General features: G+C 59.7%; 106 protein-coding genes, 6 tRNA genes and 1 pseudogene (1 of these 113 only partly in view). 76 read left to right on the top strand and 37 right to left on the bottom strand.

Annotation, left to right across the window (positions count from 1 at the left end; genetic code table 11):
• Window positions 1–739, bottom strand: partial view of a uracil-xanthine permease family protein gene (locus tag HNR62_RS08245; protein ID WP_204795596.1) — the 5' portion only. 656 nt of this gene lie to the left of the window's left edge; only the first 739 of its 1,395 coding nucleotides appear in the window; it begins with the start codon at window positions 737–739; its stop codon lies beyond the left edge, outside the window.
• A gap of 269 nt (window positions 740–1,008) precedes the next feature.
• On the opposite strand from HNR62_RS08245, the gene HNR62_RS08240 reads away from it, so the two are divergent.
• Window positions 1,009–1,368: a YacL family protein gene (locus HNR62_RS08240; RefSeq protein WP_204795595.1), complete on the top strand. Its 360-nt coding sequence runs from the start codon at window positions 1,009–1,011 to the stop codon at window positions 1,366–1,368.
• 89 nt (window positions 1,369–1,457) lie between these two features.
• Here HNR62_RS08240 and arfB read toward each other — a convergent pair whose 3' ends face one another.
• Window positions 1,458–1,874 (bottom strand): alternative ribosome rescue aminoacyl-tRNA hydrolase ArfB, encoded by a 417-nt coding sequence (gene arfB / locus HNR62_RS08235; RefSeq protein ID WP_204795594.1) that lies wholly within the window; start codon window positions 1,872–1,874, stop codon window positions 1,458–1,460.
• A 174-nt stretch (window positions 1,875–2,048) separates the two neighbouring features.
• Here arfB and HNR62_RS08230 point away from each other — a divergent pair, with 174 nt between their 5' ends.
• From HNR62_RS08230 to HNR62_RS08205, 6 genes are all read left to right on the top strand, one after another.
• Window positions 2,049–2,387 carry a P-II family nitrogen regulator gene (locus HNR62_RS08230; RefSeq protein ID WP_104487374.1) on the top strand — a complete coding sequence of 113 codons (339 nt, stop codon included), beginning with the start codon at window positions 2,049–2,051 and terminating at the stop codon, window positions 2,385–2,387.
• Between the two features lie 15 nt (window positions 2,388–2,402).
• On the top strand, window positions 2,403–3,629 hold the full coding sequence (locus HNR62_RS08225; protein WP_204795593.1) for an ammonium transporter: 1,227 nt from the start codon (window positions 2,403–2,405) through the stop codon (window positions 3,627–3,629).
• 380 nt (window positions 3,630–4,009) lie between these two features.
• Window positions 4,010–5,023 (top strand): Fe(3+) ABC transporter substrate-binding protein, encoded by a 1,014-nt coding sequence (locus HNR62_RS08220; protein ID WP_204795592.1) that lies wholly within the window; start codon window positions 4,010–4,012, stop codon window positions 5,021–5,023.
• A gap of 34 nt (window positions 5,024–5,057) precedes the next feature.
• Window positions 5,058–6,680, top strand: a complete 1,623-nt coding sequence (locus tag HNR62_RS08215; RefSeq protein WP_204795591.1) for an ABC transporter permease — start codon at window positions 5,058–5,060, stop codon at window positions 6,678–6,680.
• Window positions 6,680–7,741, top strand: a complete 1,062-nt coding sequence (locus HNR62_RS08210) for an ABC transporter ATP-binding protein (protein WP_204795590.1) — start codon at window positions 6,680–6,682, stop codon at window positions 7,739–7,741. Before HNR62_RS08215 ends, HNR62_RS08210 begins: the two co-directional genes overlap by 1 nt.
• A 195-nt stretch (window positions 7,742–7,936) precedes the next feature.
• A complete protein-coding gene (locus HNR62_RS08205) occupies window positions 7,937–8,851 on the top strand; it encodes a Dyp-type peroxidase (protein WP_204795589.1) in 915 nt (304 codons plus the stop codon).
• A gap of 207 nt (window positions 8,852–9,058) precedes the next feature.
• Here the strand turns inward: HNR62_RS08205 and argR are convergent, their stop codons facing one another.
• Window positions 9,059–9,559 (bottom strand): transcriptional regulator ArgR, encoded by a 501-nt coding sequence (argR, locus tag HNR62_RS08200; RefSeq protein ID WP_239552685.1) that lies wholly within the window; start codon window positions 9,557–9,559, stop codon window positions 9,059–9,061.
• A 133-nt stretch (window positions 9,560–9,692) separates the two neighbouring features.
• Here argR and HNR62_RS08195 point away from each other — a divergent pair, with 133 nt between their 5' ends.
• From HNR62_RS08195 to mdh, 5 genes are all read left to right on the top strand, one after another.
• Window positions 9,693–10,430 (top strand): ATP-binding cassette domain-containing protein, encoded by a 738-nt coding sequence (locus tag HNR62_RS08195; protein ID WP_204795588.1) that lies wholly within the window; start codon window positions 9,693–9,695, stop codon window positions 10,428–10,430.
• Between the two features lie 19 nt (window positions 10,431–10,449).
• A complete protein-coding gene (locus tag HNR62_RS08190) occupies window positions 10,450–11,184 on the top strand; it encodes a transporter substrate-binding domain-containing protein (RefSeq protein WP_204795587.1) in 735 nt (244 codons plus the stop codon).
• A gap of 1 nt (window position 11,185) precedes the next feature.
• On the top strand, window positions 11,186–11,833 hold the full coding sequence (gene artQ, locus HNR62_RS08185) for an arginine ABC transporter permease ArtQ (protein WP_204795586.1): 648 nt from the start codon (window positions 11,186–11,188) through the stop codon (window positions 11,831–11,833).
• Complete coding sequence (gene artM, locus HNR62_RS08180) at window positions 11,826–12,503, top strand: arginine ABC transporter permease ArtM (RefSeq protein ID WP_204795585.1); 678 nt, start codon at window positions 11,826–11,828, stop codon at window positions 12,501–12,503. Before artQ ends, artM begins: the two co-directional genes overlap by 8 nt.
• Before the next feature lie 123 nt (window positions 12,504–12,626).
• A complete protein-coding gene (gene mdh / locus HNR62_RS08175; protein WP_204795584.1) occupies window positions 12,627–13,565 on the top strand; it encodes a malate dehydrogenase in 939 nt (312 codons plus the stop codon).
• Between the two features lie 200 nt (window positions 13,566–13,765).
• Here the strand turns inward: mdh and HNR62_RS08170 are convergent, their stop codons facing one another.
• From HNR62_RS08170 to HNR62_RS08150, 5 genes are all read right to left on the bottom strand, one after another.
• Window positions 13,766–14,656 (bottom strand): hydroxymethylglutaryl-CoA lyase, encoded by an 891-nt coding sequence (locus tag HNR62_RS08170; RefSeq protein WP_204795583.1) that lies wholly within the window; start codon window positions 14,654–14,656, stop codon window positions 13,766–13,768.
• Complete coding sequence (locus HNR62_RS08165) at window positions 14,653–16,674, bottom strand: acetyl-CoA carboxylase biotin carboxylase subunit (RefSeq protein WP_204795582.1); 2,022 nt, start codon at window positions 16,672–16,674, stop codon at window positions 14,653–14,655. Before HNR62_RS08165 ends, HNR62_RS08170 begins: the two co-directional genes overlap by 4 nt.
• Complete coding sequence (locus tag HNR62_RS08160; RefSeq protein ID WP_204795581.1) at window positions 16,667–17,464, bottom strand: enoyl-CoA hydratase-related protein; 798 nt, start codon at window positions 17,462–17,464, stop codon at window positions 16,667–16,669. Before HNR62_RS08160 ends, HNR62_RS08165 begins: the two co-directional genes overlap by 8 nt.
• Window positions 17,465–17,472: 8 nt before the next feature.
• Window positions 17,473–19,077 carry a carboxyl transferase domain-containing protein gene (locus HNR62_RS08155; RefSeq protein WP_204795580.1) on the bottom strand — a complete coding sequence of 535 codons (1,605 nt, stop codon included), beginning with the start codon at window positions 19,075–19,077 and terminating at the stop codon, window positions 17,473–17,475.
• Window positions 19,078–19,272: 195 nt separating this feature from the next.
• Window positions 19,273–20,436, bottom strand: a complete 1,164-nt coding sequence (locus HNR62_RS08150) for an isovaleryl-CoA dehydrogenase (RefSeq protein ID WP_204795579.1) — start codon at window positions 20,434–20,436, stop codon at window positions 19,273–19,275.
• Window positions 20,437–20,742: 306 nt separating this feature from the next.
• Between HNR62_RS08150 and HNR62_RS08145 the strand changes: the two genes are divergently transcribed.
• The 6 genes from HNR62_RS08145 to HNR62_RS08120 all read left to right on the top strand — a co-directional run bounded on the left by HNR62_RS08145 (window position 20,743) and on the right by HNR62_RS08120 (window position 27,643).
• Window positions 20,743–21,924 carry an acetyl-CoA C-acyltransferase gene (locus tag HNR62_RS08145; RefSeq protein WP_204795578.1) on the top strand — a complete coding sequence of 394 codons (1,182 nt, stop codon included), beginning with the start codon at window positions 20,743–20,745 and terminating at the stop codon, window positions 21,922–21,924.
• A gap of 61 nt (window positions 21,925–21,985) precedes the next feature.
• Entirely contained in the window at window positions 21,986–23,479 is a 1,494-nt protein-coding gene (locus tag HNR62_RS08140; protein ID WP_204795577.1) for a CoA-acylating methylmalonate-semialdehyde dehydrogenase, read from the top strand.
• Between the two features lie 184 nt (window positions 23,480–23,663).
• The gene (locus HNR62_RS08135) at window positions 23,664–24,818 is read left to right on the top strand and encodes an acyl-CoA dehydrogenase family protein (RefSeq protein WP_204795576.1); all 1,155 of its coding nucleotides are present in this window, start codon (window positions 23,664–23,666) and stop codon (window positions 24,816–24,818) included.
• A 16-nt stretch (window positions 24,819–24,834) separates the two neighbouring features.
• On the top strand, window positions 24,835–25,962 hold the full coding sequence (locus HNR62_RS08130; RefSeq protein ID WP_204795575.1) for an enoyl-CoA hydratase/isomerase family protein: 1,128 nt from the start codon (window positions 24,835–24,837) through the stop codon (window positions 25,960–25,962).
• A 14-nt stretch (window positions 25,963–25,976) separates the two neighbouring features.
• A complete protein-coding gene (gene mmsB / locus HNR62_RS08125; protein WP_204795574.1) occupies window positions 25,977–26,879 on the top strand; it encodes a 3-hydroxyisobutyrate dehydrogenase in 903 nt (300 codons plus the stop codon).
• 2 nt (window positions 26,880–26,881) lie between these two features.
• Window positions 26,882–27,643, top strand: coding sequence for an SDR family oxidoreductase (locus HNR62_RS08120; protein WP_204795573.1), 762 nt, complete (start codon window positions 26,882–26,884; stop codon window positions 27,641–27,643).
• Window positions 27,644–27,718: 75 nt separating this feature from the next.
• On the opposite strand, the gene HNR62_RS08115 is transcribed toward HNR62_RS08120, so the two are convergent.
• Window positions 27,719–29,365 (bottom strand): electron transfer flavoprotein-ubiquinone oxidoreductase, encoded by a 1,647-nt coding sequence (locus HNR62_RS08115; protein ID WP_204795609.1) that lies wholly within the window; start codon window positions 29,363–29,365, stop codon window positions 27,719–27,721.
• 132 nt (window positions 29,366–29,497) lie between these two features.
• On the opposite strand from HNR62_RS08115, the gene HNR62_RS08110 reads away from it, so the two are divergent.
• The 13 genes from HNR62_RS08110 to rpoS all read left to right on the top strand — a co-directional run bounded on the left by HNR62_RS08110 (window position 29,498) and on the right by rpoS (window position 41,284).
• Complete coding sequence (locus HNR62_RS08110) at window positions 29,498–30,247, top strand: electron transfer flavoprotein subunit beta/FixA family protein (RefSeq protein WP_204795572.1); 750 nt, start codon at window positions 29,498–29,500, stop codon at window positions 30,245–30,247.
• Window positions 30,247–31,242 carry an electron transfer flavoprotein subunit alpha/FixB family protein gene (locus HNR62_RS08105; RefSeq protein ID WP_204795571.1) on the top strand — a complete coding sequence of 332 codons (996 nt, stop codon included), beginning with the start codon at window positions 30,247–30,249 and terminating at the stop codon, window positions 31,240–31,242. Before HNR62_RS08110 ends, HNR62_RS08105 begins: the two co-directional genes overlap by 1 nt.
• 279 nt (window positions 31,243–31,521) lie before the next feature.
• Window positions 31,522–33,159, top strand: a complete 1,638-nt coding sequence (gene pyrG, locus HNR62_RS08100) for a glutamine hydrolyzing CTP synthase (protein WP_204795570.1) — start codon at window positions 31,522–31,524, stop codon at window positions 33,157–33,159.
• Window positions 33,160–33,276: 117 nt separating this feature from the next.
• Window positions 33,277–34,578, top strand: a complete 1,302-nt coding sequence (eno, locus tag HNR62_RS08095; RefSeq protein ID WP_204795569.1) for a phosphopyruvate hydratase — start codon at window positions 33,277–33,279, stop codon at window positions 34,576–34,578.
• 286 nt (window positions 34,579–34,864) lie between these two features.
• On the top strand, window positions 34,865–35,155 hold the full coding sequence (gene ftsB / locus HNR62_RS08090) for a cell division protein FtsB (protein WP_204795568.1): 291 nt from the start codon (window positions 34,865–34,867) through the stop codon (window positions 35,153–35,155).
• Window positions 35,152–35,847 (top strand): 2-C-methyl-D-erythritol 4-phosphate cytidylyltransferase, encoded by a 696-nt coding sequence (gene ispD / locus HNR62_RS08085; protein ID WP_204795567.1) that lies wholly within the window; start codon window positions 35,152–35,154, stop codon window positions 35,845–35,847. The genes ftsB and ispD overlap by 4 nt, the downstream gene beginning before the upstream one ends.
• Window positions 35,844–36,320, top strand: a complete 477-nt coding sequence (gene ispF, locus HNR62_RS08080; protein WP_204795566.1) for a 2-C-methyl-D-erythritol 2,4-cyclodiphosphate synthase — start codon at window positions 35,844–35,846, stop codon at window positions 36,318–36,320. The genes ispD and ispF overlap by 4 nt, the downstream gene beginning before the upstream one ends.
• Window positions 36,317–37,360: a tRNA pseudouridine(13) synthase TruD gene (gene truD, locus HNR62_RS08075; protein ID WP_204795565.1), complete on the top strand. Its 1,044-nt coding sequence runs from the start codon at window positions 36,317–36,319 to the stop codon at window positions 37,358–37,360. Before ispF ends, truD begins: the two co-directional genes overlap by 4 nt.
• Window positions 37,341–38,087 (top strand): 5'/3'-nucleotidase SurE, encoded by a 747-nt coding sequence (surE, locus tag HNR62_RS08070; RefSeq protein ID WP_204795564.1) that lies wholly within the window; start codon window positions 37,341–37,343, stop codon window positions 38,085–38,087. Before truD ends, surE begins: the two co-directional genes overlap by 20 nt.
• 3 nt (window positions 38,088–38,090) lie before the next feature.
• On the top strand, window positions 38,091–38,717 hold the full coding sequence (locus HNR62_RS08065; RefSeq protein WP_204795563.1) for a protein-L-isoaspartate(D-aspartate) O-methyltransferase: 627 nt from the start codon (window positions 38,091–38,093) through the stop codon (window positions 38,715–38,717).
• A complete protein-coding gene (locus HNR62_RS08060; RefSeq protein WP_204795562.1) occupies window positions 38,714–39,295 on the top strand; it encodes a VTT domain-containing protein in 582 nt (193 codons plus the stop codon). The genes HNR62_RS08065 and HNR62_RS08060 overlap by 4 nt, the downstream gene beginning before the upstream one ends.
• Window positions 39,296–39,310: 15 nt before the next feature.
• Window positions 39,311–40,270, top strand: coding sequence for a peptidoglycan DD-metalloendopeptidase family protein (locus HNR62_RS08055; protein ID WP_204795561.1), 960 nt, complete (start codon window positions 39,311–39,313; stop codon window positions 40,268–40,270).
• 42 nt (window positions 40,271–40,312) lie between these two features.
• Window positions 40,313–41,284 carry an RNA polymerase sigma factor RpoS gene (gene rpoS, locus HNR62_RS08050; protein ID WP_204795560.1) on the top strand — a complete coding sequence of 324 codons (972 nt, stop codon included), beginning with the start codon at window positions 40,313–40,315 and terminating at the stop codon, window positions 41,282–41,284.
• A 348-nt stretch (window positions 41,285–41,632) separates the two neighbouring features.
• Here the strand turns inward: rpoS and mutS are convergent, their stop codons facing one another.
• Window positions 41,633–44,239 (bottom strand): DNA mismatch repair protein MutS, encoded by a 2,607-nt coding sequence (mutS, locus tag HNR62_RS08045; RefSeq protein WP_239552684.1) that lies wholly within the window; start codon window positions 44,237–44,239, stop codon window positions 41,633–41,635.
• A gap of 110 nt (window positions 44,240–44,349) precedes the next feature.
• Here mutS and HNR62_RS08040 point away from each other — a divergent pair, with 110 nt between their 5' ends.
• The 16 genes from HNR62_RS08040 (at window position 44,350) to deoD (ending at window position 55,462) form a co-directional block, all read left to right on the top strand.
• Window positions 44,350–44,514 carry a hypothetical protein gene (locus HNR62_RS08040; protein WP_204795559.1) on the top strand — a complete coding sequence of 55 codons (165 nt, stop codon included), beginning with the start codon at window positions 44,350–44,352 and terminating at the stop codon, window positions 44,512–44,514.
• A 79-nt stretch (window positions 44,515–44,593) separates the two neighbouring features.
• Window positions 44,594–45,106, top strand: a complete 513-nt coding sequence (locus HNR62_RS08035) for a CinA family protein (protein WP_204795607.1) — start codon at window positions 44,594–44,596, stop codon at window positions 45,104–45,106.
• A gap of 70 nt (window positions 45,107–45,176) precedes the next feature.
• A complete protein-coding gene (gene recA, locus HNR62_RS08030) occupies window positions 45,177–46,247 on the top strand; it encodes a recombinase RecA (protein WP_204795558.1) in 1,071 nt (356 codons plus the stop codon).
• A gap of 71 nt (window positions 46,248–46,318) precedes the next feature.
• Window positions 46,319–46,780 carry a regulatory protein RecX gene (locus HNR62_RS08025; protein WP_204795557.1) on the top strand — a complete coding sequence of 154 codons (462 nt, stop codon included), beginning with the start codon at window positions 46,319–46,321 and terminating at the stop codon, window positions 46,778–46,780.
• Window positions 46,781–46,884: 104 nt separating this feature from the next.
• Window positions 46,885–49,509: an alanine--tRNA ligase gene (alaS, locus tag HNR62_RS08020; RefSeq protein WP_204795556.1), complete on the top strand. Its 2,625-nt coding sequence runs from the start codon at window positions 46,885–46,887 to the stop codon at window positions 49,507–49,509.
• 191 nt (window positions 49,510–49,700) lie between these two features.
• Window positions 49,701–49,892 (top strand): carbon storage regulator CsrA, encoded by a 192-nt coding sequence (csrA, locus tag HNR62_RS08015; protein ID WP_071472073.1) that lies wholly within the window; start codon window positions 49,701–49,703, stop codon window positions 49,890–49,892.
• Between the two features lie 135 nt (window positions 49,893–50,027).
• A tRNA-Ser gene (locus HNR62_RS08010) sits at window positions 50,028–50,120 on the top strand.
• 5 nt (window positions 50,121–50,125) lie between these two features.
• A tRNA-Arg gene (locus tag HNR62_RS08005) sits at window positions 50,126–50,202 on the top strand.
• Between the two features lie 54 nt (window positions 50,203–50,256).
• Window positions 50,257–50,333 (top strand) — tRNA-Arg (locus HNR62_RS08000).
• Between the two features lie 25 nt (window positions 50,334–50,358).
• Window positions 50,359–50,435 (top strand) — tRNA-Arg (locus HNR62_RS07995).
• A gap of 75 nt (window positions 50,436–50,510) precedes the next feature.
• A tRNA-Ser gene (locus tag HNR62_RS07990) sits at window positions 50,511–50,603 on the top strand.
• 6 nt (window positions 50,604–50,609) lie between these two features.
• Window positions 50,610–50,686 (top strand) — tRNA-Arg (locus tag HNR62_RS07985).
• A 290-nt stretch (window positions 50,687–50,976) separates the two neighbouring features.
• Window positions 50,977–51,219: an OadG family transporter subunit gene (locus HNR62_RS07980; RefSeq protein ID WP_204795555.1), complete on the top strand. Its 243-nt coding sequence runs from the start codon at window positions 50,977–50,979 to the stop codon at window positions 51,217–51,219.
• 65 nt (window positions 51,220–51,284) lie between these two features.
• Window positions 51,285–53,087: a sodium-extruding oxaloacetate decarboxylase subunit alpha gene (oadA, locus tag HNR62_RS07975; protein ID WP_204795554.1), complete on the top strand. Its 1,803-nt coding sequence runs from the start codon at window positions 51,285–51,287 to the stop codon at window positions 53,085–53,087.
• A gap of 9 nt (window positions 53,088–53,096) precedes the next feature.
• Complete coding sequence (locus HNR62_RS07970) at window positions 53,097–54,227, top strand: sodium ion-translocating decarboxylase subunit beta (RefSeq protein WP_204795553.1); 1,131 nt, start codon at window positions 53,097–53,099, stop codon at window positions 54,225–54,227.
• Window positions 54,228–54,745: 518 nt separating this feature from the next.
• Window positions 54,746–55,462, top strand: coding sequence for a purine-nucleoside phosphorylase (gene deoD / locus HNR62_RS07965; protein WP_204795552.1), 717 nt, complete (start codon window positions 54,746–54,748; stop codon window positions 55,460–55,462).
• On the opposite strand, the gene HNR62_RS07960 is transcribed toward deoD, so the two are convergent.
• Window positions 55,445–56,101, bottom strand: a complete 657-nt coding sequence (locus HNR62_RS07960) for a hypothetical protein (protein ID WP_204795551.1) — start codon at window positions 56,099–56,101, stop codon at window positions 55,445–55,447. The genes deoD and HNR62_RS07960 overlap by 18 nt on opposite strands.
• 17 nt (window positions 56,102–56,118) lie before the next feature.
• On the opposite strand from HNR62_RS07960, the gene serB reads away from it, so the two are divergent.
• On the top strand, window positions 56,119–57,096 hold the full coding sequence (serB, locus tag HNR62_RS07955; protein WP_204795606.1) for a phosphoserine phosphatase SerB: 978 nt from the start codon (window positions 56,119–56,121) through the stop codon (window positions 57,094–57,096).
• Here serB and HNR62_RS07950 read toward each other — a convergent pair.
• Window positions 57,047–59,317: a PilZ domain-containing protein gene (locus HNR62_RS07950; RefSeq protein WP_204795550.1), complete on the bottom strand. Its 2,271-nt coding sequence runs from the start codon at window positions 59,315–59,317 to the stop codon at window positions 57,047–57,049. The two genes, serB and HNR62_RS07950, sit on opposite strands and share 50 nt — an antisense overlap.
• A gap of 71 nt (window positions 59,318–59,388) precedes the next feature.
• Here HNR62_RS07950 and radA point away from each other — a divergent pair, with 71 nt between their 5' ends.
• Window positions 59,389–60,762 carry a DNA repair protein RadA gene (gene radA, locus HNR62_RS07945; protein WP_204795549.1) on the top strand — a complete coding sequence of 458 codons (1,374 nt, stop codon included), beginning with the start codon at window positions 59,389–59,391 and terminating at the stop codon, window positions 60,760–60,762.
• 66 nt (window positions 60,763–60,828) lie between these two features.
• Here the strand turns inward: radA and rsd are convergent, their stop codons facing one another.
• The gene (rsd, locus tag HNR62_RS07940) at window positions 60,829–61,302 is read right to left on the bottom strand and encodes a sigma D regulator (RefSeq protein ID WP_204795548.1); all 474 of its coding nucleotides are present in this window, start codon (window positions 61,300–61,302) and stop codon (window positions 60,829–60,831) included.
• Between the two features lie 219 nt (window positions 61,303–61,521).
• Between rsd and hemE the strand changes: the two genes are divergently transcribed.
• Window positions 61,522–62,589: a uroporphyrinogen decarboxylase gene (gene hemE / locus HNR62_RS07935; protein WP_204795547.1), complete on the top strand. Its 1,068-nt coding sequence runs from the start codon at window positions 61,522–61,524 to the stop codon at window positions 62,587–62,589.
• Window positions 62,590–62,661: 72 nt separating this feature from the next.
• Here hemE and mepM read toward each other — a convergent pair whose 3' ends face one another.
• Window positions 62,662–64,002 (bottom strand): murein DD-endopeptidase MepM, encoded by a 1,341-nt coding sequence (gene mepM / locus HNR62_RS07930; protein WP_204795546.1) that lies wholly within the window; start codon window positions 64,000–64,002, stop codon window positions 62,662–62,664.
• A gap of 195 nt (window positions 64,003–64,197) precedes the next feature.
• Window positions 64,198–65,196, bottom strand: a complete 999-nt coding sequence (gene znuA / locus HNR62_RS07925) for a zinc ABC transporter substrate-binding protein ZnuA (protein WP_420827148.1) — start codon at window positions 65,194–65,196, stop codon at window positions 64,198–64,200.
• A gap of 86 nt (window positions 65,197–65,282) precedes the next feature.
• Between znuA and znuC the strand changes: the two genes are divergently transcribed.
• Window positions 65,283–66,020, top strand: coding sequence for a zinc ABC transporter ATP-binding protein ZnuC (gene znuC / locus HNR62_RS07920; RefSeq protein WP_204795545.1), 738 nt, complete (start codon window positions 65,283–65,285; stop codon window positions 66,018–66,020).
• A complete protein-coding gene (gene znuB / locus HNR62_RS07915; RefSeq protein WP_204795544.1) occupies window positions 66,010–66,798 on the top strand; it encodes a zinc ABC transporter permease subunit ZnuB in 789 nt (262 codons plus the stop codon). Before znuC ends, znuB begins: the two co-directional genes overlap by 11 nt.
• A gap of 126 nt (window positions 66,799–66,924) precedes the next feature.
• Here the strand turns inward: znuB and HNR62_RS07910 are convergent, their stop codons facing one another.
• Together HNR62_RS07910 and HNR62_RS07905 are read right to left on the bottom strand one after the other, a co-directional pair.
• Complete coding sequence (locus HNR62_RS07910; RefSeq protein ID WP_204795543.1) at window positions 66,925–67,518, bottom strand: uracil-DNA glycosylase family protein; 594 nt, start codon at window positions 67,516–67,518, stop codon at window positions 66,925–66,927.
• Complete coding sequence (locus HNR62_RS07905; RefSeq protein ID WP_204795542.1) at window positions 67,518–68,462, bottom strand: D-2-hydroxyacid dehydrogenase; 945 nt, start codon at window positions 68,460–68,462, stop codon at window positions 67,518–67,520. Before HNR62_RS07905 ends, HNR62_RS07910 begins: the two co-directional genes overlap by 1 nt.
• Window positions 68,463–68,617: 155 nt before the next feature.
• Between HNR62_RS07905 and HNR62_RS07900 the strand changes: the two genes are divergently transcribed.
• Window positions 68,618–69,199: a DUF416 family protein gene (locus tag HNR62_RS07900; protein ID WP_204795541.1), complete on the top strand. Its 582-nt coding sequence runs from the start codon at window positions 68,618–68,620 to the stop codon at window positions 69,197–69,199.
• 88 nt (window positions 69,200–69,287) lie between these two features.
• Here the strand turns inward: HNR62_RS07900 and HNR62_RS07895 are convergent, their stop codons facing one another.
• Complete coding sequence (locus HNR62_RS07895; protein WP_204795540.1) at window positions 69,288–69,761, bottom strand: MarR family winged helix-turn-helix transcriptional regulator; 474 nt, start codon at window positions 69,759–69,761, stop codon at window positions 69,288–69,290.
• A 155-nt stretch (window positions 69,762–69,916) separates the two neighbouring features.
• Between HNR62_RS07895 and hutC the strand changes: the two genes are divergently transcribed.
• The gene (hutC, locus tag HNR62_RS07890) at window positions 69,917–70,624 is read left to right on the top strand and encodes a histidine utilization repressor (protein ID WP_204795539.1); all 708 of its coding nucleotides are present in this window, start codon (window positions 69,917–69,919) and stop codon (window positions 70,622–70,624) included.
• A 172-nt stretch (window positions 70,625–70,796) separates the two neighbouring features.
• Here the strand turns inward: hutC and HNR62_RS07885 are convergent, their stop codons facing one another.
• Window positions 70,797–71,333, bottom strand: coding sequence for a YaeQ family protein (locus HNR62_RS07885; protein ID WP_204795538.1), 537 nt, complete (start codon window positions 71,331–71,333; stop codon window positions 70,797–70,799).
• Between the two features lie 375 nt (window positions 71,334–71,708).
• Between HNR62_RS07885 and hutI the strand changes: the two genes are divergently transcribed.
• From hutI to HNR62_RS07855, 6 genes are all read left to right on the top strand, one after another.
• Complete coding sequence (gene hutI / locus HNR62_RS07880; RefSeq protein ID WP_204795537.1) at window positions 71,709–72,914, top strand: imidazolonepropionase; 1,206 nt, start codon at window positions 71,709–71,711, stop codon at window positions 72,912–72,914.
• On the top strand, window positions 72,911–73,840 hold the full coding sequence (gene hutG, locus HNR62_RS07875) for a formimidoylglutamase (protein WP_204795536.1): 930 nt from the start codon (window positions 72,911–72,913) through the stop codon (window positions 73,838–73,840). Before hutI ends, hutG begins: the two co-directional genes overlap by 4 nt.
• A gap of 26 nt (window positions 73,841–73,866) precedes the next feature.
• The gene (gene hutU / locus HNR62_RS07870) at window positions 73,867–75,564 is read left to right on the top strand and encodes a urocanate hydratase (RefSeq protein WP_204795604.1); all 1,698 of its coding nucleotides are present in this window, start codon (window positions 73,867–73,869) and stop codon (window positions 75,562–75,564) included.
• 4 nt (window positions 75,565–75,568) lie between these two features.
• A complete protein-coding gene (gene hutH, locus HNR62_RS07865; protein ID WP_204795535.1) occupies window positions 75,569–77,101 on the top strand; it encodes a histidine ammonia-lyase in 1,533 nt (510 codons plus the stop codon).
• A gap of 148 nt (window positions 77,102–77,249) precedes the next feature.
• Window positions 77,250–77,924 carry a metal-dependent hydrolase gene (locus HNR62_RS07860; RefSeq protein ID WP_204795534.1) on the top strand — a complete coding sequence of 225 codons (675 nt, stop codon included), beginning with the start codon at window positions 77,250–77,252 and terminating at the stop codon, window positions 77,922–77,924.
• 100 nt (window positions 77,925–78,024) lie between these two features.
• Window positions 78,025–79,128 carry a phosphoribosylaminoimidazolesuccinocarboxamide synthase gene (locus tag HNR62_RS07855; protein ID WP_204795533.1) on the top strand — a complete coding sequence of 368 codons (1,104 nt, stop codon included), beginning with the start codon at window positions 78,025–78,027 and terminating at the stop codon, window positions 79,126–79,128.
• A gap of 54 nt (window positions 79,129–79,182) precedes the next feature.
• On the opposite strand, the gene crp is transcribed toward HNR62_RS07855, so the two are convergent.
• Window positions 79,183–79,821, bottom strand: coding sequence for a cAMP-activated global transcriptional regulator CRP (gene crp, locus HNR62_RS07850; RefSeq protein ID WP_204795532.1), 639 nt, complete (start codon window positions 79,819–79,821; stop codon window positions 79,183–79,185).
• A 182-nt stretch (window positions 79,822–80,003) separates the two neighbouring features.
• On the opposite strand from crp, the gene HNR62_RS07845 reads away from it, so the two are divergent.
• A complete protein-coding gene (locus HNR62_RS07845) occupies window positions 80,004–80,408 on the top strand; it encodes an OsmC family protein (RefSeq protein ID WP_204795531.1) in 405 nt (134 codons plus the stop codon).
• Between the two features lie 74 nt (window positions 80,409–80,482).
• Here HNR62_RS07845 and HNR62_RS07840 read toward each other — a convergent pair whose 3' ends face one another.
• The 3 genes from HNR62_RS07840 to HNR62_RS07830 all read right to left on the bottom strand — a co-directional run bounded on the left by HNR62_RS07840 (window position 80,483) and on the right by HNR62_RS07830 (window position 82,686).
• Entirely contained in the window at window positions 80,483–81,352 is an 870-nt protein-coding gene (locus HNR62_RS07840; RefSeq protein ID WP_204795530.1) for a phosphoribulokinase, read from the bottom strand.
• 58 nt (window positions 81,353–81,410) lie between these two features.
• The gene (locus tag HNR62_RS07835; RefSeq protein ID WP_204795529.1) at window positions 81,411–81,635 is read right to left on the bottom strand and encodes a YheU family protein; all 225 of its coding nucleotides are present in this window, start codon (window positions 81,633–81,635) and stop codon (window positions 81,411–81,413) included.
• 82 nt (window positions 81,636–81,717) lie between these two features.
• A complete protein-coding gene (locus HNR62_RS07830; RefSeq protein ID WP_204795528.1) occupies window positions 81,718–82,686 on the bottom strand; it encodes a hydrolase in 969 nt (322 codons plus the stop codon).
• A gap of 170 nt (window positions 82,687–82,856) precedes the next feature.
• On the opposite strand from HNR62_RS07830, the gene HNR62_RS07825 reads away from it, so the two are divergent.
• Window positions 82,857–83,450, top strand: a complete 594-nt coding sequence (locus HNR62_RS07825) for a LysE family translocator (protein WP_204795527.1) — start codon at window positions 82,857–82,859, stop codon at window positions 83,448–83,450.
• An 85-nt stretch (window positions 83,451–83,535) separates the two neighbouring features.
• Window positions 83,536–84,642, top strand: a complete 1,107-nt coding sequence (locus HNR62_RS07820; RefSeq protein WP_204795526.1) for a 1-acyl-sn-glycerol-3-phosphate acyltransferase — start codon at window positions 83,536–83,538, stop codon at window positions 84,640–84,642.
• A gap of 123 nt (window positions 84,643–84,765) precedes the next feature.
• Here the strand turns inward: HNR62_RS07820 and HNR62_RS07815 are convergent, their stop codons facing one another.
• From HNR62_RS07815 to HNR62_RS07800, 4 genes are read right to left on the bottom strand one after another with little or no spacing between them, the layout of a single operon-like run.
• A complete protein-coding gene (locus HNR62_RS07815) occupies window positions 84,766–85,614 on the bottom strand; it encodes a 23S rRNA (adenine(2030)-N(6))-methyltransferase RlmJ (protein WP_204795525.1) in 849 nt (282 codons plus the stop codon).
• Window positions 85,615–85,628: 14 nt separating this feature from the next.
• On the bottom strand, window positions 85,629–86,060 hold the full coding sequence (locus HNR62_RS07810) for a TIGR02444 family protein (RefSeq protein ID WP_239552683.1): 432 nt from the start codon (window positions 86,058–86,060) through the stop codon (window positions 85,629–85,631).
• Window positions 86,057–87,955 (bottom strand): ABC transporter ATP-binding protein, encoded by a 1,899-nt coding sequence (locus HNR62_RS07805; RefSeq protein WP_204795524.1) that lies wholly within the window; start codon window positions 87,953–87,955, stop codon window positions 86,057–86,059. Before HNR62_RS07805 ends, HNR62_RS07810 begins: the two co-directional genes overlap by 4 nt.
• Window positions 87,956–87,985: 30 nt before the next feature.
• Window positions 87,986–88,675: a hypothetical protein gene (locus HNR62_RS07800; protein WP_204795523.1), complete on the bottom strand. Its 690-nt coding sequence runs from the start codon at window positions 88,673–88,675 to the stop codon at window positions 87,986–87,988.
• A gap of 62 nt (window positions 88,676–88,737) precedes the next feature.
• On the opposite strand from HNR62_RS07800, the gene HNR62_RS07795 reads away from it, so the two are divergent.
• Both HNR62_RS07795 and HNR62_RS07790 read left to right on the top strand, forming a co-directional pair.
• Window positions 88,738–88,938 carry a YheV family putative zinc ribbon protein gene (locus HNR62_RS07795; RefSeq protein ID WP_204795522.1) on the top strand — a complete coding sequence of 67 codons (201 nt, stop codon included), beginning with the start codon at window positions 88,738–88,740 and terminating at the stop codon, window positions 88,936–88,938.
• 139 nt (window positions 88,939–89,077) lie between these two features.
• Window positions 89,078–89,605, top strand: coding sequence for an FKBP-type peptidyl-prolyl cis-trans isomerase (locus tag HNR62_RS07790; protein WP_204795521.1), 528 nt, complete (start codon window positions 89,078–89,080; stop codon window positions 89,603–89,605).
• Window positions 89,606–89,647: 42 nt separating this feature from the next.
• Here the strand turns inward: HNR62_RS07790 and HNR62_RS07785 are convergent, their stop codons facing one another.
• The 4 genes from HNR62_RS07785 to HNR62_RS07770 all read right to left on the bottom strand — a co-directional run bounded on the left by HNR62_RS07785 (window position 89,648) and on the right by HNR62_RS07770 (window position 95,520).
• A complete protein-coding gene (locus HNR62_RS07785) occupies window positions 89,648–90,586 on the bottom strand; it encodes an AEC family transporter (protein ID WP_204795520.1) in 939 nt (312 codons plus the stop codon).
• Between the two features lie 392 nt (window positions 90,587–90,978).
• Window positions 90,979–93,246 carry a glycoside hydrolase family 3 protein gene (locus HNR62_RS07780; RefSeq protein WP_204795519.1) on the bottom strand — a complete coding sequence of 756 codons (2,268 nt, stop codon included), beginning with the start codon at window positions 93,244–93,246 and terminating at the stop codon, window positions 90,979–90,981.
• Window positions 93,247–93,697: 451 nt separating this feature from the next.
• On the bottom strand, window positions 93,698–94,999 hold the full coding sequence (locus HNR62_RS07775; RefSeq protein WP_204795518.1) for a TRAP transporter large permease: 1,302 nt from the start codon (window positions 94,997–94,999) through the stop codon (window positions 93,698–93,700).
• 29 nt (window positions 95,000–95,028) lie between these two features.
• Window positions 95,029–95,520 (bottom strand): TRAP transporter small permease, encoded by a 492-nt coding sequence (locus HNR62_RS07770; RefSeq protein WP_204795517.1) that lies wholly within the window; start codon window positions 95,518–95,520, stop codon window positions 95,029–95,031.
• Window positions 95,521–95,859: 339 nt separating this feature from the next.
• On the opposite strand from HNR62_RS07770, the gene HNR62_RS07765 reads away from it, so the two are divergent.
• From HNR62_RS07765 to HNR62_RS07735, 7 genes are all read left to right on the top strand, one after another.
• Window positions 95,860–96,831, top strand: a complete 972-nt coding sequence (locus HNR62_RS07765) for a TRAP transporter substrate-binding protein (protein ID WP_204795516.1) — start codon at window positions 95,860–95,862, stop codon at window positions 96,829–96,831.
• A gap of 126 nt (window positions 96,832–96,957) precedes the next feature.
• Window positions 96,958–97,713 carry a GntR family transcriptional regulator gene (locus HNR62_RS07760; protein ID WP_239552682.1) on the top strand — a complete coding sequence of 252 codons (756 nt, stop codon included), beginning with the start codon at window positions 96,958–96,960 and terminating at the stop codon, window positions 97,711–97,713.
• A 113-nt stretch (window positions 97,714–97,826) separates the two neighbouring features.
• Complete coding sequence (gene uxuA, locus HNR62_RS07755; protein ID WP_204795515.1) at window positions 97,827–99,014, top strand: mannonate dehydratase; 1,188 nt, start codon at window positions 97,827–97,829, stop codon at window positions 99,012–99,014.
• 89 nt (window positions 99,015–99,103) lie between these two features.
• A complete protein-coding gene (locus HNR62_RS07750; RefSeq protein WP_204795514.1) occupies window positions 99,104–100,579 on the top strand; it encodes a mannitol dehydrogenase family protein in 1,476 nt (491 codons plus the stop codon).
• Between the two features lie 24 nt (window positions 100,580–100,603).
• Window positions 100,604–102,025 carry a glucuronate isomerase gene (gene uxaC / locus HNR62_RS07745; protein WP_204795513.1) on the top strand — a complete coding sequence of 474 codons (1,422 nt, stop codon included), beginning with the start codon at window positions 100,604–100,606 and terminating at the stop codon, window positions 102,023–102,025.
• On the top strand, window positions 102,022–102,972 hold the full coding sequence (locus HNR62_RS07740; protein WP_204795512.1) for a sugar kinase: 951 nt from the start codon (window positions 102,022–102,024) through the stop codon (window positions 102,970–102,972). The genes uxaC and HNR62_RS07740 overlap by 4 nt, the downstream gene beginning before the upstream one ends.
• A 1-nt stretch (window position 102,973) precedes the next feature.
• Window positions 102,974–103,600, top strand: a complete 627-nt coding sequence (locus tag HNR62_RS07735) for a bifunctional 4-hydroxy-2-oxoglutarate aldolase/2-dehydro-3-deoxy-phosphogluconate aldolase (protein ID WP_204795511.1) — start codon at window positions 102,974–102,976, stop codon at window positions 103,598–103,600.
• 152 nt (window positions 103,601–103,752) lie between these two features.
• Here HNR62_RS07735 and HNR62_RS07730 read toward each other — a convergent pair whose 3' ends face one another.
• On the bottom strand, window positions 103,753–103,968 hold the full coding sequence (locus HNR62_RS07730; protein WP_204795510.1) for a SlyX family protein: 216 nt from the start codon (window positions 103,966–103,968) through the stop codon (window positions 103,753–103,755).
• Window positions 103,961–105,046, bottom strand: a complete 1,086-nt coding sequence (locus tag HNR62_RS07725) for a WD40 repeat domain-containing protein (RefSeq protein WP_239552681.1) — start codon at window positions 105,044–105,046, stop codon at window positions 103,961–103,963. The genes HNR62_RS07730 and HNR62_RS07725 overlap by 8 nt, the downstream gene beginning before the upstream one ends.
• A 29-nt stretch (window positions 105,047–105,075) precedes the next feature.
• On the opposite strand from HNR62_RS07725, the gene fkpA reads away from it, so the two are divergent.
• A complete protein-coding gene (gene fkpA / locus HNR62_RS07720) occupies window positions 105,076–105,867 on the top strand; it encodes an FKBP-type peptidyl-prolyl cis-trans isomerase (protein ID WP_204795509.1) in 792 nt (263 codons plus the stop codon).
• Window positions 105,868–105,883: 16 nt separating this feature from the next.
• Here the strand turns inward: fkpA and HNR62_RS07715 are convergent, their stop codons facing one another.
• A complete protein-coding gene (locus HNR62_RS07715; RefSeq protein ID WP_239552680.1) occupies window positions 105,884–106,252 on the bottom strand; it encodes a GIY-YIG nuclease family protein in 369 nt (122 codons plus the stop codon).
• The gene (locus tag HNR62_RS07710; RefSeq protein WP_204795508.1) at window positions 106,249–106,725 is read right to left on the bottom strand and encodes a protein-disulfide reductase DsbD domain-containing protein; all 477 of its coding nucleotides are present in this window, start codon (window positions 106,723–106,725) and stop codon (window positions 106,249–106,251) included. Before HNR62_RS07710 ends, HNR62_RS07715 begins: the two co-directional genes overlap by 4 nt.
• A 168-nt stretch (window positions 106,726–106,893) precedes the next feature.
• Between HNR62_RS07710 and HNR62_RS07705 the strand changes: the two genes are divergently transcribed.
• Window positions 106,894–107,394 (top strand): FxsA family protein, encoded by a 501-nt coding sequence (locus HNR62_RS07705; RefSeq protein ID WP_338044088.1) that lies wholly within the window; start codon window positions 106,894–106,896, stop codon window positions 107,392–107,394.
• Window positions 107,395–107,426: 32 nt separating this feature from the next.
• Here HNR62_RS07705 and HNR62_RS07700 read toward each other — a convergent pair whose 3' ends face one another.
• The gene (locus tag HNR62_RS07700; RefSeq protein ID WP_476703921.1) at window positions 107,427–108,779 is read right to left on the bottom strand and encodes an MATE family efflux transporter; all 1,353 of its coding nucleotides are present in this window, start codon (window positions 108,777–108,779) and stop codon (window positions 107,427–107,429) included.
• A 198-nt stretch (window positions 108,780–108,977) separates the two neighbouring features.
• Here HNR62_RS07700 and HNR62_RS07695 point away from each other — a divergent pair, with 198 nt between their 5' ends.
• Together HNR62_RS07695 and groL are read left to right on the top strand one after the other, a co-directional pair.
• A complete protein-coding gene (locus tag HNR62_RS07695; protein ID WP_204795507.1) occupies window positions 108,978–109,268 on the top strand; it encodes a co-chaperone GroES in 291 nt (96 codons plus the stop codon).
• Between the two features lie 34 nt (window positions 109,269–109,302).
• Window positions 109,303–110,949: a chaperonin GroEL gene (gene groL / locus HNR62_RS07690; protein WP_204795506.1), complete on the top strand. Its 1,647-nt coding sequence runs from the start codon at window positions 109,303–109,305 to the stop codon at window positions 110,947–110,949.
• A gap of 1,221 nt (window positions 110,950–112,170) precedes the next feature.
• Here the strand turns inward: groL and HNR62_RS07685 are convergent.
• Window positions 112,171–112,317, bottom strand: a pseudogene (locus tag HNR62_RS07685) (ISAs1 family transposase); the annotation flags it as partial.

The following is a 112,317-nucleotide window of genomic DNA, read 5'->3' as shown; positions in this document are numbered from 1 at the left end:
GGAAGGCCATGGAGGGGAGGCTGCCTTCCAGCGGGGCCAGCTTGCCCATGGTCCAGGCCAGCAGGGTACCGGTGACCATGGCAACCAGAATGGACGACAACCGAACATAGGGATTACGGCTGCGGTTCATCAGGATAATGATGCCCAGCACGGTACCGGCGAGGGCCAGGTTGTCGAGCGCGCCGAAGGTGCCGCCGGCGATGGCACCGAAACCGCCACCGATGGAGGTCAGGCCCAGTTGGATCAGGGTCAGGCCTATCAGGGTGACGATGATGCCGCTGACCAGCGGCGAGATGACGCGACGGGCCAGGTGCAGAAAACGCGAGAGGATCATCTCGGTGGGCGCGGCCAGCAGGGCGGTGCCGAAAATGGCGGCCAGCATGGCTTCGGTGGTGACGCCACCGTCTTTCATGGCCAGGCCGCTGGCGATGATGGGGCCGAGAAAATTGAAGCTGGTGCCCTGAATCGACAGCAGGCCGGTGCCGACGGGGCCGAACCGTTTCATCTGAATAAAGGAAGCCACACCGGTAATGAACAGCGACATGCTGATGATATGAGAGGTGTCGGCGGCGGGGATACCCAGGGTCTGACAGATGATCAGCGGCGGTGTGATCACCGCCACGAACAGCGCCAGCAGGTGCTGGATGGCGGCGAACAGAGACTGCACGAAGGGCGGTTTGTCGTGCAGCTTGTAGACCAGTTCCTGTGGGACGGCCTGATGGTGCGGGTCATGACTCATGGTGTCTGCGTTCCAATGGTGTATACAATTTATTAATCAGACGGCCTGATTGTTTTTATGATTGGCCTGTCTGGTGGGGTAACTTTTCTTTATGTGAAGATGTTTAATCTACATATACTGCAATGTGCAACCGAATATTCCTTCCGGTGGAGAAAGGCGGCATAGGATACTGGAGATAAATACATCAGGCCAGTTTATGTGAATTGAAACAGCCCTGTTCAGTGCCGGTCACCGGGAGTAGAATCGCGGCTTTATTGCTGGAGGTGCCTGTGGAGTTTGAATTTTTTCGGGATCTGAATGGCCATCATCGAGCCCGTTTTACCATGGGCCACGAAGTGATGGGCCCATGGCTGACCGACGAGGTCGGTATTGCCGAGGCGACGGCGCTGCTGTCGACCATCGAGACCCTTGAAGCGGGCGAGGCGCAGGAATTCAAGAAGACGTATCCCGAGTGTACCCTGCTGCTGACCCGGGAAGAGGCCGAGCTCAGCGCCCATGCCCTGGCTTTCGATACCGACGAGATGGAAGAGGGTCTGGCCTATTACGACGACGAGTTGTACGCCGGTTGCGGCCTGGACGATCTGGCCCGGGTGCTGGAGCAATGGCGAGACTTCTGCAGTAACCGTTAATTCGTGAGGGGTGAAGAGTGAGACGTAAAACAAAGCAGCGCCGGCTTTTGCTCTCACCCCTCACCCCTCACCCAGTCACTCCTCACCCCTTACAGCTTTACCTTCCCCCGTCCGCTTTTGATTTTTCCCCTGAGCGTCTTGCTGTCGGTGCGCTTGCGTTTGGCATTTTTACTCGGCTGGGTGGGACGACGCACCTTTACCGGTTTGCCGGCTTGCTGCAGCAGGGCGAGCAGTGCTTCTTTGGCGGTTTCCTTGTTCATCAGCTGGCTGCGGTGGCTCTCGACACGGATCATGATCCAGCCCGAGGCCAGTATCCGGTTGTCCTTCATTTGCCGCAGTGCCGCCTTGTAGCCATCGGGCAGGCTGGGGCTGTTGGCGTAGTCGAAACGCAGTTGCACCGCCGAGTCGGTCTTGTTCACATGCTGGCCGCCGGGGCCGCTGGCACGCATGGTGATAAATTCCAGTTCCTGCTCGGGGATCTGCACCCGGGCCGATAGAGATAACATGGTAACTCCATTGCACCATCTTGGTGCCTTTAGTGTATCGACTGCACCAGCATCATATCACGACGCTTAAATTATCCTGTCATGCCAGTTTAAATCATTGAAAATAAAAGAATAATAAAACTGGCACGATGCTTGTAGGTCTTTAACCAATCCAGACACACAAGGAAGCTCGCCATGAAAATGATTTGCGCCATTATCAAACCCTTCAAGCTCGATGACGTGCGGTCGGCGCTGGCTCACGTCGGCATCGACGGCATGACGGTGACGGAAGTAAAAGGCTTCGGTCGTCAGAAGGGGCACACCGAACTGTATCGCGGGGCCGAATACACGGTGGATTTTCTGCCCAAGATTAAACTGGAGATTGCCACCCAGAGTGATCAGGTGGAACTGGTGATCGAAGCCATTACCGAAACCGCCTATACCGGCAAGATTGGCGACGGCAAGATTTTTGTTTATGACCTGCAGCAAACCGTGCGCATCCGTACCGGCGAGCGGGACATGGAAGCTATTTAAGCGAGGGAGAGCATAATGGATACCTTAACCGAAATGAAGTTTGCCCTGGACACCTTTTATTTCCTGATGTCCGGCGTACTGGTGATGTGGATGGCGGCGGGGTTTGCCATGCTGGAGGCCGGCCTGGTGCGCGCCAAGAACACCACCGAAATCCTGACCAAGAATATTCTGTTGTTTGCCATTGCCTGCACCATGTACCTGCTGGTGGGTTATCACATCATGTATGTGGACAATGCCGAAGGTGGCTGGCTGCCGAGCCTGGGTGGCCTGATTGGCAGCCAGGCCGGTGACGCCGACCATGCGCTGGAAGCCGACTTCTTCTTTCAGGTGGTGTTTGTCGCCACCGCCATGTCCATCGTCTCCGGGGCCGTGGCCGAGCGCATGAAGCTGTGGGCCTTCCTGGCGTTCTCGGTGGTACTGACCGCCTTCATCTATCCGCTGGAAGGCTACTGGACCTGGGGGGGCGGTTTTCTGTCTGAATGGGGCTTCTTCGACTTTGCCGGCTCCGGCATAGTGCATATGGCCGGTGCCTGCGCGGCCCTGGCCGGGGTGCTGCTGTTGGGTGCCCGTAAAGGCAAATACGGCAAGAACGGTTCCATTCATCCGATCCCCGGCTCCAACATGCCGCTGGCGACCCTGGGTACCTTTATTCTATGGATGGGCTGGTTCGGCTTTAACGGTGGCTCACAGCTGTTGCTGTCCGATGTGGAAAACTCGACCGCCGTGGCCAGGATCTTCGTCAACACCAACGCCGCCGCCGCCGCCGGCGCCATCGGTGCCCTGGTGGTCACCAAACTGACCTGGGGCAAGGCCGATCTGACCATGGTGCTCAACGGCGCCCTGGCCGGTCTGGTGGCCATTACCGCCGATCCCCTGTCGCCCGGTCATCTGTGGGGTGCTGCCATCGGCCTGCTGGCGGGCATACTGGTGGTCTATGCCATAGTGGTGCTGGACAAGCTGCGCATAGACGATCCTGTTGGCGCCATCTCGGTGCACGGTGTCTGCGGTATCTTCGGCCTGCTGCTGGTGCCGGTGGCCAATGCCGATGCCACCCTGTGGGCCCAGTTGACCGGTATCCTGGTGATTGGCGCCTGGGTATTCCTCGCCAGCCTGCTGGTGTGGTATGTGCTGAAACAGGTGATGGGTATTCGGGTGACCGAGGAAGAAGAAATGTCCGGCATGGACATGATCGACTGCGGCATCGATGCCTATCCCGAATTTGTGACCGTGAAACAGAACTGAGCACCGTTGTTATAACGGCCATGGTTTGACGGGGCATGGTTTGACGGTAGCTCATATTTATCACCGACTAATCAATGATGCCGCCGTTTAGGCGGGTCATCTCCGCGAAGGCGGAGAGCCATGGCACTGGATTCCCGCCTTCGCGGGAATGGAAACAGAAGGTTCAGGCAGTTTATCAGTCGTCAGGGGAGGCCATGGGGCCTCCCCTTCTTTTTTGTCTGGTAGCCGATCCGGCGCAAGGACGGCTCGGCCCGAAGAAGTAATAATGTTGAGGATGAAAACTTTTACTATTTGGATGCCAATTGCTTATTGATTCCGAATCATCTCTGAGTATAATTCTAAACGTTAATTATTCTCACTCAACTAAATGGATCTGGATGATGTCTAAGAAATTTTTCCTGTCGTCGGCGGCGTTGCTGGTTGCCAGTTTCACCAGCCAGGCCTTTGCCGAAGAAGTTAATGTTTACTCCAATCGCCAGGATTTTCTGATCGCGCCGATCATCGACACCTTTACCAAGGAAACCGGTATCGACGTCAATGTGGTGTACATCAAGGACGGTATGGGGGAACGTCTGCAGCGCGAAGGCCGTCTGTCACCGGCGGATCTGGTGCTGACCGTGGACGTCAGCCGCCTGATGGACGTCGTCGACAAGGATCTGACCCAGTCGGTGGACAGCCAGGTACTGGAAGAGAACATTCCGGCCCAGTACCGCGATGCAGACGGCAAGTGGTTTGCCCTCACCACCCGCGCCCGCGCCATCTACAGTTCGGTAGAGCGGGTCGGCAAGCGTGACGACATCAGCTATGAAGAGCTGGCCGATCCCAAATACAAGGGTAAAATCTGTACCCGTAGCGGCAAGCACCCCTACAATGTGGCGCTGACGGCCTCCATGATTGACGAGCACGGCGCCGAGTACACTAAGACCTGGCTCGAAGGCGTGAAAGCCAACCTGGCGCAGAAGCCCCAGGGCGGTGACCGGGATCAGATCAAGGCCATCCGGGACGGCGTCTGTGATTATGCCCTGGGCAACAGCTACTACTACGGTGTCATGCTGACCGATGACAAGCAGCGCGAATGGGCCGAATCCGCCTATATCAACTTCCCCAATCAGGCGGATCGCGGCACTCACGTCAACATCTCTGCCGTGGCGCTGGCCAAGCATGCCAAGAACAAGGATGCCGCCGTCAAGTTGATGGAATTCCTGTCCGGTGACGAAGCGCAGCACCTGTATGCGTCCGTCAACCACGAGTATCCGGTCAAGCCCGGCGTGGAGCCGTCCGCGCTGGTGAAGAGCTGGGGTGACTTCAAGTCCGACACCCGTCCGCTGAGCGATGTGGCAAAACATGCCAAAGAAGCGGTGCAATTGATGGACGAAGTCCAATACGATCTGTAAAAAGACGGGGGTTGGCCCCCGTTCCGAGTTGTAGATGAAAAGACCTGGTTGGACGGTCGGCAGTTGGGCCCTGGCTTTGCTGCTGACCTTGCCTGTGATGGCACTATTATATGAAGCACTGTTACCCGCAGAAGACCTCTTCCGTCATCTGTGGGGCACGGTGCTTCCTGCGTATATCAACAATACCTTCTGGCTGGTGTTGCTGGTCATGGTGTTCAGCCTGTTGTGCGGGGTGCCCGCCGCCTGGCTGATGGCGATGTGCGAGCTGCCCGGCAAACGCTGGCTGCAGTGGGCGCTGATCCTGCCCCTGGCCATGCCTTCCTATATCGTCGCCTTCGTTTATACCGACCTGCTGGACTTTTCCGGTCCGGTGCAGGGCACGCTGCGCCAGTGGTTTGGCTGGCAGTCGGCTGCCGATTATTATTTTCCGGCCATTCGTACCCTGGGCGGCGCCGCCCTGATGCTGGGGCTGGTGCTGTATCCCTATGTCTATCTGCTGGCCCGTACCGCCTTTCTCGAGCAGTCCACCAGCCTGATCCAGTCCAGCCGTCTGCTGGGATGCACGCCCTGGCAGAGTTTCAAGCGGGTCAGCCTGCCGCTGGCGCGGCCCTCGATCGCGGTGGGGCTGTCATTGGTGGCAATGGAAACCCTGGCCGACTTCGGCACCGTCAACTTCTTCGCGGTCAACACCCTGACCACGGCGGTGTACGATACCTGGCTGGGTTATGGCAGCCTCAATGCCGCCGCCAAAATCGCCGCCATGATGCTGCTGGTGTTGATGCTGCTGCTGAGTGTCGAGCGCATCAGCCGCAAGCGCCAGCAGGTGTTTCAGAAGGGCATGGGGCACGAACAGGAAACCGGTTATCGACTGAGCGGCGTATCGAAATGGGGCGCCCTGGCGTTTTGCTGGGGACTGGTGGCGGTGGGCTTCCTGTTGCCCTTCGTCATTCTCTGTTATCACGCCCTGCATTATTTCGAACAGGCCTGGAATGCCCGTTTCTTCGAATACAGCATCAACAGCCTGATACTCTCGACCCTGGTGGCCGGGCTGGCGCTGTTCATCGCCCTGCTGCTGGGCATGACGCACCGGTTGACCGGAAAAACCTACACGGTACTGCCGATGCGGCTGGCCAGCATGGGCTATGCACTGCCCGGTACCGTGCTGGCCATCGGGGTACTGGTGCCCCTGACCAGCCTCGATTTTGCCATCAACGATCTGGCCCTGTGGCTGGGAATGAGCGAGCCCGGTCTGCTGCTGACCGGCACCATGACCGCCATCGCCTTCGGTTATCTGGTCCGCTTCGGCGCCATGGCGGTGGGAGCGGTGGAAAGCAGCCTCGGCAAGGTGTCGCCGTCGCTGGACATGGTGACCCAGACCATGGGCTATGGTCCGGGCGCCATGATGATGAAGGTACACATGCCGCTGATCCGCAAGGGCATGCTGGCCGGCGCCCTGCTGGTGTTTATCGAATGCATGAAAGAACTGCCGGCGGCCCTGCTGCTGCGGCCGTTCAACTTTCAGACCCTGGCGACCTATGTATATCAGTTTGTGTCCGACGAGCAGCTGGAGGTGGGGGCCCTGCCCGCCATCGTCATCGTGCTGGTGGGACTGATACCGCTGATTTTCCTGAATCGATCACTGGAGCAGCATCACTGATGGCGGCATTGGATGTAAACGGCATTTGCTGTAGTTATAACGGTAACCCCATACTGGATGACCTGTCGTTGCAGGTGGCCGAAAATGAAATCATGTGTCTGCTGGGCGCCAGTGGCTGTGGCAAGACCACACTGCTGAAGGCGGTGGCGGGCTTGCTGCCGGTAACCCGGGGAGAGATTCATATCCATGGCCGGCAGATGAACGGCAAGGGGGTGGAAGTCGTACCCGAGCGGCGCAATATCGGCATGATTTTTCAGGATTATGCGCTGTTTCCGCATCTGACGGTGGCGCAGAACGTGGCCTTCGGCCTGCAAAGCAAGGAAAGCAACAAGGTGCGCATCAAGGCCCGGGTTGCCGAGGTGCTGGAGCTGGTGAATCTGGCGGCTCTGGGTGCGCGTTACCCGCATCAGCTGTCCGGTGGCCAGCAGCAGCGGGTCGCCATTGCCCGGGCCATGATCTGCCAGCCGGGACTGATGTTGCTCGACGAACCCTTCTCCAACATCGATACCCAAGTGCGGATGCGGCTGATCGGTGAAATCCGGGATCTGCTCAAGGGGCAGGGGATCAGTGCCATCTTCGTTACCCACAGCAAGGAAGAGGCCTTCGCCTTCTCCGATCGGCTGGCGCTGTTCCGGGCCGGTCATATCGAGCAGGTGGGGCGGCCGCAAACCCTGTATCAGCATCCGCAAAGCCGTTTCGTGGCCGACTTTCTCGGCCAGGCCAACTATGTGCCCGCGACCGTGCTCGACAACAGTACCCTGCTGACGGCCATGGGTCCCATCGTGAGTCAGGCGGCACTGAACGCCGACCCCGGCACCCATGGTCAGCTGATGCTGCGCCCACGGCAAATCCAGCTGTCGCTGACCGAAAAGGGCAATGGCCGGGTGCTGGAGCAGCAGTTTCTCGGCACCCATACCCGCTGTGTGGTGGAGTGCCAGAGCCTGCAGCTGGAAGTGAGTATCAACGAGCCATTACCCGCCGTCAGCCAGGTCAATGTGAAGGTGCTGCCTCATGCCCTGACCTTCTTTCCCGACTCCGAAGGCCAGCGCGCCGTGGCCTGACCCCGGGGATTCGTGATTTGAGTCTCGGCCCGGGAGCCTGGGTTGTGGACGAGGAACGAGTCCCCACATCGGGCTGGCGACGCCATGTTGGAATTCGCTTCGCTCATTCGCAACCTGCTTTCTGCCAGTCCCCGATCCCCAGTCCCTGTTTTTGTCGTTATACTGGTCTTTTTCGAAGCAACGGAAGAGCAGACGATGACAGCACAAGCCGGTATTTGCGCCGAACCCAATCTTCATGCCCATTACCTGATGTTCGAGATCCGTCCCCATCGCTTCGAGGCGGTACGAGCCGCTCTGGCCGAGATACCGGCCCTGTGGCAGGGACTGCGACAGGACTATCCGGATGCGGCCTTTTCCGGTGTGGTGGCGGTGGGCAACGAAGCCTGGGATGAGCTTTATCCCGGTGCACGCCCGGCGGAGCTGATGCCCTTTCCGGCGCAGCAGCAAGGTCAGCGCATCGCGCCCGAAACCCCCTTCGATCTGTTCTTTCAGCTGCGGGCCGACCGGCTGGACGTGGCCTATATCGCCGTGCAGCGGGTAATGGCCCTGCTGGCGGGCAAGGTTGAACTGCAAGAGGAACGCCAGGGCTTTCGTTATCTCGACGGCCGTGACATGACCGGTTTTGTGGACGGCACCGAAAACCCCCAGGGTGACGACAGAGCCGAAGTGGCGCTGGTGGGCGAGGGGCGCTTCGCCGATGGCAGTTACCTCCATGTGCAGCGCTACCGGCACAAGATGACCCGCTGGCAGAAGCTGGCGGTGAAGGCACAGGAAGATATCTATGGCCGCACCAAGTCCGACAATATCGAGTACGAGTCGGCCCGGAAGGCCCCGACGGCCCACACCCGGAGGACCAGCCTCAAGGACGCCGCGGGCAACGGCATGGAGATTCTGCGCCAGAGCATGCCCTGGGGCACGGCCGCCGCACAGGGCCTGGTGTTTGTCTCCTGCTGCCACACGCCGCTGCACTTTACCCGCATGCTGGAAAACATGTATCAGCCCGACGACGCCGGACACTTCGATCACCTGACACTCTTTACCCAGGCCGAAACCGGTGCCGCTTTCTTCGCGCCTTCGGAAGAGTGGCTGGCGATGCAGGGGGACTTGTAAATACAGCGTTGATGGTGAGGCGTGAGGGGACATCGAGGGGGCGTAGGGTCGAATTTATTCGACCGCTCAGGGCTCGGTGTCATGCCCCGGTCGATTGAAATCGACCCTAGGTACTGTAAACAAAGCATCGATGGTGAGGAGTAAGGGTAAGGGATAAAGTAGATGCAGGGCTCACCTTACTCCTCTCGCCTCACCATGATTTTTTGCTTAAACGTACTGTTCGAACAGCTCCAGTACGCTCTGGAACAGGGTTTCTATCGGGGTGTCGTTGGTGGGGGTGATGAAGATGGTGTCATCGCCGGCGATGGTGCCGAGAATACCTTCGGCCTTGCCGAGCGAGTCCAGCATACGGGCAATCAGCTGGGCGGCACCGGGACTGGTGTGGATCACGATCAGCGCACTGTTGTGGCCTACATCCAGCACCAGATTCTTCAACTGGCTGCTACTGGTGGGCACGCCCAGTTCGATCGGCAGGCAATAGACCATTTCCATCTTGGCATTGCGGGTACGCACGGCGCCGAACTTGCTCAGCATGCGTGAAACCTTGGACTGGTTGATATTGTCGAAGCCCAGATCCTGCAGCGCAGTCACTATCTCTGCCTGGGAGCCGAAGCTTTCTTCCTTGAGCAGGGCCTTGAAGGCCTTGATCAGTTGTTCTTGCTTTTCGTTCATTTTTTGCAGCCGACCGAGCGTGGTTGAATGGGACATATTGTCTATCCGTGGTCATTTTTTATCAAGGAATAGTCATTTATTTTGCATAAAGATGCAAAATTAGCTTGCATTAACATCAATGAAAAATAAAATCAGCCGAACACTCTGACAAATGATGTGAATATAGCGCATGGGCATAGAATTCAGCGGCATTTGCAAGTCCTGGGCTGGTCAGGAAATTTTAAGCCAGGTTTCGCTTAAATGCGATGCCGGAGAGACATTAGTGCTACTTGGACCAAGCGGAGCAGGCAAAAGTTCTCTGTTGCGGCTACTTAACCTGCTGGATATTCCGGATTCCGGTCAGTTGACCATCGCCGGTGAGCATTTTTCCTTTCCCGATGCGCGTTCGAGCCAGCTGCAGAAAAGAGCCCAGCAGCTGCGCGGCAAGGTAGGCATGGTATTTCAGCAATATCATCTGTGGCCGCATCTGACGGTAGAACAGAATCTGCTGGAAGCGCCGCTCAAGGTGCTGGGCATGGATAAAACCAAGGCGCAGGACAAGGCCGGTTACCTGCTGAGCCAGCTCAAGCTGAGTGATAAGCGCCAGGCCTGGCCGGGCGCGCTGTCGGGTGGTCAGCAGCAGCGGGTGGCCATCGCCCGGGCGCTGATGATGAATCCGTCGGTGCTGCTGTTCGATGAACCCACGGCGGCCCTGGATCCGGAAATTACCAAGGAAGTGGCGGAGATCATACTGCAACTGGGACAAACCGGCATTACCCAGGTGATTGTGACCCACGAAGTCGGTTTTGCCCGGCGCGTGGCAACCAAGGTGGCCTATCTGGAACAGGGCCGCCTGGTGGAATACGGCGATGCCGGACTGCTCGACCATCCCCAGACTCGGCGGTTGGCCGAGTTTCTGACTCATTAATGACCATAAGGACATCATCATGAACAAGACACTGTTATCCCTGGCGCTGCTGGCGACCTGTGGCGCGGCCCAGGCGGAAGAAGTGAAGTTTGTCACCAATGCGGCCTATCCTCCCTTCGAATTTGTCGATGAAAACAACGAGATGCAGGGCTTCGATCTCGATCTGGCCCGGGCGCTGTGTGACGTGGCCGCCCTTCAGTGCAGCTTTCATAACCAGTCCTTCGACAGCCTGATCCCCAGCCTCAAGTTCCGTCGTTATCATGCCGCCATCGCCGCCATGGACATTACCCCAGAGCGTGCCAAACAGGTGGATTTCAGCAATATCTACTACGAAAACTCCGCCGTGTTCGTGGCGCCGACCGACGAATTTGACAGCATCGACGGCCTGAACGGCAAGACGGTGGGCGTGCAGAACGGCACTTCGCACCAGAAATACATTCAGGACAAGCTGGAAAGCGAAGGTCTGGAGACCCGTCCCTATCAGAGCGTGCAGGATGCGCTGCTGGACATGACCAACGGTCGTCTGCATGCGGTGTTTGCCGATACCGCCGTGGTGGGTGAGTGGCTGGGCAAAAACGACGGCTATGCGGTACTGGGCGAGCGCATCACCGATGACAATTACTTCGGTACCGGTTTCGGCATTGCGGTGACCAAGGGCAATCAGGAGCTGCTCGACAAGCTGAACCAGGGCCTGAGCGAGCTCAAGGCCAACGGCAGCTACGATCGTCTCTACCAAAAGTACTTTCCCCAGTAATATGCTGACCCACCTGATGAATGCCAGCCTGATGACGCTGGGGCTGGCATTGATGTCATTGGCGGCCGGCCTGGTGCTGGCCATCTTGCTGTGCGGCGCCGAGATGAGCCGTTTTGCCCTGCTGCGCTGGCCGGCGACCCTGCTGACCACGGTATTGCGCGGCCTGCCCGAAATACTGGTGGTGTTCTTTATCTATTTCGGTTCGACCCAGATACTGTTTCTGCTGACCGGCGAGTATCTGGAGTTCAGTCCCTTCTGGTGTGGAGTGACGGCCTTGTCGCTGCTGTTTGCCGCCTATGCCGCCCAGACCCTGCGCGGGGCGCTCAACGCGGTGCCTCAGGGCCAGCGACAGGCGGCGCAGGCGCTGGGGTTGCCGCCCCTGTACACCTTTGTGCGCATCGTATTGCCGCAAACCTGGCGCCATGCGCTGCCGGGGCTGGGTAACCAGTGGCTGATCCTGCTGAAAGACACCGCCCTGGTGTCCTTGATCGGAGTGCACGACTTGATGTATCAGGCCAAGGCCATTGCTGCCCGCACCTATGAACCCTTTACCTGGTATGGCATGGCGGCGCTGATCTATCTGGCGATAACCGTGCTCAGCCAGCAGGGGCTGAAACGACTGCGTGCGAGGGTAACCCGTTATGACTGACTGGCTTGGCTATCTGCCGACCCTGCTGCAAGGGGTGGAGATCACCCTGACCATCACCGGCGCCGGCCTCTTGCTGGGGCTGGTGATTGCCCTGGTGCTGACCTGGATTCTGGAGCTCAGGGTGCCGGTGCTGGCGCAACTGACGGAAGGCTATTTGTTGCTGCTGACCGGTACCCCGCTGCTGGTACAGATTTTTCTGGTGTACTACGGTCCCGCCCAGTTTGACTGGGTAAAGAACAGCTGGGCCTGGACCTATCTGCGTGAGCCCATGTTCTGCGCCATTCTGGCGCTGGGCATGAATGCCGGCGCCTACACCTGCCGCCTGTTCAAGGGCGCGCTGGACGCGGTGCCGAAAGGCGAAACCCTGGCCTGTCAGGCGCTGGGCATGAATGGCTGGCAGACGTTGAGCGTCAAGCTGCGCCATGCCGGAAGGCGGGTGATCCCGGCCTATTCCAACGAAGTGGTGCTGGTACTCAAGGGCAGTTCCCTGGCCAGTACCATCTCGATCATGGAAATCATGGGTCTGGCCCAGCGACTCAATGGTCAGACCTACGACACCCTGGCCGTGTTCGGAATGGCCGGTGCCATTTATCTGGTGCTGAATGGCCTGCTGACTTTTTTGTTTCGTCTGCTCGAACGGCGGGCCCTGGTATTCCAGACTCGGGGATGAGCGGCGCTGGCTCACAGAACCGCATACTCGGCATCCCTGATCATTGTTTTTCTGCGGCGCTTTCGCTATGTTGCTAAAGCCCTAGGAAACGCCTAACAACCCATAATAAAACGGAGTTCAGTCATGAAAGTTGCCGTACTTGGAGCCGCCGGTGGTATCGGCCAGGCTCTGGCCCTGCTGTTGAAAAACAACCTGCCTGCCGGTTCTGCATTAAGCCTGTACGATATCGCGCCCGTCACTCCCGGTGTTGCCGCCGATCTGAGCCACATCCCGACCGCCGTGAGCGTGGTGGGTTTTGGCGGTGAAGATCCGGCCCCGGCACTGGAAGGCGCCGACATAGTGCTGATCTCCGCCGGTGTAGCCCGCAAGCCGGGCATGGATCGTGCCGACCTGTTCAACGTGAACGCCGGTATCGTCAAGAATCTGATCGAAAAAGCAGCGGCCACCTGTCCCAAGGCCTGTATCGCCATCATCACCAATCCGGTGAACACGACTGTGCCGATTGCCGCCGAAGTGCTGAAAAAAGCCGGCGTCTACGACAAGAACAAGCTGTTCGGTATCACTACGCTGGACGTGATCCGCGCCGAGACCTTCGTGGCCGAAGCCAAGGGCCTGAACGTGTCTGACGTCAAGGTACCGGTTATCGGTGGCCACAGCGGTGTGACCATACTGCCGCTGCTGTCTCAGGTTGAAGGCGCTTCTTTCTCCGATGAAGAAATCGAGAAGCTGACCTACCGCATCCAGAACGCCGGTACCGAAGTGGTTGAAGCCAAGGCCGGCGGCGGCTCCGCCACCCTGTCCATGGGTCAGGCTGCCTGTCGTTTCGCGCTGTCTCTGGTCAAGGCCATGCAGGGCGAAAGCAACGTGGTTGAATGCACCTATGTCGACGGCGGCAGCGAGCACGCTCAGTTCTTCGCACAGCCGGTACTGCTGGGCAAGAACGGCGTGGAAAAAGTGCTGCCTTACGGCGACATCAGTGCCTTCGAACAGGCTGCGATGAACGGCATGCTGGAAACCCTGAAAGGCGATATCGCCAAGGGTGTCGAGTTCGTCAACCAGTAAGGTTCGAATTCGGTCCGATGAAAAAGGGAGCTTCGGCTCCCTTTTTGCTTTCTCTGAACAATAAGGCGCTATATGAAACGTCAGAGCAAAGATATCGCTGCGCGATATTGCACAGCTGAAGCAGTGCCTACATCCGTGCAATATGTTGGCCCAATGGCGCTGTATTCCATCGGGTAAGGATGAGGGGCGTACGGATGCTCTCACTTTGGCCAGGCCAGTCCCACCCGGGAGCCGTTGTGCCGCCCCAGCTGTTGGCAGATCCAGCGGCCGGTGTTCACCAGTCGGTCCAGATCGACGCCGGTGTTCATGCCCAGCCCGTTCAGCAGATAAACCACCTCTTCGGTGGCGACATTGCCCGAAGCCCCGGGGGCGTAAGGGCAACCGCCAAGGCCGGCGACTGAACTGTCGATGATGCGTATTCCCTGCTCCAGGGCGGCATAAATATTGGCCAGGGCCTGGCCGTAGGTGTCGTGAAAGTGTACCGCCAGCTGCGGCAGGGGTATCTCCTGACTCACGACGCTCAGCAGGGCACTCACCCGTTTGGGGGTGCCGGTGCCCAGCGTATCTCCCAGAGAGATTTCAGTACAACCCATTTGATACAGGGCGCCGGCGACCTGTGCCGCCGCCTCCGGGGGAATAGCACCTTCATAAGGACAGTCCAGCACGGTAGATACATAGCCGCGCACCGGTATTTCTTGCTCTTTAGCCAGGGACAACAGCGGTGCGAAGCGGGTCAGGCTCTCCGCGATGGAGCAATGGATATTATGCTGGCAGAACGACTCGGAGGCGGCGGTAAACACCGCTACTTCGTCGGCACCGGCGGCCAGGGCCGCTTCAAGCCCCTTGAGGTTGGGGGTCAGGGCGCTGTAGATGACACCAGGTTGGCGCCGAATGCCGGTGAGCACGGCGTGGCCATCGGCCATTTGCGGTACCCACTTGGGCGAGACGAAACTGGCGGCCTCGATATGACGCAGGCCACAGTCGGCCAGCCGTTCGACCAGTGCGATTTTGATGGCGGACGGCACCGAATCCGGCTCGTTCTGCAGCCCGTCCCGCGGGCCGACTTCCACCAGTCTGACCTCGTCGCTCATGGTGTCTCTTGCTCCTGCTCTTGATCCTGCTTTGGCTTCAACTCTGGCTCCAGTCGCAGCAGCTCGGCGCCTTCACTGACCTGGCTGCCTTCCCGGTAATACAGCTCGGCCACCCGACCGGCGGTGGGGGCGACAATGGAGTGCTCCATCTTCATCGCCTCCAGGATCAACAGGGTCTGGCCGACGGCAACCGGGTCGCCGAGCGTCACCTTGATCCGGCTGATCACCCCGGGCATGGGGGCACAGAGGCCGCCGCCATGCGGTGTGGACTGCGGTTCGACATCGGGACTGTGCAGCCGCACGTCGAAACGCTCGCCGCGATAAAACAGCCATAGCTGGTCATTATGCCGGGCCAGATGGCAGAGCAGCGGCACCCCGTCGATCACCGCCTGTAATCGATCCTGCTGCCATTCGGCGGTGAGGCGGTGCGGCCGTTCGTCGAGTGTCATCAGGTAGCCAGCGGCCTCGCTGCTTATGTCGAGCCGGTGAACCTCGCCTTCATACTCGAACGCCAGTTGCCGCAGGGAGGGCTGGTTGAGCCGCCAGCCCCGATGGCCGGCGAAGGGAGAGGGATCCCATGTTTGTTCGGTGAGCAGCACAAAGGCGGCACAGAGCTGCAGCACCCGGGACGACTCCAGACCGGGCGGTGCAAACAGCAGGTCACCATGCTGCTCGATAAAACCGGTATGCAGCTCGGCGGCCTTGAGCGGCACCGACCCGGCCAGGGCCTGCAGCAAGCGCAGATTGGTGCGCACGCCGCCGATGCGATATTGGGCCAGAGAGCCGGCCAGCTGGCGCAGGGCCAGCTCGCGATGTTCGGCCCAGACGATCAGTTTGGCGATCAACGGATCGTAGAAGATCCCGACTTCATCACCCTGGCGCACGCCGGTATCCAGCCGCACCAGGGATCCGCGGCTGGTATCTGTACCGGTGGCGGGCTCGTGCAGATGGTGCAGGGTGCCGGCGGCGGGCAGAAAGTCGTTCTCCGGATCTTCCGCATACACCCGCACCTCCACGGCATGGCCGCGGATCTTCACCTGCTCCTGGGTCAGCGGCAGCGGCTCGCCGGCGGCGACGCGCAACTGCCATTCCACCAGATCCAGGCCGGTGACCAGTTCGGTGACCGGATGCTCCACCTGCAGGCGGGTGTTCATCTCCATGAAGAAGAAACGGCCGTCAGCCAGGTACAGAAACTCCAGGGTGCCGGCCCCCCGGTAGCCGATGGCCAGCGCCGCCCGTACCGCCGCTTCGCCCATGTTGACGCGGGTTTGCGGCGAAAGGTGGGGGGCGGGAGCCTCTTCCAGCACCTTCTGGTGACGGCGCTGTACCGAGCAGTCCCGCTCCGACAGATAGATGCCGTGGCCGAACTGGTCGCAGAACACCTGCACTTCCACATGGCGGGCCTTTGACAGGTAACGCTCCAGCAGCATGGCGTCGTCGCCGAAGGCGGCTTTGGCCTCGCGGCGAGCCGATGCCAGTGCCTCGTCGAATTCATTGATGCCATGCACCACCCGCATGCCCTTGCCGCCGCCCCCGGCCACCGCCTTCAGCAACAGCGGAAAGCCGCATCGCTCCGCTTCTTGTCGCAGATGGCCGGCATTTTGATTGGGTCCGTGATAGCCGGGTACCACAGGTACACCGGCGGCACTCATCAGCGCCTTGGCGGCAGACTTGGATCCCATGGCTTCTATGGCGCTGGCGGGCGGGCCGATAAAGACCAGTCCCTGTTCGGCACAGGCATGAGCGAAGCCGGCGTTTTCGGATAAAAAACCGTAGCCCGGATGAATGGCCTCGGCGCCACAGCGTCGGGCGATTTCCAGCAAGATGTCTTGCCGGAGGTAGCTTTCGGCGGCCGGGGCCGGGCCCAGCCGCCAGGCCTCGTCGGCCTGCGCCACATGCATGGCGCCGGCATCGGCGTCGGAATAGACCGCCACCGTTGCTATGCCGAGCCGGCGGGCGGTACGGATGATGCGGCAGGCAATTTCGCCCCGGTTGGCGATCAGTATCCTGTTAAACATCCTTGTCCTCCCAGGCCGGTGGGCGCTTGTTGAGGAAGGCATCGAGACCCTCCCGTGCCTCGGCACCGATGCGCAGCCGTGCGAGGCGGCGGGCGCTGCTGTCTATCAGCGTCTCGTCGATGGCTTGCCCGGCGAAGTCTCGCACCAGTTGCTTGGCGGCGGTGAGCGCATGGGGGCCATTGCGTATTATCGCCTGAATAAAGGGCCTTGCCGCCTCATCCAGACGTTGCTCTGGGGTGGCCAGCAGATGTACCAGCCCCAGTCGTTCGGCAGCGGCGGCATAGATGATCTCGGCGGTAAGCATGTAGCGGCGGGCCTGGCGTGGCCCCAGGGCGCGCAGCACATAGGGGCTGATGGTGGCGGGGATCAGGCCCAGCCGCACTTCGCTTAAACAAAAACGGCTGTCGGCCGCCGCCACCACCAAGTCGCAGCAGGCAACCAGCCCCAGGGCGCCACCATAGGCCACGCCCTGTACCAATGCCAGGGTCGGGTGGGGGAAGGTATCCAGTTGCCGCAACAACTGCGCCAGTTGCCGGGCATCGGTCAGGTTCCGCGTCTTGTCGAGGGTGGCGGCCCTTTGCATCCAGCCCAGATCGGCCCCGGCGCTGAAGTGTTTGCCGGTGCCGCGCAGCACCAGCAGGCGCAGGCCGGGCTGGTGGGCGGCCTGTTCCAGTCGCTTGCCCATGGCGGCCATCAGTACCTCGTCGAAGGCGTTATGGCGTTCGGGCCGGTTCAGTATCAGCTCCCAGACGCCGAAGCTGTGCTCTGCAAGCTGCACGGGTTCGCTCATGATGCCTCCTAGATGCGAAAGACCCCGAAGCGGGGTTCGTCCATGGGCCGGTTCATAGCCAGCGCCAGGCTCATGGCCAGCACGGTGCGGCTGTCGACCGGGTCGATGACGCCGTCGTCCCACAGGCGGGCGCTGGCATACCAGGCGTGCCCTTCCTGTTCGTAGCGCGCGATAATGGGCGCCCTGAAGGCGGCTTCGTCGGCGTCGCTCCAGGATTCACCGGCCTTTTCTTTGGCATCGCGCCGCACCCGAGCCAGCACATCGGCGGCCTGTTCGCCGCCCATCACCGAGATGCGGCTGTTGGGCCAGGTCCACAGAAAGTCCGGATCATAGGCCCGGCCGCACATGCCGTAGTTGCCGGCGCCGAAGCTGCCGCCGATGATCAGGGTGATTTTGGGCACATTGGCGCAGGCCACCGCCATCACCAGCTTGGCGCCGTGTTTGGCGATGCCCTCGGCCTCGTATTTTTTGCCCACCATGAAGCCGGTGATGTTCTGTAGAAACAGCAATGGTACCCGGCGCTGACAGCACAGTTCGATGAAGTGGGTGCCTTTCTGGGCCGATTCGCTGAACAGGATGCCGTTGTTGGCGACAATGCCCACCGGATAGCCATGCAGGCGGGCAAAGCCGGTGACCAGGCTGGTGCCGTAGTCGCGCTTGAATTCGTCGAAGGCCGAGTCGTCCACCAGCCGGGCGATGACGTCGCGCACCTCGAAGGTCTTGCGCAGCTCGGTGCCGACGATGCCATAGAGTGCTTCGGCGGGGTAACGGGGCGGCAGCGGAGCATGAGGCGGATCGGGTAAAGGTGGGCGATTGAGATTGGCGACCAGTCGACGCGCCAGCCAGAGCGCATGGGCGTCGTCTTCGGCGGCGTGATCCGCCACGCCCGAGATTTGAGTATGCACCTCGGCACCGCCCAGCTCTTCGGCGCTGACCACCTCGCCGGTGGCGGCGCGCACCAGGGGCGGCCCACCCAGGAAGATGGTGCCCTGATGGCGCACTATGATGGACTCGTCGGCCATGGCCGGCACATAGGCACCGCCGGCGGTACAGAGGCCCATCACCACCGCCAGCTGGGGAATGTTGGCGGCGGACATCCGCGCCTGATTGAAGAAAATACGCCCGAAGTGCTCCCGGTCCGGGAATACCTCGGCCTGGCTGGGCAGGTGGGCGCCGCCGGAGTCGACCAGATAGATGCAGGGCAGGCGGCAGCGTTCGGCAATTTCCTGGGCGCGCAGGTGTTTCTTGACCGTCAGCGGGTAATAGGTGCCGCCTTTTACCGTGGCGTCGTTGGCCACTATCATGCACTCGACCCCGCTAACCCGGCCTATGCCGGTAATCAGCCCCGCCGCCGGCACTGCGTCGTCGTAAACCTCATGGGCCGCCAGCTGGGACAGTTCCAGAAAGGGGGCGCCCGGATCCAGCAACTGGCGCACCCGCTCCCGGGGCAGTAGCTTGCCTCTTTCCGTGTGTCGTTGTCGGCTGGCTTCGCCGCCGCCCTGTTCGATAATGGCCACCCGCTCCCGCAATGCCGTCACCTCGGCCGTCATGGCCTCATTATTGGCCTTGAACCGGTCCGATTCGGGGATGATGTTATTGGGCAGAATCGTCATGACCGGCTCCAGAGTTGCTTGTGGGTAGCTTTGAGCCGCGACCAAAGGGCCAGCTCCACCAACACGCCATGAATACGTCCGTGTAGGCTCTCCGTTTCATCCCTGAAACGGAAGGTCGATGGAGCAGATCCCTTTGTTCGCTCTTCAGGCTCGAGGCTGCCTGATGTGGTCGGAAACGAGTGGTCATTGAGCCTCTCACCGATTCTGCACCAGTTCCCGGCCGATCAGCATGCGACGGATCTCCGAGGTGCCGGCGCCGATTTCGTACAGCTTGGCATCCCGCAGCAGGCGCCCGGCGGGAAACTCGTTGATATAACCATTGCCGCCGAGCAGCTGTATGGCGTCCAGTGCCATCTGGGTGGCGCTTTCGGAAGCCAGCAAAATCACGCCGGCGGCATCCTTGCGGGACAACTGGCCACGGTCCGCCGCCATCGCCGTCATATAGGTATAGCAACGGGCGGCGTTCATCCGGGTGTACATGTCGGCCAGTTTGCCCTGCACCAGTTGAAAATCGCCGATGGCCTGGCCGAACTGCTTGCGCTCCCGTACATAGGGCAGCACCAGATCCATGGCCGCCTGCATGATGCCGAGCGGGCCGCCGGCCAGTACCAGCCGTTCGTAATCCAGTCCGCTCATCAGCACTTCAACGCCGCCGTTCGGTGGACCCAGCAGATTGGCCCCGGGCACGCGACAGTCCTGAAATACCAGCTCGCAGGTGCTGGAACCGCGCATGCCGAGCTTGTCGAGCTTTTGGGCGTGGCTGAAACCGGGGGTGTCGCGTTCCACGATAAAGGCGCTGATGCCGCGGGCCCCGGCCTGCGGCTCGGTTTTGGCGTACACCACCAGTACCTGGGCTTCGGGACCGTTGGTGATCCACATCTTGGTGCCGTTCAACACGAAGTCATCACCATCGGCACGGGCCTGCAGGCTCATCGACACCACGTCGGATCCCGCATTGGGCTCCGACATGGCCAAAGCGCCTATGTGCTCGCCGCTCAGCAGGGGCGGCAGGTAACGCTGCTTCTGCGTTTCGCTGCCGTGGCGATGGATCTGGTTGACGCACAGATTGGAGTGGGCGCCATAAGACAAGCCTACCGCCGCCGAGGCCCGGCTGATTTCTTCCATTGCCAGCACATGGGCCAGGTAGCCCATGTTCACCCCGCCGTAGGCCTCGGCCACCGTGATGCCGAACAGCCCCATGTCACCCAGTCTGGGCCAGAGTTCGGCGGGAAAACGATTGTCTCTGTCGATGGCCTCGGCCAGGGGGGCGATTTCGTGCCCGGCGAAGGCCGCCACCTGCTCGCGCAGCAGGGTCAGGGTGTCGTCCAGGTCGATATTCAGGGGCGGGTAGGGGGTCATGGCGTCCTCCTTTATCTGGGGGCTGAGCTCGGGTGAGGTGATGGAGACTGTGGGCTCGTTTGCTGCCGATCTTGCCGCATTAACTATAGTGCAATGAGGAGTGCAATGAGATGGGCGAGGCTTGGCTAAGCTTGAATAAGTATTCGGAGGTGGATGGCGCTGGAAGGAACGACACGCCGACACGCTGTAAATACGTCCTTGTACGCTCGGACATGCCATCCATGGCATGTCACGGTCGGCTTAGTCGTTTCCTTCCAGCGCCTTCTATCCCTTCATTAGGCGGTGGCTAGAGCAGGTGGAGCCAGTATGACAAACAACGAGATAGTGATAGTGGGTGCGGCCCGCACGCCGATGGGGGCGCTGCAGGGGGAGCTGGGCACGGTACCGGCGCCGCAGTTGGGAGCCACGGCCATTGCCGCCGCCCTGCAAAGATCCGGGGTGGCAGCGGAGCTGGTGGATGAAGTGGTGATGGGCTGCGTGCTGGCGGCGGGTCTGGGCCAGGCGCCGGCCCGGCAGGCGGCGCTGGCGGCGGGGCTGCCGATGAGTACCGGCTGCACTACGGTCAACAAGATGTGTGGCTCGGGCATGAAGGCGCTGATGCTGGCCTATGATCAACTGACAGCCGGCAGTACCGAATTGATGGTCGCCGGGGGGATGGAAAGCATGAGTCTGGCGCCCTACCTTGTACCTAAGGCCAGAGCGGGCTTGCGCATGGGCCATGCCCAACTGCTCGATCACATGTTTTTCGACGGACTCGAAGACGCCTATGAAGGCGGTCTGATGGGCAGCTTCGCCCAGCAGACGGCGGATAAGTACGGCGTCAGCCGGGAGGCGATGGACGACTTTGCTCTCGAATCGCTGAGTCGGGCGCGAAGGGCCATGGCCGAGGGAGCCTTTACCGAAGAAATCGCCGCCGTGCTGGTTGAGCATCGGCATGACACTGTGGCGGTGGCGACCGACGAGCAACCGGGCAAGGCCAGGCCGGAAAAAATCCGCCGGCTCAGGCCCGCTTTCGCCACAGAGGGCACAGTTACCGCCGCCAATTCCAGCTCCATCTCCGACGGTGCCGCCGCCCTGGTGGTGACCACCGCCGAACGGGCCCGAGCGCTGGGGCTCACCCCCCTGGCCCGGGTACTGGCTCATGCCACCCACGCCCGGTTGCCTGCCGAGTTTACTCTGGCACCCATCGGTGCCATTCGAAAAGTACTGGAACAGGTGGACTGGCAGGCGGACCAGGTGGACCTGTTCGAGATAAACGAAGCTTTCGCCGTGGTGGCCCTGCTGGCAATGAAGGATCTGAAACTGGATGCGGCCAGGGTCAATGTGAACGGTGGCGCCTGTGCCCTGGGTCACCCCATAGGGGCCAGCGGCGCCCGCATTGTGGTGACCTTGCTGCACGCCTTGCGTCGGCGCGGCTTGAAGAGAGGGGTGGCAGCGCTGTGCATCGGCGGCGGCGAAGCCACGGCGGTGGCGCTGGAGCTGATTTAATCCGGTGCAGGCCGAACCTCTTGATTGAACCTGCTGATTGAAACTGGAGGGAGTAACAGCCATGGCGTATCAGATCCCGTTGCTGATTGGTGGCAACATGGTGCCCAGCCGCACCGAACAGTGGCTGGAGGTGAACAACCCGGCCACCCAGAAGGTGATTGCCCGCCTGCCCTGTGCCACGGCGGCGGAAGTGGATGCGGCGGTGGCGGCGGCCAGTGCCGCCTTTGTCGACTGGAAAGAAACGCCGGTGCCGGAGCGGGCCCGGCTGATGCTGCGTTATCAGGCGTTGCTGAAAGAGCATCACGACGACATCGCCCGCCTGCTCAGTCGGGATACCGGCAAGACCCTGGAGGATGCCAAAGGCGATGTGTGGCGCGGCATAGAAGTGGTGGAGCAGGCGGCGAATATCGCCTCGCTCGGCATGGGGGAAACTCAGGAAAACGTGGCCCGCGGGGTCGACTGTTACAGTTTTACCCAGCCGCTGGGTGTCTGCGTAGGCATCACGCCGTTCAATTTTCCGGCCATGATACCGCTGTGGATGTTTCCGCTGGCCATTGCCTGCGGTAATACCTTGGTGCTCAAGCCCTCGGAGCAGGATCCGCTGGTGCCAATGCGGCTGGCGGAGCTGTTTATGGAGGCGGGTGCGCCCGACGGCTTGCTGCAGGTGGTGCACGGGGGCAAGGAAGTGGTTGATCAGTTGCTGATACACCCGCAGGTACGGGCCATTTCCTTCGTCGGCTCGGTGGCGGTGGCCCGGCATATTTATCGTACCGGCACCGACCATCTGAAGCGGGTGCAGGCCTTTGCCGGTGCCAAGAACCACATGGTGGTGCTGCCCGATGCCAACCGGCAACAGGCAATAAATAATCTGGTGGGCGCCTCGGTCGGCGCCGCCGGGCAGCGCTGCATGGCGATTTCGGTGGCGGTGCTGGTGGGCGAGGCCGGGGAGCTGCTCCCCGAGCTGAAGGCGGCGATGGAAAAAGTGCGGCCCGGTATCTGGAACGACCCGCAAGCAGCTTATGGCCCCTTGATCAGCAAGGCGGCCAAAACACGGGTGCTGCAGCTGATAGCCAAGGGAAAAAGCGAGGGCGCCGACTGTTTGCTCGACGGCAGCCAGGTGCAGGTGAGCGATTACCCGGACGGCAACTGGCTGGGGCCCACCCTGTTCGGCGGCGTGACCCGCGACATGACGATTTACAAGGAAGAGATTTTCGGCCCCGTGCTACTGGTGATGACGGTAGCCAGCCTGGATGAGGCCATCGAGCTGGTGAACGCCAATCCCTACGGCAACGGCACCTCGATATTCACCGCCTCGGGGGCGGCCGCGCGCAAATATCAGCACGAGATCCAGGTCGGTCAGGTGGGCATCAATGTGCCCATACCGGTACCGCTGCCGTTTTTTTCCTTCACCGGCTGGCGCCATTCCTTCTACGGCGATCTGCACGCCTATGGCAAGCAGGCGGTGCGTTTCTATACCGAAACCAAGACCATCACCGCCCGCTGGTTTGATGACGAGGCGGTGGCCGGCCCCAACATGTCGATTCACCTGAAATGATAGCCGTAAGCTTTAAGTGGTCAGCCATAAGCAGCCCGAATGAAGCCGTTGAATCGGTTTTGCTCCCTCCCCTTGACCTCTGTTTCAACAGAATAGTGCCAATGTGCAACGTAAGGGGAGGGCTGGGGAGGGGTTACGGTTGGCTGCTTTCGCTTGTAGCTTACCGCTTGCTTAGGGAGTGTTCATGGACTTTGAACTGAGTGACGAGCAGCGCGCCTTCGTCGAGCTGGCCGATGACTTTGCCCGTAACGAGCTGGAGCCCTACGCCGCCGACTGGGATCGGGATCATTATTTTCCGGTCGAGGTGCTGAAAAAGGCCGGCGAGCTCGGCTTCTGCGGCCTGTACACCCCGGAGTCGGCCGGTGGCCTGGGCCTGAGCCGGCTCGACGCCAGCCTGATCTTCGAGCGGCTGTCCATGGGCTGCACCTCCACCACCGCCTTCATCACCATCCACAACATGGTCACCTGGATGGTGGCCAGTTTCGGAACCCGGGACAGTTGGGCCCGCTGGGGCGAAGGCCTGGTCGGCGGCCGGTTATTGGGCTCCTACTGTCTGACCGAGGCCAATGCCGGCTCCGACGCGGCCGCCCTGAAAACCAGTGCCCTTAGGGTTGGTGATCATTACGAGCTGAATGGCAGCAAGATGTTTATCTCCGGTGCCGGCAGTACCCAGGTACTGGTGGTGATGGCCCGCACCGGCGGTGAGGGGGCCGGCGGTATCTCCGCCTTCGCGCTGGATGCCGACAGTCCGGGCATCAGCTACGGTCGCCCCGAAGACAAGATGGGCTGGAACAGCCAGCCAACCCGCACCGTCACCTTCGAGGGGGTCAAGGTGCCGGCCGGGCAATTGCTGGGCCGGGAAGGCGAGGGCTTCAAGATAGCGATGAAGGGGCTGGATGGCGGACGCATCAATATCGCCAGCTGCTCACTGGGCACGGCCCAGCAGGCGCTGAACAAGGCACGGCAGTACCTGCAGGAGCGCAGCCAGTTCGGCCGCAAGCTGGCGGAGTTTCAGGCGTTGCAGTTTACCCTGGCCGACATGGCCACCGAGCTGGTGGCGGCCCGCCAGCTGGTGCGGCTGGCCGCCTGCAGGCTGGATGCGGGACACCCGGATGCCACCACCTATTGCGCCATGGCCAAGCGGTTTGCCACCGACGTGGGGTTTCGGGTGTGCGATCGGGCGCTGCAGTTGTATGGCGGCTACGGTTATATACGGGAGTATCCGCTGGAGCGTTACCTGCGCGATACCCGGGTGCATCGTATTCTGGAAGGCACCAACGAGATCATGAAGTTGCTGATCGCCCGGCGGGTGCTGGCGGAAGGAAGCGGGGAGCTGTAACGGCTAAGGAGAATGCATGAGCGGCCTGAGCATCGAGGAATATCCAACCGGCGACGGAAAGCGTATCGGTCACATCAGGCTGAATGCCGAGCGCAGCCTCAATGCCCTGACGCTGGAGATGATCGAACAGATGCTGCCGACGCTGACAGCCTGGCAGCAGGATCCGCAGCTGGTGGCGGTGCTGCTCGATGGTGCCGGCGACAAGGCCTTCTGTGCCGGCGGCGATGTGGTGACGCTGTATCACGCCATTTGCGAAACCGGGCCAGTCGATGAACGGGGGCTGGCGCCGGTGTCCGAATTGGCGGCACGCTTCTTCGAGCGGGAATACCGGCTCGATTACCTGCTGCATACCTTCAATAAGCCGGTGCTGTGCTGGGGAGGCGGCATCGTCATGGGCGGCGGCATGGGCCTGTTCAGTGCCTGCTCGCACCGTATCGTCACCGAAACCAGCCGGCTGGCGATGCCAGAAGTCACCATAGCCCTGTATCCGGATGTGGGCGGTAGCTGGTTTCTCAATCATTTACCGCCGGGGCTGGGGGAATTTATCGCCCTGACCGGTTGCGCCATCAATGGCAAGGACGCCCATTGGCTGGGATTGGGTAACAGGACCCTCGCCGCCGACAAGCGAGCCGAACTGCTGCCGGCCCTGCAGGCGGTGACAAACTGGCACCGACCCGAGGCGGCGGTGAGTGCGGTGCTGCGGCAACTGGAGGCAGACTCGGGGGATGTCTTTGCCGGCTTGTCGTCGCCCTTGCGGCAACACCAGCCACAGATCCGCCTTCTGCTGGATAAAGACAGCCTGGCGAACAAGGTGGCGGCGATACTCGGTGCCGAGTATGAAGACTCCTGGTTCCAACAGGCCCGGCAGGGTCTGGCGGCGGGCAGCCCGCTGGCTATCAGGGTGATTGCAGAGCAATTACGCCGCAGTCGGCACTGTTCGCTGGCCGAGGTGTTTCGGGCCGAGCTGGCGCTGTCGGTGCAACTGTGCCGGTTTCGGGAGTTTGCCGAAGGCGTGCGGGCCAGGCTGATCGACAAGGACAACCGACCCGACTGGACCTTCACAAGCCTGAAGGCCGTGGACGAAGGGGTGCTGGCAGCCCTGTTCGAATCGCCCTGGCCGGTCAATCCGCTGACGAGTCTGTAACGGAGGTGAGCATAATGGCGACGATTGCATTTATCGGCCTGGGTAACATGGGCAGCCCCATGGTGGTGAACTTGCTCAAGGCCGGGCACAGGGTGCAGGTCTATGACTTGCAGCCCGAAGCGGTCCGACGGGCCGCCGGGCAGGGAGCCACACCGGCCGCGTCTGCCGCCGAGGCGGTGCAGCAGGCGGAGCTGGTGATCACCATGCTGCAAAGCGGTACCCAGGTGGACTCGCTCTATGTGAGCGGCCCGGATCCCCTGTTCGATCATCTGGCAGCGGGCACCCTGGTGATCGACTGCTCGACCATAGACGCGGCCACCGCCAGGGCCACGGCCGCCCAGGCCATGACCCATGGGCTGGAGTTTATCGATGCGCCCGTATCCGGCGGGGTAGCCGGCGCCGAGGCCGGCACCCTCACCTTTATCGTGGGTGGCAGCGAAACACAGTTTGCCGAAGCAAAGCCTGTATTGCAGCAGATGGGCAAGCAGGTGCTGCATGCGGGTGAGCACGGGGCGGGCCAGGTAGCCAAGGCCTGCAACAACATGCTGCTGGCGGTGCAGATGGCGGGCACCTGTGAGGCGCTCAACATGGGTATCAACAACGGCCTGGACCCCAAGGTACTGTCGGAGATCATCAAACAGAGCTCGGGTAACAACTGGGTGCTGCAGCTGTATAACCCGGTACCGGGGGTGATGGACAAGGTGCCCGCCTCCCGTGGTTATCGGGGGGGCTTTCAGGTCAAGCTGATGTGCAAGGATCTGAATCTCGCCATGGAGCTGAGCCGGGACAGCGGCTCGCCGGTCCCCATGGGGTCGGCGGCCAGGGCGCTGTTCAACCTGCATCAGGTGGCGGGCTGCGATGAACTGGATTTTTCCAGCCTGCTGACGTTGTTCCAGTCGAGCGAGAGAGGTGAATAGTCATGGATATCAAAGGCAAGGTGGTGGCGATGACGGGGGCGGGCCGGGGGTTGGGTCAGGCAATGGCTCATCATCTGGCCCGGCAGGGCGCGACGCTGGCGCTGATCGACAACAACGAGAAGGACTTGGCCAACAGCGGAGAAATGGTAGCGGCCACCGGTGCCCGGGTGGGGGTCTATCTGTGTGATATTACCGATGAAACCCAGGTGACGGACACCTTCGGTCATCTGGCGCGGGAGCTGGGTGGGCTGGATGTGCTGGTCAACAACGCGGGCCTGATGCGCGATGCCCTGCTGGTCAAGCTGGAAGACGGCAAGCTCGTCAACAAAATGAGCCTGCAGCAGTGGCAGCAGGTGGTGGATGTCAATCTCACCGGCACCTTTCTCTGCGGCCGGGAGGCGGCGGCGGTGATGGCCGAGCGGGGAGAGGGCGGCCTTATCGTCAACATCTCCTCTGTGGCCCGGGCGGGGAATCGGGGGCAGAGCAATTATGCGGCCACCAAGGCCGGGGTGGCCGCGCTGGTGGTGTGCTGGGCCGGCGAACTCAGCCGCTACGGCATTCGGGTGGCGGGTATCGCCCCCGGGGTGATCGCCACTCCCATGACCGCCCAGATGAAGCCGGAGGCGATGGCGCGCATTACCCGCCGTATTCCCCTGGGCCGCCTGGCCGAAACAGGCGAGCTGGTACAGAGCCTGCAGTACATTATCGACAACGATTATTTTCATGGCCGCATGCTGGAAATGGACGGCGGCCTGCGGCTGTAAAAACGATAACAAGCGCTGCCTTGTATCAAGCCCCCACAAACTGCTGCAAACATCATCTTGAAAGGTCAACAGGCCCTACATATTGGGATAGTTGGGGCCGCTGCCGCCTTCCGGCGGGGTCCAGCGGATATTCTGCGCCGGATCCTTGATGTCGCAGGCCTTGCAGTGCACACAGTTGGCGGCGTTGATCTGAAACCTGGGCTCACCGTCCGTGGTGACGATTTCGTAGACACCGGCCGGGCAATAACGCTGGGCCGGCTCCGCGAAGCGTGGCAGGTTATCACGCAGCGGCAGCGCGGGATCGGCCAGCACCAGGTGACAGGGCTGATCCTCGTCGTGGCCGGTATTGGCCAGATAGACCGACGACAAGCGGTCGAACGACAAGTGGCCGTCGGGCCTGGGGTAGTCTATTTTTCGGCACCGGGCGGCGGGGGCCAGGGTGGCGTGATCGGGAGTGCGGTCGTGCAGGGTAAAGGGCAGCTTGCCCCCCAGCCAGTTGTGGTTCAGATAATTGAAGGCGCCGCCCAGCCAGGGGCCGAATTTATGCAGGGCGGGAACGAAGTTCCGGCTTTGCTTCAGTTCCTGGTGGAGCCAACTGTCTTTGAAGGCGGTGTCGAAATCGATGAGGGTGCGAGCGTCTGAATCACCGGCGGCCAGGGTTCGCACCAGGGTGTCGGCGGCCAGCATGCCCGACTTCATGGCGGCATGAATGCCCTTGATCCTGGCGCCATCCAGGGTGCCGGCATCGCAGCCCAGCAGCAGGGCACCGGGCATGGTCAGGCGTGGCAGCGAGTTCAGGCCCCCCTTGGTAATGGCGCGGGCACCGAAGGCCAGGCGTTTGCCGCCCTCCAGGTGTCGAGCCAGCAGCGGATGCTGCTTGAGCCGCTGACATTCCTCGAACGGGCTGAGCCAGGGGTTGGTATAGTCGAGATCCACGATCAGGCCCACCGCCACCTGATTGTCATCCCCGTGATACATGAAAAACCCACCCCGAGCCTCTTTCAATGGCCAGCCACTGCCGTGTATCACCAGGCCGGGCCGGTGACGCTCCGGCGCCAGCTGCCACAGCTCCTTGATACCGAGTCCATAGTGCTGGGGATCCCGGCCTTGGTCGAGCTCGAAGCGGCTGATCAGCTCCTTGCCGATATGGCCGCGACTGCCTTCGGCAAAGAGGGTATAGCGGGCGCGCAACTCCATGCCCGGCACATGGTTGGACTTGGGGCTGCCATCGGCCGCCAGTCCCAGGTCGCCGGTGAGAATGCCGCATACCGCTCCCTGATCGTCGTAAAGCGGAGACCGGGCGGCAAAGCCGGGAAATATCGCCACCCCCAGCTGCTCGGCCTGAATCGCCAGCCAGCGGCACAGGTTGCCGAGGCTGATGATGTAATTGCCCCGGTTGTGCATGGGGGCGGGCACCAGGGCGGAGGGCAGCTCGATGCCGCCGGTTTCGCTGGTCAGCATATAGACGCGGTCATCGCCGACGGCGGTGTGAACCGGGGCGCCCCGGGCTTGCCAGTCCGGGAACAGCTCGGCCAGGGCACGAATGTCGAGCAGGGCGCCGGACAGAATATGCGCCCCCACTTCGGCGCCTTTTTCCACCACGCAAACACTGATCGTCAGGCTGGCGGCGTCGGCCTCTTGCATCAGCCGGCAGGCCGCGGCCAGTCCGGCGGGGCCGGCACCCACTATCACCACATCAAACTCCATCGACTCCCGTTGCATCATCCGATCCTGCTGTTGTAGGGGCATGGCTAAATTATTGTATTGGTTGCGGTATTTAACAAAGGTGAAAACGGCAGGATCCGGGAGCATGGCGTAGTATTAAGGCACATCCGATAGCGTCCGGAGGCAAGGATGAAGGTGCTGGTAACGGTCAAGCGGGTTATCGATTACCACGTCAGGGTCAGGGTACTGGCCGATGAAAGCGACGTGGATCTGAACAATGTGAAGATGGCAGCCAATCCCTTCTGCGAGATAGCGCTGGAAGAGGCGGTACGAATGAAGGAAGCGGGCTGGGTATCGGAAATAGTGGCGGTGTCCATCGGCCCCCAGGCGGCGCAGGAGCAACTGCGTACGGCGCTGGCACTGGGGGCGGACAGGGCGCTGCTGGTGATCGCGGATGGTGTGGTCGAGCCGCTGACGGTGGCCAGGCTGCTGGCCAAACTGGTGGAGCGGGAGCAGCCCGGCCTGGTGCTGCTCGGCAAGCAGTCCATCGACACCGACAACAATCAGGTCGGTCAGATGCTGGCCGCACTCACCGGCTGGCCTCAGGGCACCTTCGCCTCCGGCATAGAACGGGATGGCGACGAGCTGCGGGTTACCCGGGAAGTGGACGGCGGCCTGCAGACCCTGGCCCTGACGCTGCCGGCGGTGGTGACCACGGATCTGCGGCTGAACACGCCGCGCTATGCCTCCCTGCCCAGTATAATGAAGGCCAAGCAGAAGCCGCTGGAAACCCTCACCGCCGATGAATTGGGCGTTGAGCCCCGAGCCCACACGCGCCTGGTGAAGGTCGTTCCGCCCCCGGTGCGCAAGGCAGGCATCCGGGTGAAGGATGTGGCCGAGCTGGTGGCGAAACTGAAAAACGACGCAAAGGTGATCTGATGGCGACTCTGGTGATAGCGGAACACGATAACGACGGGCTCAAGCCCGCCTGCTTCCACGCCCTGACCGCCGCCGCCCTGTTGGGTGGCGAGATCGATCTGCTGGTGATGGGACATGATTGCCGGGCGGTGGCCGAGGCCGCTCGCGGGCTTGGCGTCGGCAAGGTATTGCTGGCGGATGATGCGAGCTATGAGCATCAGCGGGCCGAGCCCTGTGCCGCCCTGGTGGTGTCGCTGGCCGGTGAGTACAGTCATCTGCTGGCGGCGGCCACTACCCAGGGCAAGAATCTGCTGCCCCGGGTGGCCGCGTTGCTGGACGTGGGCATGGTATCGGATGTGGTGGCTATCGAGGCGGCGGATACCTTTCGACGGCCCATTTACGCGGGTAATGCCATTGCCATGGTGCAGTCGCTGGACGCCATCAAGGTGCTGACTGTGCGCGCCACCGCCTTCGAGGCCATGGTGCCCGGTAATAACCGGGCGGAGCTGGAAGAGCTGGCACCGGTGCCCGGGCCCGGCGGCAGCCGCTTTGTGAGCGAGGCGCTGGCGGCCAGCGAGCGGCCCGAGCTGACGGCGGCACGGGTGGTGATCTCCGGCGGTCGGGGAATGGGGTCGAAAGAGCATTTTTCGCTGCTGGAACAAGTGGCCGACAAGCTGAGCGGGGCCGTGGGTGCCACCCGGGCGGCGGTGGATGCGGGCTTTGCCGCCAATGACATGCAGGTAGGGCAAACCGGCAAGATAGTGGCGCCCGAGCTCTATATCGCCGTGGGCCTGTCTGGTGCCATACAGCATCTGGCGGGGATGAAAGACTCGAAGGTCATAGTGGCCATCAACAAGGATGGCGAGGCCCCTATCTTCGAGGTGGCCGACTATGGCCTGGTGGCGGATCTGTTCGAGGTGCTGCCAGAGCTGAATGAGGCGTTGGATAAGGAATTGAATAAGGAATTGAATAAGGAATTGAATAAGGAATTGAATAAGGAGCGGGATAAGGAGTAGGAGAAACTGCCGTGCGTGGTACAACGAATATCCGGATTAAAGCGGCCCTCTGTTGTAACAAAACAGCTAAAGCCGCTATAGTGGTGCCCAGTCTGCCGCCGGCAGCCGGTTCGAATGGACGCTCCCATGAGAACAAAAGGGGAAAAATGGCAAAAAATAATCACCCTACCGCCGGTACCCGGACATTGTTTCATTGTCGTTATCGGCCATCTTGCGTATACTTTTACCCCGTCTTGAATTCCACATTTCATTCGTTCCCTAGCTTTCTTCAGGTTCTGCATGACGACTAAATATATTTTTGTTACTGGTGGGGTTGTTTCCTCCCTGGGTAAAGGCATTGCTGCCGGTTCCCTGGCGGCCATCCTCGAGGCTCGTGGTCTTAATGTGACCATTATGAAGCTGGATCCTTACATCAACGTGGATCCGGGAACCATGAGCCCGACCCAGCACGGTGAAGTCTTCGTGACGGATGACGGTGCTGAAACCGACCTGGATCTTGGCCATTACGAGCGTTTCATTCGCACCAAGATGACTCGCCGCAACAACTTCACCTCCGGCCGTGTTTATGCGGACGTGCTGCGCAAGGAACGACGTGGCGACTACCTGGGGGCAACCATTCAGGTGATCCCGCATATCACCAATGCCATCAAGGACAGGGTGATTGCCGGTGCCGAAGGGCACCAGGTAGCCATTGTGGAAGTCGGCGGCACCGTGGGTGATATCGAATCCCTGCCCTTCCTCGAGGCGTTGCGTCAGCTGGCGGTAGTGGTTGGCCGGGAAAACACCCTGTTCATGCACCTGACCCTGGTGCCTTATCTGGCGGCGGCCGGCGAGGTGAAAACCAAGCCGACCCAGCACTCGGTCAAAGAGCTGCTGTCTATCGGCATTCAGCCCGATATTCTGATTTGCCGCAGTGACAGAGTCATTCCGCCGCACGAACGCGCCAAGATAGCCTTGTTCTGTAACGTGTCCGAAAAGGCCGTTATCTCCCTGAAAGACGTGGACTCCATCTACAAGATCCCGGCGCTGTTGCGCTCTCAGGGCCTGGATGAGCTGGTGGTCAAGCGTTTCGGTCTGGATTGCCCGCCCTCGGATTTGTCCGAATGGGAACAGGTGATCTACGAAGAAGCCAACCCCATGGGTGAAGTGACCATCGGTATGGTCGGCAAATATATAGAGCTGCCCGATGCCTACAAGTCGGTGAACGAGGCGCTCAAGCACGGCGGCCTGAAAAACCGATTGACCGTCAACATCAAATATATCGATTCCCAGGATCTGGAAAGCAAGGGCCTGGGTCTGCTTGAAGGTCTGGATGCCATTCTGGTGCCCGGCGGCTTCGGTGAGCGCGGTGTCGAAGGCAAGATCATGGCGGCCCGTTATGCGCGTGAGAACCGCGTGCCTTACCTGGGCATCTGCCTGGGCATGCAGGTGGCATTGATCGAATACGCCCGCAACGTGGCCGGCCTGGAAGGTGCCCACTCGTCCGAGTTCGACAAGCAAAGCCCCTATCCGGTGGTGGGTCTGATCACCGAATGGATCGATGAAGAAGGCAATGTCGAAGTACGTGATGAGATGTCCGATCTGGGCGGCACCATGCGTCTGGGCGCACAGTTGTGTCATCTGGAGCCGGGTTCCAAGGTGCACGCCCTCTACGGTTCCGACACCATCTATGAGCGTCATCGCCACCGTTATGAAGTGAACAATCGCCTGCTGCCGAAGATTGAAGCAGCCGGCCTGAAAGTGACCGGTCGTTCCGCCGACAAGAAGCTGGTCGAGATCATCGAAAATCCGGATCATCCCTGGTTTGTGGCGGCGCAGTTCCATCCGGAATTCACCTCCACCCCGCGTGATGGTCACGGCCTCTTTGCCGGTTTCGTGAAGGCGGCGGGTCAATACCAGCAGGGAGAGCTGGAATAAAGGACTGGCTTAAACTGACATTACGGCTGAGCCTCTGGCTCAGCCGCATTTTTTAGTGCTTTATCTCGTTTTTACCTTTCCACTATTTTTACCTTTAAACCAAGAGGAAGTTAGAGAATGGCTAAGATCGTTAAAGTAATCGGTCGTGAAATCATCGACTCTCGTGGCAACCCTACCGTAGAAGCCGATGTGTTCCTGGAAGGCGGCTTCATGGGCCGTGCCGCGGCGCCGTCCGGTGCCTCTACCGGTTCTCGCGAGGCCCTGGAACTGCGTGACGGCGACAAGTCCCGCTTCTTGGGCAAAGGCGTACAAATTGCCGTCGCCAATATCAACGACCAGATTGCTGCCGCTCTGATAGGCAAGGATGCAAGCCAACAGGCCGAGATTGACCAGATCATGATCGACCTGGACGGTACCGACAACAAAGCCACCCTGGGGGCCAACGCCATCCTGGCCGTGTCCCTGGCCACCGCCAAGGCCGCAGCCGCCGCCAGGGGCCTGCCGCTGTACGCCTGGATTGCCGAACTGAACGGTACCCCGGGTCAGTACTCGATGCCGCTGCCGATGATGAACATCATCAACGGTGGTGAGCACGCCGACAACAATGTCGACATTCAGGAATTCATGATTCAGCCGGTCGGCGCCAGCAACATCAGGGAAGCCCTGCGTATAGGCGCCGAGGTGTTCCACAACCTGGCCAAGGTACTGAAGGCCAAGGGCCTGAGCACCGCCGTGGGTGACGAAGGTGGTTTTGCACCGGATCTGGAGTCCAACGCCGCCGCCCTGGCTGCCATCAAGGAAGCGGTCGAGCAGGCCGGTTACGTGCTGGGTAAAGACGTCACCCTGGCCATGGACTGTGCGGCCTCCGAGTTCTTCGACAAGGAAGCGGGTAACTACAACCTGAAAGGCGAAGGCAAGATCTTCACTTCTCAGGAGTTCACCCATTACCTGGAAGAGCTGACCAAGCAGTATCCGATCGTTTCCATCGAAGATGGTCTGGACGAATCTGACTGGGATGGTTTCGCCTATCAAACCAAGGTGCTGGGCGACAAGATCCAGCTGGTAGGTGACGATCTGTTCGTGACCAACACCAGGATCCTGAAAGAAGGCATCGACAAGGGCATCGCCAACAGCATACTGATCAAGTTCAACCAGATTGGCTCCCTGACCGAAACCCTGAACGCCATCAAGATGGCCAAGGACGCCGGTTACACCGCAGTGATCTCGCACCGCTCCGGTGAAACCGAAGATGCCACCATCGCCGATCTGGCGGTAGGCACCTGCGCCGGGCAGATCAAGACCGGCTCCATGAGCCGTTCCGATCGGGTTGCCAAGTACAACCAGCTGATCCGCATCGAAGAAGAGCTGGGCGCCAAGGCCCCTTACCACGGCTTGTCCGAGGTAAAAGGCCAGGCTTAATGCCTGCCTTTTGTGGCTGATATGGTGGTCTGTTTCGGACAGATAATGCCGATACACAAGGGGCGGGCAAAGGGAACGGCACAGCCGACCGTTAAATGCCATGGATGGCATTTGCCGAGCGCTACATGGATGTATTTACAGCGTGTCGGCGGTGCAGTCCCTTTGTCCGACCTTACACCGCAATAACAGAACACTTATGCCGCAAGACTGAACCCCCGCCTCGTGCGGGGTTTCTTTTGTTCGGCTCCCGAATATGGGAAACTAGCGCGCTACTTCTGGAGGATTGATGCGCACCCTGACGCTGATACTGCTCGCCCTGTTAGGCAGCCTGCAATACCACCTGTGGTGGGGCAAGAACGGCCTGGCCGAATATCACGAAGCCCAGGCCAATGTGGCTCGCCAGATGATCGATAACGAACAGCTGCTTGCTCGCAACGCCCTGCTGTACCGGGAGATCGAGGATCTCAACAAGGGGCTGGCGGCGGTGGAAGAACTGGCCCGCAACGATCTGGGCATGATCAAGCCCGGAGAAACCTTTTATCGCCTGTTGCTGGCGGAAGAGCCATCATCACCATGATACCTGATCAGTCTTTTACCGCCGTGGTGCCCGCAGCCGGGATCGGCAGCCGTATGGCAGCCGACATCCCCAAACAATATCTGCCGCTGGGCGGTCGTACCCTGCTCGAGCAGAGCCTGGAACCTTTGCTCAATCATCCGGCCATCGGTCGTATTATCGTGGCCACCGCCGAGCTGGATCCCTGGTTTGAACGGCTGGCCATTGCCCGCCACCCGCAGGTATTACGGGTGAATGGCGGGCGCGAGCGGGCCGATTCGGTGCTCAATGCGCTGGCGCATGTCGAGACCGACTGGGTGCTGGTACACGATGCGGCCCGGCCCTGCCTGCACAGAGCCGATCTCGATGCCGTACTGGCGGCGGGGCGGCAGCCTCAGGGCGCCCTGCTGGCCTGTCGGGTGCGCGACACCATGAAACGGGGCGATGGCCGGGGCTCCATCAATAACAGCGTGTCTCGGGATGAACTCTGGCACGCCCTGACGCCCCAATGCTTTGCCACCGCCCCCCTGCAACAGGCGCTGAGTGCGTCCCTGGCGGCCGGCGCCGTCATCACCGACGAGGCCTCGGCCATGGAGTGGGCCGGTTTTCATCCCCGACTGGTGGAAGGGCGCGCCGACAATATCAAGATAACCCGCCCGGAAGACCTTGGCCTGGCGGGCTTTTTTCTGCAGCAGATGAATGAGAGCAAGATATGATGCGAATCGGGCACGGTTTCGACGTGCACAAGTTTGGTGGACAGGGGCCCTGTATCCTGGCCGGTGTGGCGGTGCCTTATAGCCAGGGGCTGCTGGCCCATTCCGATGGTGACGTGGTGCTGCACGCCCTGAGCGATGCCCTGCTCGGCGCCATCGGTGCCGGCGATATCGGCCGCCACTTCCCGGATACCGATGCGGCCTATGCCGGCATCGACAGCCGAATACTGCTGCGCGACGTGTTCGAGCAAGTCAGACAGGCCGGCTTTACACTGGGCAATGCGGATATTACCGTACTGGCCCAGGCGCCCAGACTGGCGCCTTTCATCAATGATATGGTGGCCAATATCGCCGCCGATCTGCACACGGAATCCACCCTCATCAACGTCAAGGCCACCACCACCGAGCAACTCGGTTTTGTCGGCCGCAAGGAAGGCATAGCGGCGGAAGCCGTGGTGCTGCTGGTAAAAGCATGAACAACAATTGGCATTATCTGCACGGACAACCCGACTACCGCGGGCGCCTGAAGGCGGCACCGGAAGACTTTATCGTACGCGAAGACTTAGGGTTTGGCCCCGGCGGCGAGGGTGAGCATATACTGCTGCATATTCGCAAGCGCGGCCAGAATACCCAGTGGGTGGCGCGTGAGCTGGCGCGGCTGGCGGGCGTGACCCAGCGGGAGGTGACCTGGGCCGGACTCAAGGACCGGCATGCGGTGACCGAACAGTGGTTCGGGGTGCATTTGCCGGGCAAGGAAATGCCGGACTTTTCTAGCCTCGAAAACGACGACGTACAAATTCTGGCCATCGCCCGCCACCACAAGAAGCTGAAAACCGGTGCCCTCAAGGGTAACTGGTTCGAGCTCAGGGTCACCGAGCTGGAAGGGCAGGGCGATCTGGAGTCCCGTCTGGTGGCCATCGCCGAGCGCGGTGTACCCAATTATTACGGCGACCAGCGTTTTGGCCGGGAGTTCGGTAACCTGGATCAGGCCAGGGCCATGTTCAACGGTCGTCGGGTCAAGGATCGCAACAAGCGCTCCCTGTATCTGTCTTCTGCCCGCAGCTATCTGTTCAATCTGGCGGCCAGCCATCGATTGGCCGCCGGCCTGGGTGAGCAGTTACTGGACGGCGACTGTGTGATGCTGTCGGGTACCCAGTCTTTCTTTACCCTGGGCGAAGACAATCCGCTGGACGACGCCATGCAGGCCCGCTTTGCCGAAGGTGATGTGCGTCTGAGCGCCCCGCTGTGGGGGAGGGGCCGGCTGGCCAGCCGTGGCCGGCCCGGCGAGCTGGAACAGGCGGCGATCGCCGAACAGCAAGACCTGTGCGAAGGGCTGGAAGCCAATGGCCTGAAACAGGAACGGCGGCCCTTGCTGCTGCTCCCCAGGCAGATGAGCTGGCACCGGGAGGGCGACAGCCTCACGCTGTCGTTCTGGTTACCGGCAGGCAGCTACGCCACCAGCCTGGTGCGGGAATTAGTCAAGGATAATGGAAACGATGAAGATACTGGTGAGTAATGATGATGGTGTGAATGCCTTAGGCATTCGTACCCTGAGTCGGGCGCTGGCGGAATTTGCCGAAGTGGTGACGGTGGCGCCTGACCGTAACCGCAGCGGGGCCAGTCATTCCCTGACGCTGGAAGTGCCCTTGCGGGCCGACAAGCTGGATGACAGCGGTTTCTATTCGGTCAAGGGCACCCCGACCGACTGTGTGCACTGGGCGGTGAACAGCCTGCTCGATCCGGACCCGGACATGGTGGTGGCCGGCATCAACCACGGTGCCAACCTGGGCGACGACGTGATTTACTCCGGCACGGTCGCGGCGGCCACCGAAGGGCGTCACCTGGGCTTGCCCTCGGTGGCGGTGTCGCTGTGTGGGGATCGGCATTTCGAGACGGCGGCCCATTATGCCAGCCTGCTGGTTCAGGGATTGTTGCGGGCGCCGCTGGCGCCCAATCAAATTCTGAATGTGAATGTGCCCGACCTGCCGCTGGATAACATTCAGGGTATCAAGGTGACTCGCCTGGGCAATCGCCATCGCAGCGATGCCGTGCTCAAGGAATACGACCCCCGCGGCCGGCCCATTTACTGGATAGGGCCACCGGGCGCCATTCAGGACGCAGGTGAAGGTACCGATTTCGATGCGGTGGAGCGGGGCTATGTGTCCATCACCCCCTTGACCATCGACATGACGGCGTATGCGCAAATGGCGGCGTTGGCCAGCTGGATTCAGGAAGTGGAGTAGCGGGTGCTCACGTTATCGGGACAGCAGCTCTATGGTTTGCTGCAACAGCAGGGCATCAGGGACGAGCGGGTGTTGCAGGCCATTGCCGGTCTGCCAAGAACCCAGTTTGTCGATGAGGCCATGGCTCACAAGGCCTGGGAAAACAGCGCCCTGCCCATCGGTTTTGGCCAGACCATCTCCCAGCCCTATATTGTCGCGCGGATGACGGAAGTCTTGCTGGCCCGGCAGCCGAAGCGGGTGCTGGAGGTGGGCACGGGATCGGGCTTTCAGACCGCGGTACTGGCGCAGCTGGTGGAGCAGGTCTTTACCGTTGAGCGGATAAAGTCGTTGCAATATCAGGCCCGGCGCCGGTTGCAGCGGCTGGATTTGCACAATGTGTCGACCAAGCACGGCGATGGCTGGCTGGGCTGGGCCAGCAAGGCGCCCTTCGACGCCATTATGGTGACGGCGGCCGCGCAGGAAACGCCCCAGGCCCTGTTGTCACAACTGGCGGATGGCGGACGCATGGTGATACCGGTGGGGCAGAGTCGGCAGTCGCTGTGGCTCTATCAACGTCATGGCGATCAATTTTCGCGTACCGAGCTGGAATCGGTGCGTTTTGTACCTTTGGTGAAGGGTGATCTCGAGTGAAGATTTTTTCTCGGTTGTACCGGCAGGTCATGATGTGGGCCGTGCACCGGCATGCGCCGGTTTATTTGTCTTTGAACAGCTTTGTCGAGTCCATCTTCTGGCCGGTGCCGGTGGATGTGATGCTGGCGCCCATGGCATTGTCCAAGCCGGAACGGGCCTGGTATTATGCCGCCCTCGCCACCTTCTTCTCGGTGCTGGGGGCCGCCTTCGGTTACCTGCTGGGTTATGCCCTGTGGGAGCCGGTGGTACAGCCCTTTATCGCCACCATGGGTTACGAAGGCAAGATGGACATCGCCCGGCAGTGGTTTGATGAATGGGGCATCTGGGTCATTTTCATCGCCAGCTTTACCCCGATTCCCTACAAGGTGTTTACGGTCACGGCCGGCCTGCTGCAGATGGCGTTTCTCCCCTTTCTGCTGATTTCCCTGATCGGGCGGGGCCTGCGCTTTTTCCTGGTGTCGGGCCTGATGGTCTGGGGCGGAGTCAGAATGGAGGCCAGGCTGATCCGATATATCGATATCCTCGGCTGGCTTTGTCTGGCGGCGGCGGTGGCGGCCTACCTGTTGCTGAAGCACTGAGGCACTGACGCGCTGATGCTAGGGCGGAGCAGCACATTCAGACTGGCGTGTTTCAACCTGCTGTTGATCACCCTGCTGACGGCCTGTTCCGCCTCTCGTCCTGCGCCGGTAGTGGGGGTGCATGCCCGTGGCCAGATCAAGGCCGACGGCCGCCATTATGTGGTGGTCAAGGGCGATACCCTGTATTCCATCGCCTGGCAGGCCGGTACCGATGTGCCGACCCTGGCACGACATAACCGGATTCAGGCACCTTACTCCATTTATCCCGGCCAGACCCTGCGGCTGGATGTTCCCAATGCCGCTCTGGCGGTATACCGGGTACGTCGTGGCGATACCCTCGGTATCATAGCGCGCAACACCGGTCATACCGTGGCCGACCTGGCGACCCTGAACGGGCTTACACCTCCTTATCGCATCTACGTGGGTCAACCCTTGAACCTGCGTACTCGCACCACGGCGGCGGCGGGGCCGAAAAAGGCCCGGAGCAACTCGAGCACCACTGCTGGTACGAGCACCTCGGCAAAAGCACCCAAGCCACTTGCACCCGCTTCGGGAAAAGCATACGCTGGTTCCAAAGTACAAAAAAACGCCGCTGTCAATGTGAACATCTCCTGGCAATGGCCAGCGGCAGGCCCGGTCATCTCGGGCTTTTCGCTGGCCGAAACCGGTAATAAAGGCATTGATATCAGGGGCAGCAGAGGCCAGGCCATCAAGGCCGCCGCCGCAGGCAAGGTTGTTTACGCAGGGAATGCGCTACGTGGTTACGGCAATCTGATCATCATCAAACACAACGATGATTACTTGTCTGCCTACGCTCACAATGAAGTGCTCCGGGTCAAGGAGCAACAAAGGGTGAGGGCCGGTCAGCACATAGCGGATATGGGTAGCAGTGATACCACCGATGTGCGATTGCATTTCGAAATCCGGTATCAGGGATCCTCGGTTAATCCGATGAAATATCTGCCAAAGCGATAGATTCCGGGAAACAGGTAGTACCCGGACTAAGGGAGAACTGCCATGAGCCATAGTAAAAAAACAGCCCACCATGATGAGGCGGGCTTGAATGCCGGTACTGAACAGGATGTGATGACCGGTAGCGCCGAAAAGGAAAGTATTCAGGAAGAAGAAATTCTCAAGGCACCGAATGCACGAACGCTGGATGTTACCCAGCTTTATCTGGGAGAAATCGGCTTTTCACCCCTGCTGACGGCAGAGGAAGAAGTGCTTTATTCTCGTCGCGCCCTGCGTGGGGATCTCATCGCCCGCAAGCGGATGATCGAGTCCAATCTGCGACTCGTGGTCAAGATATCCCGCCGTTACAACAACCGTGGCCTGGCGCTGCTGGATTTGATTGAAGAGGGCAACCTCGGCCTGATCCGCGCGGTCGAGAAATTCGATCCCGAGCGCGGTTTTCGTTTCTCGACCTATGCCACCTGGTGGATCCGCCAGACCATAGAGCGGGCCATCATGAACCAGACCCGCACCATCCGACTGCCCATTCATGTGGTCAAGGAACTCAACGTTTATCTGCGTACCGCCCGTGAACTGGCCCATCGACTCGATCATGAACCCACCGCCGAAGAGATAGCCGACGCCCTCGACAGGCCGGTGGAAGATGTCTCCCGCATGCTCAAGCTGAACGAAAAAATCAGTTCGGTGGACACCCCCATCGGGGGTGACGGTGACAAGGCGCTGCTCGATGTGATCACCGACGAGAATGATCTGGATCCGGAAACCGAAATACAGGATGAGGACATTCGGCTGAGCCTGGTGCGCTGGCTGGAAGAACTCAATCCCAAGCAGCGAGAGGTGCTGGCCCGTCGTTTCGGCCTGCTCGGCTACGAGGCCTCGACGCTGGAAGACGTGGGCAGAGAGATAGGTCTGACCCGGGAACGGGTACGGCAGATCCAGGTAGAAGCCCTGCGTCGGCTGAAGGAAGTACTTACCCTGCAGGGGCTGTCGATAGACACCCTGTTCTACAGCGATTGACATCGTCAGCAAAAAAGCCAACAGCAAACGGTCGTCTGTTGTTGGCTTTTTGTTTTCTATCGGCGCAGCCTTTTGTCCGTCATCCTGACGAAAGTCAGGATTTCGGTTTTGACTGCGATCACGGTGATTGCGGAATGGCACCCCATGTAGGCACTGCTTCAGCTGTGCAATATCGCGAAGCGATATTTTTGCTCCAGTGCTTCATGTGGCTCTGTGCGTCAGATCCGGCGTTGCCGGATTTAGCAGCTAAAGCAGCTACTACATTCGTGCTGCATGTAAATATCGGCGCCGCTCTGTGCCAATATATTGCACGGATGTAGGCACTGCTTCAGCTGTGCAATATCGCTTTTACGCCTTACGCTTTAGCTTCAACTGATACAGCAGCTCCAGTGCCTGGCGTGGGCTCAGCTCATCCGGCTCTACTTCATCAAGTAACAATAACGCCGGATCCGGCTCGGCTTCGAACAGCGGCAGCGACGGCTGCGGATCTTCATGATGAGCCGGGGTCTTGTCAGCCGCTGCATGCTGGCCTTGCTGTACCTGCTCCCGGGGCCGATGCCCGCTCTCCAGTTCGGCCAGTTTCTGGCGGGCCAGGGTAAGCACCCTTCTCGGCACCCCGGCCAGGGCGGCGACCTGCAAGCCGTAAGAGCGGCTGGCGGCGCCTTCCTGTACCGCATGCATGAAGGCGATGGTGTCCCCATGCTCCACCGCATCCAGATGGACGTTGGCCACCTCGGGCCACAAGCCCGCCAGTTCGGTCAGCTCGAAGTAGTGGGTGGCGAACAGGGTGTAGGCATGCAGCCGGTTGGCCAGCGCATCGGCGCAGGACCAGGCCAGAGCCAGGCCGTCGTAGGTGCTGGTGCCGCGGCCGATTTCATCCATCAGCACCAGGCTGTGACGGCTGGCGTTGTTGAGAATATTGGCGGTTTCGGTCATCTCCACCATGAAGGTGGAGCGGCCCGAGGCCAGATCGTCCGAGGCGCCGATACGGGTAAAAATGCGGTCCACCTTGCCGATACGGGCACGCTGGGCCGGTACGAAAGAGCCGATGTAGGCCATCAGCACGATCAGCGCCGTTTGCCGCATATAGGTGGATTTACCGCCCATGTTCGGCCCGGTGATCACCAGCATCTTGCGCTGCTCCGACATCGACAGCGGGTTGGCGATAAAGGGTTCCGTCATCACCTGCTCGACCACCGGGTGGCGACCTTCCTCTATGTCGATCACCTCGTCGCCGGTCAGCTGCGGGCGGCAGTAATTAAGGCTTTCGGCCCGCTCGGCCAGGTTGGCGAACACATCCAGCTGGGCCAGGGCGATGGCGCTGTGCTGCAACGGTTGCAGCTGTTCCAGCAGGCGGTCCAGCAGCGCCTCGTACAGTTTCTTTTCCAGCGCCAGGCCCTTGCTCTGGGCGTTAAGTACCTTGTCTTCGTACTCTTTCAGCTCGGGAATGAGGTAGCGCTCGTTGTTCTTCAGGGTCTGGCGACGTACATAATGCACCGGCACCAGATGGGCGCTGGCCCGGCTGACCTCGATGTAAAAACCGTGCACCCGGTTATAGGCCACTTTCAGGGTAGGTATACCGGTGGCGGCTTTTTCCCGGGCTTCCAGCTCTTCCAGATACCGGTGGGCCCCGGCGGCCAGCTCGCGCAGCTCGTCCAGCTCGGAGTTGAAGCCATCACGAATGACGCCGCCGTCGCGGATCAGCACCGGCGGGGTATCGACCACCGCCCGTTCCAGCAACTCGGCCAGCTCCGGAAACCGGCCGATGCGATCGGCCAGGGCGTCCAGACAGCAAGGCGTGGCCTCGCTTACCAAGGCCTGAATGTCGGGCAACGCCTGCAAGGCGGCGCGCAGCCGACTCAGATCCCGGGGCCGGGCCGAACGCAACGCCAGTCGTGCCAGCACCCGCTCCATGTCGCCGACCTGACGCAGCAGCGGGCGCAACTCTTCGTGACGACCCTGCTCCATCAGCAGGGCAATCATGTCCTGACGGCGGTTGAGATCGTCGATATCGCGGCTGGGCTGGTGGATCCAGCGCTTGAGCAGGCGGCTACCCATGGGGGTGGCGGTGTTGTCCAGCACCTCGGCCAGGGTGTTTTCCAGGGTGCCGGACAGGTTCAGGGTCAGCTCCAGGTTACGGCGGGTGGCGGCATCCATGATCACCATGTCCTGACTGCGCTCCAGACTCACGCTGCCGATATGGGGCAGAGCGGTGCGCTGGGTGTCTTTTACATATTGCAGCAGGCAACCGGCGGCACAGAGGGCGGTGGTGGACTGCTCGACGCCGAAGCCCACCAGATCCCGGGTGCCGAACTGCTGGCACAGCAGGTGCCGGGCGGTGCCCAGATCGAACTCCCATTCCGGCCGGCGGCGCAGCCCCTTGCGGCTTTCGATAAGCCCAAACCAGGCAAAGCCTTCAGGATACAGCAGCTCGGCGGGCTGGGTACGCTGCAACTCGGCGACCAGCGCCTCTTCGGTATCGAACTGGTTGAGCACGAAGCGGCCGGTGCTGACATCGATGATGCCGTAACCGAATTGCTGACCATCGTGATACACCGCCGCGAGGCAGTTGTCCTGCCGGTCGGCCAGCAGCGCCTCGTCCGACAGGGTGCCGGGGGTAATAATACGCACCACCTGGCGTTCCACCGGTCCCTTGCTGGTGGCCGGATCGCCAATCTGCTCGCAGATGGCCACCGACTCGCCCATCTGGACCAGCCGCGCCAGGTAGTTTTCCGCCGCATGATGGGGCACCCCCGCCATGGGAATGGCGTTGCCGCCCGACTTGCCGCGCTTGGTCAGGGAGATATCCAGCAGGCGCGAGGCCTTCTTGGCATCGTCATAGAACAGCTCATAAAAATCACCCATACGGTAGAACAGCAGTATGTCCGGATGCTGCGCCTTGAGGGCGAGATATTGCTGCATCATGGGAGTATGTTGGGTCTTGTCTTGATTCATAGCTAAATCAATACCTTATATCTTTATGAGACTGTTTCTGAAAACGGTGAGGCGAGCGAAGCATGACTCGCTGCCGGGGCGGAATCATACCAGTATCCTGGCCTAAACACATGATCCTGAAGATGATGCCCGGGGTATTGTTGGGCTTCTGGCTGTCGCGGCGGCTTGAAAAGGTCGTTCAGAAAGACAGCGCCCGGCCGGCAATACTGCGGATTTCCGCCCTGTCGGCGCTGGTGGTGTTGTGGCAGGGGGTAACCGGCGGCCTGAACGGATAAAGGTTCACTGACAGAACGTCGATAGCCGTTGGCGATGCCGCCCCGTATCGGCATAATAACCGTCTGTTTGCAGCAATGGATGACCGGGGAGGGCGCTTTGAATCTGACGACACTGGCACAACAACTGGGTGATGCCTTGCTGAGTCGCGGGCTGACGGTGACCACGGCCGAATCCTGTACCGGCGGCGGCATAGCCTGTACCATCACCGATATTGCTGGCAGTTCGGCCTGGTTCGAGCGGGGCTTTGTCACCTACTCCAATGCGGCCAAGAGCGAGATGCTGGGCGTCGATCCCGCGCTTATCGAGCGTGACGGTGCCGTCAGCGAGGCGGTGGTCATCGCCATGGCCAAGGGCGCCTGTGCCGCCGGCGGCGACTCGCTCGGGGTGGCGGTCAGTGGTGTGGCCGGCCCCGATGGCGGCAGCCCGGAAAAACCGGTCGGCACCGTCTGGCTGGCCTGTCACCTGGCGGCGGAGGATAAAACCCATTGCCGCCTGCTGCAGCTCGAGGGCGACCGCCTGAGTGTGCGCCGGCAAACCATAGCGGCGGCGCTGCAGGAATGCCTGGCGCTGGTGGACAAGCCCCGGGCTTGATACTGTACGAATAACCAGTATACTCAATCTTATATTTTTCGACGCATTAGCTTAATCAGCGGAGCTCCTCATGGATCAGAACAAAGAAAAAGCCTTGGCCGCGGCCCTGGGTCAGATTGAAAAACAATTTGGCAAAGGCTCTATCATGCGACTGGGCGACAACAAGGCGTTGAATATCGAGTCCATTTCTACTGGCTCCCTGTCGCTGGATATCGCACTCGGTATCGGCGGTCTGCCCACCGGTCGTATTGTCGAGATCTATGGCCCCGAGTCCTCCGGTAAAACCACCCTGACCCTGCAGGTGATTGCCGAAGCCCAGCGGGCCGGCAAGGTCTGTGCCTTCGTGGATGCGGAGCACGCGCTGGATCCGCAGTATGCGGGCAAGCTGGGCGTCAACGTCGACGATTTGCTGGTGTCCCAGCCGGATACCGGTGAGCAGGCGCTGGAAATCTGCGACATGCTGGTGCGCTCCGGTGCCGTCGACGTCATCATCGTCGACTCGGTCGCGGCCCTGACGCCGCGCGCCGAAATCGAAGGCGAAATGGGCGACTCCCACGTGGGTCTCCAGGCGCGTCTCATGTCCCAGGCGCTGCGCAAGCTGACCGGTAACATCAAGAGCGCCAACTGCCTGGTGATCTTCATCAACCAGATCCGCATGAAGATCGGCGTCATGTTCGGCAGCCCCGAAACCACCACGGGTGGCAACGCGCTCAAGTTCTACGCCTCGGTACGTCTCGACATCCGTCGTATCGGTGCCATCAAGGAAGGTGACGAAGTCATCGGCAACGAAACCCGGGTCAAGGTGGTCAAGAACAAGGTAGCGCCGCCGTTCAAGCAGGCCGAGTTCCAGATCGTCTACGGTGCCGGTATCTCCAAGGAAGGCGAGCTGATCGAGCTGGGCGTCAAGCACAAGCTGGTAGAAAAAGCCGGTGCCTGGTACAGCTACAAAGGCAACAAGATAGGCCAGGGCAAGGCCAACTCGATGAAATACCTGCTGGAGCATAAAGACATCTCCGATGAAATCGAGCGCCTGCTGCGCGAAATGCTGTTGCTGGCGCCGGGTTCGGCCAAAGATGAAGCGGCAGCCAAAGGCGAGGCGCTGGCCGAGCTGGACGGCCCGGGCAATAACGAAGAGTTTTAATCAAGAGGCCGGGCAATGCCCGGCCTTTGTTTTATTGGTATTTGTTTTATTGGTATTTGTTTTAGCAGAACATGATGGAACCACCACTTACTCCCCAGCAACTGTGGGATTGCGCCCTCCGGTTGTTGTCCCGCCGGGATCACAGCCGCCGCGAGCTGGCCCAGAAACTTCGTCAACGGCAGTTTGATGCCGAGCTTATCGAGCTGGCGCTGGATAAACTGGAGCAGCAGCAATGGCTGGCCGACCGCCGTTATGCCACCGTGCAGGTGCGCCAGCATATCTTCAGGAAGCATGGCCCGCTGCGTATTCGTGTCGAGTTGCAGCGCAAGGGCGTGACCCAGGCCGATATCGAGCAGGCGCTGGAAGAAGAAGCACCCGACTGGTTCGAGCTGGCGCTGGCCTGCTACCGGTCTCGCTTCGCCTTTGCCGAGCGGCTGGATATCAAGGAAAAAGCAAGGCGCATGCGTTATCTGCAGAGCCGGGGCTTCACTTCAGACCATATTCGCTACGCCCTGGAGACCCCGCCGGAGTAGCCCTTTCTGCCCCGCCGCTGCAAGGCGCGTTTTACATTGGCCCGGATACCTTTTAAATTATCCGGGTTAACGCCTATGAACCCAGCAATAGAACAGGATTATCCATGCAGATGACCACATCTGAGTTACGCACTGCGTTTCTCGAGTATTTCCGCCAGCAGGGCCACCAGGTGGTGGCATCCAGCTCGCTGGTTCCCCACAACGACCCGACCCTGCTGTTTACCAATGCCGGCATGAACCAGTTCAAGGAGCTGTTCCTGGGACTGGAGCAGCGGGCCTACAACCGGGCCACCAGCTCACAGCGTTGCGTGCGCGCCGGCGGCAAGCACAACGATCTGGAGAATGTGGGTTATACCGCGCGTCACCATACGTTTTTCGAAATGCTGGGTAACTTCAGTTTTGGTGACTACTTCAAGCAGGATGCCATCCGCTTCGCCTGGGAATTTCTGACCGAGGTGGTCAAGCTGCCCAAAGAGAAACTGTGGGTAACCGTGTACGCCACCGACGACGAGGCCTTCGACATCTGGTCGAAGCAGGTCGGCGTACCGGTCGAGCGCATAGTGCGCATCGGCGACAACAAGGGCGCCGAGTATGCGTCCGACAACTTCTGGACCATGGGCGATACCGGCCCCTGCGGCCCCTGTACCGAAATTTTCTTCGATCACGGCGAGCACATCTGGGGCGGCCCTCCCGGCAGCCCGGAAGAAGACGGTGATCGCTATATCGAGATCTGGAACCTGGTGTTCATGCAATTCAACCGCCATGCGGATGGTACCATGGAGCCGCTGCCCAAGCCGTCGGTTGACACCGGCATGGGACTGGAGCGTATTGCCACCATACTGCAGGGCGTTCATTCCAACTACGAAATCGACCTGTTCCAGGCCCTGATCAAGGCGGCGGCCAAGGCCGTGGGCACGGAGGATCTGGACAACAAGTCGCTGCGGGTCATCGCCGACCATATCCGTTCCTGCTCTTTCCTGATCGCCGATGGTGTCATGCCGTCCAACGAAGGTCGGGGCTATGTGTTGCGCCGTATCATTCGTCGCGCTGTGCGCCATGGTCGCAAGCTGGGTGCCGAGCAGTCCTTCTTCCATACCCTGGTGGGTGCCCTGTGCGAGCAGATGGCCGATGCCTATCCGGAGCTGAACACCCAGCGCGCCATTATCGAGAAGGTGCTGCGGCTGGAAGAAGAGCAGTTTGCCCGTACCCTGGGCCGCGGTCTGCAACTGCTGGAAGATGCCATCGCTGAGCTGGGCGACGCCAGGGTGCTGCCGGGCGAGGTGGTGTTCAAGCTGTACGATACCTATGGTTTTCCGGCGGATCTGACTGCCGATGTACTGCGCGACCGCGAGCTGAGCATCGATGAAGCCGGTTTCGAAATCCTGATGCAGCAGCAGCGGGAGCGGGCCAAGGAAGCCTCCAACTTCGGTGTGGACTATTCCCGGGTGATCAAGGTGGAGGGCGAGACCGACTTCACCGGTTACCAGCACCTGGCCGAGTCGGCCAGGGTGACGGCGCTGTTCAAGGACGGCGAGCCGGTGTCTGCCCTGATTGCGGGTGAAGAAGGCGCCCTGGTGCTGGACAAGACCCCCTTCTACGCGGAGTCCGGTGGTCAGGTCGGTGATACCGGCGTGATCAAGCTGGATGACGGCCTCTTCGTGGTCAGGGATACCCAGAAGGCCGGTAACGGTATTCTGCACCTGGGCCAGCTGGAGCTGGGCACCCTGGAAGTGGGGGAGGCGGTCACCGCGGCGGTAGACAGCTATCGACGTCAGGCCACGGCGCTCAACCACTCGGTCACCCACCTGATGCATGATTGTCTGCGCAAGCTGCTGGGCGACCACGTCATTCAGAAGGGGTCGCTGGTGGGACCCGATCGTCTGCGTTTCGACTTCTCGCATCTGGAAGCCATGACGGCGCAGGAAATTCGCGAAATCGAAGACATGGTCAACAAGGAGATCCGTGCCAATCACGAAGTCTCTACCCGGCTGATGGATCTGGACTCTGCCAAGGAGGCCGGCGCCATGGCACTGTTCGGCGAGAAATACGACGATGAAGTGCGCGTAGTCTCGATGGGCGATGCCTCCACCGAATTGTGCGGTGGTACTCACGTACAGCGTACCGGCGATATCGGCCTGTTCAAGATCCTGTCCGAAAGCGGCATTGCCGCCGGGATTCGTCGCATCGAAGCGGTGACCGGTGAGGCGGCCCAGGCCTATCTGTATCAGCTGAATCAGGAACTGGCCCAGACGGCCAGTCTGGTAAAGGGCGATCTGTTCTCGGTCTCGGACAAGGTGCGGCAGGTGCTGGATCGCAGCCGTCAGCTCGAAAAGGAAATCGAACAGCTCAAGGCCAAGCTGACCGCGCACGCGGGCACGGCGCTGCTGGATCAGGTTATCGAGGTGAAGGGCACCAAGGTGCTGGTGGCCAACCTGGAAGGGGTCGACAGCAAGTCGCTACGCGGCTCTCTGGACGATCTCAAGGTCAAGCTGCAATCCGGTATTGTGGTACTGGCTACCGTGACCGAGGGCAAGGTCAGCCTGATTGCCGGCGTGACCAAGGATCTGACCGGTAAGGTCAAGGCCGGTGAACTGGTGAACCTGGTGGCCCAGCAGGTGGGCGGCAAGGGCGGCGGTCGACCGGATATGGCTCAGGCCGGTGGCACCGAACCGGCCCGGCTGCCGGCGGCGCTGGCTTCCGTCACTCCCTGGCTGACAGAACGGCTATAATGTCAAAAGGTTGAAAATACGTCGCTGTGGAAAGTAAGTGGCAATAAAAGAGGCCTGTCATCGACAGGCCTCTTGATTTGGAAATAACGGCACCCCATCTGTTAATTGGGGAAAAGCTAGGTTTTTGAATACCTTTATCGGATAATAAGTAACATTTTCGACTATTACATAGCGCACACAGGAGCAGCCAGATGCTGATTTTGACTCGACGAGTAGGGGAAACCCTGATGATTGGTGACGAAGTCACCGTAACCGTACTAGGTGTTAAGGGTAACCAGGTTCGTATCGGCGTCAATGCGCCGAAAGAAGTCTCTGTGCACCGTGAAGAGATTTACATGCGGATACAGGCCGAGAAAGGCACCGCAGAAGACAGCCAGTACTAAGCTATTCCGGGGTGATTATTGTTCCTTCTGGCTGCTTTCAACTCATTGTGTTTAAAGATTGTTCGGGTGGTGGAGTCGGGTGAGAAAAGTGTTTGACTTATTTTGGCCTGACGTTAATATACGCCCCGCAAACACGGTGAGGTGGCCGAGAGGCTGAAGGCGCTCCCCTGCTAAGGGAGTATGCGGCTTATACCCGCATCGAGGGTTCGAATCCCTCCTTCACCGCCATTTACGCATCCGTAGCTCAGCTGGATAGAGTACTCGGCTACGAACCGAGCGGTCGGAGGTTCGAATCCTCCCGGATGCGCCATATTTAGAAAGTAAGATTTAGAAAGTAGTACCAGGTTAGACAAGTTTCAGAAAAGCATCCGTAGCTCAGCTGGATAGAGTACTCGGCTACGAACCGAGCGGTCGGAGGTTCGAATCCTCCCGGATGCGCCATCTGAATCTTGCCACAGTTTAAAATGCATCCGTAGCTCAGCTGGATAGAGTACTCGGCTACGAACCGAGCGGTCGGAGGTTCGAATCCTCCCGGATGCGCCATATTGAAAGGCCGGCCAAGCGCCGGTCTTTCCATTTATAGTGTTTTTGTCTGATATGTTGTTTGTCTGAAAACACGGTGAGGTGGCCGAGAGGCTGAAGGCGCTCCCCTGCTAAGGGAGTATGCGGCTTATACCCGCATCGAGGGTTCGAATCCCTCCTTCACCGCCATTTAACGCATCCGTAGCTCAGCTGGATAGAGTACTCGGCTACGAACCGAGCGGTCGGAGGTTCGAATCCTCCCGGATGCGCCATCATATTGAAAAGCCGGCCCCGCGCCGGCTTTTTTGTGTCTGTCATATCGATTTCCTGCCGAATTCCCTTTTTCGCCGGCCTTGCCTACCCTTCTTTTTTTGTATATAAATCACCGTTAAAATTTAAATATTGAATATTTATATTTAATATTTGGTTTTAAATGTGATTAGTTGCACTTTTTACATATTTTTTTGTAATTTTTACAACATTTTTGAGCATGTAACATTGCCAATATAGGTGCGAGCTGGGTATGCTCGTGACCGGATCGCAGATAGCAAGGAGCCTGCTGATGAATAACGTCTCTTCTCAACTAGTTGAAGCCGCCGGACTGATGGGGCTGGGCATGATGTTTGTCTTTGCCTTTCTCTCCCTCACCATCCTGGCCATCAAGGTATTATCGCTGGTTGCCGCCGAACCGGCATCTATGCCGGTTTCCGCCACCGCGACTCCCGCCGGCAACGGCCTGAGTCCACAAAAAATGGCCGCCATCGGCGCCGCCGTCAAGCAATACAAAAACAATAAAAAAGACTGAGTCAGGCAAGGCATCGACCGAACTGACTAAAACGGAACTTAACGAAACTTAACGGAGCTAGTCAAATGACCAAACCTCTTGCCATCACCGATGTGGTGTTGCGTGACGCGCACCAATCTCTGCTTGCCACCCGTTTGCGCCTGGAAGACATGCTGCCCATCGCCGAAAAGCTGGATGACATCGGCTACTGGTCGCTGGAAACCTGGGGAGGCGCCACCTTCGATGCCTGCATTCGTTATCTGGGCGAAGATCCCTGGGAACGCCTGCGTGCCCTGAAAAAAGCCATGCCGAAAACCCCCCAGCAGATGTTGCTGCGGGGCCAGAACCTGCTGGGCTACCGTCATTATGCCGACGATCTGGTGTACAAGTTTGTGGAGCGGGCCCGTACCAATGGCATGGATGTGTTCCGCATCTTCGATGCCATGAACGACGTGCGCAACCTGGAAACCGCCATCAAGGCCACGGTGGCGGTCGAAGGTCATGCCCAGGGTACCATCTCCTATACCACGTCCCCGGTACACACCCTGGAAATGTGGGTGGACATGGCTAAAAAGCTGGAAGACATGGGGTGTCATTCCATCTGCATCAAGGACATGGCCGGACTGCTCAAACCCTATGAAGCCGAGAAGCTGATCACGCGCATCAAGGCCGAGGTCAAGCTGCCGCTGGCATTGCATTGCCATGCCACCACCGGCCTGAGCCTGCCGACGCACATGAAAGCCATCGATGCCGGTATCGACATCCTGGATGCCTCCATTTCGTCGATGAGCATGACCTATGGTCATTCGCCCACCGAGACCCTGGTGGCCATGGTGGAGGGCTCAGAGCGCGATACCGGTCTGGATCTGCTCAAGCTGGAAGAGATTGCCGCCTATTTTCGCGAGGTGCGCAAGAAGTACGCCAAATTCGAAGGCAGCCTCAAGGGGATCGACTCCCGGATCCTGCTGTCTCAGGTGCCGGGTGGCATGCTCACCAACATGGAGGGTCAGCTGAAAGAGCAGGGCGCGGCCGACAGAATGGACGAGGTGCTGAAAGAAATTCCCCGGGTGCGTGAGGATCTGGGCTTTATCCCGCTGGTGACGCCGACCTCCCAGATTGTCGGCACCCAGGCGGTGATCAACGTCCTGACCGGCGAGCGCTACAAGAGCATCACCAAGGAAACTGCCGGCGTACTGAAAGGCGAATACGGCGCCGCCCCGGCCCCGGTCAATGCCGAGCTGCAACAGCGGGTGCTGGAAGGCGCCGAGCCGATCACCTGCCGCCCGGCGGATCTGTTGACCGACGAGCTGGCAAAACTGACCGCTGAGTTCCAGGCATTGGCGAGAGAAGAACAGCTGCGGGTCGCCACCGACGAGGTGGATGATGTACTGACCTACGCCCTGTTCCCGCAGATCGGCCTCAAGTTTATTCGTCATCGCGACGATGCTTCCGCCTTTGAACCGGCCCCGGGCACCGAGCCCGAGCCGGCAGCGGCGCCCGCATCCCTTGCCAGCCAGTCGGCGGGAAGCCCCGAAGTCTATGCGGTCAAGGTCGACGGTCAGCTCTATGAAGTGGAAGTGGGTCCGGCCGGCAGCATCAGCGCCGTACAGGGTGCCCGGAGTACCGCCGCCCCGGTGGCTGCTGCCCCGCAAGTCGCACCAGCGGCGACCGGCTCCGGTGAAGCTGTGCCGGCGCCGCTGGCCGGTAATATCTTCAAGGTGGTCGCCAAGGCAGGTACTCAGGTCGCCGCCGGTGATGTGCTGCTGATCCTGGAAGCTATGAAGATGGAAACCGAGGTGCGGGCGGCCCGGGCCGGTCAGGTGCTGAATGTACTGGTGAAAGAGGGCGATGCCGTATCCGTTGGCGACCCTCTGGTCAACCTGGCCTAAGGAGCTGAAATGGACTCGTTACTGACTCTGTGGCAGGAAACCGGCCTGGCCAACTTTCACTGGAAGCAGCTGGTGATGATAGCGGTGGGCCTGGGTCTCATCTATCTCGCCATCGCCAGGGGCTTCGAGCCCCTGCTGTTGCTGCCCATCGGCTTCGGCGGTGTGCTGGCCAATATTCCCAATGCCGGCATGGCCGATCCGGGCGGGCTGCTGTATTACATCTATGAAGTGGGTATCGGCACCGGCGTCTTTCCCTTGCTGATCTTCATGGGGGTGGGCGCCATGACCGACTTCGGCGCCCTGATTGCCAACCCCAAGACCCTGTTGCTTGGCGCGGCGGCGCAGTTTGGCATCTTTGCCACCCTGTTCGGCGCCATCGCCCTGAACGCGTTGCCCGGCTTTGACTTTACCCTGGCGGATGCATCGGCTATCGCCATCATAGGGGGGGCGGATGGTCCTACCGCCATCTTCCTGGCTTCCAAGCTGGCTCCGGACTTGCTCGGTGCCATCGCGGTGGCAGCCTATTCCTATATGGCGCTGGTGCCCATTATTCAGCCGCCGATCATGAAGTTGCTGACCACCAAGGCAGAGCGTGAAATCAAGATGGAACAGCTGCGGCACGTGAGCAAGCGGGAGAAGGTGTTGTTCCCGCTGATGGTGCTGACCCTGACCATACTGTTTCTGCCGGCGGCGGCGCCGCTGATCGGCATGTTCTGTCTGGGTAACCTGATGAAGGAGTCCGGGGTGGTGGACCGGCTGTCCAAGACGGCACAGAACGAGCTGATCAACGTCGTCACCATCTTTCTGGGTCTGGCGGTGGGTTCCAAGCTGTCGGCGGAGCAGTTCCTGACCCTGGATACCCTGGGTATTCTGGGGCTGGGCGCGGTGGCTTTCTCCATCGGCACCGCCGGTGGCGTGCTGATGGCCAAGCTGATGTGCAAGCTGTCCGGTGGCAGGGTCAACCCGCTGATCGGCGCGGCCGGCGTCTCGGCGGTCCCCATGGCGGCCCGGGTGGTCAACAAGGTGGGCCTGGAGGCCAACAACCAGAACTTCCTGCTGATGCATGCCATGGGCCCGAACGTCGCCGGTGTGCTCGGCTCGGCGGTCGCCGCCGGTGTGCTGCTGGCGCTGGTCGGCTGACCCGGCTTTTCCGACCTGTTGTTACCTATGTAAACAAGGCGCCTGCGGGCGCCTTTTCTATTCCTAGCCGCAGCAAACAAGAGGCAACAGGGTTGCCTCCTCCGACACGCTGCAAGCACCTCCTTGTAGGCACAGCTGTAGGCGATGCTTCAGCTTCGCAATGTGGCGTAGCCACATCCTGCAATATCGCAGAGCGATATCTTTGCGCCGATGTTTCATGTTGCTCTGTGCATCAGATCCTCTGTGCATCAGATCCGGCGTTGCCGGATTTAGCAGCTGAAGCAGCTACTACATGCGTGCTATATATAAATGTTGTCCGCTCTGTGCCGTCATCCAGACGAAAATCAGGATTTCGGTTTTGACTGTGTCACGGTTATTGCGGAATGGTGCTTGAGCGTGTCGGCGGAGCTGGCCCTTTTCCCGATGTACGAATAGAAACAGACGTGAAACACCTCAATCGGTTAAAACGGTTAGTATTATACGTCTATCCCAAAGACCAACAGAGGAGTGAACAGGTTATGGCGACCCCCCATATCAAGGCCGAGCGAGGTGACTTTGCCGATACCGTGCTGATGCCGGGCGACCCGTTGCGGGCCCAGTACATCGCCGATACCTTTCTGTCCGACGTCAGACAGGTGAACCAGGTGCGCAATATGCTCGGCTTTACCGGCAGCTACAAGGGCCGGGCCATCTCGGTGATGGGTCATGGCATGGGCATACCGTCGGTGTCCATCTATGCCAAGGAGCTGATTACCGAGTTCGGCGTCAATACCCTGATCCGGGTCGGATCCTGCGGCGCCGTACGCGATGACGTGGCGTTGCGAGATGTGGTGATTGGCCTGGGCGCCAGCACCGATTCCCGGGTCAATCGGATTCGCTTCATGGAACACGACCTGGCCGCCCTGGCCGACTTCGATCTGGTGACACATGCCGTCGCGGCGGCGAAGGCCTGCAAGGTGCCGGTCAGGGTGGGCAATCTGTTTTCGGCCGACCTCTTCTATTCGCCCCAGCCCGAGCTGTTCGCGTTGATGAAACGCTACGGTATTCTGGGGGTAGAGATGGAAGCGGCGGGGCTGTATGGCGTGGCGGCCGAATACGGCGCCCGGGCGCTGACCCTCTGTACCGTGTCCGATCATATTCTGCGCCACGAGGCACTGAGTGCCGACGAGCGCCAGACCAGCTTCGACGACATGATGGAGGTGGCGCTGGAGTCGGTATTACTGGGCGGCGTCTGATTGTTCTTGTGGCGCCTGTGTATCTGGCGCCGGCAACTGCCTTTGTTGTTGGTCTTGCCGCCGGCGCCTGAGCCCCAGCCCCACCAGGATACCCAGTAGCGCGCACAGGGGTAACAGCCAGCTCACATGATGCAGCAGCTGTTGCCAGATGCCGCGTTGCGCCATCGTCAGCGGCGAGGGCGCCAGCTGCATACGCAGGAAGCCGACCGGCCGCTCTTCCTGATATAGCGGACGTATGTAAGGGAGTTCACCATCGCCGAGCAGGCCGGCCTCGGCCAGTAGCTGGCCGCCACCATCGTACAGTTGCGCCGCGACCACCAGCTTGGCGCTGACCAGTTCCTCCACCAGTCGGCGCTGGCGCTCGGCGTCATCGGTCACCAGGGAGTTTATCGCCTGCAGCTCGGCATAATCGGCAAGCGGGGCGGCCAGCGTTCGCTGGGGCAACTGTCGCCAGCGTTGGCCGAGCTCCGTGACTTGCAGCCACTGCCAGCCGATGAACGACATCAGCAGCAGAATCAGGAGTAGCAGAGCCAGCAGCGGTTTGTATTTTACGGGGTGTTTTTTCCACATGGCGGCAATATTGTCTCTTGCCCGGCGAAAAAGCAATACGCTACCCTGAACGCCGGTCTTTGTGAGCATAGGAATAGCGAGTGGCACTGTTAATGGATGTTTTACCCGAGAGGGTCCGTGACTGGACCGATATGCTGTCTTGCGGCAGCCGGCTGTGGCAGCCGGGTCACCTGACGCCGGGGCAGCTGGCCGCGCCTGCCGGGCATCTGATACTGCTGGCGGAGCAGTTGCATAAATCCGCGTTGCAATCCAGCCTGCAGATACTGGATGAGGCCGGTGTGCAGGTGGAAGTCTCCGGGGTAAAACGCGTGGCCGAGCGGGATCTGTTGAGCCTGCGTCTGTCTAGCTGGTCGCCGGCGCTCAAGGCCCGTCTGCAGGCGGCGGCCGATGGCTGGGATCTTGCCTGTGTGCCCGCTTTGCCCCTGGCGGACAAACCGGGTCTGGTACTGATGGACATGGACTCGACGGCCATTCAGATTGAGTGCATCGACGAAATCGCCCTCTTGGCCGGGGTAGGAGAAGAAGTGGCTGCCGTTACCCGGGCGGCGATGGAAGGTGCGCTGCCGTTTTCCGAAAGCCTGCGCCGTCGCGTCAGGGCGCTGACCGGTGCCGATGCCGCCATTATCGAGCAGGTGATAGCGCGTATGCCGTTGATGCCGGGGCTGATTATCCTGGTCGAAGGCTTGAAAGCCATGGGCTGGAAAGTGGCGCTGGCTTCCGGTGGTTTTACGCCCTTTACCGGCCATCTGCGTCAGACCCTGGGGCTGGATGCGGACTTTGCCAATACCCTGGAAATCCGGGACGGCCGCTTTACCGGTGAAGTGCTGGGCGACATCGTCGATGCCGAGGCCAAGGCCCGCATTCTGGTCGAACTGGCCGAACGTTACGATATTCCGCTCAGCCAGACGGTGGCCATCGGCGATGGCGCCAATGATCTGCTGATGCTGGCGCAGGCCGGGCTGGGGGTCGCCTTGCACGCCAAGCCGCTGGTGCAGGAACAGGCGCCGGTGTGCCTTAACCGGCTGAGTCTGGAAGGGGTGCTGGCGTTACTGCAGGCGCGGTGAGTGTTTGCCGCCATCTGACCATATCGGTGATGTCGAATACCTGGCACATGGCGGCCAGTTCCACCAGTTGTTGTTCCAGAAGTTGGGTCTTATACAGCGACGTCTTGGTCAGCCTGTCTCGTTCAGGTACTACATAATCCAGCTGGCGCAGTTGCAGGCGGTTAACCACCAGCAGGCTGACCCTGAGTGCTCTGGTCTGGCGTGAGTCCATTAAAACATGACGTCTGGCGGGAGTGGGGTTCACCTGCAGCCATTCTTTGCCGCTCTTGTCGGCTGCGGTCCAGATTTCGAGGCACAGGTGCTGCTTGCCATCGGGCCGTAGCAGCTGGGTGATGATCGACTGCAATAGCTGGCGGGAGACCAGTCGGCTGAAATGGGCCTGCTTATCTTCGTCGGACAAAAAGCTCATCAACTCATGTTGTGGCTGGCAGGCAATGGCGCCCTGCACATAGAAACCTTCGTCGTTGCGCCCCAGCATGAAGGTGGGTGCCGGTGGCTGTTGTTGGGCCTGGCGGCACAGCCAGTTTATCCAAGAGGGAGTATGATCGGTTTCCGGGCGGACACGCAGCTTGTCCTGATTTTGCTCGAGAAGGGCTGTAACAAACTGAAAGCCCACATGAGTCTCTTTTGCTCCTTCGATGTGCAGGTGCAATACCTTGCCGCCGCCACTCTGGTTCAATACCCGATAGGGCAGGTTTTTCAGCTTCCATTTGCGGCTGCGTTGACCGAGTTCGACCAGGTTAACCTGAACCAGGCAGGGAACCTCGAGCCGTATCGGCTGCGACAGGGAGACTTTCATGCCGCTGCAGGATAGATCCTGTATCTGGCCGGCAAGGTGCTGACCGCCAAGGGTTAACTCTACCGCGCTCTGAAATTTAAAGCGGGTTTCCTGTCGTTTTGATGATTGCCGTCCGAGTGGCGTAATGGTGATAAGACGTTGTCGGATCGGACGAATAAAGGGCGACAGCTGCTGAATCTGGATCTCGGTGGCGATCGAGGTTATCGGTATCGGCAGCGGGGTCAGCCAAAGCTGCCATTTCAGCTGTTTCAAGGTACGAACGCCCAGAAGATCCAGTGTATCTCTGGCTTGCCCGGCCAAATTCAGCGGCCGGATACTCAGGTAATAGCAGTGCAGGCTGCCGGATCTCAGTCCTTCGTTGATAAAGGTGGCATAAGCCTGGCGCTGCTCCAGTTCATGCTGGCCGGCCACAAAATGGAACATCTGGCTTTGCCCCTTGTGCCTGAAGCTGTACAACAGATGCGGCTGTTGTGGCTGACGGCCGAGACTCAATACCCGCTCCGGGGGCAACAGGGTACCCATCAGATCGCCGGGGGTATCCTGCTGCCAGTGGCTCAGAATCTGGCCGCCGTGACGGTTGGCCAGTATGTTCTGCAGCTCACCCTGCACATCAAAAAACAACGACAGGCCAAGGCCATTTTCCAGCAGAACCTGGCCCCAGCACTGGGACTGAACGGCACTGTACAGATCTTCGGCATCCAGACCGTAGCGGGGGCGTTTTTGCTCGATAAACAGAGTCAGTGCCTGTTGCCAATCGGGGTCTTCATCCTGCCGCTGCATCTTGAGGCGCTCCGGCTCGTCCGGGCTCTGATACAGACGATAACGGCGCGGCGTGGCGAGACAGGCGAGTCCCGGCAGTTTTGCCAGCTCGGGGAAGGATACCCGCAGCTGCTCCGGCAGCTGGCGGGAAATCGACAATTGTACCAGCAGTCCGGCCGCCGAAATATCCAGGCTGTTACCCCGTATCCGTTCGTCTCCCAGATGCAGCCAGACCGGCGTCACGAAACGCAGACGGCTTTCTTTACGTCGGATACCCTGTGCAGGCTGACGCCAGGGTGTGGCATTGAACGGGAGGGGCCGCTGGCGCAAGGCCTCGAGTTCGGCGAGCAGCGTTTCGTACAGACCGCGGGTATAGTCGCCGTTAAAATCCTGGAGCAAGGTCATGAAGCGCTGTTCAAACGGCTCCGGCAGCATATGATCCAGGCCCTGGTGGCGTACCAGCCGGCATTGGTCCGGAAACAGGTTGCGTAAATCCAGCACCCGCAGACAGGGGCTGGTGAGACGGCGCACTTCGGCCTGCAATTTGAAGCGGGTACCGGGGGCGGCTTCTGGCAACAGGGTATCCAGCAGCCCATCGAGTTCATGATGGTAACTGAGGGGAACCAGTTTATCGAGTAGGGCTTTGTAGCGGCTGAGATCCATCCTGGCCTGGGGTTGAGTGTATGAAAAACTTGGGCCAGTATAGCAGCTCGTTAATCAATGAGTGAGTATGTATGGCCAAGCCCAAAACGGCGTTTGTCTGCGGCGAATGTGGTGCCGAATTTCCACGCTGGCAGGGGCAGTGTTCCGAGTGCAAGGAGTGGAATACCGTTACCGAGATTCGGCTGGCGCCGGCCACCGCGACGACCGTCAGCCGTAACAGCCGGTTTGTGGGTTATGCGGGCACTCAGGACAACAAGGTACAAACGCTGGACGAAGTGGCATTAACCGAGTTGCCGCGTATCAACAGTGGATTTAATGAGCTGGATCGCGTGTTGGGCGGCGGTATGGTCGCCGGTTCGGCCATTTTAATCGGCGGTAGCCCCGGGGCGGGCAAGAGTACGCTGTTGCTGCAGGTGATGTGCGGCTTGGCCCGTCGCATGAAAACCCTCTATGTCACCGGTGAAGAATCCCTGCAACAGGTGGCGATGCGGGCTCAGCGCCTGGGCTTGCCCCGGGATCAGCTACGTATGCTGTCTGAAACCAGCGTCGAGCAAATTTGTCATGTGGCACGGGAAGAAAAGCCCGCCGTGGTGGTGATCGACTCCATTCAGGTCATGCATGTGGCCGACGTTCAGTCGGCTCCCGGTTCCGTGAGTCAGGTACGAGAGGCGGCGGCGCAATTAACGCGTTTTGCCAAGCAGCAAGGGGTGATCATGCTGCTGGTCGGGCATGTGACCAAAGACGGTGCCCTGGCCGGGCCCAAGGTACTGGAACACTGCATCGATTGTTCCATTATGCTCGATGGCGCCAGTGACAGCCGTTTTCGTATGTTGCGCAGTCACAAGAACCGCTTCGGTGCGGTTAACGAGCTGGGGGTCTTTGCCATGACCGAAACCGGCCTTAAAGAAGTGAGCAACCCTTCGGCCATCTTCCTGAGCCGGGGGGAAGAACAGACCACGGGCTCTGTGGTGATGATCATCTGGGAAGGGACCCGTCCCTTGCTGGTTGAGCTGCAGGCCCTGGTGGATTATTCCCAGCTGGGTAATCCGCGACGGGTCACCGTGGGGCTGGAGCAGAACAGGCTGTCGATGTTGCTGGCGGTATTACATCGCCATGGCGGCTTGCAGATGGCGGATCAGGATGTATTTGTCAACGTGGTGGGCGGGGTGAGAGTAGAAGATACCAGTGCCGATTTGGCCTTGTTACTGGCGTTGGTATCGAGTTTTCGTGACAAGCCGTTACCGCAAGAGCTGGTGGTGTTCGGCGAAGTGGGCCTGTCGGGAGAAATCCGCCCGGTGCCGTCGGGTCAGGAGCGACTGATGGAAGCGGCCAAGCACGGCTTTACCCGCGCCATAGTCCCCTGGGCGAACAGACCCAAGCAGGCACCTGCCGGCATGGAAGTGATCGCCGTCAAGAAGCTGGACGAGGCGCTCGAAGCGTTATAACCCGGCGCGAGTCGGGCTCTTGCTCCCGCCTTGAGCCCGTCTGCGTTCAGCCATTATCGGCTTCTGTCAGGCGAGCTCACCGGTATCCAGATGGTTCACCAGCGAGATGGCCGACACCAGCCGGTCTTCCAGTTCAAACCGCTCTTCGAGCATTTCGCCAAGCCGGCCGAGATCCTGGTCCAGCTCCAGTTCCAGCAGGGTGTCTTCATCGACCTGAGCGTACTTGTCATGGAAATTCAGCGCCTCGCCGGCGCTTTGCTTGAGGCGCGGATAGATGCGTTCGGCCAGCGTCCGTGCGTTGCCCCGGGATGCCTCGTAGGCGGCCATGACATAATCGTAGATCTCGAAATGACCGGCGCAGACATAGTCGACCAGCTGACCACAGAATTCGGACAGCTCTTCCGGTGTTGGCTGGGTTTTCTGGTTGGTGGACAGACGGATGTATTCGACCAGCAGGCTTTGGCGGGCATTGATAAAGGCATCCAGGGCCTGATGCTTGCCGGCCAGTTGCTTTTTGGTTTGTTCCATTTTCCTGAGCATGATTCCCTCCTTGGGCGACCTGAACAGGTGGCAGGCCCCCATCATTAAAGTAAAGAGTAGTCCGGGTCAATAGCATTGCTCATAAGTTGTGCCTTTGTGCACCCTTTCCGGCACGGGTTTGACCGACCCACGCCGTTTGCCGATTCCGCCATCTGGATGTTACTTCCGGCATCTAATGTTACAATGCGGGCAATTTGCCACCTGATCTGGAACGACGGGATGAAACCACTCAAGAATGATAGTTACTTACGTGCCCTTTTACGCCAGCCGGTAGACTATACCCCGGTATGGATGATGCGCCAGGCGGGCCGCTATCTGCCCGAGTACAAGGCAACCCGGGCCGAAGCCGGTGATTTTATGTCACTGTGCAAAAATGCAGAGCTGGCCTGTGAAGTGACGCTGCAGCCGCTGCGTCGTTTCCCGCTCGATGCGGCCATCCTGTTTTCCGATATTCTGACCATTCCCGATGCCATGGGACTGGGGCTCTACTTCGAAACCGGAGAGGGTCCCAAGTTCGAGCGGCCGATTGCCTCCATGGCCGATGTGCAGAAAATCGCCATTCCGGATCCGGAAGACGAGCTGGGCTATGTGATGAATGCGGTACGCACCATTCGTCGCGAGCTGCAGGGTGAAGTGCCGCTGATCGGCTTTTCCGGCAGCCCCTGGACCCTGGCTACCTATATGGTGGAAGGCGGCAGCTCCAAGGCCTTCACCAAGATCAAGAAGATGATGTATGCCGATCCTCAGGCCCTGCATCTGCTGCTCGACAAGCTGGCCGACAGCGTAACCAGCTATCTCAACGCCCAGGTGGCGGCCGGTGCCCAGTCACTGATGATTTTCGATACCTGGGGTGGCGTGCTGACCCCGCGCGACTACAACGACTTCTCGCTGCAGTACATGGCCAGAATCGTCGATGGCCTGACCCGCGAAAATGAAGGTCGCCGGGTGCCGGTGACCCTGTTTACCAAAAACGGTGGCCAGTGGCTGGAAGCGATTGCCGCCACCGGCTGTGATGCGGTGGGCCTGGACTGGACCATCAACATTGCCGACGCCAAGCGTCGCGTCGGCGACAAGGTGGCCCTGCAGGGCAACATGGATCCGTCCATGCTCTATGCGCCCATTCCCCGTATCGAGCAGGAAGTGGCGACCATTCTGGAAGGTTTTGGCGACGGCCCCGGCCATGTGTTCAACCTGGGCCATGGCATTCATCTGGATGTGGATCCGGAACACGCCGGTGCCTTTATCGAGTCGGTACATCGCCTGTCACGGCCCTACCACGCCAAATAACCGATCGTGATTACGCCGTAATAAAAAAAGCGCCGTCAGGCGCTTTTTGTATTTATGGGAGAAGTCTGGTTGTTAACCGTCCAGCTCCTGCCGGTATTTTTCCACGGTGGCAAGGAAGGTACGCTTCTCGGTACCACCCAGACCATCGGCCATCGGCAACTTGACCTGCATGGCGTCCACCGCCCTGTTGTTGACGTGGAACTCGTAGTGCAGATGCGGCCCGGTAGAGCGGCCCGTGTTGCCGGACAGCGCAATACGCTGGCCCCGACGCACCGTATCACCCGGTTTGACCAGGAACTTGCTGAGGTGCAGGAAGCGGGTGGTGTACTGGCGACCATGACGGAGCACCAGGTAGTTGCCGGCCAGGCGATGGCGCACGGCCTTGACCACCACGCCGTCACCTGGGGCCAGCACAGGGGTACCGACAGGAACGGCAAAGTCGGTGCCCTTGTGGGGCTGAACCCGGCCGGTAACGGGGTGTTTGCGGTTCAGGTTGAAGTTGGAACTGAGCCGGGCACGACGTTCCAGCGGAATGCGAATAAAGCCCCGCTCCAGGCTTTCACCCTTCGCATCGTAAAATTTGCCGTCTTCATGACGAAAGGCGTAGAAGGTGCGGCCCTTGTTGGTCATTTCCACCGCCTGCAGTTCGGACTTGCCGGTGCTCTGGCCTTCGACGAACTCACGCTGTACCAGCACCTTGAAGCGGTCGCCCTGACGCAAATCCCGGGCAAAATCGAGCTGCCACTGAAACAGGTTGGCAACCCGCTGGATCTGAGTGGCGGAAAGGCCGGCATCCCGGGCGCTGATATAGAAACTGCCGTTGATCACTCCGCTCAGGGCCCGGGTTTCCCAGTTGCTTTCCTCTGTTCTGAGGCGGCTTTGATAGCCGTCGCCGTCGCGGGTAAAGATGCGGGTATGCAGCAAATCCCGCTTGATCTTGAATTCCTGCAGCAGGTTGTCCTGATCGATCAGCAACGACAGGGTCTGACCCGGCCTGAGGCCGTGCAGTACCTTGCCCTGGTCGGCTTCCAGTAGCCGGTACATGGTGGCGAGCGGCAGCCCCAGACCGTTGAAAATGGTGCTCAGGGTATCGCCGTTTTGCACCACGTATTCCTGCCATTCGGGCTCGGTGGCGGCAATTTCATCCAGGGCGTCGACCGGCTCTATTTCATCGCTGGGCAGGGTGTAGAATTCGGTGTTGTCGACCTGCTCTTTGGCGGCTTTTTGCGGCAGGTTCAGGCTGGCTGGAATGGTGATTTTTATCGGTTGCGTGGCCAGGTCGCCGGGCGAGGGGAGCAGCACCGTGGTCGTCAGCGTCAGGCCGCCGAGCAGGATAATGCCATACAGGTGTCGCTTGGGTAATGGCGCCGGCATACCTTTCAGTTTTGATTGTATTGGGCGGAGAGGATTCATCCGGATTACCTGTGCCTGTGGGTTGCTGAATCATGAATGATGAATGCAAAAACCGCTTTATCTATCCAGGCATAGATCCAAAGATAATAAAGCGGTTAAGGTTTATTACTATAATGGTCCGTCGTCCGGACCACCGTGATTAGTGCATGCTGCAATTATAAAGTTCCGTATAGTACCGGATTTTTTTTCAAGTTTTTAGCGTTCATTGAGCAGGCAGCCGGCCATGGCGTCCGCCAGCTGGTGCATAAAGGCAAAGTAGCCTCGGGGGCCTACTTCAATATCGGCCCCCAAAGGGTCCAGTATGCCGATGCGCGCCTGGGTGTTACGCACCACGGCCTCTACTACGGCGGGCCTGAACTGGGGTTCGGCAAAGACGCACTGTGCCTGGGATTGCTTCAGTGCCTGATGGATACGTGACACGGTTCTGGCCCCGGGAGAGCGTTCCGGGTTGACGGTAAAATATCCGAGAGACGGTAACTGGTAATGATCTTCCCAGTAGCCGTAGGCATCGTGGAACACGAAGTAACCGATGCCGGCGGTCGGGGCCAGACGTTCGGCCACCTGTTGGTCGGCCTCGGTCAAGCCTGCCCGAAAGGCGGTCAGATTGCGCTGATATCGTTCACTATTGTCCGGATCCAGCCGACTCAGGCGCTCGGCCAGCAGGCTGGCAATTTTTTCTGCGTGATGGGGATCCAGCCAGATGTGGGTATCCTGCTCTCCATGACGATGATCGTGTCCGTCATCCTCGCTTCCGACGGTGATTTTATCGGAATCATGTTCGTCATGGTGGGGATACGGGTGAGCATCATGGTCTGCATGGTCCGCATGGTCTGCATGGTCTGCATGGTCTGCATGGTGTTCGTGGCCTTCGATATCGAGCTGCGCCAGCAATGCCAGGCTGTTGGGTTGCTTGTCGAGCAGCGAGGTCAGAAAGCCTTCCAGCTCGGGGCCTACCCAGAGCACCAGATCCGCATTATTTATCCGACGTACATCCGACGGGCGCAGGGCATAGTCGTGGGGTGATGTCCCCGGCGCCAGCAACAACCCGGGAGCCTCGCCGCCTTCGGTAATGGCACTGGCAATCAGTTGCAGTGGCTTGATGGTGGTCAGTACTTCCAGCGCGCGGGCCTGGCCGCTCAGCAGCAGAGACATCGTCAGCAGCAGGGGCAGGGGCAGCAAAAACAGGGCTCTCATGATGGGGGTCGTCCGGATTGGTGATAGAGTTCGGTAAGCAGGCAATGTTATAATATTACAAATTGAGATGTAAAGGCGTAAAGCGAATGACCAAGCTGGTTGAACTGACCGACGTCGGACTGGAAATTGGGGGCAATGTCATTCTCGAACGAATTTCACTGACCCTGCACAGCGGCGAAATACTGACCGTAGTCGGGCCGAACGGGGCCGGCAAGAGCTCGCTGATGAAACTGGTGTTGCGCCTGAACGAGGGCAATACCGGTCGGTTGTGGCGCAAGCCGGGGCTGCGCATCGGCTATGTGCCGCAGAAGTTGCATCTGGATCCGGTGCTGCCGCTGACGGTAGCCCGTTTCATGAGCCTGTCTCATGGTCGCCGGCTGACGGTGGCCCAGGCGCTGGCCAGGGTGGGTGCCGAACGGCTGGCGGACCGGGCCATGCAGGCGTTGTCCGGTGGTGAAATGCAGCGCATCCTGCTGGCGCGGGCCCTGATGATGGCGCCGGAATTACTGATTCTGGACGAACCCGCCCAGGGCGTGGACGTGCACGGACAGACCGAACTCTACACCCTGATCAAGCAGCTCAGCGACGAATTGCAGTGCGGCGTACTGATGGTGTCTCACGATCTGCACCTGGTGATGGCCAGCACCCACAGGGTGATTTGCCTGAATCAGCATATCTGTTGTCATGGCGAGCCGGAGCAGGTGGCGCGCCATCCGGAGTTTGCCCGTCTGTTCGGCCGCCCCGAACTGGCTCAGCTGGCGGTGTACACCCACCACCATGATTGTGACGACGACCACCACGGAGACGTACGCCATGTGGGATAGTTTTCTGCTTTATGCCCTGCTGGCCGGCCTGGGGATCGCCCTGCTGGCGGGCCCGCTCGGCAGCTTTGTGGTCTGGCGACGCATGGCCTATTTCGGCGATACCCTGGCCCATTCTTCCCTGCTGGGGGTGGCGCTCGGTCTCTTGCTGCAGATCGATCTGACGCTGGCGGTGCTGGTGGCCTGTTTATGCCTCGGTATCCTGCTGGCGGCACTGCAACGCGCCAGCTGGCTGGCAACCGACACCCTGCTCGGCATTCTGGCTCATACTTCCCTGTCGCTGGGGCTGGTGGCGCTGGCCTTTATGGAAAATGTCCGCGTCGATCTCATGGCCTATCTGTTCGGCGATCTACTGGCGATCCAGCTGGCGGACCTGTACTGGATTTACGGTGGCGGCCTGGCACTGTTGTTGATCCTGCGTCACTACTGGAGTCAGTTGCTGTCCATTACCGTCAGCGAAGAGCTGGCGCGGGTGGAGGGAATACGGGTAGAGCCGTTGAAACTGCTGTTGCTGATGATGATAAGCGTGCTGATCGCGGTGGCGATGAAGTTTGTGGGGGCCCTGATCATCACGTCGTTGCTGATCATCCCCGCCGCCACCGCCCGGCGCTTCAGTCATACGCCGGAGCAAATGGCCCTGTATGCCAGCGGCCTGGGCATGATTGCCGTGGTCGGCGGCCTGCAATTATCGATCAGCCAGGATACCCCCGCCGGCCCTTCGGTGGTGGTGGTGGCCGCCACCTTGTTCCTGCTGTCGCAACTGGTGCCGAAACGGGGTTAATAAAATAGCTGCCAGCGATAAGCTTTAAGCTGTCAGAAAAACACAGGACGTAGGTTGGGACGAAGTATGAGTCCCAACTTCTTTCCGGCGGCATGAATATTGGGATTCGCTGCGCTCATCGCCAACCTATTTCTGTGTATTCCCCAGCACTTCATGTACCCGCGCCCGCAATGCAGGCAGTTCTTCCTGTTCGAACCAGGGGTTCTGGCTCAGCCAGCGCCGGTTGCGTGGCGAAGGATGGGGCAGGGGCAGCCGGTCGGGCGCAAAATCCCGCCAGTGGCGAACCGTATCGGTGAGGGTGCGATATTGCCTGCCCAGGTAATAACGCTGGGCATACTGGCCTATCAACAGGGTGAGTCGAATGTGGGGCAGGGCGGCCAGCAGTGGCTCATGCCAGGCGGGGGCGCACTCGGGGCGGGGCGGCAGGTCGCCGCTCTTGCCCCGGCCCGGGTAGCAGAACCCCATGGGCATGATGGCGATGATATCGGGGTCGTAAAACTGCTCCCGGCTCAACTGCAGCCAGCGGCGCAGGGTGTCGCCGCTGGGGTCGTTCCAGGGAATGCCGGTTTCATGAACACGCAGGCCCGGCGCCTGACCGATGATCATGATGCGGGCTTGTGGCGCCATTTGTACCACAGGACGAGGCCCCAGCGGCAACTGGGCTTCACAAATCCGGCAGGCCCGAACCCGCCGCAGCAGTCGTTCGAATTCGGCGTCCATCAGTATCCCAGATTGAAATTCACCAGCCCTTCCATCGGCTTGCCTTCTATGTATTTCAGGTAGTTGCGACTGAAGCGGGTGACAATCTGATCCGGAAAGCTGTAGCCGGCGTTGTGAGGGGTGATAACCACGTTGGGCATGTCCCATAAGGGACTTCCGGCCGGCAGTGGCTCGGTGGCAAACACGTCCAGCACAGCGGCACCGAGATTGCCGTGGCGCAGGGCCTCGATTAACGCACTTTCATCTGCCACATCGCCCCGGCCCACGTTGAAGAAGAGGGCGCCGGGTTTGAAGCAGTCCATGCGTTCCTTGTTGAACAGGCCACGGGTCTGGGGCGTGGAGGGCAGTACGCTCACCACCACATCGGCTCTGGGCAGCACCTTGTTCAAGGCGGGCAGCTGATAGGTATGATCGAAGCCGGGCGCTTCGCGCCCGGAACGACTGATGCCCAGCACGGTCAGCCCGAAGTGAGCCGCGGTGTGGGCCACATGCTGGGCTATGCTGCCGGTCCCCATGATCAGCATCGTCTTGCCGCGAATGCTGTGATAGGGCAGGGGTTGCCAGTGGTGCAACCGCTGCTGTTCCCGGTAATGGCGCAGATGTCGGGTCAGCGACAGCAGATGAGCAAAGACATATTCACTGATCAGGGGGCCGAAGATGCCTCTGATATTGGTCAGCTGGTAATTCCGGCGGCAGTTGGACTCGAGCAGAAGCTCGACCCCGGCGTAGGTGGACTGGGCCCACTTGAGCGCGTGTGCATCCTCGAGGCGCTCGCGAAGGCGGGCCGGCTCGCCCAGAAGAATGTCGGCTCTGGCCAGCGCCGCCTGGATATCCGCTTCCCGCTCGGGAGCCAGAATGGTCAGACCGGGCAGGTAGGCCTGCTGCAACAGCGCCTGATATTCGGCGTTATCCTGACTGAGCAGTAACAGGGTATGATTGGCCATACCTTCTCTCCTCAACGTGCTTTTTGTACCTGTGTTTTATGAGACAATGGCACAAGCATAAACTTATACCAGTGTTTCCCGCATAAAATGTGAGCCTTGGCCGCAAACGGCGATACTGGCCACAAGGCGGCAGCCCCAACAATAAGGAAATATCCGTGTTCGGTGATAAATTTTATAAAAAAATCAACAAGCTGGCTCCATGGCAGCAAACGGTGTTTGCATTGGCGCTGGCCGAGCGGATGTATCCCAATTACCGACTGTTCAGCGATACGTCCGGGTTTGGTAACGGAGAGCGTCTGCGCTCGACGCTGAACACCCTCTGGACCTATCTGACCGTCAAGGGATCCAAGGTGGATTTGACGGCCGAGCTTGAATCATTCGAAGCCTTTATTCCCGATCCTTCCCGTTTTGAACATTACGGCGCCTACCCGGCACTGGATGCCTGCGTCGCCCTGGGAGCCGCCTACAACTCGGTGATTTGTCGTATCGGTGAAGAAGCCATCGAAGCCAGCAACGCCTCGCTCGGTACCGTGGCCGGTTTTGCCGAACTGCTGGCGGAACGGGAGCTGAGTGAAGAAGAGCTGTACGAAAACGATCTGATGATGACAGAGATGGAGTTTCAGGTTGAGCTGCTGGAGCGAGTGGGCCAGCCGAGAGAGGCCGCTACCATTCTGGCCATTCGCGACTTCGCCGCCCAGGACGGGGTGTCGAATATCGGCATCAGCCTGGAAGAATAATTGGCAGTGTGAGGCGTGAGGATAAGATCGTGAAGGGTGAATAGTAAGGCGTGAGGGGGAGAGGTTCACTCCTCACCCCTCACGTCTCTCACTCGTGCAGCAGGCTGCCGACCTGCAGCAGGGGGGCCACATCCAGATCGTCGGCGTTCATCATCGACGAAATCCGCTGTACCGAAGACAGTAGCAGGTTCTGCTCCCAGGCTTCCAGTGACTGAAAACGCTGGATGAAGCTTTCCTGCAAGGGTCTCGGTGCCGTCTTGAGCTTGGTTTTTCCATCTTCGGTCAGTACCGCGTGCACCTTGCGCTTGTCGGTCTGACTGCGTTCCCGCCGTACCAGCTGTTTCTGCTCCAGCCGGTCGATAATGGTGGTGGCGGTGGCCTGGCTCATGTGCGTGGCCTGGGCCAGCTTGCGCATGGTGATGTCGCCATGGGTGCTGATGGCCTGCAACAACAACAGCTGAGGGCCGGTCAGGCCGGAGGCTTTGCTGAGCTGACGGGAGTGAAGGTCGATGGCACGGATGATCTGGCGCAGCGCCACCAGCACTTCTTCATGTTTTTCCAAGGTATTCCTGCCGATGGCTGACTGAATTTGCGCGCACCATAGCGTAAATCGGCGTCTGTTTAAAGTCTCGGTGGGATCCGGTTCATGGTTTGACGCGGCTGGTATGTGACAGCCTGTCGGTTGTATGTACAATCGAGATTGTTACAGGAGGCCACGTGACCCAATCCATTCCCCTTTATCAGCAGATCAAACAGCATATCCTGGTTCGAATCGAGTCTGGGGAGTATCCGCTGCATCAGCAGATACCGCCCGAACAGGAACTGGCCGGGCAATTCAAGGTCAGCCGGATGACGGCCCACAAGGCGATTCGGGATCTGGTGCAGGAAGGTTACCTGATGCGTCGGGCCGGGCTGGGTACCTTCGTGATCGAGCCCAAGGCCGAATCACCGCTGGCGGATGTCAGCAATATTGCCGACGAGGTGCGCGCACGCGGCCACCAGTACAGCAACAGCGTCATCGTGCTGGAAGCGAGCCGTGCCAATGAAGAAGTGGCCCTGCACATGGGCATGCGACTCAACGCCCGGGTGTTTCATTCGGTGATAGTGCATCGGGAAAACAAGGTACCGATACAGGTGGAAGATCGCTTTGTGCATCCGGCGCTGGCCCCCGGTTATCTGGAGTGCGATTTCAGCCGGCAAACCCCCAACGCCTATCTGGTGGAACATTGCCCGCTGTCGGATCTGGAACACATAGTTGAGGCCCGAATAGCGCCCGATGAGGTTCGTGACTGGCTGCAGATATCGTCCGACTCCCCCTGCCTGCTGGTGACCCGTCGCACCTGGTCACTGCATCAGCTGGTCAGCTTTGCCCGGCTCTGGCATCCGGGCGACAAATACAAGCTGCGCTCTACCCTGAAACTGTAGGTGCCGGGAGAGGGGGCGGAAAAAGCGCACTCCCAATCTCTTGGGCCGCAGCGTAGGTTGGTAATGAGCGTAGCGAATTCCAACAAGCCGCCGGCGGCTTCATGTCGGGGTTCGCTTCGCTCATCCCAACCGACCATCTAATCCCAGGTCCCCATTCCCGAATCCCCGCATTTTACCGCCACTGGTCCAGCTGCAAATCCAGGCTGTGTTCACCATCGGTGAGCTGAACTTCACTTTCCTGCAGGGTGGCAAACAGGTCGATGCTGCGCTGGCACAACCCGGCCAGTTGGGCCGGTTGCGGGTCGGCCAGGTGATAAATCTGCAGCCGCGGCAACTGGCCCAGCTCGGTCTGATGCTTGTTCCACCACTCCTGGGCGCTGCGTCCGCCGTAGCTGTACACCACCACCTGTTCGGCCCGGGACAGGGCCTGTTTGATGCGCTTGACGCTGGGCTCTCCCAGCTCCACCCACAGCAGAATGCGGCCATCCGGCGACTTCTGCCACAGCTCCGGCTCGTCGTCGGTGCTCAGGCCCTTGGTAAAGCTCAGGTCTTCATCGGCGTGGCGCATAAAGGCCAGCAGGCGCACCATCAGCCGGGTGTCGGTTTCGGAAGGATGCTGAGCCACGGTCAGGCTGTGCTCTTGATAGTAATGTCGGTGCAAGTCGCTGATATTCATGCGGACTTTATGCAGGGTGGCGGTCAGGGCCATGAGATCGTCCCGTGTAAAAGGCGACATCTTAACGGTAAGCCGCAGCCGGAGCCAGCCCGGCGCGCCTCAGCGGTCGGTGAGGCGACGTTTAATCCTCACTCCGAGAGTGTAAACACCGACCGGGCCCGGTGCGCCGGCATGCCGTCATTCATGAGCACTCCTTGTCACCGTCTGTAGCGCTCCTTGTCACTGTCTGCAGTAAATGGAAATGGATTAAAAATATGTAATGTATATACAAAACAAAATAAAGTTAATGGTGTGTATATTTCTGGTGTGACACAGGTCAATAATTTTGGTTTTTCTGGTTTTAAATGATTGCCATATGCAAAGATAAGGATTAAATGTATATACAAATAACGCATCGAGGACGCTTTCATGAATCGGTCATCACATCGCCTCTGGGTAAATGCCTCTCTGTTTGATGGCCTGAATGGCGCCGCCGAGCCGATGGCGGTGGCGGTGCAGGCGGGCCGGATCGCCTGGCTCAAGACGATGAGTGAACTGAGCGCCGACGACAGATCCGGCTTCGAGTGTATCGATGTGGCGGGTGCCCTGATGACTCCGGGTCTGATTGACTGCCACACCCACCTGGTGTTTGGCGGCAACCGGGCCGGCGAGTTTGAAGCCCGGCTGGAAGGATCTAGCTATGAAGACATCGCCCGTGCCGGCGGCGGCATCATCAGCACGGTGTGCGCCACCCGCGCCGCCACCGAAGACGAGCTGTTCGAAAGCGCCAGGCCCCGCCTGCAGGCCCTGATGGCCGATGGCGTGACCACGGTCGAGATCAAGTCCGGTTACGGCCTGACCCTGGAAAGCGAATTGAAGATGCTGCGGGTGGCGCGCCGTCTTGGCCGCGAGCTGCCGGTTCGGGTGGTGACCACCCTGCTCGGCGCCCATGCGCTGCCGCCGGAATACAAGGACAACGCCGACGGCTACATAGATCTGGTGTGTAACCGGATGATACCGGCTGCCGCCGAAGGGCTGGCCGATGCGGTGGATGTGTTCTGCGAGAACATCGCCTTCTCGGTCGCGCAGTGCGAACGGGTCTATGCCGCCGCCAGGGCGCACGGCCTGGCCATCAAGGGGCACACCGAGCAGTTGTCCAATCTGGGCGGCAGCGCCGCCGCCGCCCGGGCCGGCGCGCTTTCGGTGGATCACATCGAATACCTGGACGAAGACGGAGTCAAGGCCCTGGCCGAGGCCGGTACCGTGGCCACCCTGCTGCCCGGCGCCTTCTTCATCTTGCGCGAGACCAGGGTGCCGCCCATCGAGCTGCTGCGGCGTTACCGGGTGCCGATGGCGCTGGCCACCGATGCCAACCCGGGCACTTCCCCCATCTTCAGCCTGAAGCTGATGCTGAACATGGCCTGCACCCTGTTTCGCCTGACCCCCATCGAGGCCCTGCGCGGTGTGACCGCCCATAGTGCCCGGGCACTGGGCTTGCAGGAAGAGGTGGGGCGTATCGCGCCCGGATTGCAGGCGGACTTTTGTCTGTGGGACACCCTTAATCCGGCGGAGCTGGCCTACAGCGTGGGTCTGCCTCGCCTCGTTCAACGCATAGTCGCTGGGGAGTGTGCATGAATATCGACATGAACATCTGGACCGGTCGCACCGATCCCGAGCCCAATACCGCCCGCTGGCACCAGCAGGTGCAGCCGTTCGGCCCCGCGGCCGAGCCGGGCTATACCCTGATTGGTTTTTGCAGCGATGAAGGGGTGCGCCGCAACAAGGGGCGAGTGGGCGCGGCTAAGGGTCCTGCCTCCCTGCGCAAGATGCTGGCGAGCCTGGCCTGGCACCAGTCGGCTCCGGTTTATGACGCCGGTGACGTGATCTGTGCAGGCGAAGAGCTGGAAGCGGCGCACCAGGCCCTGGCCAAACAGGTAGCTCAGTGTCTGGCACGGCGGCAGTTGCCCATCGTGATGGGCGGCGGCCACGAGGTGGCGTTCGGCTCCTGGAGTGGGCTGGCCCGACATCTGGCCACCCAAGAGCTGCGCCCGCGCATCGGCATCATCAATTTCGATGCCCATTTCGATCTGCGCGATCCGGGTGTTGTGGTGTCTTCCGGCACCCCCTTCGCCCAGATTGCACAAGCCTGCGAGCAGCAAGACTGGCCCTTCCAGTACGCCTGCCTAGGCGTGAGCCGGGCCTCCAATACCCGGGGCCTGTTCGACAAGGCGGAACAGCTGCAGGTACTGACCTGGGAAGACAAAACCATGACCCAGAGCCGACTGGCCGAGATGCACAGCGAACTTAACGCCTTCATCGGTCGTTGCGACCACCTGTATCTGACCCTGGATCTCGATGTGTTTCCCGCAGCCCAGGCGCCCGGTGTCAGTGCACCGGCCGCCCGGGGGGTGGCACTGGATGTGATTGAACCTTTAATTGAACAGATTATCGCCAGTGGCAAGTTGCGACTTGCCGATCTGGCCGAGCTGAACCCCGAGGTTGACGTCGACGGCCATACGGCCCGGCTGGCGGCTCGGTTAATTCATACTTTGACACTGTAGGAGGGACACTCATGTCGCAGCAAAAGATGTCGCAGCAAAAGAAGTCACAGCAAGACAAGCGTCACGATCCGGGCCGCGTGATCAAGGCGCCGACCGGCGTCAACAAGATCTGCAAGAGCTGGCTGACCGAGGCCGCCTACCGCATGCTGCACAACAACCTGCACCCGGACGTGGCCGAGCGGCCCGAAGATCTGGTGGTGTACGGCGGTATCGGCCGCGCGGCCCGTGACTGGGAGTGTTTCGACCGCATTGCCGACGTGCTGACCCGGCTGGAAGACGACGAAACCCTGCTGGTGCAGTCCGGCAAGCCGGTGGGGGTGTTCAAGACCCACGCCGACGCCCCGCGCGTGCTGCTGGCCAACTCCAACCTGGTGCCCCATTGGGCCAACTGGGAGCACTTCAACGAGCTCGACAAGAAAGGCCTGATGATGTACGGCCAGATGACCGCCGGCTCCTGGATCTATATCGGTTCCCAGGGCATAGTGCAGGGCACCTTTGAGACCTTCGTCGCCGTGGCCAGGCAGCACTTCAACGGCGAGGCAAAAGGGCGCTGGATCCTGACCGCTGGCCTGGGTGGCATGGGTGGCGCTCAGCCGCTGGCCGCCACCATGGCCGGCTTTTCCATGATTGCCGTCGAATGTGACGAAACCCGTATCGATTTCCGTCTGCGCACCCGTTATGTCGACAAGAAGGCCTACAGCCTGGATGAAGCGCTGGAGATTATCGACACGGCCAAGGCCAAGGGCGAAGCGATTTCCGTCGGTCTGCTGGGCAACGCCGCCGACGTGTTCAAGGAGCTGGTAGCGCGCAACATCACGCCGGATGTGGTCACCGACCAGACGTCGGCCCACGATCCGCTGAACGGCTACTTGCCCCAGGGCTGGACCATGGAACAGGCCGCCGAGATGCGCAAGCAGGACGAGGCCGCCGTGGTCAAGGCCGCCAAACAGTCGATGGCGGTACAGGTACAGGCGATGCTGGATCTGCAGGCGCGCGGTGCCGCTACCCTGGATTACGGCAACAACATCCGCCAGATGGCATTGGAAGAAGGCGTTGAGAATGCCTTCGACTTCCCCGGCTTCGTCCCCGCCTATGTGCGCCCGCTGTTCTGCGAAGGCATAGGCCCCTTCCGCTGGGTGGCCCTGAGTGGCGATCCACAAGACATCTACAAGACCGACGCCAGGGTGAAGGAACTGATCCCGGACAACCCGCACCTGCACAACTGGCTGGACATGGCGCGCGAGCGTATCGCCTTCCAGGGACTGCCTGCCCGCATCTGCTGGGTCGGCCTGAAAGACCGTGCCCGCCTGGCGCTGGCCTTCAACGACATGGTCAGGAACGGCGAGCTGAAGGCCCCCATCGTCATCGGCCGTGATCACCTGGACTCCGGCTCCGTCGCCAGCCCCAACCGGGAAACCGAAGCCATGAAGGATGGCTCCGATGCGGTGTCCGACTGGCCGCTGCTCAACGCCCTGCTGAACACCGCCGGCGGCGCGACCTGGGTGTCTCTGCACCATGGTGGTGGTGTGGGCATGGGCTTCAGCCAGCACGCGGGGGTGGTGATAGTAGCGGACGGTACCGATGCCGCCGCCGCCCGCCTGGGCCGGGTGCTGCGTAACGACCCGGGTACCGGTGTCATGCGCCACGCCGATGCCGGTTATGATATTGCCATCGACTGTGCCCGCGAGCAGGGTCTGGACTTGCCGATGGTTAACAAGGATTAATGTGATGACAACGCTGACGATCACCCCCGGAAAAATGACCCTGGCCGAGATGCGCCAGGTCTACGAACAGCCGGTCAAGCTCAAGCTGGATCCCGGCTGCCACGACGCCATTCAGGCATCGGTGGACTGCGTTAACCGCATGGTCGCCGAAGATCGCACCGTGTACGGCATCAACACCGGTTTTGGCCTGCTGGCCAGCACCCGTATCAAGCCGCAAGATCTGGAAACCCTGCAACGCTCTCTGGTGCTGTCCCACGCCACCGGCCTGGGCGAGCTGGTCAGCGACCAGTTGGTACGCCTGATCATGGTGCTGAAGATCAACGGCCTGGCCCGGGGTTTTTCCGGCATCCGGCTGCAGGTGCTGGACGCGCTGATGACCCTGGTCAATCACGAGATTTATCCCTGCATTCCGGGCAAGGGCTCGGTCGGCGCCTCCGGCGATCTGGCACCGCTGGCACACATGAGCTGCGTGCTGCTGGGCGAGGGGACGGCCCGTTATAAAGGCGAAGTGATCAGCGCCGGTCAGGCGCTGGAAATGGCCGGCCTCACACCGATGGCGCTGGCACCGAAAGAGGGCCTGGCCCTGCTGAACGGCACCCAGGTGTCCACCGCCTTCGCCCTGCGCGGCCTGTTCGAGGCGGAAGATCTGTTCGCCGGCGCCATCGTGATCGGTGGCCTGACCGTAGAGGCCACCCTGAGCTCGCGTCGTCCCTTTGACCCGCGTATCCATGCCATCCGTGGTCAGCAGGGGCAGATCGATGCCGCCGCCGGTTACCGCCATGTATTGGGCGAGTCCAGCGCAGTCAGCCAGTCGCACAGCAACTGTACCAAGGTGCAGGACCCTTACTCTCTGCGCTGCCAGCCTCAGGTGATGGGGGCCTGTCTGACCCAGTTGCGTCAGGCCGCCGAGGTGCTGCTGGTGGAAGGCAACGCCGTGTCCGACAACCCGCTGGTATTTGCCGACGACAACGACGTGATTTCCGGTGGCAACTTCCACGCCGAACCGGTGGCCATGGCGGCGGATAACCTGGCGCTGGCGATTGCCGAAATCGGCTCCCTGAGCGAGCGTCGGGTGTCCCTGATGATGGATACCCACATGTCGGGTCTGCCGCCCTTCCTGGTGGAAAACGGCGGCGTCAACTCCGGTTTCATGATAGCCCAGGTCACAGCCGCCGCGCTGGCCTCCGACAACAAGGCCCTGGCGCATCCGCACTCGGTCGACTCGCTGCCGACCTCTGCCAACCAGGAAGACCATGTGTCCATGGCCCCCAACGGGGGGCGACGCCTGTGGCCGATGGCGGAAAACAGCCGCGGCGTGCTGGCCATCGAGTGGCTGGCCGCCTGTCAGGGCCTGGACTTCCGCGGTGGCCTCAAGACCACGGCAGCGCTGGAAGTGGCGCGTCAGGCCCTGCGTGAAAAAGTCGGCTACTACGACAAGGACCGCTTCTTCGCGCCGGATATCGAACAGGCCGATGCCCTGCTCAAGGCCAACAGCCTGAGCCATCTGGTACCGCCGGGTCTGCTGCCCAGTCATTAACCGACCTGAGTCATGGGAGCATTTGCGGGGTTGCGTCAGGCAACCCCTTACTGACCTCGGGTGGCCCCAGAGTGACCGCTTATCCTGTTTTTTTATCCAGTATGCACATGCTACACTCGCTCCCATTTTTCAGCCGGGAAGGTGGTCGATGGCGGATTTCAGAACTCATATACAGGTGGCCTCGGTGGCCAGCGGCCTGCTGGCGGGCACCCTGGCCTGGGCGCAGCTGGTGACCCTGCCCGAGGCGGGCCTGCTGTGGCTGGCCGGCTCTCTGGGCGGCATCATGCCGGACATAGATGCCGACACGTCCCGCTCCATTCGTATCATCTTCCGTCTGTTCGGTATGCTCGGCACCGTGCTGGCATTGCTCTATGGCCGACAATATCTGCCGCTGCTCGATACCCTGGTGCTGGGGGCGGGGGCTTATGTGCTGGTGCGTTATCCCCTGTGCTGGGTTTTTGCCCGCTTTACCGTGCACAGGGGCACCCTGCATTCACTGCTGGCCAATCTGGTGTTTGCCGGTGGGGGGGTGGTGATTAGCTCCCGTCTGTTCCAGTTGCCGGACGAGCTGGCCTGGCAGGTGGGCATTTTCGTGTTTATCGGCGCCTTGATACATTTGTTGCTGGATGAGCTGTACAGCATTGATCTGGAAGGACGACGGCTCAAGAAGTCGTTCGGTACCGCGCTGAAAATCACCGAATGGCCGGCTCCGCTGCCCAATCTGCTGTTGTTGTCTCTGCTGGCGGTCTGCTGGTGGCTGGCGCCTGCGACGCCGTCTTTGTTGCTGGTGCTGGAGCGGCTATTGCCGCTTTCTCACATCTGATAAGATAGCGCCGCCGGCAGCCTCGCCCTTCCGTATAAATACAATAACCCGGCGGCGGTGTTTGGCAGCGTTTCAACACTCCACACACAGGACATACGCGATGAGTCTCGCAGACAAGGTATTGGCCGTTAACAACGACCTTCCGATCCGTACCCGGCAACCGGTGCACAGTGGCAAGGTGCGCTCTGTATACTGGCTGACCGAAGAAGACAGCCGCCGGCTGATCCGGGAAAAAGGCTATGACGTGGCCGCCGATGCGCCGCTGGCCATCATGGTGATCAGCGATCGCATCTCGGCGTTCGACTGCATCTGGCACGGCGAAGGCGGCATGCAGGGCGTGCCCGGCAAGGGCGCGGCGCTCAACGCCATTTCCAACCACTGGTTCAAGCTGTTCCGCGAGCAGGGCCTGGCCGACAGCCATATTCTGGACATTCCCCATCCCTTCGTGTGGATAGTGCAGAAGGCGACCCCGGTGAAGATCGAGGCCATCTGCCGCCAGTACATTACCGGCTCCATGTGGCGCAGCTATGCCAAGGGAGAGCGGGAATTCTGCGGTATCCGCCTGCCGGATGGTCTGCAAAAGGATCAGAAGCTGCCCGAGTTGCTGATGACCCCCTCCACCAAGGGCATTCTCACCGGGATTCCCGGCGTGCCGGAGGCGGACGACGTCAACATCAGCCGCCAGAATATCGAAGACAACTTCGCAGCCTTCAACTTTCGCAGCCAGGATGATATTGCCCGTTACGAGCGGCTGTTGAAAGAAGGCTTCGAGGTCATCAGCCGTGAGCTGGCTAAAATCGATCAGGTGTTTGTCGATACCAAGTTCGAGTTTGGCTATGTGACCGACGCCGCAGGCAACGAGAAGCTGATTTACATGGATGAAGTGGGCACCCCCGATTCATCCCGTATCTGGGACGGCCCTGCCTACCGCGAAGGCCGTATCGTGGAGAATTCGAAAGAGGACTTCCGCCAGCTATTGCTCACCCATTTTCCGGATCCGGATATTCTGCTCAATAAAGAGCGGATGCCCGAGCGGGAAGCGCTGGCGCGAGATAATGCCTTGCCGGTCGAGGTGTTGATGGATATATCCCGTACCTATGTGGGGATTGCCGAGAAGATTACCGGGCAGAAACTGGAATTATCCGATAATCCCAAGGTGGATATTATCGCCATATTGCGCGACCAGTACGGTCTGATTGATTAAATAAAAAAACCCGGGAGCTCCCGGGTTTTTTTATTATTCGCAGTAAAAGGCGGCTTAACGGGTGCCGTATACCACTATGGTTTTTCCGTGGGCGGAGATCAGGTTCTGCTCTTCCAGCATTTTCAGGATCCGGCCAACGGTTTCCCGGGAGCAGCCGACGATCTGGCCGATTTCCTGACGGGTAATCTTGATCTGCATGCCGTCCGGGTGAGTCATGGCATCCGGCTGACGGGCCAGGCTGAGCAGGGTTTCCGCGATGCGACCGGTCACATCCAGAAAGGCCAGATCGCCCACCTTCTGACTGGTGGTCTGCAGTCGCTCTGCCATCTGGGCCGACAGTCGCAGCAGGATCTCCGGGTTCACCTGGATTAGCTGACGAAACTTCTTGTAGGAAATTTCGGCCACTTCGCAGGGCGACTTGGCACGAACCCAGGCGGTCCTCAGTGGATTGTCCGTTTCTTCAAACAGCCCCAGCTCACCAATAAAATCACCCTGATTGAGATAAGACAGGATCATTTCCTTGCCGTCTTCATCCTTTATCAGCACCGAAACCGAGCCCTTGACGATATAATACAGGGTTTCGGCTTTCTCGCCCGCATGAATAAGCGAGCTTTTGGCCGGATACTTATGAATATGGCAATGTGACAAAAACCATTCCAGGGTAGGGTCACTTTGGGGCTTGCCAATAACCATGGACTTTCCTCTTGATTGACTCGGGCTGAACGCCTAGCGAGCAGGCTGCCTTGCCTAATTTAGGTAGATAATTCGCTAGCATAAAAGGCTTGTGCCTCGCCATCAAGAGCCTTGAGGCTTTTATCCTGCTCGTCGACGCCGGGGTGATAGGCTAATATGCGATTTTTCGGTGAGGAGATATTATGAAAGCCAAGGTAACCTGGTTGGAAGGGATGTGTTTCGAGGGCTTGTCCGAGTCTGGGCACAAGATGGTGCTGGACGGTACCAATCCGGGCAAGGGCGCCAGCCCGATGGAAGCGGTGCTGCTGGGCGCCGGTGGCTGCAGCGCCATCGATGTGGTGTCCATTCTGGAAAAGGGGCGTCAGCAGGTCACCGGCTGTTACGTGGAGCTGGATGCAGACCGGGCCGAGAAGCCGCCCCGGGTCTTTACCGCCATTCGGCTGCACTTTGTGGTCACCGGCCAGGATCTGGCCGAGAAGCAGGTGGCTCGCGCCGTCGAACTGTCGATGCACAAGTACTGCTCTGTGATGAAAATGCTGGAAAAGGCGGTCACTGTCGAGTCCTCCTTCGAGATCCGCAACGCCTGAGTAATCGTGAGGCGTGAAGAGTAAGGGGTGAGGAGTATCACCCCTCACACTTCACACTTCACGCCTCACTTCTGTTAACGGATCTTGCCGGTTTCCAGTAACTGCTCGAGCATGGGGCGCAGGATCAGCTCCATAACGAAGCCCATCTTGCCGCCGGGCACCACTATGGTGTTGCGTCGAGACATGAAGGAGCCGTCGATCATCGCCAGCAGGTAGGGGAAGTCGACGTTCTTGATGCCGCGAAAGCGGATCACCATCATGCTCTCGTCCGCGCTGGGAATGATCTTGGCGCTGAAAGGGTTGGAAGTATCCACCGTCGGCACCCGCTGAAAATTGATATGGGTGCGGGAAAACTGGGGCGTGATGAAATTGATGTAGTCCTCCATCGAGCGGACGATGGAGTCGGTCACCGCCTCCCGGGAGTGGCCGCGCTCGGCGGTGTCGCGGATCAGCTTCTGGATCCATTCCAGGTTGACGATGGGCACCATGCCGATCAGCAGATCCACATGTTGCGCCACATTCTGATCCTCGGTGACCACACCGCCGTGCAGACCCTCGTAAAACAGCAGGTTGGTGTCTTCCGGCAACTGTTGCCAGGGGGTAAAGGTGCCAGGCATCTGATTGAAGGGCACCGCCTCGTCGAAGGTGTGCAGGTAACGGCGAAACTGGCCGGTGCCGGTGTTGCCATACTCCTTGAAAAAGTGTTCAAGCAGTTCGAAGTCGTTGGCTTCCGGTCCGAAGTAGCTGATATGTCTGCCTTGCTCCCGGGCCCGGCGAATTGCCACATCCATCTCCGGACGGGTATAGCGGTGAAAGCTGTCGCCTTCGAGCATGGCGGCCTTGACCCCTAGCTGGGCAAACATGGACTGGAACACCTCGGTCGAGGTTGAAGTGCCGGCACCCGAGGAGCCGGTAACCGCAATAATGGGGTGCTTGGCAGACATAAGGAACCCTGAAATTGATGAAGCTGTGAATGTTTATACGCAGTGGGCCGGGGGCAGGTCAAGGTTTGTGATGGAACCGCTCCGCCGGCACTATGTTGACGCTCTCGTGTAATTCGCTGTAGACAATGATAGCGTCGCCAGATTTAAGTTGTTGTTTAACCTGAATAACTTTTTCATCCAGCGAGATGTCCCGGTCGCCGTATTCGGTGCCTTCCTGGAGTACGAACTGTTCGATCAGATTATTGAGCGTGTCTTCGCTCAATTCGGTGAAGGGAATAATCATGCTTTTTCCTGATAAGAGGGCCACTGGGTGGCCAGCCACTGTTTTACAGCCATTACTTTTCCAGCCACTGTTTTTACAGCCATTAGTTTTCCAGCCACTGTTTTTCCAGCCATTGGGGAACCCGTTGTTCCAGCCAGTAGCGAGGGCGCCAGGGCTGGCCATGCATAAAGCCGACATGGCCACCGGTGCGACTCAGTTCATAGGTGATCGCCGGCGGTAGCTCGCTGGCGTCGGGGATCACCGTATCGTTCATGAAGGGATCGTCGGCGGCGTGGATCATCAGCGTCGGTGTGCTGATCTTCGACAGCTTATAGAGACCGGAACAGCGTCGATAATAATCCTCGGCGTCGTTAAAACCGTGTATTGGCGCGGTTACCTTGTCATCGAACTCGCGCAGGCTGTTGATGCGGGCGAGGTTGCCCTGCCAGCGATGATGCGGATGTCGGCGTAGTCGTTGCTGCCAGTTGAACTTCATCCGGCCCAGCAGATAGCGCTGATAGAGGCGGGAAAAGCCCGAGTTGATGCGATCGGCACAGGCCGACAACTGCAGCGGGGCCGAAATGACCACGGCGGCACATAGGGGATGACGCTGGTGCGCCGCCAGATAGTTGATCAGCATGTTACCGCCGAGAGAATAGCCGATGGCCGCCATGGGCCGCTCCGGATAGCGCCGGCGCAGCAGCTCCAGCACATAATGCGGATCTTCGATGGCGCCGGAATGATAGGCCTGCAGGTAGCGATTGGGTTCGCCGCTGCAACCGCGAAAATGCATCAGCACCGGCTGCCAGCCCTGTGCATGCAGCGCCGCCATCATGCCCCTGGCATAATGGGACTCGACACAGCCTTCCAGACCATGAAACAGCACTATCAATGGCCGCTGTTCATCCAGTACCGGCAGCGCCCAGGCCAGATCGACAAAATCCCCGTCCGGCAGCTCCAGCCGCTCGCGGCGGGTGTCGATGCGCGAGCGATGCAGGTACTTGGCCATAATGGTCTGCACATGCGGATTACGGGCCCACCAGGGGGAATGGAATCGGCTGGGATGGATCATAGCTTCCTGTATTACACTGGGGTGGGCACGCCACCGGGGCGGTATTGATGTCGATAAACCATCAATCGACAAAACCATCAATCGACAAAACCATGCGCCGATAAAATACTGGGCGTCGAGCAGAAAATCGAGTAAAACAAGGTTCTTCCTCGTTATTTGACCGGTATATCATGGATCTCGCCCTGCTCGGCTCCGCCGCCGGCTTTGCCCTCGCCGCCTGCGGCACGCCGGGGCCCAACAACATGCTGCTCACCAGCTCGGGTACCCGCTTCGGCTACGGTCCGACCCTCAAGCTGTTGCTGGGCATTATGCTCGGCCTGCAACTGCTGATGCTGCTCACCGCCCTGGGGCTGGGACAGCTGTTTCTGCTGTGGCCGGCCCTGCAATGGGCACTCAAGGTGGCCGGCAGCGGTTATCTGTTATGGCTTGCCTGGAAGATTGGCCGCGCCAGTCCGCCCGCTGCCGGCGACAGCGAGCCGGGCATGGGCTGGCAACAAGGCGCCCTGTTTCAGTTTCTCAATCCCAAATCCTGGCTGATGGCGGTGTCGGCGATCAGCGGCTTTACCCTGGCCGGCGATCAATACTGGTGGTCGGCGGCCGGGGTGCTGGCGATATTTTTGTTGTTCGGCATCATCACCGGCCATGTCTGGGCCCTGTTCGGCATGCACCTGCGGCGCTGGCTGCATACGCCCCGGGACTGGCGGCGTTTTAATCTTTCGATGGCCATATTGACGGCAGCCAGCGTGCTGATGATCTGGCGTTAAACCGGTTTTTACGCATTATCCTTAGAGTTTGCCGCCAAAGGGTGTAAAATCTGGGCGTTTTTTGCCCCAGGACCCCAATATTGTCATGGTTTCAGACACAGATTTGTTTAAAGACATTCGTCCCTACCGGGACGACGAAGTCGCCGGCGCCATTCAGCGGCTGATCCGCGACGATGAATTTATCGGCGCCATCGCCAAATACCGCTTTTCCACCCTGTCCGGTATCGGTGGCCCCTTCATCAAGGCGTTGATCCGCCTGTATCTGAGCTGGCGCTGGCGCAAGCTCGACAGTATCCGCCAGATCCAGCAGGAAGTGGCGGTCTACATGGAAAAAATGATCTCGAGCACCACCTCGGGCGTCAGCTACTCCGGCCTGGATCAACTGGATCCTGATGGAAGCTACCTGTTCATTTCCAATCACAGGGACATAGCGCTGGACCCGGCCTTTGTTAACTGGGGCCTGCACAGCAACGGGCTGGACACGGTGCGTATCGCCATCGGCGACAACCTGCTGCGCAAGCCCTGTGCCGCCGAGCTGATGAAGCTGAACAAGAGTTTTATCGTCAAGCGTTCGGCCAAGGGCCCGCGCGAAATGATGAAGGCGTTCAGCGAACTGTCGGCCTACCTGCGCCACTCCCTCGACGACGGTCATTCCATCTGGATTGCCCAGAAGGAAGGGCGCGCCAAGGACGGTAACGATAAAACCGATCCGGCCATCCTCAAGATGTTCTACATGGAAGGCAAGCGGCAGAAAATTCCCTTCGGCGACTACATCAAGAGCCTGAACCTGGTGCCGGTTTCCATCTCTTACGAATACGATCCCGGTGATCTGGCCAAGGCGCGCGAGCTTTACGCCAAGGCGGCCCATGGCGCCTATGAGAAAAGCGAGTTCGAAGACGTGCAGAGCATAGTGCAGGGCATCGTCGGCCAGAAAGGGCGGGTCCACGTGAGCTTTGGTGAGCCGGTACGTGGCGAGTTCGACAATGCGGATCAGCTGGCGGTGGCCATCGATCGGCAGATCCACGCCAATTACCACCTCTTCCCCAGCAACCTGCTGGCCGCCGGCCAGACCGCCCAGGTGGACCCGTCGGCCGCCGAGGCATTCGAGCAGCACATGGCCCGGATCCCGGCCGAACTGCGCGAGCTGGTACTATCGATGTACGCCCGCCCGGTACTGAACAAGGGCCAGTAATCCCTTGTATTGCTAAACTGCGGAATTGAAAAAGCCGGTAAGGTTGTCATGTTGACGACCTGACCGGCTTTTTTGTGGCCGCTGAAATTCAGCTGTACAGACTCAAGACATCTAAGCTGACCGTTATCTATCCGTTTTCTTCAACCACTGCAGATTCCAGTCGGCGGCCTTGTCCTGGGCCAGGGTGTCTTTCAGCCGTGGCAGCAGCTCGGCCAGCTGTTCATCCAGCTTCCAGGGCGGGTTGAGTACCATCATACCGGAGCCGTACATGCCGAAGTCGTCGGCCTGGGCACTGACGCTGAGCTCGGCGCACAGCACCTGCTCGAAGCCGCAGTTGGCCAGCGCCTCCTTGAGGGCGCCACTGCGGTCCACGTTTTTGGCCAGTAGCGGATACCAGATGGCATAGATGCCGATGGGCCAGCGTTTATAGGCCTTGGCCAGGGTGGTGGCCACGGTGTGATAATCTTCTTTCAGCTCGTAGGGCGGGTCAATCAGCACCAGGCCACGCTTGGGCGTGGGCGGCAGCAGCGCCGGCAGGCCTTCGAAGCCGTTGCGGTGGTGAATGGCCGCCTTGGGGCCCATATTCTGGCGCAACAGATCCACTTCGTTATGATGCAGCTCCATCAGCGTCAGGCTGTCTTGCGGCCGCTGAAAGTGCTCTGCCACCTTGGGCGAGCCGGGATAGAAGTCGAGCGCATCACCCGGGTTCATGGCCTCGATGGCGGCAAAGTAACCGGCCAGTTGCGGCCACTGGCGGCGCTGCTGCCACAGGGGCGCTATGCCACCCAGGTATTCCGCCTTTTTCTGGGTCCATTCGTGATCCAGCGCATAGCCGCCGGCGCCCGAGTGGGTGTCGATGTAGCTGTAACCCTTGTCCTTGACGCACAGCGCCTCGAGGATAAAGGCCTGCACCGCGTGTTTGAGTACATCGGCGTGATTGCCGGCATGAAAGGCATGACGATAGCTAAGCATGAAAGGTGTCCGTATTAACCGGCGAGTTTAAGCTGCCACAGCGGCGCATCGGCCACCTGCAGCAGGGTGAGATAGGTGAGCAGGCAGCCGCTGCCGGGCCGGGGCAGATGCTGTTCCAGCACCTGCAACAGCTCCTGCTGTTGCCAGCGCTCCAGCTCCAGCTCGTGCTGCAGCAGCTGCACATACTCTTCGTTGTCGAGTCGGGATTTAAGTCGGCGGCGCAGCCCGCGCCACTGACTAAAGAGTCCCTGACGTTGCTGCAACAGCGGCAGAAAATGCGCGGGATCGGCAACGAGCCCGCGTGCTTCCAGCATCAGCAGCAACAGCAGCAGATTGACGTTGGCGCCGTGTTCGTCCTGCAGTTGCAGGCAGGCCCGGGCCACACCGGGGCGGCTGTAATGCTGCTCGCTGAACTGCCAGAACTGATCGGCGCCGGGCAGCATCATGCCTGCTCCAGCTCTTCCAGTTGCTCCTGCAGTTCCAGCCACTCGGCTTCCGCCTCGGCCAGTTTCTGCTGCAGCGGTATCTGCGATTTCAGCAGTTGCTGCAAGTCGGCTTTTTGCTCGGCGGCGTAAATATCCGGATCGGCCAGGCGCTGCTCGATATCGGCCAGTTGTTGCTGGCACTGTTCCATTTGCTGTTCGAGCCTGGTGATGGCCTTGCGCAGCGGCTGGGTCTGCTGGCGCAGTTCGGCCTGTCGGCGTTTTTCCGCCTTGCGATTCTGGGCCGAATTGTCGCCGGCGGTGCCGACCGATTCGGGCTGGGCGGCCTTGTCCTGGGCCACCAGCCACTGGTGATAATCTTCGATATCGCCGTCGAACGGCTGCACCCGGCCACTGTCCACCAGATAGAACTCGTCGGTGGTGGCGCGCAGCAGGTGCCGGTCGTGCGAGACGATCACCATGGCGCCCTCGAACACCTGCAGCGCCAGGGTCAGCGCCTCGCGCATGTCCAGATCCAGGTGGTTGGTGGGTTCATCCAGCAACAACAGGTTGGGGCGCTGGTAGACGATCAGCGCCAGTACCAGCCGGGCCTTTTCACCGCCGGAGAAGGGGCCGACCGGATCCTTGACCTGATCGCCTCGGAAGTCGAAGCCGCCCAGATAATCGCGCAGGCTCTGCTCGGTGGCCCTGGGATCGAGCCGGGCCAGGTGAGTGAGCGGCGACTCTTCCAGGTGCAGGCTTTCCAGCTGGTGCTGGGCAAAATAACCGAGGGAGATGCCGTTGCTGGCCTCCAGCTTGCCCGACATCGGCGCCAGCTCGCCGGACAGCAGCTTGATAAAGGTGGACTTGCCGGCGCCGTTGCGGCCCAGCAGGCCGATGCGGGAGCCGGGCACCAGATTGAGCTTGATGTCGGACAGTATGGCCTTGCCGCCGTAGCCGGCAGACAGTTTTTCCATCGCAATCAGGGGAATCGGCAGGCTGGCGGGTGGGCGAAAGCTGAAGCTGAACGGCGAGTCGACATGCGCCGGCAGAATTTTTTCCATTCGCTCCATGGCCTTGAGCCGGCTCTGGGCCTGCTTGGCCTTGCTGGCCTTGTAGCGAAAGCGATCCACGTAGTCCTGCATGTGGCTGAGGGCGCGCTGCTGCTTCTCGAACATCGACTGCTGCAGGGCTAGCTGTTCGGCCCGCATGCGCTCGAAGTCGGAATAATTGCCGGTGTATTCGTTGAGCTGGTTGTTTTCGATGTGGATGATGCGATTGACCACGGCATCGAGAAAATCCCGGTCGTGGGAGATCAGGATCAGGGTGCCTTCATAGCTGTTCAGCCAGCGTTCCAGCCAGATCACCGCATCCAGATCCAGGTGGTTGGTGGGCTCATCGAGCAGCAGCAGGTCGGAACGACAGATCAGTGCCTGGGCCAGGTTGAGACGCATGCGCCAACCACCGGAAAAGGCGCTGACCGGGCGGCCCTGGGCCTCGTTGGAAAAGCCCAGACCGTGCAGCAATTCGGCGGCGCGGGCATGGACATGATAGCCGCCGTGAATATCGAGCCGACCGTGCAGTTCGGCGATGGCAATGCCGTCGTGGCGGTCTTCGGCCCGCTCCAGCTCTTTGCACAGGCGGCGGTATTCCCGGTCGCCGTCAATCACGTAATCCAGTGCCGAGCAGCTCAGTGCCGGCGTTTCCTGGGCCACGCTGGCCAGCTGCCAGTCGGTGGGCAGATGGAACTGGCCGCTGTCGATGCCGAGCTCGCCCTTGAACAGGGCGAACAGGGTGGATTTGCCACAGCCGTTTTTCCCCACCAGACCTACCTTCTGGCCGCCGTGAATGACGGCGTTGGCATCTTTTAGCAGGGGGCGGCCGCCCCGGAGGAGTTCAATCTGGTTAAGGGTGATCATGGGATCCTGACTTGTGACAAAAACGCCATTTTACCCGGTTTTACCGCTCCGATGACAGGGGCTTGCCAACCAGTGGCGACAATCCTGTTCAAATTGCGGCACCGAGGTAAAGCCATGCTCCTGCACCAACTGCTCGAGATTCGGGCTTTTGGCCAGATCGCGCAGCACCAGTAAGAGGGCACACTGGCGGCGAAAGCTGTCTGCGTCGCAGCCGAAGCGACGGCGAAACTCGGCCTGCTGGCCCGAGTCCAGGCTAAAGGCGGCGGGATTGGCGGTTACCCACTGCTGCAGCGGCGGCTGCGAGGCGACCGGCAGCAGGGTCTGTAGCTGCAGCTCGTCGTGCAGTATCCGACACAGGCGGCCATGGGCACCTTGCCAGTCCTGCTCACCCGGCCAGTCGGCCAGGCGACCGGCAATGGCGACCAGCAAGGGGGAGGGCATCAGCCGGCCGACACGGGCGGGCTGCTCGAGTCGGGCCGACAGCTCGACCCGGCTCAGTCGGCTGTGGGCAAAGCCATGCCAGGCAAACAGGGTATCGGCGGGCAGAAAGGCGGCCTCGCCCTCGACCAGCGGATAATAATGGCGACCCAGCTGCAGCAGCCCGGCGCCCTGGTGCATCAGCAGCAGCACACCCTTGATGTGACGCTGGCGTTTGCCTGGCACCAGGTGAGGCAGCTCAAGAAGCTGATGATGAATGCTGTAATGGGCGGTTGTGGTCATTGTAGTCGGTTCGTTTTTGGCGGAGAATTCGGGGTCAGGTTTGTCGTTCAGGATGTAAAACCATGGAAACCCGTCGTAAGAAGCGCTTTATTGCCGGGGCCGTCTGCCCCCGCTGTAACGCCATTGATACCATGATGCTGTATATGGAGCACGGTGTCGAGAAAGTCGAATGTGTTGGCTGCGGCCACACCCAAAGTCAGACCGACGATCAGGTCAAGCAAGCCGGTGGTGGCGAGGTGATCGGCGTCTTCAAGCCGGAGTAAGCTCAAGCCGGCATAAACTTAAGCGGCAACAGCTAGGACCCACGGCGGTCATAATGAGTGGCACTGGTGTGGCAGTCGCATTTCATCCCGACCTGCCATCCTGTATGCTATGACAAAATTCATCAGCAGGGTTATTCCCATGAAAGTATCCGAAAACAGCGTGGTTACGCTGGACTTTACCGTCACCAACATCAACGGTGACATCCTCGACTCTACCGAAGGCAAGCAGCCGCTGGAATACCTGCACGGTACCGGCTATCTGGTGGCTGGTCTGGAAGCGGTACTGAACGACAAGGTGGTCGGCGAAGACTTCGACGTGACCCTGAATCCCGAGCAGGCGTACGGCGAGCGTGACGATGCCCTGGTGCAGTCGGTTCCCGGCGAGCTGTTCGACGGCATGGAAGTGGCCGAAGGCGACACCTTCGTGGCCGAGACCGATGACGGCCACCGCCCGGTGACCATCGTCGAAGTAGCGGAAGAATACGTCAAGGTGGATGGCAACCATCCGCTGGCCGGCATGACCCTGACCTTCAAGGGCGTGGTACGCGAAGTGCGTGAAGCGACCGAAGAAGAGCTGGCGCACGGCCACGTGCATGGCGAACACGGCCACGACGAACACGACCACGAGCATGACCATTCAGGCGGTTGCTGCGGTCACAAGCACTGAGTTATCAGGAACAATCGAACAGGGCGCCGCGGCGCCCTTTTTTTATATCCGCACCAGCCAGAGGACAAGGGACAGGGTGATAAAGGCGGTCATGGTCGTCAGCAGCAGGGTGCCGGCGCTGAAGCGGCCATGGCCGTACTGGGCGCCGATAATCGGATACATGCTCATCATCGGCATGGCGGCAATCAGGATCAGGGCCTGGCTCAAGCCGGCGTCGAAGGGCGGCAGCAGCCAGATCATCAGCCCCACCAGCAAGGGATGAAGTATCAGTTTTCCCGCCACCACTATCCCCATGTCGGGAAGCTCGCTCTGGATCTTGTTACCGACCAGAGAGGCGCCAATCGCAAATAATGCCACGGCAACCGATGCCTGGCCCAGCAGCCGCAGAGGGGTGCCGAGGGTATCCGGCAGCCGGAGGTCCAGTAACGAGACGCCCAGGCCGGCAATAATGGCCAGTAACAGGGGATTGCGCAGCAGGCGGCTCAGCAGCAGCCACCAGAGTGAACCGGCCTGATGGCGGCCGTTTTTGGGCGCGCTGTATTCCAGCAGCAGCAGCCCAAGCGGAATCACGATCAGGTTTTCCACCATCACCGCCATGGCAAAGGCCTTGGCCGCCGACGACTCCAGCACCTGCAGCAGGATAGGGAAGCCGAAAAAGGCACTGTTGGGTACCGTCATGCCCATGACCTGGATGGCCGCCAGCGAGCCGTTTTTATGCCGGAAACCCCGAAGCAGCAGCAGGGCCGCGATCAGCGTCAGCAGGGAGCCGCCGCTATAGGCGAGCAAATACAGCGGCTCCAGAACCTGTTTGAACTCCATCTGACTCAGGTTCTGGAACAGCAGGGCGGGCATGGCGAAATACAGCACGAACTGCCCCAGCCCCTGAGCGGCCTGGGCCGTTATCAGCTGCCACCTTACCGCGCCGTACCCCAGGGCGATGAGAATAAATATGGGAACAATGACTGACAGGATAAACGGCATCCATTCCTTCCTTATGGTTGAAAGCGCTTCGGTTAAAAAACATCGGCTTGCCGGCCGCCCCCTGCTCGACAATGGCGAAACGGAAGCGGGTCGGCAAACGGATTAAACACCAGGAACATGGCATTTAATGGTGATACGAATATCAATCGGGGTGCTCTACTGTAATCGGCACCGAACCCGGGAATCTAACATGTTCGACAGGACTTATTTATCCTTATCATGTAACAATCCCCCCCCCCTTACTTGCCGTCGGTTGCATCAGGGACTGGCGCTGGAGCAGACTCTGTCTGATTTACGCAGCCGCAGCCATAGGTTTGCGGTTTGTCCGATAGCAGGACATCGGTGCCATCTGATGGCACCGATGTCGTCGGCATTATCCCTGAAGCCGGGTTTCATTGAGCGAAGCTCAGGCCGTGACCGAAGGGATACAGGGTATCTGCCTGGTCATAGCCGGGGGCATCGGATGCCTGGTCGACAATGGCCTGGGCACTGTTGGCCAGGGCGAACGGCAGCGTGCCGCTCGGGTTGAAGGCACCGGTGATGACGTCCATCAGCGCATCGTCCTTGACCCCGAAGCTGGCCAGAATGGAGCCTGCGTCTTTCATGCCGCTGGCCTCATCCAGTACGAAGGGCTGGCGGAAGTAGACGGACAGCACAGTGTTGTCGGCCCCCACTTCACTCATCACCGCCTGGATATCGGCCAGCGACGGGCTGATGTCCCAGGTCTGTGCCGCCGCCATGCCGGTGAAGTCCAGGACATCCACTTCATCGAACTTGGCGCCGCCGAAGACCAGATTACCGGTATCCTTGTTGGTCACCCGGACCCGGATCAACGCGTAGTCACTGCCTGTGGCATCGGGACGGGCTTCAAGCGCCGGATCGTAATCCCCGTTCACTGCGGTATAGCCATAATCAGCCACTACCGCATCATCCATACCCATGGTGTAGATCTGAATGGCACCACCGGTGGAAGCCGGCAGTGGTAGCACGGGAGACCGAGCGGTATCTTCGTTCTTCAGCAGCACGATGGACTTGCGCTGTGCCAGCCGGGCTTTTTGCTGGAAGGACTCATTACCAACTATGGCCTCGGCACGAACCGGGTCCACGTAGGGGTTTTCAAACAGCCCCAGCTCAAACTGCACCTTCAGCAACCGCTTGACCGACTCATCAAGGCGCGATTCGGGCACCAGGCCCTGTTCGACCAGTGCCAGGATCTCGGCATTCTCGTGGAAACCGGAGAACACATCGGTGCCGGCCTCGATGGCAATCACCAGCTGCTCGGCCTTGGTTTTATCCTGCAAACCCCAGGCGCGGTTATTTTGCACGGTTTGGGTATCGCTTTCCCCGGTGTTCGGATCGTTGATGATGCCGGTGTCGGAGTTGATCACCCCGCCAAAACCGAGATCTCTGCGCAGCAGATCGGACAGGATCCCCTTGGAGAAGGCGATACCGACATTGCCGGCCGGGGTACCGACATCGGTGCTGTAGCTATTATCCGCCACCCGCACGGTATCTTTCACCCGATCAGACACCACATCGACCAGCTCATTGCCGCCCCCGACGTCGAAATTGGTTTTGCCGTCCGGGCTGTTCAGCGACCAATCGCCGCCGCCGACGATGCCGTAGTAGGGCATCAGGGACGCGACACCGGCATCGATCGCGGCCGCAAAAGGCTTGACGTGATAGTCGAACATGCCGGCAGGATAGCTCTGATGCTGACCGGCAAGGTAGTGAGGATCCAGACCCAGGAACTGGGGGCCGCCGCCGGGGAAGTGTTTCATGGTCAGCACCACACTGTTGCGGGTCACCTGCTTGCCCTGCAGGGTGCCGATCAGGGTGGTCATGATGTCGGCGGCCAGATCCGCATCTTCGGTAAAGGTTTCATGTACCCGGTACCAGCGCGGCTCGGTGGACAGATCCGCCATATAGCCGTACATGCCTCGCAGGCCGATGGCGTTCCACTCCTTGCGCATGATATCGGCAAATTCCCCGATCAGCGCCATATCGCGGGTGGCGGCCAGACCGGCCTCTTTCGGCCATTCGGAGAAGGCCCCGGCAGACACGTTGATCCCCGGCTTGGCATTGGGGTCGTTATGGTTACGGGCATTGGATTTGAACAGCAGGGGAACCCCCAGGCGGGAGCCTTCGGCCAGCTCCTGTACGGTATTCATGTACTGGGCGGCCTGGTAGGGGGTGATGGGGGCACTGGCGCGACCATCAATGGTGGCATTCTCCGGTTCGGGATCGGTAATTTGATCCTCCGGTAACACCGGGTTGCGGAAGATAAAGCGGGTCATCTTCTGCTGCTCGATATAATCAAGGTGGATGCCGTTCACCTCGCCATAGGCTGCGGCGTTCATGGTATCGATCAGCATCATGCCGGCTTTTTCTTCCAGCGTCATCTGGTCGACCAGATCATCTATCCGTTCTGCCGTCGTCAGCCGCCAGTCTTCGTAGGCATCGAGTGCATTGTTCTTGTTCAGATCCTTGAAGGTATAACCGTCAACGGTGAGCGTGTTGGCAGAAGAGCCGACCGCGATGTCGGGCTGGGCATAGGAGGGGAGTACTTCAACTACCGTCGTTTTGACATCGTCCTTGCAGCCGGCAAGCAGGATGGCGACCGTCACGGCTATTGGCGCGAGTAAAAACCGTCTTTTCATACCATTTCTCCATTTGCATCCGTTGTTAATGGAATTCTCGATAAACACTCCCGAATAGCCGGTACCGATTAAACGATACCAGCCCGCACCGACCGATTTGTCGCCAACTTGAGTGCGTTAAAAGGTATAACATCTTTGTTAATTAAAAAGCCAAATGAGGCCAGAAATGAGATGTGGATCAACCAGTTTTGTGTTTTTTTGTCGGAGAGTGGGGTGGAAAGTCATGAATGAGCACAAAAAATCACTCAATAGGTTGAATTGGTTAACCGGTTTTTTGGGGCTGAGTTTTTTGGGCTGAGAGGAAGAGGGGGGCTTGGAGCGGCCAATGACCAGCCGTTTCAGAGTCGTCGCTAATCAGGGGCTTATATTGATGGCTGCTCTTGCCATGGGATAGCAGGCGGTGAACTCAATGACCGGGAAGCCTGGGTGATGCGCTTCCCGGTCACTTAAATCAGTAACCCAGCAGAAGTTTGGGCAGGAACAGACTGATTTCAGGTACATAGGCCACGAGTAACAAGGTGGCGAAGAGTACCGCATAGAAGGGCAGCAGCGGCTTGATCACCTTATCAATCGATACGCCGCCGACGGAGCAGCCGATAAACAGGGCGCTGCCGACCGGGGGAGTACAGATGCCGATACACAGGTTAAAGGTCATCATGATGCCGAAATGCACCGGGTCCAGCCCCATTTCCTGGGCGATGGGCCAGAAGATAGGGGTGAAAATCAGTACCGCCGGGGTCATGTCCATGAAAATACCGACCACCAGCAGGATGATGTTGATGATCAACAACAGAATGAGCGGGTTTTCCGATACCGCCAGCAGGGCATCGCTGATCATATAGGGGATATCGGCGTTGGCCATGGCCCAGGACATGCCCATGGAAGCACCGATCAGCAGCAGCACTATGGAGGTGGTAATGGCCGAGTCCAGGATGATTTTGGGCAGCTCTTTTACCTTCACCTCCCGATACACGCCCACCGCCAGGAACAGGGTATAGACAACGGCAATGGCGGAGGCCTCGGTGGCGGTAAACACGCCGGAGATAATGCCGCCCATGATAATGAAGATCAGCGCCAGTGAAGGCAGGGCATCCCAGGTCAGACGCATGACGTCCTGCCAGGTGGAGCGTTTATCGATCGGATAGCCACGTCGCTTGGCGATGATGCCGGCCACCAGCATGATGCCCAGCCCCATCAGCATACCGGGGATATAACCGGCCAGAAACAGCGCCGAAATTGAGGTACCACCCGACACCAGGGAGTACACGATCAGGGTATTGGAGGGCGGTATCAGCAGGCCGCTCGGACAGGAGGCGATATTAACGGCGGCGGAATAGGTCGGGCTGTAACCCTCTCTTCGCTGCATCGGTGCCATGGTGCCGCCCACGGCGGCGGCGGACGCAACGGCCGAGCCGGAAATGGAACCAAACATCATGTTGGCCAGCACGTTACAGTGGGCCAGGGAACCGGGCAGACGGCCACCCAGCACCTTGGCCAGGTTGATCAGTCGCATGGCGATACCGCCACAGTTCATGATATTGCCGGCCAGAATAAAGAAGGGAATCGCCAGCAGTGAAAAGCTGTCCAGTCCCGACGCCATCTTCTGGGACACCACGGCGATGGCCGGCTCGAAGGGCAATGACAGCATAATGGTCAGCACCGAGGAGATACCGATAGCAAAGGACACGGGAATGCCCAGTGCCAGAAATACAAAAAATGAACCAAACAAGGTTAGAATGACGTGCCATTCCATAGTGAACCCTTCCTGTAAACCGAAAAATGTTATGCCGCAGATGGTGAAGTAAGTGTTTTCAGCTTATCCAGCGAGTCCACTACACAATAAAACAGTATCCCCACGCCACTGATGGGCAGACAGAGATAGACGTAACCCATGGGGAGCCCCAGGGCGGGAGAGATCTGGCCGGTAGACAGGGTTTTGTTGACCAGGCCCAGACCGCCATAAATCATGATCACGGAGGCAAACCCGGCCACCGCCAGCTGAACCAGCAATTCGGACCAGGCCTTGCGTTTTCCGGTCAGTCGCATGGTCAGCAGATCGATGGCCAGGTGACGTTTCAGCCCCGTTGCATAAGCGGCACCGAGCAGGCCGACCCACATGAACAGGAAACGCGCCATTTCGTCGGTGACGGTACTGGGGGCGCCAAAGACATAGCGGCTCAGTACCTGCCAGACGACACAACCAACCAGAACCGTTGATATGGTGACAGTGAGCCAAGCCAGCGTGTGGTTGACCAGATTGGTTAGTGCTTTCATATGGTTACCTTGGCATATAGTGATGACCGGATGTGGGTACACCCAGTGATTGCCGCTGAAGAGCGACAGTGTTGAATATTTAGCCTCTTGTCGATATTGGAGGCGATTGTATTCCCTGGTACTACATTAAGAGCGATCTATATCACAGATTGTTTGGTCCAACATATTTTTGTGTTTCAAGTGTGATCCGGTTCAACCAGTTTGTGATTGGTTTTTGACTTTGCTGGCATGTCGGCACATGGTAGATGCTACAGAAGCAGGATTCAGGCTGTACAAGGCTGCAGGCTGGGCTGGCAGTTCAATAGAGTTCAATAGAAAGAACACATGGAGAATATCCGCATGCAAGGAAAAAAAACAATACTGGCATTGATCGTGGGGGCTACCATGGCCGTGAGTGGTGCGGTACAGGCCACCACCCTCAAGCTGAGCCATAATATGGACACCAGCTACCCAGTACATAAAGCCATGAAATTTATGGAAAAACGGGCAAAGGAACTGTCCGGTGGCGATCTCAAGATCCGTATCTATCCCAATGGTCAGCTGGGCTCCCAGCGTGAATCACTGGAGTTGATCCAGAACGGCGCCCTGGACATGGCCAAGTCGAATGCCGCCGAGCTGGAAGCCTTTGCCAAGGCCTATGGCGCCTTCAACATGCCTTACCTGTTCAATGATCAGGACCACTATTACCGGGCGCTGGAAAGCGATATCGGCAAGCAGATCCTGCAGTCCTCCGAGACGAACGGCTTTGTCGGTCTTACCTATTACGATGCGGGCGCCCGCAGCTTCTACGCCAAAAAAGCCATCACCTCACCGGCCGATGTGAAGGGCATGAAGGTGCGGGTACAGCCCAGCCCGACCGCGGTTGAAATGATTAAACTGCTGGGCGGTCACCCTACACCGCTGGCGTTTGGCGAGCTGTATACCGCGCTGCAGCAGGGCGTGGTGGATGCGGCCGAAAACAACCTGCCGTCCATGACCATGAATCGGCACAGCGAAGTGGCCAAGTTTTTCAGCATGGACGAGCACACCATGATCCCGGATGTGCTGGTGATCTCCGCCAGGGTATGGAAAGAGCTGCCCGAGCATGAGCGTAATGCCCTTAGCCAGGCCGCTGCCGAGTCCATGCAGGAAATGAGAAAGCTGTGGGCCGAGTCGGAAATCGCCGAGCGCAAGTCCGCCGAGAAGCAGGGTGTGGAGTTTGTCACCGTCGATAAAGTGCCTTTCCAGCAGGCCGTTGCGCCCATGTACGACACACTGAAACAGGAAGATCCCGAGCTTTATCAGCTGGTTGATGGTTTGCGTAACCTGTAAGTCACCCTGGCAAGCCACAAAATGAAATTGGTAAACCAATTTTGTTGCGTGGCTTGCCAGCTCTGATAGAATTTGTTCATGCGATAGTACTTCGGGTTCGGGATTATTGATTCGGGATTGTTGATCATGTTTGAGCCAAAACGCTTGTATCAGGAGATAGGCATGAAGCTGCGTAACGAGCTTCATTCCGGTCGTTACCAAATCGGCGATCGGCTGCCTCCCGAGCGTAATATCGCGGAGCAGCTGGGCGTCAGTCGCACCGTGGTACGCGAGGCGCTGATCATGCTGGAACTGGAAAACCTGATCGATGTGCGCAAGGGCTCGGGCGTCTATGTGGTCAAGTTGCCTGAGCAGCAACAGGAATCACAGCTTGAGCAAGCCATCCATGAGGATGTCGGTCCATTTGAATTATTGCAGGCCAGGCAGTTGCTGGAGAGTGATATTGCCGCCTTTGCCGCCACCCAGGTAACCAAAAATGGCATTGGCCAGATGCGCCAGGCGCTGGAGCTTGAACGCCAGTCACTGCTTGCCGACGAGAATAATGAAGAGGGCGATGAGCTGTTCCATCGGCTGATTGCCGAGGCCACTCAAAACAGCGTGTTGGTTGATATTCAGCATCAACTCTGGTTACGACGCAAAAACAGCCCCATGTGGCAAAAACTGCACTCACGTATTGCCGACACCAGCTATCGTCGCTTCTGGCTGGATGATCATCTCCGGATACTGGCCGCACTCCAACACAAAGATCCCAAATCCGCGCGTCAAGCCGTGTGGCAGCACCTGGAAAATGTCAAGGAAACCCTGCTGGAACTATCGGATATCGAGGATCCTGAATTCGATGGCTACTTGTTCAGCTCCATTCCGGTTGCCATTGGCGAATAAGACGAATAAGACGAATAACAAGACACAGTGTTAAAAACATATTCTGTCCCTTGCCTATGGATGCCGACGGTATCCATAGGGGCAGACTAAGCCTAAAAGATGAGGATAATGTAATGGAACAAACATGGCGCTGGTATGGCCCGAATGATCCTGTATCGCTGGCCGATGTGCGGCAAGCGGGTGCAACCGGCGTTGTTTCCGCTCTGCACCATATTCCCAACGGTGAAGTCTGGCCGCTCGAGGATATTAAAGAACGCAAGGCGTTAATAGAAAAAAGCGGTCTGACCTGGTCGGTGGTGGAAAGTGTGCCTATCCACGAAGACATCAAGACCCAGACCGGCGACTATCTGAAATATATCGAAAACTACAAGCAGTCGCTGCGTAACCTGGCCGAGTGCGGTATCCATACCGTCTGCTACAACTTTATGCCGATCCTGGACTGGACCCGTACCGATCTGGAGTATGAGTTGCCGGATGGTTCACGGGCACTGCGTTTCGATCAGATCGAGTTCGCGGCCTTTGAATTGCATATTCTCCAGCGTCCCGGCGCCGAAGCCGACTATACGCCGGAAGAAATGGCCCAGGCCAAGGCCCGTTTTGCCGCCATGACCGACGCCGAGAAGGAAAAGCTGACCCGCAACATCATCGCCGGTCTGCCCGGCGCCGAGGAAGGCTACACCATAGCGCAGTTCCGTGAGCGTCTGGCCGTGTACGACGGCATCGACAAGGCCCGGCTGCGCGAGCACTTCGCCTTCTTCCTGAAAAAAATCATACCGGTGGCCGAGCAGTGCGGCCTGCGCATGGCGGTGCACCCGGACGATCCGCCACGGGCCATCCTGGGCCTGCCCCGCATCGTCTCCACGGTGGAAGACATGCAGTGGATGGTGGATACCATCGACAGCATTGCCAATGGTTTTACCATGTGCACCGGCTCCTACGGCGTGCGGGCCGACAACGATCTGGTCAACATGATCCAACGGTTCGGCCATCGCATTTATTTCACCCATCTGCGCGCCACCTGCCGCGAGGGTGATAACCCCAAATCCTTCCATGAAGCGGCGCACCTCAATGGCGATGTCGACATGTATGAAGTGGTCAAGGCCATACTGGCGGAAGAACATCGTCGCAAGCAGGAAGGCAATGAGCTGCTGATCCCCATGCGTCCCGACCACGGTCACCAGATGCTGGACGATTTGAAGAAAACCACCAACCCGGGCTATTCGGCCATTGGCCGCCTGAAAGGCCTGGCCGAAGTCAGAGGTGTGGAGCTGGCCATCAAGCGGGCTTTCTTCAGTAACTGATTTTCGGCGGTAATAAAATAACAAAGGGCTTTCGGCGTAATCACGATGAAAGCCCCTATTTTTTATGATGAGCAGCAAAAGGTTTTCAAATGACTATTGTCGATAAAAATATTGCAAATGCCGAACTTAATCCCAACGTGAAACAAGTCAGTTACGATCCTAGTCATTTAAAAACCAGAATTGTTCATCTCGGTTTTGGCGCCTTCCATCGCGCCCATCAGGCGCTGTTTAACGACGAACTGGCCGCCAGTCATCACAGTGACTGGGGCCAGTGCGTGGTCAAGCTGTTCAGCGGCGCCGACGAAATCAGCGCCCTGCGCGCCCAGAATCATCTTTATACCCTGGTCGAGAAAGGCGCCGAACAGACCGATGTCAAGGTGATCGGTGTGGTGCGTGAATCCCTGCATCCCAAACTGGACGGCATCGAGGCGGTGCTGGAAAAAATGGCCGACCCGGATGTGGCCATCATCTCGCTGACCATCACCGAAAAAGGCTATTGCGTCGATCCGGCCACCGGTCGGCTGGACCAGACCAATGCGCTGATTACCCATGATCTGGTTGACCCGAGCCACCCTCAGTCCGCCATCGGCTACCTGGTGCAGGCCTTGCAGATAAGACGTGAGCGGGGGTTGGGCGGTTTCTCTGTCATGTCCTGCGACAATGTGCCGGAAAACGGCCAGCTGGTTCGCCAGGTGGTGCTGGATTTTGCCGCGCAGCGGGATCCGGCGCTGGCCGACTGGATTGGTACCCATGCCAGCTTTCCCTGCACCATGGTCGATCGTATCGTGCCGGCAGCCACGGCTGATTCCCTGGCCGAGATTACCGGTCTGCTGGGGGTCGAGGATCCTTGTGCCATCGCCTGCGAGCCGTTCCGCCAGTGGGTGATCGAAGACAACTTCGTTGCCGGTCGCCCCGAGTGGGAGCGGGTCGGCGCCGAGCTGGTACAGGACGTGGTGCCCTTCGAGGAAATGAAGTTGCGCATGCTCAACGGCAGCCATTCCTTTCTGGCCTACCTGGGCTACTTGGGTGGCTACCAGCATATTGATGAAACCATGACCGATGCCCATTACCGCCGGGCGGCACTGGCCCTGATGACCCGGGAGCAGGCGCCGACCCTGAATATGCCGGCCGGCACCGATCTGACGGCCTACGCCGAGATGTTGATTGCGCGGTTCGCCAATCCCAAGCTGAAGCACAGAACCTGGCAAATCGCCATGGACGGCAGCCAGAAGCTGCCCCAGCGACTGCTGCAATCCATTCGAACTCATCTGCAACGGGGCACCGACTTTTCTTATCTGGCGCTGGGCGTTGCCGGCTGGATGCGCTACGTCAGCGGCGTGGACGAACAGGGGCAGGCCATCGAGGTGCGGGATCCCATGGCGGCTCAGCTCAAGGCTATTTGTGATCAGCATGGGCTGAAAAGCTCGGTGGTGCCGGCGCTGATCGGCGTAGAGGCCATTTTCGGCACCGATCTGGCGGCCGAGCCGCAGTTTGTTGATGCGGTCACTCGGGCCTATACCAAGCTGGTGACGGCTGGTGCACGCGCCGCCGTGGCATCCTTATAACGCATTGAATAGCAAGGATATATTATGAAGCCCTTTCTCGATGACGATTTTTTGCTGAGCACCCCGACGGCCGTGCGCCTGTATCACGAGTTCGCCAAGGAGCAGCCGATTTATGACTACCACTGTCACCTGAGCCCGCAGGCGGTGGCCGACGATCAGCGTTTTGACAACCTGAGCCAGATTTGGCTGGCAGGGGATCATTACAAGTGGCGCGGCATGCGTTCGGCCGGCATCGATGAGCGGCTGATCACCGGCAATGCCACCGATCTGGAAAAATATCAGGCCTGGGCCAGAACCGTGCCTCAGTGCCTGGGCAATCCTCTGTACCACTGGACTCACCTCGAGTTGAAGCGGCCCTTTGGCATCACCAATACCGTGCTCAATCCCGACACCGCCGATAGCATATGGAACCGGTGTAACGAGCTGCTGGCCACGCCGGAGTTTTCCGCCCGGGGCATCATGCGTCAGATGAAGGTCAGAATGGTCGGCACCACGGACGATCCCGTCGATTCGCTGGAGCACCACAAGGCCATTGCCGAAGACAGCAGCTTCGATATCGAAGTGGCGCCCAGCTGGCGTCCGGATCGGGCCTTTAAAATCGAACTGGACGGCTTTGCCGACTATATGACCCTGCTGGGGCAGGCCGCCGATATAGAGATTCGTCGTTTTGACGATCTGCTGAGCGCCCTGACCCGTCGGCTGGATCATTTTGCCGCCCATGGTTGTCGCGCCGCCGATCACGGTATCGAAATCGTGCGTTTTGCCGCCGTGCCGGCCGAAAGCGAGCTGGATAGCCTGTTGGCCCGGCGCCTGGCCGGTGACGTACTGAACGAGCAGCAGGCCGCCCAGTTCAGTACCGCGGTGCAGGTCTGGCTGGGTCGTCAATACGCCAAACGGGGCTGGGTGATGCAGTTGCATATCGGTGCCCAGCGCAACAACAATAGCCGCATGTTCCGTCTGCTGGGCGCCGATGCCGGCTTCGATTCCATCGGCGACAAGCCGTTCGCCTTCGAGCTGGCCTCGTTGCTCGATGCCATGGACATCACCGACGAGCTGCCGAAGACCATTCTTTACTGCCTGAATCCGCGCGATAACGAGATGATGGCCACCATGATCGGCAACTTCCAGGGCGGCGGTATCGCCGGCAAGGTGCAATTCGGCTCGGGCTGGTGGTTCAACGATCAGAAAGACGGCATGCAGCGCCAGCTGGAGCAGTTATCCCAGCTCGGCCTGCTGAGCCAGTTTGTCGGCATGCTCACCGACTCGCGCAGCTTCCTGTCCTATACCCGCCATGAATACTTCCGCCGTATCCTGTGCGAGATGCTCGGCCGCTGGGTGGAAAAGGGCGAAGCCCCCAACGATATCCAGCTGCTCGGCAGCATGGTGCAGAACATCTGTTACCACAATGCCAGAGACTATTTCCGTCTGCCGGGAGAAGAGGCATGAAACGCATTGCCATTATCGGCGAGTGCATGATCGAGCTGAACGGCGCCCCCTTTGGCGCCATGCAGCAGACCTATGGTGGCGACAGCCTGAACACCGCCGTCTATCTTGCCCGTACCGCCGGTGAGGCGGTCAATATCGATTACATTACCGCCATGGGTACCGATGCGCTGAGCCGGGGCATGGTGGCCCGCTGGCAGCAGGAAGGGCTCAATACCGACCATGTATTGCGTGATGAGCAACGTCAGCCGGGTCTGTACCTGATCCAGCTGGACGAGCAGGGGGAGCGCACCTTTCTTTACTGGCGCAACCAGTCTGCGGCCCGTTACCTGCTGCAACACCCGGACTTCGATACCATCGCTGCCCACCTGGCCGGCTGCGATCTGGTGTATCTGAGCGGGATCAGCCTGGCGATACTGCCGGCGGAAGACCGGGCCCGCCTGCTTTCCCTGCTGAAAAGCCTGTCGCAGCAGGGGGTGGCCATTGCCTTCGATAGCAATTACCGTCCCGCCCTGTGGCAGGATCTGGAAGAAACCCGGGCCGCCTATGGCGAGATCCTGTCCTTTACCGAGCTGGCATTGCTGACCTTTGATGATGAACAGGCCATCTGGGGTGATGAGGTACCGGAAGCTGCCCTGAGCCGACTCTACCGTCAGGGAGTAAAAAAAGCGGTGCTCAAGCTGGGTGCCGAAGGTTGTCTGTATGGTGAGGCCGCGAGCGGCCAGGCCGAGCTGATTGGTACCACGCCCGTTGCCCGGGTGGTGGATACCACCTCGGCCGGCGATGCCTTCAATGCCGGTTTTCTGGCGGGATACCTGCAGGATCTGCCGGCTGCCGAGAGTTGCCGCCAGGGGCATCGACTGGCTGGTATCGTGATCCAGCATAAAGGCGCCATTATTCCCGCATCGGCTACCGCGGATGTACTATTTACGACCACAAGGAATGCTTAACATGAGTACGTTAGTTGAACAGATTGCCGCGCTGAAAATACTGCCGGTTATCGTCCTCGACAAGGCCGAGGATATTGTTCCCCTGGGCAAGGTGCTGGCGGAGAATGGCCTGCCGGCCGCGGAAATTACTTTCCGCTCCGACGCGGCGGTGGAGGCGATTCGCCTGTTGCGTGAGGCCCAGCCCGATATGCTGATCGGCGCCGGTACCGTGCTCACTCGTGAGCAGGTGGTGGCGGCCAAGGAGGCCGGTGCCAGCTTTATCGTGTCTCCGGGCTTCAACCCGAATACGGTCAGGGCCTGCCAGGAGCTGGATATTCCGATTATTCCGGGTACCAACAACCCCAGCACCATCGAAGCCGCCCTGGAGATGGGCCTGACCACGGTCAAGTTCTTCCCGGCGGAAGCGTCCGGTGGCGTCAAGATGATCAAGGCCCTGCTCGGTCCCTTCAACCAGCTGAAAATCATGCCCACCGGCGGTGTGAATGCCAACAACATCAAGGATTACCTGGCCATCCCCGGCGTGATCGCCTGTGGCGGTTCCTGGATGGTGGACAAGGCGCTGGTCAATGCCGGTCAGTGGGATGAAATTGCCCGCCTGACCCGTGAGGCGGTCAAACTGGTTGAATAATACGAGTCCCTGAATCGAGCGCATAAAGCAGGATGGCGGTGGTCATCCTGCTTTTTTTTAAGCGCCAGACCCTAGATATAGGGTGATGTCGGTACGCAAGACAGCAATACCCGAACCGGGAGCAGGCCCCTCCGGCTCGGCTTCGTCTGATTTCAATAATGTGGCGGCGGGGTTTCTTCTTCCTGGCTGGCGACTTCTCCCGGCTGCAATTCCTTCAGTTTTTTCACCATCAGGCTGAGCTGGCTCTTGAGCCGGGCGGCTTCGGCGCCCAGGGCGGTCACCTCCAGGTTCAATTGCTCTATGGTGTCGTCCTGAAAGGCCAGCCGGGTTTCCAGCTGCTCCAGGCGGTGGAGTATGTCTTCATTCATGATGCTGTTCTCTTGAGTCTATGGTCCAGGTTTCACCGAAGCCGGCGGAGCTGACGCTGTAAATATGCTGTTGATCGATAAAGGCCACGTCATACACCATGGCGCTGGCGGGGCGCAGCTTGGTATGCAGGCCGACGGACCACTGTTGTAGTTGCTTGCCATCGTCCAGTTGCCACAGTTCCAGGCGACGGGAGGTGCTGCCGGTCAGCAGTCGATTGTTGCTCGAATCCAGCCGGGCGCTGATAAAGGTCTGGCCGCGATAAGGCACCTGAAGACTGGACAGCAATGCTCCCGATGGCAGCCGATGCAACTGCCCCTGGCCCTGGGCATCGGCACTGAAGGCGAGGCGTCCGCTGCTATCCAGGCGCACCAGGCTGATGCTGTTCTCATGCTGCCAGCGACTGAGGATGGCGGCGTCGGTGGTTTGCCATAACAGGACCTGGCCATTCTGGCTGGCGCTGAGGGCATAACGGCCGTTGGCGGATAAGTCCACCGAATTGATGCGGCTGTTTTCGCCCCCGAGCCGGTGCCCCATGAACAAGAGCCGACGGCCGCTTTGCAGATCGACATATTCGACTTCACCGTTGTGGTAACCGAGCAGCAGGCTGTGGCCATTGTTGGCCAGTGCCAGGGCGCGCAGGGAGTTATTCAGCTGATAGAAGCCGGCATTCCGACCGCTCTGCAGCGACCAGACGGCGACCGTGTCTATGCTGGCCGTGGCGGCGCTGTGGCCATCGGGGGAGATGGCCAACAGCAGAATATCATCGGTGGTTTCGCCCTGGTACCAGTGGTAAAGCGGTTCGTCTTTGCCTCGCTGCCACACCTGCACCGGGCTGGGGCCGGTGGCGACCAGGGTAAAGCGGCCATCGGCACTGGTTTGTGCCGCCAGCACTGTGCCCTCGGCGTAACGGCTCTGGGTCACCGGGGTGTCGCCCGTATCGCAACCCGAGATCAGCAAAAATATGACGCACAGCGTCACCATCGGCAGGTTGGAGGGCATTTTTATGAGCTTGGGCTTTCGCATCGGCAAGGTGAAACGGTAGTATAGGTCCGGATTGATAAGCATCTCATTTTCCATGGTATTTTTCCCCTGTTCTGGAGTGAATAATGAAAAAACTGTTACAAGTCAGTTTGCTGGCCTCTGCGGTGTTGGTGGGTCTGAGTGGTTGTAAGGAAGAGCAGGCGTCTGCCCCAACGGCAGTTGAAGCGGCGCCGGAGCTGGAAAGCTTCGAAGCCAAGTCAGCCTACGCCATCGGCCTGTCCATGGGGCGCTACATCGGCTCCACGCTGGAAAAACAGCAGGAGCTGGGTGTCGAGCTGGATAACGACACCATACTCCGGGGCGTCAAGGACGGTTTCTCCGATGCGGGTCAGATGAGCGACGAAGAAATTCAGGCCGCGCTGACGGCTTATGACGAGCACATCAATGAGCTGATCGAAACCCAGGCCAAGGAGCAGGCGGCGACCACCCTGGAAGAGGGCAGGAAGTTTCTGGAAGAAAACGCCAAGCGTGACGGCGTGACCGTCACCGAGTCGGGCTTGCAGTACGAAGTGCTGACCGAAGGCAACGGCGCCAAGCCGGTGGCCGAAGACGTGGTAACGGTGCACTACACCGGCACCCTGGCTGACGGTACCACCTTCGACAGCTCGGTAGAGCGTGGCGAGCCGGTAAGCTTCCCCCTGAATCAGGTGATCCCGGGCTGGACCGAAGGCGTACAGCTGATGCCGGTGGGTTCCAAGTACAAGCTGTTTATCCCGGCCTCTCTGGGTTATGGCGAATCTGGCGCCGGTAGCATCCCCGGCAATGCGGTACTGGTATTCGAAGTCGAGTTGCTGGATATCAAGGCAACCGAGCAGCCCGAAGCCGAAGCCGAATCCGACGCTCCGGTCGCGGAGTAAGGGGAAAAACGGCGCCTCAGGGCGCCGTTTTTATTTTGGTCTGCAGCGCCACCCAGCCGTGGTCGTCCTGCAATAGCCGTTCTTTATGCGCCTTGCTCAGTCGCTTCAGGCGGTATTCCAGCTGGAGCGCCACGGACTGGCTGGCCACAGTGCGTTGCCACACCAGCTCGGCCGGGCGGCGAGACCAGACATAACGGGAGGCGCGCGAGATTTGCTGGTTGTGCTCTTTGCAGCGGCGCACCGGATCCAGGCTGATACCCGCATAGAAGCTGCCGTCACGACAGCGCAGCAGGTAAAGGTGCCAGGGCGGAGCCGGGTTGTCGGGGGCCTCGTCATTCACACCGTACTCATCCTTCATGCGGTGACCGTCGAAGATAATACTCATCCATCAAGGCCGTTGCGCCCCATTAACGCGGGGACCAGGGGAATGCTGATCTGCTGGGGGGCATAGCAGAGGCCGCTGGTACAGCCCTGGTAGCGGAGCTCGGCCCGGCCGTCTGGCGCCACCTGCTGCAGTGGTATGGTCAGCTCGAGCCGCTGGTAATAGACCTGGCTTTTGCCGAAATATTCGTCCTCGTGCGGGGTGCCGGCGGGGAGCTCCCAGTCGCCGAAACGGGTATTGTGAGGCGATACCGACAATCGCTGGCGATAAAGGTAATAGCCGGGCGCAATGGTAAACTCCAGCAACAGGCCGGAAGGCGTCTGCCTGCTGCTGAGCACAAAGGCCTGCTCGACGGGCAAAAAAGAGGAGCCGGATGCCGCCGGCTCCGGACGCAGGCCCAGCCATTCCAGCACCCCGGCCTGACTCGGGAGCGACATCAGTGCCGAGGTTAGAAGTAACAGCGGTATACGCAACATGGATCACCTTGGGGTTATGGTGGCGGCAGAGAGAACCGAGCGAAGATTACTATAGCGCCGCCCCGGACTAAAATCATCGCGATGTATGATTTGAAAATAACGCGGTTCGCCCCCATCTTGATGGTTTCACCCAGATAAATCGCCAATGCAGGCGAAGATGAGGTTTTAGTGGGTAAGATTTTCTTGATGTTTGTCGGCGCCACCCTGCTGGAAATTTTTGTTTTCATCGAGGTGGGATCGGCCATCGGCGCCTGGAGTACCCTGGCGCTGATCATACTGACCGCCGTGGTCGGCATCAGCCTGGTGCGCATTCAGGGCGTACAGACCCTGATGGAAGCCCAGCGCAAGGTGAATCTGGGCGAGGCCCCGGCCCGGGAAATGCTGGCCGGCATCATGCTGGCCATGAGTGGTGTCCTGCTGCTGCTGCCGGGCTTCGTGTCGGATCTGGGCGGCCTCTTGCTGCTGCTGCCGCCGGTACGCGCCGCCCTGATCGAGTGTTTCATAAGCAAGGCGCACGTACGCGGAGGCAAGGGCCATACCTTTACCGCCGAATATCATGAATACAGCGAAACCCGCATTCATCAGGAGCGGCTGGGCCGGCACTCGGAAAAAGATGAAGAAGGCACCACCTTCGACGGCGAGTTCCAGCGCAAGGACGATGACAAATAATCAACATGGCTGAAAGCCTATGGCTTACCGCTTTAGCTTGTCGGGTGATTGATCTTCCAGGGGAAGCGCCGCCAGGCGAAACCACAGGCGATGACGCCCGCCAGCAGGTTGGCCACCAGCATACCGGTGAAGACGCCGATCTCACCCTGCCAGCGGTTGCCCAGCCAGGCCAGGGGCAGCAGCAGGCCGAACAGCCGGATACCGTTGAGCAGCAGTGAAATACTCGAGACCCGCAGCCCGTTCAGGGCCGATGCCAGCAGCATGAAACAGCCCTGCAACCCATATCCCAATGGCACCAATCGCAGATAAAACGTCAGGTACCGGCTGACCTCGGCGTTGTCGGTAAACTGGCGCGCCAGCCAGGGCGCCAGCCACCACAGCAGCCCGAACACCAGCAGTTGAAAAACCAGCGCGAAGCGCATCGACAGCAGCAGGGCCTGCCGGCTGCGCTCATGCAGACCGGCCCCGGTATTCTGGGAAATAAAGGGCGCCAGTACCGAGCTCAGCGCCATCATGACAATCAGCAGCAGTGCCTCGATGCGCGAGGCGGCCCCGTAGGCGGCAACCGCTTCCTTGCCCAGCCCGGCCAGTATCATCATCAGCACCGCCGTGGTGAGCGGATTGAGCAGGTTGGTAAAGGAGGCCGGAATGGCCACCTGCAACAGCTGACGCCAGTGCGGGATCGCACGCTCCCTTCGCAGCCAGGGCCAGAGCAGCAATCGCTCCCGGCGCCACAACAGCCAGAGTCCGACGAGGGTGGCCATCAGCCAGGAGCAGGCCGACGCAATGGCCGCGCCCCTGATGCCCAGCTCGGGAAAGGGTCCGAATCCGAAGATAAGCAAGGGGTCGAGCAGACCGTTGACCAGGCCGGCCACCATCATCACCAGGCTGGGGGTGCGGGTATCGCCGGTGGCGCGAATGGCCGCATTGCCCACCATGGGCAGCACCAGCAGCGGCATGGTCAGATACCAGATCAGCATATAGTCGTGGATCGGCGTCAGCAGGGTATCGGTCGCGCCCAGCAGCCGGAACAGGGGGTCTATGGTGGTGGCGCCCAGCGCGGCCAGCAGCAGTGCCAACAGCAGCGCAAGCAGCAGGCTGTGACTGGTAAACTGGGCGGCCTCCTGCCGGTTGCCGGCGCCCAGCGCCTGGCCCAGGCAGGCGGACAACCCCGCGCCCAGTCCCATGGCCAGCGAAATCACCACGAAGGTAACCGGAAAGGTAAAGCTGATGGCCGCCAGGGCATCGGTACCGAGCAGGCCGATGAAAAAGATATCAACCAGATTGAAGGCCTGAATGGCGACGATGCCGAGCGCCATGGGACCGGCCATTCTGGCCAGTTGCGGGCCTATGGGGGCAGTCAGCAGCGAATTGTGTGGTACCACTAATGCTCTCTTGAAGTGAGTGAGTCGGCCCTGCAGAGGCGAGGCCCATGATACCGCCGCCGGGCGCGCTTTAAAAAAAATTTATGTGTTGGCCCTTGAAGGGGGGGAATGCGCTCCCATATAGAAGGACAGCGTAACAATTTGCGGCCGCCGGCCGTTTATATCACTAGGTAACAACACTCATCAGGAGAGTTATCGATGAACATTCGTCCATTGCACGATCGCGTTATTATCAAGCGTATTGAAGCCGAGTCAAAATCTGCCGGAGGCATCGTTTTGACCGGGTCTGCCGCCGAAAAGTCCACCCGTGGTGAGGTGCTGGCGGTAGGTAATGGCCGCACCCTGGACAATGGTGAAGTCAAGGCCGTGTCCGTCAAAGTGGGTGACAAGGTTATTTTCAACGAAGGCTTCGGTGTGAAAACCGAGAAGCTGGACGGTCAGGAAGTACTGATCCTGTCCGAAAACGACATTCTGGCTATCGTCGAATAATCATCCGGTTTATCTACTTCAAGGAATATGAACAATGGCTGCTAAAGAAGTTAAATTTGGTAACGACGCTCGCGTAAAAATGCTCAAGGGTGTGAACATCCTGGCCGATGCCGTGAAAGTTACCCTGGGTCCCAAGGGCCGTAACGTGGTACTGGACAAATCTTTCGGTGCCCCCGTTATCACCAAGGACGGCGTGTCCGTCGCCAAGGAAATCGAGCTGGAAGACAAGTTCGAGAACATGGGCGCCCAGATGGTGAAGGAAGTGGCTTCCAAGGCCAACGACGAAGCGGGCGACGGCACCACCACCGCCACCGTACTGGCCCAGTCCATCGTTAACGAAGGCCTGAAAGCGGTTGCCGCCGGCATGAACCCGATGGATCTGAAGCGCGGCATCGACAAGGCCGTGATCCAGGCAGTGGAAGAGCTGAAAGGCCTGTCCGTTCCCTGTAAAGACACCACCGCCATTGCTCAGGTAGGCACCATCTCCGCCAACTCCGACGAAACCGTGGGCGCGCTGATTGCCGAAGCCATGGAAAAAGTCGGTACCGACGGTGTGATCACCGTGGAAGAAGGTCAGGGCCTGCAGGACGAGCTGGACGTGGTAGAAGGCATGCAGTTCGACCGTGGCTATCTGTCTCCCTATTTCATCAACAAGCAGGAAACCGGCACCGTCGAGCTGGAAGACCCCTTCATCCTGCTGGTTGACAAGAAAGTCTCCAATATCCGCGAGCTGCTGCCGGTACTGGAAGGCGTGGCCAAGCAATCCAAGCCGCTGCTGCTGGTTGCCGAAGATATCGAAGGCGAAGCCCTGGCGACCCTGGTGGTGAACAACATGCGTGGCATCGTTAAAGTTGCCGGCGTCAAGGCCCCGGGCTTCGGCGACCGTCGCAAGGCCATGCTGCAGGATATTGCCATCCTGACCGGTGGTACCGTGATCTCCGAAGAAGTGGGTCTGGAACTGGAAAAAGCCACCCTGGAAGATCTGGGCCGTGCCAAGCGCGTGGTGATCACCAAAGACAACACCACCATCATCGATGGCGTGGGTGAAGTGGCGTCCATCGAAGCGCGCGTGGCGCAGATTCGTCAGCAGATCGAAGACTCTTCTTCCGATTACGACAAAGAGAAGCTGCAAGAGCGCGTGGCCAAGCTGGCCGGCGGTGTTGCCGTGATCAAGGTCGGTGCCGCCACCGAAATGGAAATGAAAGAGAAGAAAGCCCGCGTCGACGATGCCCTGCACGCCACTCGTGCCGCGGTAGAAGAAGGTGTGGTACCGGGCGGCGGTGTGGCCCTGGTACGCGTTGCCAGCAAGCTGTCCGAACTGCGTGGCGACAACGAAGACCAGAACGTGGGTATCAAGGTTGCCCTGCGCGCCATGGAATCTCCGCTGCGTCAGATCGTGACCAACGCCGGTGAAGAAGCTTCCGTCGTGGTATCCAAAATCAAGGATGGCGAAGGTAACTTCGGCTACAACGCCGGCAACGATACCTATGGCGACATGCTGGCCATGGGCATCCTGGATCCGACCAAGGTGACTCGCTCTGCGCTGCAGTTCGCCGCTTCCGTGGCCGGTCTGATGATCACCACCGAAGCCATGGTGACCGAGCTGCCGAAGCAGGACGCGCCGGCCATGCCGGACATGGGTGGCATGGGCGGTATGGGCGGCATGGGCGGCATGATGTGATGCGACGAGAGTCGCGCAGGTAGCTAGCCTGGCTGGGTTACACCCGAAGTGATCACTAACTTTTAGGTGGTGGTCACTGCCATTTCCAGCAGAAAATAGTATTTGAGAAAACCCGATATTCAGGCTTGTTCCAGGCCCGAATATCGGTCTCCGTATGGAGTACCGAATTCAGGTATGGGTGATGAGCCTGTATCCCCGCATTACGCGAATGATACACGTTGAAGCAGTCTCGAAATTTGAGGTTGTGAGGTAACGGGAATATCCGTGTCTATCAAAAGCTAAGCACCTGCCGGTGTGAAGCTGTGTCTGATGATTGTTCCACGCGATACTCGGCTAAAAGTAACTTGGCCGGTGTGGTGAGCGGAACCTGTTGTGCAACCAACAGTAGCCTAGGGATAGTGCGTCACTGGTAACGGTGGGGTGCGAAGCTTCCTGACAATGTACTCCCCGCAAGGGTTCGGTTTACATCGCGAGGTGTGCCGGAGATTTCGCCAGTAGCAGGCGGATGAGAGGCTAGGCTGGGTCATATGGTTAACATACGTGAACTGCTAACAAGCACCGTCAACCGCAATGAGCGCAAGCTACTGATGCGCTTTGACCAAAAGGTACAAGGCTGGCTATCCCTCTTACATCTGGGGATACGTTGCCATCAAGCCTTCGGTGTATTGGCAGAACCTAAGTGACTCGTGTCATCGGCACGGAACTCGGAAACCCCGTACCTTCGCCCCGGTTTAATGACCTGGGGCAGGCGAAGAGCAATCGACGCTGTTGGACGTGCGGGTTTGGGAAGTCGGAAAAAGCGAATGCCGTTCTGTAATGGAGCGGATAGGGGGTTAAAGGTTCCTCCACCGGAAACGGGAGCCCACGTCCGACAGGTCTTTAATCGTGTGCAGGCGTGTAAAGCGCCCACAGTGACATGAAAGGTGGCGAAGCGGCCGAGAACCGATTTCGCCAGAACCCTTGCGGGAGCAGATTTCACTCCCGCAAGGGATTGATCCATCTGTTTCTCGCTCGGGGCTTTCATAAACAAAGCACTGAGGAGAATAGCAAGATGAGTACTGAAGTTCATGTACCTGCATTTTCCCACCCGGCTGATAGCTGGCACACCATCGACTGGTATGCCATGCACAGACAGGTGAGGGGGCTACCAGGGCGAGAGCACGTATGTTTACTTTTCACCCAATGACGCCATTCCGGCAATGATCACCTGCTCCAGATAGGCACTGTTTTGTTATCGACCGCAAAGGCGCTGACCATGTGGATGGCTGAGCGGCTGTCCTCACGGTTATATGAGCCCCGCAAGGTCTTGCCATCAATGGCAATGAGCTTACTGCCGGTGCGTTCATTGACCGATTGTGCCCAGTGAAT

This window comes from Oceanisphaera litoralis, assembly GCF_016907015.1.
Taxonomy (GTDB): domain Bacteria; phylum Pseudomonadota; class Gammaproteobacteria; order Enterobacterales; family Aeromonadaceae; genus Oceanimonas; species Oceanimonas litoralis.
The sequence above is the reverse complement of the archived record's forward strand: the minus strand, read 5'-3'. Positions and strand labels throughout refer to the sequence as shown.

What these genes read in the sequence shown, in the direction of transcription:
- arfB (WP_204795594.1), bottom strand. Translation starts at nt 1,874, where the DNA reads ATGTTATCTCTATCGGCCCGGGTGCAGATCCCCGAGCAGGAACTGGAA.
- HNR62_RS08230 (WP_104487374.1), top strand. Translation starts at nt 2,049, where the DNA reads ATGAAAATGATTTGCGCCATTATCAAACCCTTCAAGCTCGATGACGTG.
- HNR62_RS08225 (WP_204795593.1), top strand. Translation starts at nt 2,403, where the DNA reads ATGGATACCTTAACCGAAATGAAGTTTGCCCTGGACACCTTTTATTTC.
- HNR62_RS08220 (WP_204795592.1), top strand. Translation starts at nt 4,010, where the DNA reads ATGTCTAAGAAATTTTTCCTGTCGTCGGCGGCGTTGCTGGTTGCCAGT.
- HNR62_RS08215 (WP_204795591.1), top strand. Translation starts at nt 5,058, where the DNA reads ATGAAAAGACCTGGTTGGACGGTCGGCAGTTGGGCCCTGGCTTTGCTG.
- HNR62_RS08210 (WP_204795590.1), top strand. Translation starts at nt 6,680, where the DNA reads ATGGCGGCATTGGATGTAAACGGCATTTGCTGTAGTTATAACGGTAAC.
- HNR62_RS08205 (WP_204795589.1), top strand. Translation starts at nt 7,937, where the DNA reads ATGACAGCACAAGCCGGTATTTGCGCCGAACCCAATCTTCATGCCCAT.
- argR (WP_239552685.1), bottom strand. Translation starts at nt 9,559, where the DNA reads ATGTCCCATTCAACCACGCTCGGTCGGCTGCAAAAAATGAACGAAAAG.
- HNR62_RS08195 (WP_204795588.1), top strand. Translation starts at nt 9,693, where the DNA reads ATGGGCATAGAATTCAGCGGCATTTGCAAGTCCTGGGCTGGTCAGGAA.
- HNR62_RS08190 (WP_204795587.1), top strand. Translation starts at nt 10,450, where the DNA reads ATGAACAAGACACTGTTATCCCTGGCGCTGCTGGCGACCTGTGGCGCG.
- artQ (WP_204795586.1), top strand. Translation starts at nt 11,186, where the DNA reads ATGCTGACCCACCTGATGAATGCCAGCCTGATGACGCTGGGGCTGGCA.
- artM (WP_204795585.1), top strand. Translation starts at nt 11,826, where the DNA reads ATGACTGACTGGCTTGGCTATCTGCCGACCCTGCTGCAAGGGGTGGAG.
- mdh (WP_204795584.1), top strand. Translation starts at nt 12,627, where the DNA reads ATGAAAGTTGCCGTACTTGGAGCCGCCGGTGGTATCGGCCAGGCTCTG.
- HNR62_RS08170 (WP_204795583.1), bottom strand. Translation starts at nt 14,656, where the DNA reads ATGAGCGACGAGGTCAGACTGGTGGAAGTCGGCCCGCGGGACGGGCTG.
- HNR62_RS08165 (WP_204795582.1), bottom strand. Translation starts at nt 16,674, where the DNA reads ATGTTTAACAGGATACTGATCGCCAACCGGGGCGAAATTGCCTGCCGC.
- HNR62_RS08160 (WP_204795581.1), bottom strand. Translation starts at nt 17,464, where the DNA reads ATGAGCGAACCCGTGCAGCTTGCAGAGCACAGCTTCGGCGTCTGGGAG.
- HNR62_RS08155 (WP_204795580.1), bottom strand. Translation starts at nt 19,077, where the DNA reads ATGACGATTCTGCCCAATAACATCATCCCCGAATCGGACCGGTTCAAG.
- HNR62_RS08150 (WP_204795579.1), bottom strand. Translation starts at nt 20,436, where the DNA reads ATGACCCCCTACCCGCCCCTGAATATCGACCTGGACGACACCCTGACC.
- HNR62_RS08145 (WP_204795578.1), top strand. Translation starts at nt 20,743, where the DNA reads ATGACAAACAACGAGATAGTGATAGTGGGTGCGGCCCGCACGCCGATG.
- HNR62_RS08140 (WP_204795577.1), top strand. Translation starts at nt 21,986, where the DNA reads ATGGCGTATCAGATCCCGTTGCTGATTGGTGGCAACATGGTGCCCAGC.
- HNR62_RS08135 (WP_204795576.1), top strand. Translation starts at nt 23,664, where the DNA reads ATGGACTTTGAACTGAGTGACGAGCAGCGCGCCTTCGTCGAGCTGGCC.
- HNR62_RS08130 (WP_204795575.1), top strand. Translation starts at nt 24,835, where the DNA reads ATGAGCGGCCTGAGCATCGAGGAATATCCAACCGGCGACGGAAAGCGT.
- mmsB (WP_204795574.1), top strand. Translation starts at nt 25,977, where the DNA reads ATGGCGACGATTGCATTTATCGGCCTGGGTAACATGGGCAGCCCCATG.
- HNR62_RS08120 (WP_204795573.1), top strand. Translation starts at nt 26,882, where the DNA reads ATGGATATCAAAGGCAAGGTGGTGGCGATGACGGGGGCGGGCCGGGGG.
- HNR62_RS08115 (WP_204795609.1), bottom strand. Translation starts at nt 29,365, where the DNA reads ATGCAACGGGAGTCGATGGAGTTTGATGTGGTGATAGTGGGTGCCGGC.
- HNR62_RS08110 (WP_204795572.1), top strand. Translation starts at nt 29,498, where the DNA reads ATGAAGGTGCTGGTAACGGTCAAGCGGGTTATCGATTACCACGTCAGG.
- HNR62_RS08105 (WP_204795571.1), top strand. Translation starts at nt 30,247, where the DNA reads ATGGCGACTCTGGTGATAGCGGAACACGATAACGACGGGCTCAAGCCC.
- pyrG (WP_204795570.1), top strand. Translation starts at nt 31,522, where the DNA reads ATGACGACTAAATATATTTTTGTTACTGGTGGGGTTGTTTCCTCCCTG.
- eno (WP_204795569.1), top strand. Translation starts at nt 33,277, where the DNA reads ATGGCTAAGATCGTTAAAGTAATCGGTCGTGAAATCATCGACTCTCGT.
- ftsB (WP_204795568.1), top strand. Translation starts at nt 34,865, where the DNA reads ATGCGCACCCTGACGCTGATACTGCTCGCCCTGTTAGGCAGCCTGCAA.
- ispD (WP_204795567.1), top strand. Translation starts at nt 35,152, where the DNA reads ATGATACCTGATCAGTCTTTTACCGCCGTGGTGCCCGCAGCCGGGATC.
- ispF (WP_204795566.1), top strand. Translation starts at nt 35,844, where the DNA reads ATGATGCGAATCGGGCACGGTTTCGACGTGCACAAGTTTGGTGGACAG.
- truD (WP_204795565.1), top strand. Translation starts at nt 36,317, where the DNA reads ATGAACAACAATTGGCATTATCTGCACGGACAACCCGACTACCGCGGG.
- surE (WP_204795564.1), top strand. Translation starts at nt 37,341, where the DNA reads ATGAAGATACTGGTGAGTAATGATGATGGTGTGAATGCCTTAGGCATT.
- HNR62_RS08055 (WP_204795561.1), top strand. Translation starts at nt 39,311, where the DNA reads ATGCTAGGGCGGAGCAGCACATTCAGACTGGCGTGTTTCAACCTGCTG.
- rpoS (WP_204795560.1), top strand. Translation starts at nt 40,313, where the DNA reads ATGAGCCATAGTAAAAAAACAGCCCACCATGATGAGGCGGGCTTGAAT.
- mutS (WP_239552684.1), bottom strand. Translation starts at nt 44,239, where the DNA reads ATGAATCAAGACAAGACCCAACATACTCCCATGATGCAGCAATATCTC.
- HNR62_RS08040 (WP_204795559.1), top strand. Translation starts at nt 44,350, where the DNA reads ATGATCCTGAAGATGATGCCCGGGGTATTGTTGGGCTTCTGGCTGTCG.
- HNR62_RS08035 (WP_204795607.1), top strand. Translation starts at nt 44,594, where the DNA reads ATGACCGGGGAGGGCGCTTTGAATCTGACGACACTGGCACAACAACTG.
- recA (WP_204795558.1), top strand. Translation starts at nt 45,177, where the DNA reads ATGGATCAGAACAAAGAAAAAGCCTTGGCCGCGGCCCTGGGTCAGATT.
- HNR62_RS08025 (WP_204795557.1), top strand. Translation starts at nt 46,319, where the DNA reads ATGATGGAACCACCACTTACTCCCCAGCAACTGTGGGATTGCGCCCTC.
- alaS (WP_204795556.1), top strand. Translation starts at nt 46,885, where the DNA reads ATGCAGATGACCACATCTGAGTTACGCACTGCGTTTCTCGAGTATTTC.
- csrA (WP_071472073.1), top strand. Translation starts at nt 49,701, where the DNA reads ATGCTGATTTTGACTCGACGAGTAGGGGAAACCCTGATGATTGGTGAC.
- HNR62_RS07980 (WP_204795555.1), top strand. Translation starts at nt 50,977, where the DNA reads ATGAATAACGTCTCTTCTCAACTAGTTGAAGCCGCCGGACTGATGGGG.
- oadA (WP_204795554.1), top strand. Translation starts at nt 51,285, where the DNA reads ATGACCAAACCTCTTGCCATCACCGATGTGGTGTTGCGTGACGCGCAC.
- HNR62_RS07970 (WP_204795553.1), top strand. Translation starts at nt 53,097, where the DNA reads ATGGACTCGTTACTGACTCTGTGGCAGGAAACCGGCCTGGCCAACTTT.
- deoD (WP_204795552.1), top strand. Translation starts at nt 54,746, where the DNA reads ATGGCGACCCCCCATATCAAGGCCGAGCGAGGTGACTTTGCCGATACC.
- HNR62_RS07960 (WP_204795551.1), bottom strand. Translation starts at nt 56,101, where the DNA reads ATGCTCACAAAGACCGGCGTTCAGGGTAGCGTATTGCTTTTTCGCCGG.
- HNR62_RS07950 (WP_204795550.1), bottom strand. Translation starts at nt 59,317, where the DNA reads ATGGATCTCAGCCGCTACAAAGCCCTACTCGATAAACTGGTTCCCCTC.
- radA (WP_204795549.1), top strand. Translation starts at nt 59,389, where the DNA reads ATGGCCAAGCCCAAAACGGCGTTTGTCTGCGGCGAATGTGGTGCCGAA.
- rsd (WP_204795548.1), bottom strand. Translation starts at nt 61,302, where the DNA reads ATGCTCAGGAAAATGGAACAAACCAAAAAGCAACTGGCCGGCAAGCAT.
- hemE (WP_204795547.1), top strand. Translation starts at nt 61,522, where the DNA reads ATGAAACCACTCAAGAATGATAGTTACTTACGTGCCCTTTTACGCCAG.
- mepM (WP_204795546.1), bottom strand. Translation starts at nt 64,002, where the DNA reads ATGAATCCTCTCCGCCCAATACAATCAAAACTGAAAGGTATGCCGGCG.
- znuA (WP_420827148.1), bottom strand. Translation starts at nt 65,196, where the DNA reads ATGAGAGCCCTGTTTTTGCTGCCCCTGCCCCTGCTGCTGACGATGTCT.
- znuC (WP_204795545.1), top strand. Translation starts at nt 65,283, where the DNA reads ATGACCAAGCTGGTTGAACTGACCGACGTCGGACTGGAAATTGGGGGC.
- znuB (WP_204795544.1), top strand. Translation starts at nt 66,010, where the DNA reads ATGTGGGATAGTTTTCTGCTTTATGCCCTGCTGGCCGGCCTGGGGATC.
- HNR62_RS07910 (WP_204795543.1), bottom strand. Translation starts at nt 67,518, where the DNA reads ATGGACGCCGAATTCGAACGACTGCTGCGGCGGGTTCGGGCCTGCCGG.
- HNR62_RS07905 (WP_204795542.1), bottom strand. Translation starts at nt 68,462, where the DNA reads ATGGCCAATCATACCCTGTTACTGCTCAGTCAGGATAACGCCGAATAT.
- HNR62_RS07885 (WP_204795538.1), bottom strand. Translation starts at nt 71,333, where the DNA reads ATGGCCCTGACCGCCACCCTGCATAAAGTCCGCATGAATATCAGCGAC.
- hutI (WP_204795537.1), top strand. Translation starts at nt 71,709, where the DNA reads ATGAATCGGTCATCACATCGCCTCTGGGTAAATGCCTCTCTGTTTGAT.
- hutG (WP_204795536.1), top strand. Translation starts at nt 72,911, where the DNA reads ATGAATATCGACATGAACATCTGGACCGGTCGCACCGATCCCGAGCCC.
- hutU (WP_204795604.1), top strand. Translation starts at nt 73,867, where the DNA reads ATGTCGCAGCAAAAGAAGTCACAGCAAGACAAGCGTCACGATCCGGGC.
- hutH (WP_204795535.1), top strand. Translation starts at nt 75,569, where the DNA reads ATGACAACGCTGACGATCACCCCCGGAAAAATGACCCTGGCCGAGATG.
- HNR62_RS07860 (WP_204795534.1), top strand. Translation starts at nt 77,250, where the DNA reads ATGGCGGATTTCAGAACTCATATACAGGTGGCCTCGGTGGCCAGCGGC.
- HNR62_RS07855 (WP_204795533.1), top strand. Translation starts at nt 78,025, where the DNA reads ATGAGTCTCGCAGACAAGGTATTGGCCGTTAACAACGACCTTCCGATC.
- crp (WP_204795532.1), bottom strand. Translation starts at nt 79,821, where the DNA reads ATGGTTATTGGCAAGCCCCAAAGTGACCCTACCCTGGAATGGTTTTTG.
- HNR62_RS07845 (WP_204795531.1), top strand. Translation starts at nt 80,004, where the DNA reads ATGAAAGCCAAGGTAACCTGGTTGGAAGGGATGTGTTTCGAGGGCTTG.
- HNR62_RS07840 (WP_204795530.1), bottom strand. Translation starts at nt 81,352, where the DNA reads ATGTCTGCCAAGCACCCCATTATTGCGGTTACCGGCTCCTCGGGTGCC.
- HNR62_RS07835 (WP_204795529.1), bottom strand. Translation starts at nt 81,635, where the DNA reads ATGATTATTCCCTTCACCGAATTGAGCGAAGACACGCTCAATAATCTG.
- HNR62_RS07830 (WP_204795528.1), bottom strand. Translation starts at nt 82,686, where the DNA reads ATGATCCATCCCAGCCGATTCCATTCCCCCTGGTGGGCCCGTAATCCG.
- HNR62_RS07825 (WP_204795527.1), top strand. Translation starts at nt 82,857, where the DNA reads ATGGATCTCGCCCTGCTCGGCTCCGCCGCCGGCTTTGCCCTCGCCGCC.
- HNR62_RS07820 (WP_204795526.1), top strand. Translation starts at nt 83,536, where the DNA reads ATGGTTTCAGACACAGATTTGTTTAAAGACATTCGTCCCTACCGGGAC.
- HNR62_RS07815 (WP_204795525.1), bottom strand. Translation starts at nt 85,614, where the DNA reads ATGCTTAGCTATCGTCATGCCTTTCATGCCGGCAATCACGCCGATGTA.
- HNR62_RS07810 (WP_239552683.1), bottom strand. Translation starts at nt 86,060, where the DNA reads ATGATGCTGCCCGGCGCCGATCAGTTCTGGCAGTTCAGCGAGCAGCAT.
- HNR62_RS07805 (WP_204795524.1), bottom strand. Translation starts at nt 87,955, where the DNA reads ATGATCACCCTTAACCAGATTGAACTCCTCCGGGGCGGCCGCCCCCTG.
- HNR62_RS07800 (WP_204795523.1), bottom strand. Translation starts at nt 88,675, where the DNA reads ATGACCACAACCGCCCATTACAGCATTCATCATCAGCTTCTTGAGCTG.
- HNR62_RS07795 (WP_204795522.1), top strand. Translation starts at nt 88,738, where the DNA reads ATGGAAACCCGTCGTAAGAAGCGCTTTATTGCCGGGGCCGTCTGCCCC.
- HNR62_RS07790 (WP_204795521.1), top strand. Translation starts at nt 89,078, where the DNA reads ATGAAAGTATCCGAAAACAGCGTGGTTACGCTGGACTTTACCGTCACC.
- HNR62_RS07785 (WP_204795520.1), bottom strand. Translation starts at nt 90,586, where the DNA reads ATGCCGTTTATCCTGTCAGTCATTGTTCCCATATTTATTCTCATCGCC.
- HNR62_RS07780 (WP_204795519.1), bottom strand. Translation starts at nt 93,246, where the DNA reads ATGAAAAGACGGTTTTTACTCGCGCCAATAGCCGTGACGGTCGCCATC.
- HNR62_RS07775 (WP_204795518.1), bottom strand. Translation starts at nt 94,999, where the DNA reads ATGGAATGGCACGTCATTCTAACCTTGTTTGGTTCATTTTTTGTATTT.
- HNR62_RS07770 (WP_204795517.1), bottom strand. Translation starts at nt 95,520, where the DNA reads ATGAAAGCACTAACCAATCTGGTCAACCACACGCTGGCTTGGCTCACT.
- HNR62_RS07765 (WP_204795516.1), top strand. Translation starts at nt 95,860, where the DNA reads ATGCAAGGAAAAAAAACAATACTGGCATTGATCGTGGGGGCTACCATG.
- HNR62_RS07760 (WP_239552682.1), top strand. Translation starts at nt 96,958, where the DNA reads ATGTTTGAGCCAAAACGCTTGTATCAGGAGATAGGCATGAAGCTGCGT.
- uxuA (WP_204795515.1), top strand. Translation starts at nt 97,827, where the DNA reads ATGGAACAAACATGGCGCTGGTATGGCCCGAATGATCCTGTATCGCTG.
- HNR62_RS07750 (WP_204795514.1), top strand. Translation starts at nt 99,104, where the DNA reads ATGACTATTGTCGATAAAAATATTGCAAATGCCGAACTTAATCCCAAC.
- uxaC (WP_204795513.1), top strand. Translation starts at nt 100,604, where the DNA reads ATGAAGCCCTTTCTCGATGACGATTTTTTGCTGAGCACCCCGACGGCC.
- HNR62_RS07740 (WP_204795512.1), top strand. Translation starts at nt 102,022, where the DNA reads ATGAAACGCATTGCCATTATCGGCGAGTGCATGATCGAGCTGAACGGC.
- HNR62_RS07735 (WP_204795511.1), top strand. Translation starts at nt 102,974, where the DNA reads ATGAGTACGTTAGTTGAACAGATTGCCGCGCTGAAAATACTGCCGGTT.
- HNR62_RS07730 (WP_204795510.1), bottom strand. Translation starts at nt 103,968, where the DNA reads ATGAATGAAGACATACTCCACCGCCTGGAGCAGCTGGAAACCCGGCTG.
- HNR62_RS07725 (WP_239552681.1), bottom strand. Translation starts at nt 105,046, where the DNA reads ATGGAAAATGAGATGCTTATCAATCCGGACCTATACTACCGTTTCACC.
- fkpA (WP_204795509.1), top strand. Translation starts at nt 105,076, where the DNA reads ATGAAAAAACTGTTACAAGTCAGTTTGCTGGCCTCTGCGGTGTTGGTG.
- HNR62_RS07715 (WP_239552680.1), bottom strand. Translation starts at nt 106,252, where the DNA reads ATGAGTATTATCTTCGACGGTCACCGCATGAAGGATGAGTACGGTGTG.
- HNR62_RS07710 (WP_204795508.1), bottom strand. Translation starts at nt 106,725, where the DNA reads ATGTTGCGTATACCGCTGTTACTTCTAACCTCGGCACTGATGTCGCTC.
- HNR62_RS07695 (WP_204795507.1), top strand. Translation starts at nt 108,978, where the DNA reads ATGAACATTCGTCCATTGCACGATCGCGTTATTATCAAGCGTATTGAA.
- groL (WP_204795506.1), top strand. Translation starts at nt 109,303, where the DNA reads ATGGCTGCTAAAGAAGTTAAATTTGGTAACGACGCTCGCGTAAAAATG.